Below are 114293 nucleotides of genomic sequence, written 5' to 3' on the forward strand. Positions count from 1 at the left end.
CGCCGTGCGCGTGGTCCAGCACCCGCTTCTGCAGGGGCGGTACGGTCGCGAACCCGAGGGCGCCGATCAGCACGATCGTGACCGCGGCGAGCGTCTTGGTGTGCGCGGTGACGGTGAACAGCGCGAGCACGAGGGCGAGACCGCCCAGTGACACGTACAGCATCGGCATCAGGGCACGGTCCGCGTACTTGCCGCCGATGAGGTTCCCGCCGACCATGCCGAGGCCGAAGAGAACGAGCAGCCAGGTGACCGAGCTGTCGGCGAAACCGGTGACATGCGTCATCATTGGCGCGATATAGGTGATGGCCGCGAACACACCGCCGAAGCCGAGGACGGTCATCGCCATCGCGAGCAGCACCTGCGCGTTCTTGAAGGCGGCCAGCTCATGGCGCAGATGCACGCCCTCCGGCCTCGGCATCTCGGGCACGAGCTTCGCGACCCCCAGCAGCCCGACCACGCCGAGCGCGGCGACCAGCGTGAAGGTGACCCGCCAGCCTGCGGACTGTCCGACGAGTGTGCCGAGCGGGACACCGACGACGTTGGCGATCGTCAGACCGCTGAACATCATGGAGATGGCGCCGGCCTTCTTCTCCGGTGCCACCAGATCGGCGGCGACCACCGAGCCGATGCCGAAGAACGCGCCGTGGGCCAGGGAGGCCACCACCCGGCCCGCCAGCATCAGTCCGAACACCGGGGCGACGGCGGACAGCAGATTGCCCACCACGAACAGGCCCATCAGAAGCATCAGCATCCGCTTGCGGGGGACCCTGGTACCGAGCGCCGTCATGATCGGAGCGCCGAACATCACTCCCAGGGCATAGCCGGTCACGAGCAGCCCGGCGGTGGGGATGGAGACCCCGAAATCGCCCGCGACCTCGGGCAGCACACCCATGATCACGAACTCTGTGGTTCCGATCCCGAAGGCTCCGATGGCGAGGGCCAGAAGCGCGAGAGGCATGGGGACACCTTCCCAATGTTTGTGTGAGCGTCTTGCACGCTCCGACAATATTTGCATACGCGCTATATATGCAAACGCCATCTATTGCGGGGGTGCTCTACCCTGGTGGTGAGCTGCTCCGGGATGGAGGACAACGCCATGTCAGCGACGGACCCCGCGCTCACCGCCCTCGCCCAGGGCTGGTGCGCCCTCTCCCTGCTGCACGGGAGGATCGAGGCCCACCTCGAACGCGCGCTCCAGGCCAAACACGGGCTGAGCGTGCGGGAGTACTCCTTGCTGGATGTACTCAGCCGTCAGCACGACGGCGAGGGGGGACATCTCCAGATGAAGCAGGTCGCCGACGCGGTGGTCCTCAGCCAGAGCGCCACGACCCGACTGGTGACCAGACTCGAGGACCGCGGCCTGCTCTCGCGGTATCTCTGCCCCACCGACCGCCGCGGCATCTACACCAACGTCACCGAGGCCGGCCTCAAGCTCCTGGAAGAGGCCCGCCCCACCAACAACGCCGCTCTCCGTGAAGCCCTCGCCGAGGCGGCGAAGAAGCCGGAACTGGCACCACTGGTCCGCGTCGTCGAGTCCGTGGACGTGCCGGCCTAGCGCCATCCGCTCCCGGCCACCCGGCACGTTCGAAGCGGCCCTAGGGTGCGGGCATGGGAGAACTCGACATACGGCCCGCCGTCGCGGGCGACGTCCCCGCGATCATCGCCATGCTCGCCGACGACCCGCTCGGCGCCCAGCGCGAATCACCGGACGACCTGACGCCCTACCTGAACGCCCTGAAGCGGGTGAGCAGCGACCCGAACCAGCACCTCGTGGTCGCCGTACGCGACGGCCGGGTGGTGGGCACTCTCCAGCTCACCATCATTCCCGGACTGTCTCGCATGGGCGCCACCCGCTCAATCATCGAGGCCGTCCGCATCCATGCCGACGAACGCGGCAGCGGCCTGGGAACGCAACTCATTGAATGGGCGATCGACGAATCCCGGCGCCAGGACTGCCAGTTGGTCCAGCTGACGTCCGACGCCACCCGCACCGACGCCCACCGTTTCTACGAACGCCTCGGCTTCCAGGCGTCGCACGTGGGCTTCAAACGGCAGCTGTGACACCGCTCACTGGTGAAGGGCCTGTTTCACGTGAAACAGGCCCTTCCTGACCCTCAGCGGGACCTACCGGATCCCCCTCCACCCGTCCTGGTCCACACCGCCGGGTACGGGAGCCCCCTCCTCATACGGCTGGCGCGTGAACACGAACGACCCGAGGTCCAGATGGCTCACCGATCCGTCCGGCCGCCGAACCGCCTTCAGAACCTCCCCGGCGTAGTAGCCGTCCAGTCCCGTCCAGGTGCCGTCCCCGTTGTGCCGCAGACGCGCTCGCCGACCGACACCGGACAACGGTTCCAGCGAGACACCCCCATCGGCCGTCAGCCGCAGGACGAATCCCTGCGTGCCCCAGTACCACTGCCCCACCAGTTCCAGCACCGACCGGTCCACATCGGGCAGCGGCCGCCACGGCTCGGGGATCCGCGGCTCCGCCTCCGCCACGATCGCCACGAGGTCGGCGGCAACGGAGGAGACAGCCGGCCCCGACGTACAGTTGGCCAGCACGACGGCCGCCACGTCATCCTCCACACTCAGCGTGAGATCGGCCAGGAACCCGGGCAGGGAACCGGAATGCCCGAGCAGGAGCCGGCTGTCCCGGCGCTGAAGCCGCAACCCGAGACCGTACGCAGAACCCGCGACCACATCCGACGCCTCGGGCGGCGCGGCAGGCGTCCGCATCTCCCGTACGGACTCCGCACTCAGCACCCGCTCGTCACCCTGCGCCAGGAAAACAGCGAAACGGGCCAAGTCGCCGGTGGTCGACCACAGTTGACCGGCCGGAGCCATCCGCCCGAGATCCTCGGCAGGCTCCGGCAGCATCACATCCGCCCACGGATGCACTGCCCACCCGCCCGCATGCGGTGACTGCGGCCGACCGCCGGTCCGGTGCAGCCCCAGCGGCTCCAGCACCTCACGCCGCAGAACGTCCTCCCACGGCGCCCTGCGCACCTCCTCGACCAGCGCGCCCAGGAGCGTGTAGCCGGGGTTGGAGTAGTGGAACCTGCGCCCGACCGGATGCCGCAAGGGATGCTCGCCCAGCACGTCCGCCAGCTCGGGCCGCAGCGTTCCCGGCGTCCGTTCCCACCACGGCCCGGGCGACTCCGCGGCGAGACCACCGGTATGCGCGAGCAGATCGGCGATGGTCGCCTCCCCCACCCCTGTGCCGGGCAGATGCTTCTCCAGCGGATCGTCCAGATCCAGAACCCCCTCGTCACGCAGCCGCAGGACGAGAACCGCTGTGAACGTCTTGGTGATGGACCCGATCCGGTACTGCACGTTCCCGTCCGGAGCATGGCCGTCCACGCAGGATCGTGCACCGTGCCACACCGTCCGCCCACCCCGGACAACGGCTGCCACCAGTGACGGCGCCCGTCCCTGGGCCTGCGCCACGGCGATCCGGTGCAGCAGGGCCCGGCGCGTTGCGGGAAGCAGCTCTTCCTGAGATGTCGTCATGGCCCCAGTCCACCCGGCATGCCGTCCCGCGTCGAGCCCATTTGCGTGGTGCCACCTCACCAGGAGACGACGGATCAGGTCTGTGCCATGTCCACGAACCGGGAGTAGTGGCCCTGGAAGGCGACCGTGATCGTCGCGGTGGGGCCGTTACGGTGCTTGCCGACGATGATGTCCGCCTCGCCCGCGCGCGGCGACTCCTTCTCGTAGGCGTCCTCACGGTGCAGCAGGATCACCATGTCGGCGTCCTGCTCGATCGAACCGGACTCACGCAGGTCGGACACCATGGGCTTCTTGTCCGTCCGCTGCTCCGGACCACGGTTCAGCTGCGACAGCGCGATCACCGGCAGCTCCAGCTCCTTGGCCAGCAGCTTCAGGTTTCGCGACATCTCGGAGACCTCCTGCTGCCGGCTCTCGGACCGCTTGGAACCGGACTGCATGAGCTGCAGATAGTCGATGACGACCAGTTTCAGATCATTGCGCTGCTTCAGACGACGGCATTTCGCCCGGATCTCCATCATCGACAGGTTCGGCGAGTCGTCGATGTAGAGGGGCGCGGCCGAGACGTCCGGCATACGGCGGGCCAGCCTGGTCCAGTCCTCGTCCGTCATCGTGCCCGACCGCATGTGATGCAGAGCCACCCGAGCCTCGGCGGACAGCAGACGCATCGCGATCTCGTTGCGGCCCATCTCGAGCGAGAAGATCACGCTGGGCAGGTTGTGCTTGATGGCAGCCGCTCGGGCGAAGTCCAGAGCCAGCGTCGACTTACCCATCGCGGGACGCGCTGCGATGATGATCATCTGGCCCGGGTGCAGACCGTTGGTGAGCTGGTCCAGATCGGTGAAGCCGGTCGGCACACCGGTCATCTCCCCCGACCGTGAGCCGATCGCCTCGATCTCGTCGAGCGCCCCTTCCATGATCTCGCTCAGCGGAAGATAGTCCTCCGCCGTGCGCTGCTCGGTCACCGCGAAGATTTCGGCCTGAGCGCTGTTGACGATCTCGTCGATGTCGCCGTCGGCCGCGTACCCCATCTGGGTGATGCGCGTACCGGCTTCCACCAGGCGCCGCAGTACCGCACGCTCGTGCACGATCTGCGCGTAGTACTCGGCGTTCGCCGCGGTCGGCACCGTCTGCACCAGCGTGTGCAGATACGAGGCACCGCCGACCTTGGTGATCTCACCGCGCTTGGTCAGCTCCGCCGCGACCGTGATGGGGTCGGCCGGCTCACCCTTCGCGTACAGATCGAGGATCGCCTGGTAGATCGTTTCGTGTGCCGGCCGGTAGAAGTCATGGCCCTTGAGGATCTCCACGACGTCCGCGATCGCGTCCTTGGACAGGAGCATGCCTCCGAGGACGGACTGCTCGGCGTCCAGGTCCTGCGGCGGCACCCGCTCGAAGGCGGAGCCACCTCCGTCCCACGCGCCGCTGTCCGGCCCCCTGTCGTGCTGCTCGTCACGGCCCCGGCCGCCCTCGCCGCGTCGGCGGGAGGCAGGGACACGATCGCCGGGGCCGCTGTCGGCCCACTGATCGTCCAAGGGCTCGGAAATGCTCACCGGGCCGCCTCCTCCCGTCCGCCGCGCGGACCTCGCCGTGCACCCCAGTTCTAGGGCACGACACTGACAAAGCGAGAAGCCCAGCTCCGGTTCAGACGCGTCGACCGGGCGCGTCGTCCTAGGACGGAGAGGGAGTGGGCGCCGGACCACGTTAGGCCCCTGGGCACCGTCAGCCAATCTGGTTATCCACAGGCCATGTGGACGAGACGCCCATCGCTGTGGACAACTCCGCGAAACCTGTGCACGACACGGTGGACAGCTCTGTGAACAAGCCCTCAGCTGATTCCTAAGAACCCATCTGACCTGGAGGTTTCCCGTCCACCGCTTGTGCAGAAGAAAAACTTCCCCAGTCGGATCAAGATCGCCACCGACCGTGGACAGCGCGGTGGGACACAGCGTCTAAAGTAAGGGACACAACGCAATCGCAGCTCTTACCTGTGGACGATTGATTGGTGGCCATGACACAGGCTCCCGCGACACCCCGCGCCCTTGGACGCCGGCATGACCGGGAGATCGTCGCACTGGCCGTTCCGGCCTTCGGCGCACTCATCGCGGAGCCCCTCTTCGTGATGGCCGACAGCGCGATCGTCGGCCATCTCGGCACCGCGCAGCTGGCCGGCCTCGGCGTCGCCTCGGCGCTTCTCACCACCGCCGTCAGCATCTTCGTCTTTCTCGCCTACGCCACCACGGCCGCCGTCGCGCGCCGCGTCGGCGCGGGCGATCTACGATCCGCCATCCGCCAGGGCATGGACGGCATCTGGCTGGCGCTGCTGCTGGGAGCGGCCGTCATCGCCGTCGTCCTGCCCACGGCACCCGGCATCGTGACCCTCTTCGGCGCCTCGCCGACCGCGGCCCCTTATGCGACCACGTATCTGCGGATCTCGGCACTCGGCATCCCCGCGATGCTGGTGGTGCTGGCCGCCACCGGCGTGCTGCGCGGACTGCAGGACACGAGGACACCGCTGTACGTGGCGGTCGCGGGCTTCCTGGCGAACGCCGCCCTCAACGCGGGGCTCGTCTACGGCGCGGCCCTGGGCATCGCGGGATCGGCGTGGGGCACCGTCGCCGCGCAATGCGGGATGGCGGCCGCGTACCTGTACGTCGTCGTCCGCGGCGCCCGTCGGCACGGCGCCTCGCTACGGCCGGACGCGGCCGGGATACGTGCCTGCGCGCAGGCGGGGGCACCGCTGTTGATCCGTACGCTCTCGCTGCGGGCGATCCTCATGATCGCAACGGCTGTCGCCGCGCGGCTTGGGGACGCCGACATCGCCGCGCACCAGATCATCCTGTCCCTGTGGAGCCTGCTCGCGTTCGCGCTGGACTCGATCGCCATCGCAGGGCAGGCGATCATCGGGCGCTATCTCGGCGCGGACGACGCGTGGGGCGCCCGCGCAGCATGCCGCCGCATGGTGCATTGGGGCATCGTCGCCGGCCTCGTGCTCGGACTGCTCGTACTCGTGACCCGGCCGCTGTTCCTCCCACTGTTCACCAGCGACTCCGCAGTGAAGGACACGGCACTGCCCGCCCTGCTGATGGTGGCACTGTCGCAGCCGGTATGCGGGATCGTCTTCGTTCTGGACGGAGTCCTGATGGGTGCGGGCGACGGGCCGTACCTCGCCTGGGCGATGGTCGTCACCCTGGCCGTCTTCGCACCCGCGGCCCTGCTCGTCCCCACGCTCGGCGGCGGACTCAGCGCCCTCTGGGCGGCGATGACGCTGATGATGATGATCCGCATGCTGACGCTGTGGCTGCGCGCCCGCTCCGGTCGCTGGATCGTGACGGGCGCGACGCGCTGACCGTTTCACGTGAAACGTGCCCCGGTGACGACTCCGGCCACTGGAAAGGGGCCGCACCCGTGACAGGTGCGGCCCCTTTCGGAACTGCTCAAGCCGAGCGCAGCGATCAGGCCGCGACGACCTCGATGTTGACCTTGGCGGCAACCTCGGGGTGCAGACGCACGGACGTCTCGTGGGCGCCCAGCGTCTTGATCGGCGCACCGAGCTCGATGCGGCGCTTGTCGACCTCGGGGCCACCGGAGGCCTTGATCGCCGAGGCGATGTCGGCCGGGGTGACGGAACCGAAGAGACGGCCGGAGTCGCCGGAGCGGACGGCCAGGCGGACCTTCACGCCCTCGAGCTGGGCCTTGACCTGGTTGGCCTGCTCGATGGTCTGGATCTCGTGGATCTTGCGAGCGCGACGGATCTGCTCGACGTCCTTCTCGCCACCCTTGGTCCAGCGGATCGCGAACTTCCGCGGGATCAGGTAGTTGCGGGCGTACCCGTCCTTGACGTCGACGACATCGCCGGCGGCGCCGAGGCCGGAAACCTCGTGGGTGAGGATGATCTTCATGAGTCGGTCACCCTTCCCTTAGCGCGCGGTGGACGTGTAGGGCAGCAGCGCCATCTCACGGCTGTTCTTGACGGCCGTGGCGACGTCACGCTGGTGCTGCGTGCAGTTGCCGGTCACGCGACGGGCACGGATCTTGCCGCGGTCGGAAATGAACTTCCGCAGCATGTTCGTGTCCTTGTAGTCCACGTACGTGACCTTGTCCTTGCAGAATGCGCAGACCTTCTTCTTCGGCTTGCGCACAGGCGGCTTTGCCATGGTGTTTCTCCTGTGTGATCAAGAAGTGTGGGGTACGGCCCGCCTAGAAGGGGGGCTCGTCCGAGTAGCCGCCACCGCCGCCGGAGCCACCGCCCCAGCCGCCGCCCTGGCCGCCTCCGCCCTGGCCGCCGGCGGGAGCGCCGGTCGCCCACGGGTCGTCGGCCGGAGCACCGCCCTGACCGCCGCCGGAGCCACCGCCCCAGCCGCCGCCCTGGCCGCCACCGCCGCCGTAACCGCCCTGGCCACCGCGGCCGGCGGTCTTGGTGACCTTGGCCGTGGCGTTGCGCAGGCTGGCGCCGACCTCGTCGACGTCGAGCTCGTAGACCGTGCGCTTGACGCCCTCACGGTCCTCGTAGGACCGCTGCTTCAGCCGGCCCTGCACGATGACGCGCATGCCTCGCTGAAGCGACTCGGCGACGTTCTCCGCCGCCTGGCGCCAGACCGAGCAGGTCAGGAAGAGGCTTTCGCCGTCCTTCCACTCATTGGTCTGACGGTCGAAGGTGCGGGGAGTGGACGCGATGCGGAACTTCGCGACCGCCGCACCGGACGGGGTGAAGCGCAGCTCGGGGTCATCGACAAGGTTGCCGACGACCGTGATGACGGTCTCGCCTGCCATGGGGGAACCTCTCGGCGGGTTTGCTGCTGGCTGCTGGTGCTGCTACTCGAATCCCGGGATCAGCTGAGCGGGAGGCTCAGTGGGTCTCGGGACGGAGGACCTTGGTCCGGAGGACCGACTCGTTCAGGTTCATCTGGCGGTCGAGCTCCTTGACGACCGCAGGCTCGGCCTGCAGGTCGATGACCGAGTAGATGCCCTCGGGCTTCTTCTTGATCTCGTAGGCGAGACGACGACGACCCCAGGTGTCGACCTTCTCGACCTTTCCGCCACCGTCACGGACGACGGAAAGGAAGTTCTCGATCAGCGGGGAGACAGCACGCTCCTCGAGATCGGGGTCGAGGATGACCATCACCTCGTAGTGACGCATGTGGAACCCACCTCCTTCGGACTCAGCGGCCACGGTCGTTCCGTGGCAGGAGGGTTGTGATGCGTACGCAACCGTGCCTGTCAGTAAATCAGCCGCCACTGACAATCGGAGGCCAGTCGACGGTTGACCAGGCTGTGCCTGGGCAGACACCGGTGCAGACGGTACAGAGTACCCGCACACGTGCTTCCGGTTGAAATCCGGCCCCGGAGGCCGTCAATCTGTACACATCGGGTGTGTATGGCGCTACGATGCGCCGCCTTCCGCAGGAGGTGCCCCATGGCACAGGTATTGCGACCCAACACCACCGGTTCCCTCTTCGCCACGGACGGCAAGGCCCACCCCGTCCAGGACACCCTGCTCGTGGTGACCCTGGTGCTCGGTGTCACGGCTTTCGTGACGGCGTTGGTGTCCAAGGACCTGCATCTGATCAGCTCCTGGACCGGCCTGGTGGGGATCTTCACCGGCGCCTACGGGCAGTACATCTCCGTGACGACCCGAGAGCGCTTCGGCCTGATCCTGGGGCTCGGTGCCTCGGCCGTCGGCTTCTTCCTGGGCATGGCCCACGGCGGTCTCTTCGGCGGGGTCGTCGGCCACTGACCGTCGGGCCGCGGTGCGGCCGGCGGGGCCGTGAGGCGACCCGCCGGACGCACAGGTTGCGTAGGGCCAGTCGGGGCGCTCGCGGGGCGCAGTAGGCTTCGGCGCGAGAGCCGGAGCCCCTGTACCCATGGGGACACACCAGCCCGAGGAGCGCCCCGAATGAGCCTGACCCTGAGGACGATCAGTCGCGAGCAGCATCTGGCGTACATCCAGAGCCTGCCGGCGGCGAGCCACATGCAGGTCCCGGCCTGGGCAGACGTCAAGGCGGAGTGGCGCTCCGAGAACCTCGGCTGGTTCGACAAGAGCGGCGAACTGGTGGGCGTCGGTCTGGTGTTGTACCGGCAGCTGCCCAAGATCAAGCGCTATCTGGCGTATCTGCCCGAGGGTCCGGTGATCAACTGGTTCGCGCCGAACCTGGAGGACTGGATCCAGCCGATGCTCGCGCACCTGAAGCAACAGGGCGCCTTCTCCGTGAAGATGGGCCCGCCGGTGATCATCCGACGGTGGAACGCGGAGACCATCAAGAGGGGCATCCAGGACCCGGACGTCAAGCGGCTGCGTGACCTGGAGGCCGACTTCATCGAGCCGCGCGCATTCGAAGTCTCCGACAAGCTGCGCCGGATGGGCTGGCAGCAGGGCGAGGACGGCGGCGCCGGCTTCGGCGACGTGCAGCCGCGGTACGTCTTCCAGGTGCCGCTCGCCAACCGGTCCCTGGAAGAGGTCCACAAGGACTTCAACCAGTTGTGGCGCCGCAACATCAAGAAGGCCGAGAAGGCGGGCGTCGAAGTGGTCCAGGGCGGCTACCACGACCTCGAGGAGTGGCAGCGCCTGTACGAGATCACCGCGGTGCGCGACCACTTCCGGCCCCGCCCGCTGTCGTACTTCCAGCGCATGTGGACGGCCCTCAACAGCGAGGACCCCAACCGTATGCGGCTGTACTTCGCGCGCCACAACGGTGTGAACCTGTCTGCGGCGACGATGCTGATCGTCGGCGGCCACGTCTGGTACTCCTACGGAGCCTCCGACAACATCGGCCGTGAGGTACGGCCTTCGAACGCGATGCAGTGGCGGATGCTGCGCGACGCCTATGCGCTCGGCGCCACCGTCTACGACCTGCGCGGCATCTCCGACTCTCTGGACGAGACCGACCACCTCTTCGGCCTGATCCAGTTCAAGGTGGGCACGGGCGGACAGGCGGCCGAGTACCTCGGCGAGTGGGACTTCCCGCTCAACAAGCTGCTCCACAAGGCGCTCGACATCTACATGTCGCGCCGCTGACGCCGGAGCCCCCGCGCCGGGCCGCCCGAGCGGCCCGGACCAGCCCGTCAGTCCGGCGGATCCGTCACAATTCCCTCTCAGACCTCTGACACACGGCAGCCACGAGAAAGGTTCCGGGACCGGCCATGGCGCTCACGCTCTACGTCGACACCGCGCGCTGGCGGGCACACCACAAGCACGTGCAGGAGCAGTTCCCGGGGCTCGTCCCCGTCTGCAAGGGCAACGGCTACGGGTTCGGCCACGAGCGGCTGGCGGAGGAGGCCACCCGCCTCGGCGCGGACATGCTCGCCGTCGGCACGACGTACGAGGCGGCCCGGATCAAGGACTGGTTCGGCGGCGACCTGCTGGTGCTGACGCCGTTCCGGCGGGGCGAGGAACCCGTGCCGCTGCCGGACCGCGTCATCCGCTCGGTGTCGTCCGTGGACGGCGTGTACGGGCTCGTGGGCGCCCGGGTGGTCATCGAGGTCATGTCCTCGATGAAGCGCCACGGGGTCAGCGAGCAGGAGCTGCCGCAGCTGCACACGGCCATAGAGAACGTGCGCCTGGAAGGCTTCGCCATCCACCTGCCGCTGGACCGTACCGACGGCTCCGACGCCGTGGAGGAGGTCATCGGCTGGATGGACCGGCTGCGCGCGGCCCGGCTGCCGCTGCACACGATGTTCGTGAGCCACCTCAAGGCCGATGAGCTGGCCCGGCTGCAGCAGCAGTTCCCGCAGACCCGCTTCCGCGCCCGCATCGGCACCCGGCTGTGGCTCGGGGACCATGAGGCCACCGAGTACCGCGGGGCGGTCCTGGACGTGACGCGCGTGGCCAAGGGCGACCGCTTCGGCTACCGGCAGCAGAAGGCGGCCTCCGACGGCTTCCTGATCGTCGTTGCGGGCGGGACGTCGCACGGGGTGGGCCTGGAGGCCCCCAAGGCCATGCACGGCGTGATGCCGCGTGCCAAGGGAGTGGCCCGGGCCGGCCTCGCGACGGTGAACCGGAACCTGTCGCCGTTCGTCTGGGCGGGCAAGCAGCGCTGGTTCGCCGAGCCGCCGCACATGCAGGTCTCGATCCTCTTCATCCCGGCGGACGCCACGGAGCCGAAGGTGGGCGATGAGCTGGTGGCCCATCTGCGGCACACGACGACGCAGGTCGACCGGCTCGTCGACCGCTGAGCACAGAGCGGGAAGCACGACGAAGGCCGTACACGAAGCTCGTGTACGGCCTTGTCCGTGACGGCCCGGCGCCGGTTCGCTCAGCGCGACCCGTCGTCAGCCGGTTGCCCGCCGCGGCTGCCCCAGTCCACTTGCGTCCCCTCGAAATGCGCCGCGTGCCGAGGCGGATGGGCTGCGGCTCCGAGCGCGAAGACGTCCGGCGCACCGTCCAGTACGCCGCCGGACGGATCGTCGTCGCCGGCCCGGCGCACCATGTCCCGTTCCGGCAGGAAGATGTCGCGTACGACGACGGCGCACAGGTAGAGCGTCCCCAGCAGGTGGACGGCGATGGCGAGCTGGTACCCGTCCGTCGGCAGGCCCTTGTGGGCGTCTCCGCTGGTCGTGTACGCGAGGTACGTCCAGATCCCCAGGAAGTACGCGAGCTCGCAGGCCTGCCAGATCAGGAAGTCCCGCCAGCGCGGCCGGGCGAGTGCGGCGAGGGGGACCAGCCACAGCACGTACTGCGGCGAGTAGACCTTGTTGGTGAGGATGAACGCGGCGACGATCAGGAAGGCGAGCTGGGCGAGGCGCGGGCGACGCGGAGCGGTCAGCGTCATCGCGGTGATACCGACACAGGCGAGCACCATCATGATCAGCGCGTAGGTGTTGGCGGTGTCCCCGGTGATGTCGATGTTGAACCAGCGCGAGACGAACAGGAAGACGGACCCGAAGTCCACCCCGCGCTCCTGGCTAAAGCGGTAGAACTTGGACCAGCCCTCGGGGGCGAGCCACATCACCGGCAGGTTGACCACGAGCCACGCGCCGACGGCGCCCAGGACGGCGGTCCCGTACTCCCGCCACCTGCCCGCCCGCCAGCACAGCACGAGGAGCGGTCCGAGCACCAGGAACGGGTAGAACTTGGCGGCCGTCGCGAGCCCCACGAGGACGCCGAAGGCAAGGGCCCGGCCACGTGACCACATCAGCATCGCGGCGGCCAGCAGGGCCACGGCGAGCAGGTCCCAGTTGATGGTCGCGGTCAGCGCGAAGGCGGGCGCGAGGGCGACGAGAAGGCCGTCCCAGGGGCGCCTGCGGTGGATGCGGGCGGTGCACACGGCGATGACCGCCGCGCACACCATGAGCATTCCGGCGTTGACCATCCAGTAGGTCTGCTCGCGGGCCTGGATGCCGCCGCCGCTCGGAGTCATCCAGGAGGCGACCTCCATGAACACACCGGTGAGCACCGGGTACTCGAGGTAGTCCATGTCGCCCGGGAGCTTGTCGAAGTAGGGCACGAGCCCGTCGGCGAAGCCGCGCCCCTGGTAGAGGTGCGGGATGTCCGAGTAGCAGGCGTGCGTGTACTGCGAGCTGGCGCCGAAGAACCAGCTGCTGTCGTAGCAGGGCAGCTTCTGGACCATGCCGAGGGCGAACATGCCGATCGCGACGAGCACCACGATCCGCACGGGCGTCCACCGGGACGTCCCGAGCAGGGAGCGCCGTCCGACGGGCCCGCCGATCAGCTCGCTGCCGGCCGCGGCGACCTCGTCTTCCCTGGTCGGCCGCACCACATCCGACTGGGGCACGCTCACGCGCGTCGTCTCTGCACTGGGCATGAGGCTCATCCTGCCGTATCCGGCCAGGAAAACGCCGAGGGCCGCCACACCTGGTCGGTGTGACGGCTCTCTTCGGGCGATGTTTCACGTGAAACGGAGTGTTTCACGTGAAACACAACCGGTGACGACTACCCGTTCGGCCCGGCGAAGATCCCTCCGTTGCCGTTGCCCCGGGTGTTTCCGGTGCCGGTCGACTCCGTCGGCGAAGAGGTCACTCCGCCCGTGCCGCCCGCGTCGGTGCCGCCCGGGCCCGTTCCGCCGTTCCCGTTGCCCCCTCCGTTGCCGTTGCAGGGGCTGTTGCCCCAGAAGCCGCAGGTGTCGCTCGGCGAGGGCGAGGACGAGGTCAGCGACGGGCTCGGCGTCGCGCTCGGCGTCGGGCTCTGCGTGACGCTCTGCGTGGGCGTCGGGGTCACGCTCGGGCTCGGGGTGTCGTTGACGACCGTACCGATGGGCTCCGGCGTCGGGAACGACTTCGCGGGCTGACCCTTGAGCGCCTGTTCCATGTAGTCGTGCCAGATCTCGGCCGGGAAGGAGGCACCGTGGATCTCCTTCTGCCCGCCCGTTCCATACATCTCCAGGAACGTGCGGTTCTTGTTGGACTCGTTGTCGTCCATGCGGAACATGCTGATCGCGGTGGACAGCTGCGGGGTGTACCCGACGAACCAGGCGGACTTGTTGCCGTCCGTCGTACCGGTCTTGCCTGCCACATCGCGTCCCGGCAGCTTCGCCGCGGTACCAGTGCCCTTGTCGACCACGGTCTTCAGGACGTCCGTGACGTTGCCGGCGACCTTTGCGGTGAACGCGTCCTTGGCCTGCTTGCGGTGTTCGAAGACCGGCCCGTCCTTGCTCTTGACGAAGTCGACCGAGTAGGGGTCGTTCTGCTTGCCGCTCGCCGCGAAGGTGGCGTAGGCACCGGCCATGCGGATCGCGCTCGGGGAGGAGGTACCGATGGAGAACGAGGGATAGTTCGAGCTGGCGAGGCTGCCCTCCAGGATGCCGGCGTCCAGGGCGGTCTGCTTCACCTTGTCGAGGCCGACGTCCATGCCCAGCTGCACGTAGGCGGTGTTCACCGAGAACTGCATCGCCTCACGCAGGTCGATCTTGTAGGCGGGCGGGTCGCCCACCGACTCGTTGCCGTCGTTCGTCTGCAGCCATTCCTGACCCTTCTCGTTCTTCCAGACGTCCCCGTTGTACTCCTTGATCTTCAGCTTGTTCTTGCCGCTGTAGAGACTCTTCGGTGAGACGACAGTGCGCTCGTCCTGAGCCTGCTCCGGTCCGAGGTCGGGGTTTCGGACGCCCCACTTCATCGCCGCCGCCAGCACGAACGGCTTGAACGTCGACCCCACCTGTGCACCGGTCGAGTCGGCGTTGTTGGTGAAGTGCTTGGTCGCGTCCTCACCACCGTAGATCGCCTTGATCGCACCGCTGGTCGGGTCCACGGACGCGCCACCGAACTGAACGTATTTATCCGTGTTCGGGCGTAGGCCGGGCTTGATGTTGGCCTTCTGGACGGTCTTGACCGCGGCCTCGAGCTCGTCGACCTTCTTCTTCTCGAAGGTCGTGTGGATCTGATACCCGCCCTGCTGCAGCTTGTCCTGGGTGATGTGGGTCGTGCTGCTGTGGGTGACCAGGTAGCTGTTGGCCAGGTCGACGAGGTAACCGATCTGGCCGCTCAGCCGGGTGTTCGACCGCGGGTTCTGGACCTGCGGAAGCGTCGTGTACTTGGCGCGCTCCGCGGCGCTCAGGTGCCCGTACTGGACCATCTTGTTGAGGGTGTCCTGCATCTGCAGGGTGGCACGCTTCTGGTTAGCCTGGGGGGTGGCGTTCTTCGGGTCGATGGACGTGGCGCCTGCCGGGTCGTAGTACGTGGCGCCCTTGAGCATCGCCGCCAGAAAGGCACACTCGCCGGGGTCCAGATCGATGGCGGACTTGTTGAAGTACGCGTGCGCGGCGGCCTCGATCCCGTAGGCGTTCCGCCCGTAGTACGCGGAGTTCAGGTAGCCGGCCAGGATGTCGTCCTTCTTGACGGTGGCCCCCACTTTGATCGCGATGAAGATCTCCTTGAACTTCCTGGAGATCGTCTGTGACTGGTCGTCCAGCCTCGCGTTCTTCACGTACTGCTGGGTGATGGTTGAGCCACCCTGGGTCTGACCGCCCGTGGCCATGTTGAAGACGGCCCGGGCGATGCCCTTCGGGTCGACGCCGCTGTCGGTGTAGAAGGTCTTGTTCTCCTGGGAGATGACGGCGTACTGCATCGCCTTGGGGATCTGCGACAGGTTGACGATCTGCCGGTTGGTCTCGCCACCCGTGGCGACCATCTGGCTGCCGTCGGCCCAGTAGTAGACGTTGTTCTGGGACTGCGCGGTCTTGGCGACGTCCGGCACGCTCACCATCGCGTATCCGACGCCCGCCACCGCCACCAGGCTCCCTATGAAACCGATGAACAGCCCCGCGACCAGTTTCCACGAGGGCAGCCAGCGTGCGACGCCGTACTTGCCCGCACGCGGGTAGTCGATGAAGCGCTTCTTGGCCGGAGCAGCGCCCCTGCCTCGGCTCGCGCCGTCGGCCGCTCTGCGCCGGCCGCCCGCGTTTCTCTGGGCCGCCCGCCGGGCCTCGGCTCGGCCACCGTACGGGCGCTCCTCACCTCCTGTTCCGTAGGGGGCGGACGGAGACCCGGTGGCGCCTCGCGGTGCCGCGCGGCGGCCGGGGGACGCCGACTGACCGCGTCGGGCCGCGGCACGTCCGCCTCCCTGCGGCTGCGGCGGTTTGCGACGGTGCTCGCTCATCGAACGATTACTCCTCGGGCAGGCGCATCCTGGCGCGCCTGGAAACGGCGGCTGGTTTCCGGTCCCCCCGAAGTACGGATGCGGTCGTTTCGGCATTCACCCGTACTGCACCGAGGACGAGGACGTCCCCCATAGGTCACTCGGTTCCCGGTGGTGTGCATGCCGCACAGACTACGCACCGCCAAAACCGACGGAGGTCCGAACTTCACCCGAAACCAGGCAACTTGCCTCCTACGAATCGGTGATGTGACCCCGTTCACCGTGCCCCCTCTTGTCGCGCTCGGAGAGGCGTTCTATCGTGATGATGTATCGAGTCGATACATCAGCGCGGCATAAAGACCGTGCGGGCGAGTCAGCGACAGGAGGGAGGCGCACATGAGCCGGCGTTCCGGGATCCTCGAGTTCGCCGTCCTCGGCCTGCTCCGCGAGTCCCCGATGCACGGCTACGAACTGCGCAAACGGCTCAATACGTCATTGGGTGTGTTCCGCGCGTTCAGCTACGGGACGCTCTACCCCTGCCTCAAGACGCTGGTCGCCAACGGCTGGTTGATCGAGGAGTCGGGGAGCGTCTCCGACGACGCCGGCGCCGCTCCGCTCACCGGGCGGCGCGCCAAGATCGTCTACCGGCTGACACCCGAGGGCAAGGAGCACTTCGAGGAGTTGCTCTCCCAGACGGGCCCCGACGTGTACGAGGACGAGCACTTCGCCGCTCGTTTCGCCTTCTTCGGACAGACGTCCCGTGACGTGCGCATGCGCGTCCTGGAGGGCCGCCGCAGCCGACTGGAGGAGCGTCTGGAGAAGATGCGTGCCTCCCTGGCGCGCACCCGGGAGCGCCTCGATGACTACACCCTCGAGCTCCAGCGCCACGGGATGGAGTCCGTGGAGCGCGAAGTGCGCTGGCTGAACGAGCTCATCGAAAGTGAGCGGGCCGGACGGGACCTCAGCGGTTCCACTGCCGACGGCTCCGCTCCTGACAGCACACATGGAGCGACGGGCGGCCTGCCCCGGCACCGGGACATCACCCGGCCGGATCCGTCCGACGACACCACCACGTGAGGCCCGGTCGGGGCCTCACTCGTACACACAGGGAGCAACCGGAATGGGTTCGGTTCGCGTAGCCATCGTCGGTGTGGGCAACTGCGCCGCATCACTGGTGCAGGGAGTCGAGTACTACAAGGACGCCGACCCGGCGTCCAAGGTCCCGGGTCTGATGCACGTCCAGTTCGGTGACTACCACGTCCGTGACGTCGAGTTCGTCGCCGCGTTCGACGTGGACGCCAAGAAGGTCGGCCTCGACCTGGCGGACGCCATCGGCGCCTCGGAGAACAACACCATCAAGATCTGCGACGTCCCGTCCACCGGCGTGACGGTCCAGCGCGGCCACACCCTCGACGGTCTCGGCAAGTACTACCGCGCCACCATCGAGGAGTCCGCCGAGGAGCCGGTCGACGTCGTCCAGATCCTCAAGGACAAGCAGGTCGACGTCCTCGTCTGCTACCTGCCGGTCGGCTCCGAGGACGCGGCGAAGTTCTACGCCCAGTGCGCCATCGACGCCAAGGTCGCCTTCGTCAACGCCCTTCCGGTCTTCATCGCCGGCACCAAGGAGTGGGCGGACAAGTTCACCGAGGCGGGCGTGCCGATCGTCGGTGACGACATCAAGTCCCAGGTCGGCGCCACCATCACGCACCGCGTGATGGCGAAGCTGTTCGAGGACCGGGGCGTCATCCTGGACCGCACGATGCAACTGAACGTCGGCGGCAACATGGACTTCAAGAACATGCTCGAGCGCGAGCGCCTGGAGTCCAAGAAGATCTCCAAGACGCAGGCCGTCACCTCCCAGATCCCCGACCGGGACCTCGGCGAGAAGAACGTCCACATCGGCCCGTCCGACTACGTGGCCTGGCTCGACGACCGCAAGTGGGCGTACGTCCGCCTTGAGGGCCGCGCGTTCGGCGACGTCCCGCTGAACCTGGAGTACAAGCTCGAGGTTTGGGACTCCCCGAACTCCGCGGGTGTCATCATCGACGCCCTGCGCGCCGCGAAGATCGCCAAGGACCGGGGCATCGGCGGCCCGATCCTCTCCGCGTCCTCGTACTTCATGAAGTCCCCGCCGGTCCAGTACTTCGACGACGAGGCCCGCGAGAACGTCGAGAAGTTCATCCGGGGCGAGGTCGAACGCTGACCTCGCTCCCGTGCCCGTGCGGGGTCCCCGGGTCTCTGCCCGGGGACCCCGCACGTATGTGAGGCTGTGCCCCATGTCCGTCGTGCGCGATCTCCGCGTCCTCCTGCGCTTCAGCGGCTTCCGGCGCCTGCTCGCCGTACGGCTGCTGTCCCAGGGGGCCGACGGCGTCTACCAGGTCGCGCTCGCCACGTACGTGGTCTTCTCCCCCGAGAAGCAGACCTCGGCCACCGCCATCGCCTCCGCCATGGCCGTGCTGCTCCTGCCCTACTCCCTCGTCGGCCCCTTCGCGGGGGTCCTGCTGGACCGCTGGCGGCGCCGCCAGGTCTTCCTCCACGGCAACCTGCTGCGCGCCCTGCTGGCCTGCGCGACCGCCGTCCTGATGGTGAGCCATGTACCGGACTGGCTCTTCTACGTCTCCGCGCTGTGCGTCACCGCGGTCAACCGTTTCGTCCTGGCCGGACTGTCCGCGGCGCTGCCCCGGGTGGTCGACGCCGAACGCCTGGTGATGGCCAACTCGCTCTCGCCGACGGCGGGCACGCTCGCCGCCACCGCGGGTGGCGGACTCGCCTTCGCCGTACGGCTGGTGATCGCCGACTCCGATGCCGCGGTGGTGCTGCTGGGTGCGCTCCTGTATCTGGGATCGGCCCTCGTATCGCTGAGCCTCGCTCCGCGAGCGCTGGGACCGGACGGGGACGCGGTGCAGCCGCGCCTCGGCGCCGTGCTGGTCGGCACCACGCGGGATCTGGTGGCCGGTGTACGGCATCTCACGGCACCTCCGCGCCGGGAGGCCGCCTGGGCGCTCACCGCGATGACCCTGATGCGGTTCTGCTACGGCGCGCTGCTCGTCCTGCTGCTCATGCTGTGCCGCTACGCCCTGTCCGCGAATCCGCGCCAGGGGCTGACCCTGCTGGGACTGGCGCTGGGCATCTCCGGGGCCGGGTTCTTCGCCGCGGCGGTGATGACGCCGTGGGCGGCGGGGCGTCTCGGTCCCGGCCGCTGGATCGCGGTCTGCGCGGGGTCCGCCGCCGTACTGGAACCCTCGCTCGGCCTGCCGTTCGCCGCGGAACCCATGCTGGTGGCCGCGTTCGTCCTGGGGCTGACCACACAGGGCGCGAAGATCTCCACCGACACGATCGTTCAGTCCTCGGTCGACGACGGCTTCCGCGGCCGGATCTTCTCGGTCTACGACGTGCTCTTCAACGTTGCCTTCGTCGGCGCGGCCGCGGTCGCCGCCTTGATGCTGCCTCCTGACGGCCGATCAGCGGCTTTGGTCGTCATGGTCGCCGTAGTCTATGCAGCAGTTGCTCTGCCTATGTCCCGCTTTGAGCGCCCGTAAGTGTCACATCAAGGCTACGGCGCCCCAGGCGAGTTCAAGGTTGTCAGTGCGGACCTATAGCTTACGGGCGTCTTATTTCGCGCCATGCGCACCCGCGTTCGAGGGGGACCCCGAAAGTGACCACTCCGCCGCCCCAGGGTACGAATCCGTACGCCCAGCAGCCCACCGTGCCCATGGGGCAGCAGCTCGGCCAGCCGGGAGTCGCGCAGCAGCCGTACGCTCCGCAGCAGCCCTATCCGCCGCAGCAGACGTACCGGCAGCAGCAGGGATACCCTCAGCAGCATCCGTATCCCCGCTTCCCCCAGCAGCAGGGTGCTCCGGCGCCGCTGCCGCAGGCGGGCCCGGGCAAGCGCGCCGGCAAGAAGGCGGTACGAATCGTCGGCGCCATAGTCGTCGGCGCCGTAGTCGTCGCCGTCGTCATCGGCGTCATCAAGTTCGGTGCGGGCTGGTTCCTGGCCCGCGACGACGCGGAGACGACGTCTGTGGGCTCCTGCATGCACAACGACGGCACGGACTCCAAGCCTGACCTCAAGGACGTCGACTGCTCCTCGAGCAACGCCCAGTACAAGGTCGTCCAGAAGTTTGACGGCAGCAGCGACGAGAACAAGTGCCAGGGCGTCAAGGACGCGACGATCTCGTACATTCAGTACGGCGGCGGCCACGACATCGTGCTCTGTCTGAACGAGCTCAAGAAGTAGATCGACCCACGGCACAGACGAAGGGGCGATGTTTCACGTGAAACATCGCCCCTTCACGCGAGCCGTGGTGACGTTGCGGGGTCATGTTTCACGTGAAACATGACCCCGTTCCCTCATCCCTCGCTTTGCTCGGCCCACCACTCCTTGAGCGCGGCCACCGCAGCGTCATGCCCCATCGGGCCGTTCTCCAGGCGCAGCTCCAGCATGTGTTTGTACGCACGACCGACCACGGGCCCCGGACCAACGCCCAGGATCTCCATGATCTGGTTGCCGTCCAGGTCAGGGCGGATCGCGTCCAGCTCCTCCTGCTCCTTGAGCTGGGCGATGCGCTCCTCCAGGCCGTCGTACGCGCGGGAGAGCGCGGCCGCTTTGCGCTTGTTGCGGGTCGTGCAGTCCGAGCGGGTCAGCTTATGGAGACGGTCGAGGAGCGGGCCCGCGTCACGGACGTATCGGCGCACCGCCGAGTCCGTCCACTCTCCCATGCCGTAGCCGTGGAAGCGCAGGTGCAGTTCGACCAGACGGGAGACGTCCTTCACCAGCTCGTTGGGGTACTTCAGCGCTGTCATCCGCTTCTTGGTCATCTTGGCGCCGACCACCTCGTGGTGGTGGAAGGAGACACGGCCGTCCTTCTCGAAACGGCGCGTCTTCGGCTTTCCGATGTCATGCAGCAGCGCGGCGAGCCGCAGCGCCAGATCGGGTCCGTCCTGCTCCAGCGCCATCGCCTGCTCCAGGACGATCAGCGTGTGGTCATAGACGTCCTTGTGCCGGTGGTGCTCGTCGCGCTCCAGCCGCAGAGCGGGCAGCTCCGGCAGAACGTGATCGGCGAGCCCCGTCTCGACCAGCAGCGTCAGCCCCTTGCGCGGGTAGGCGGACAGGATCAACTTGTTCAGCTCGTCCCGTACGCGTTCGGCAGAGACGATCTCGATGCGCCCGGCCATGTCCTTCATGGCCGTGACGACCTCGGGAGCCACCTCGAAGTCCAGCTGGGCCGCGAAGCGGGCGGCCCGCATCATCCGCAGCGGATCGTCCGAGAACGACTCCTCGGGGGTCCCAGGGGTGCGCAGCACCCGGGCGGCGAGATCGTCGAGCCCCCGGTGCGGGTCGATGAACTCCTTCTCGGGCAGCGCGACAGCCATCGCGTTGACCGTGAAGTCGCGCCGGACCAGATCCTCCTCGATGGAGTGGCCGTACGACACCTCGGGTTTGCGCGAGCTCCGGTCGTAGGCCTCCGACCGGTACGTCGTCACCTCGATCTGGAAGCGCTGGACAGCGTCTCCGACGCGGGCGTCCTTCTGGGCCCCCACCGTGCCGAAGGCGATCCCGACGTCCCATGTGGCGTCCGCCCACGGCCGCAAGATCTTCAGGACGTCCTCGGGGCGGGCGTCCGTCGTGAAGTCCAGGTCGTTGCCGAGCCGACCGAGGAGGGCGTCCCGCACCGAGCCACCGACCAGAGCGAGCGAGAAGCCCGCCTCCTTGAAGCGGCGGGCGAGGTCGTCGGCGACAGGGGAGACCCGCAGCAGTTCGCTCACAGCGCGCTGCTGTACCTGACTCAGGGCACGGGGATTGTCTTCGTTGGCGTTCGGCACAACAGAAAAGGGTACGTGTCCCGGGCGATGGCGGGCGCCCGCATTAAACCCGCTGAAGCGTTGCGTGAACGAACGTAAACAGTCAGTGGCGGAGGCCTTCCTCGTCCCCGCCATGACGGGACGGCCCCGCTCCCTTTCCGATCTTGTGGTGCGGACCGCGGCACTTCCCTTCCACGCGCATCGTTACCATGCGGGGACGCACATTCCGACGACCACTGACGACGAGGGACGGGCGAGCGCGTGGCCGAGGCGGCAGACTTCCAGGGGATGAGTTCCTCACCTGCCCGCCGGTGGCTCCGGCGTACCGGAGCGCTACTCGCGGGCGCACCCCTGCTGGCCGGCCTGCTGCAACTGCCCGCCGGCCCGGCCGCGCACGCCGCCGCCAGGAGCGCCGCGGTGGAGGCCGGTAGTTCCCGAGCGGTCACCGTCTCCCTCGACTCGCTCAGCCCCAGCGCGCCGACCGACGGCGACACCCTCACCGTCTCCGGCACGGTCACCAACAAGGGCAAGCAGGCCGTCACCGACGCCCACGTGGGCCTGCGCGTCGGCCAGGAGCTGACCAACCGCGCGTCCATCGACAGCGTCGCCCGGCGCACCCGCTACCTGCCGGGCGTCGACGGCACCGAGGTCGGCGGCAAGTACGTCGAGAAGTTCGCCCAGCTCGCGCCCGGAGCCACCCAGGAATTCAGCATCTCCGTGCCCGTCAAGGAGCTGGACCTCGGCTCCGGCGGGGTCTACCCGCTCGGCGTCTCACTCTCCGGCCAGACCGCCGCGCAACCCTACGAGCAGGTGCTCGGCATCCAGCGGACGTTCCTTCCCTGGCAGCCCGACGACGCCGCCGCCAAGACGCAGACGACGTTCCTGTGGCCGCTGGTCTCCGATGTCCACATGACCGCGGAGACCCTCCCCAACCAGCAGCAGACACCCGTCTTCCAGAACGACGACCTGGCCAAGGAGATCTCCCCGGGCGGCCGTCTCTCGCAGCTCCTTTCACAGGGCAGCAACCTCGACGTCACCTGGGTGATCGACCCCGACCTGCTCGCCTCCGTGGACGCGATGGCGGGCAGCTACAGCATCAAAGGCGCCGACGACAAGGTCACGGCGGGCAGGAGCCAGGCGGTCGCCAAGCAGTGGCTCGCCGACCTTCAGAAGGCGGTCCAGAACAAGGAGGTCGTCGCTCTGCCCTACGGCGACCCCGACCTGGCCTCGCTCGCCCACAACGGCAGGAAGGTCACCGGCTCCCTCAGCCACCTCAAGGACGCCACGGACGTCGCCGCGAGCACCGTGGAGACCATCCTCCACGTGAAATCCGACACGGACTTCGCCTGGCCCGTGGACGGCGCGATCGACCCCTCCATCATCAAGGTCGCCACCTCTGCCGGCGCCGACAAGGTGATCGCCCGCAGCGACAGCCTCCAGGAGACCCGCGGCCTGTCCTACACGCCCACCGCCGCGCGCCCCATCGGGGGCGGCACCACGGCGGTGGTCTCGGACGACGGCCTGTCGAGCGCGTTCGACGGCGACATGACCTCGGCCGCGAGCTCCACCCTCGCCGTGCAGGACTTCCTGGCGCAGAGTCTGATGATCAACCTCGAGGAGCCGGACAAACAGCGCAGCATCGTGGTCGCTCCCTCTCGGATGCCGTCCGCGAGCCAGGCCCAGTCGATGGCGGAGGCGCTGACGGCCCTGCAGGGCAGCCACTGGTCGGAGTCGGCCGATCTGTCGGCGGCCGCCAAGGCCAAGCCGGACCCGGATGCCACGACGAAGGTGCCGGCCGCGTCCCGCTACCCCTCATCGCTGCGCAGGCAGGAGCTTCCCCCGTCCGCGTTCGAGCAGATCGAGAACACGCAGGACAAGCTCGACAGCTTCAAGGTGATCCTGACCGACCCCGCACGAGTGGTCACCCCCTTCGGGCGCGCCATAGACCGCGCGATGTCCACCTCGTGGCGCGGGCACGCCTCCGAGGCCTCGGCCTTCCGCCAGGACGTCGAGTCGTACCTCGACGGGCTCACCGACCAGGTGCGGCTGATCCAGAAGTCCGAGACGAAGCTCTCCGGCCGCAGCGCGACCATCCCCGTGACGGTGCAGAACAATCTCATGCAGGGGGTCGACCACCTGGTCCTGCGGCTCACCTCCCAGCAGCCGACGCGTTTGAAGATCGGCAACGGCCCCTACTCCGAGCAGCCCATCTCCGTCTCGGGCGGGCACAGCCAGTCCGTGAAGTTCACCACCACGGCCAACGCCAACGGCCGGGCCGCGGTGGTCGCCCAGCTCTTCACCGAGGACGGGCAGGCGTACGGCCCTCCGATCACCTTCGACGTGAACGTCACCGAGATCACCCCCACGGTGATGCTCGTCATCGCCGGTGGTGTCCTGCTGCTGGTGCTCGCCGGGTTCCGCATGTACACCCAGCGCAAGCGCCTGGCCGCACGGCAGGCCGAGGAGGAGCGGCAGGACGAACCGCAGCACGCGGACGACGGGGGTCTGAACAGGGCCGCCGACGGCACCGTAGACACTGGGGACACCGCAGGATCCGCGGCGGCACCCGCCCAGGAGTCGGACGCGGAGACCGGGGCAGGCGACCCGGAGCACCCGAGTGACCCGGGGCCGGACACCGCACCGGAAAGCGCCGACCCGTCCGGGACGGGTGAGAGAGTGGACCGTTGAGCGATGTCGTGGCCAAGGGCCCGGGGACAACGAGGTGGGGTAACCATGAACGCGCCGTACGACGGTGACCGCGAGCAGGGCGCCGTGGGCAGCTCGGGCTACCCCGAGGGTCCGCCACCGCATCAGCCCGATCAGGTACCGCTGCAGCCCCCGGCCGACATGTATCTCCAGGACGCCTACCACCAGGACCCCTACCAGGCGCACGACCTCTCTGCTCAGGACCCGGTGACCGAGGCGCTCTACGACCGCGCCGCGCACCCCCCGCCGCCCCCCGGCCCGTACCAGCCGCAGCAGCCCCTGTACGCCCAGCCGCCGACCCCCCAGTACACCCCCGACCCTCGCGTATGGGCACAGCCGCCGGCGCCCGAGCCGGAGGGACCGTCGCAGTACCTGCCGTACGGCGACGACCCCCGCACCACTCAGTTCGTGGGCGTCGACGACCTCGTCACCCAGGCCGGCGAGGAGCGCCACGAGCCGGATGCCTTCGCGCACCTGTTCAGGGACCAGGAGCAGGGCGGCGGACGGCCGTACGTGCGGCAGCCGTCCGTACCGGGCCCCGCACCGGCTCAGGGACCTGGCCCGGCAGGGCCGTACCCGGCACCGGCCCACGCCCAGGCGTCCCCGCAGGAGCGGACGTACGCCGCCCCTTCGCCGGCCGCCGATGCGGCACCGGCGGCCGCGCCCGAGGCGACCGCCGAGCCCGCCGCGCCACCCGCGCCCGAAGGGAAGAAGGGCGGGCGGGCTTCGAACCTGCTGAAGTCCAGCGCCGTGATGGCGGCGGGCACGATGGTCTCCCGGCTGACCGGGTTCATCCGCTCAGCGCTGATCGTCTCCGCGCTGGGCGTCGGCCTCCTCGGCGACACCTTCCAGGTCGCCTACCAGCTGCCGACGATGATCTACATCCTCACCGTGGGCGGTGGCCTCAACTCCGTCTTCGTGCCGCAGCTGGTGCGCGCGATGAAGGAGGACGAGGACGGCGGCGAGGCGTACGCCAACCGGCTGCTGACCCTGGTCATGGTGGCGCTCGGTGGGCTCACCGTGGTCGCCATCCTGGGGGCGCCCTTCCTGATCCGCCTGCTGTCCGACTCGGTCGCCAGCGACCCGGCGGCCAACGAGGTCGGCGTCACCTTCGTCCGTTACTTCCTGCCCTCGATCTTCTTCATGGGCATCCACGTGGTGATGGGGCAGGTCCTCAACGCACGGGGGAAGTTCGGCGCGATGATGTGGACCCCGGTCCTGAACAACATCGTCATCATCGTGACGCTCGGCGCGTTCATCTGGGTGTACGGCAGTGCGGGCAACTCCGGGATGAAGGTGACGAACATCCCGCCGGAGGGGCAGCGGTTGCTCGGAATCGGCGTGCTGCTCGGCATGGTCGTACAGGCCCTGGCGATGATCCCGTACCTGCGCGAGACCGGCTTCCGGCTGCGGCCGCGCTTCGACTGGAAGGGCCATGGCCTCGGCAAGGCCGCGACGCTCGCCAAGTGGACCGTCCTGTTCGTCCTCGCCAACCAGGCGGGCGCGCTCGTCGTCTCACAGCTGTCCACCTCGGCGGGCAAGCACTCCCCGGTCGACGGCACCGGCTTCGCCGCCTACGCCAACGCCCAGCTGATCTGGGGGCTGCCGCAGGCGATCATCACCGTCTCCCTGATGGCCGCCCTGCTGCCGCGCATCTCGCGCTCGGCCGCCGAGGGCGACGGCGGAGCCGTCCGCGACGACATCTCGCAGGGCCTGCGCACCACGGCCGTCGCGATCGTGCCGATCGCCTTCGGGTTCGTCTCGCTGGGCATCCCGATGTGCACCCTGATCTTCGGCTCGTCGGGCACCAGCGAGGCCACCAACATGGGCTACATGCTGATGGCCTTCGGCCTCGGCCTCGTCCCGTACTCCGTGCAGTACGTCGTGCTCCGCGCCTTCTACGCGTACGAGGACACCCGCACCCCCTTCTACAACACGGTCATCGTGGCCGCCGTGAACGCGGGGGCCTCCGCCGTCTGTTACTTCGTCCTCCCGGCCCGCTGGGCTGTGATCGGCATGGCCGGCTCCTACGGCCTCGCGTACGCGATCGGCGTCGGTGTCGCCTGGGCCCGGCTGCGCAAGCGGCTGGGCGGCGACCTGGACGGCGCCCGGGTGCTGCGGACGTACGCACGGCTCGGCATCGCCTCGATGCCGGCCGCTCTGCTGAGCGGAGCGGCCTGCTACGAGATCGGCCACACGCTGGGGCAGGGGGTGGCCGGCTCGCTGGCCGCCCTCGTCGGCGGTGGCGCCCTGCTTCTCGGTGTCTTCTACGTCGCCGCACGCAAGATGCGCATCGAGGAACTCAACTCAATGGTCGGCATGGTCCGCGGGCGCCTGGGGCGCTGAGGCGGGGGTACGCGCACAACCATTGTCCGCCGCCGTGTGTCGTGCATAGCGGCGGACTGTGGGCACAATTGGTTTCTGCGTCGGACAGCGGGCAACGGATGGGGAGGCAGGTACGACGGTGGCGGAACGGAGCACGGCTGCCGTCGACGTGGCAGACAACAGCGGTGACGAGCCGCTGACCGCCAAGGCGGACCAGTCCACGTCCGACGGGGTGGCCCAGGACCGGGAGCGGGACACGGACAGCGACGAGCCGCAGGGTAGCGGCGGGACCGAGCGTCCCGGGAAGGCCTCACCACCCGAGCTGCACAGTGGCCACAAGCTCGCCAGACGCTACCGTCTCGAGGAATGCGTCACCCGTCTGGACGGATTCAGCAGCTGGCGTGCGGTGGACGAGAAACTCCGCCGCGCCGTCGGCATTCATGTGCTTCCCTCGGACCACACCAGGGCGCGTTCCGTGCTGGCCGCGGCCCGCTCCTCCGCGCTGCTGGGCGACCCGCGATTCGTGCAGGTCCTGGACGCGGTCGAGGAGAACGACCTCGTCTATGTCGTGCACGAATGGCTGCCCGACGCCGTCGAACTGACCACACTGCTCGTCACCGGACCGCTGGAAGCCCACGACGCCTACCAGATGGTCACCCAGGTGGCCCAAGCCATGGCCGCCGCCCACCGCGAGGGCCTCTCCCATCTCCGCCTGAACCCCGGCACGATCCTGCGCACCTCCTCAGGCCAGTGGCGCATCCGCGGCCTCGCGGTGAACGCCGCCCTGCGCGGCATCAGCTCCGACACCCCGCTGCGCACCGACACGGAGGCCCTCGGCGCGCTCCTGTACGCCGCCCTCACCCAGCGCTGGCCCTACGAGGACGACGCCTATGGTCTGTCCGGGCTGCCCAAGGGCGTCGGTCTGATCGCCCCCGACCAGGTGCGCGCCGGCGTGCACCGCGGTCTGTCCGAACTCGCCATGCGGGCGCTCGCCAACGACGGTGCCACCGCCTCCCGCCACGAGGCCCCGTGCACCACGCCCGAGGAACTGGTCAAGGCGATCGGTGAGATGCCCCGCATCCGACCGCCGGAGCCCTCGTTCACAGCGCCGCCCGACTACCAGCGCACGACGTACCAGCAGGGCACGTACGGCCGCCCCGCGGCCCACCCGGGCATCACCCAGCCCGTACCGGCCCCGCCGCCCCCACTGCAGAGCCGCACGGGCAAGGCCCTCAAGTGGGCGGTCTCCGCGCTGCTGATCGCGGCGCTGGGCCTGGGCAGCTGGCAACTCGCGGAAGCCCTGATGGACCAGGGCAAGAAGTCCGACAACACGAACCAGACGCATACGACGGACGGGAACGACAAGAACGGCGGCATCACGCCCAAGCCGCTCGCGCAGATCAAGATCCAGGGTGCTCAGGAGTACGTCGCCAAGGGGGACGCCCAGGCGCCGGACGACGTGGCCAAGACGTATGACAACGACAGCTCGACGTACTGGCGGACGAAGAGCTTCGTAGACGGCCCGGACATGAACCCGGCCTTCAAGCCCGGCGTGGGCATCGTCTACGACCTCGGCTCGGCGCAGACCGTGTCGGCAGCGTCGATAGGGCTGCGGTACCCCGGCGACCACACAACAATCACGCTGTATGCGACGGACTCCTTGAGCTCGTCGACGCCCGTGAGCTCGATGACGAAAATGGGAACGATGACGACGACCGGGACCTCCGCGACAGTGAAGGTCACCAAGGCCGTCAAGACCCGCTATGTGCTGCTCTGGCTCACGGCCCTGCCGCACGCGGACGGGGACAGCTACAGCGGAGCCGGCTACAAGCAGGCCATCACCGACGTGAAGTTCACGGGCTGAGCAAGCGTCAAGGGGGAGGGGGTCCGATGGCGGATGGCACCGCATACGACGATGCAAGCGATCAGGACCTCCTCGCCCGTCACGTAGAGGGCGACCCCGACGCCTTCGGTGAGATCGTCCGCCGGCACCGCGACCGGCTGTGGGCCGTGGCGCTGCGGACGCTGGGGGACCGTGAGGAGGCCGCCGACGCCGTTCAGGACGCTCTGGTTTCTGCCTACCGGGCGGCCCATACGTTTCGGGGCCAGTCCGCCGTCACGACCTGGTTGCACCGGATCACGGTGAACGCGTGCCTGGACCGCGCCCGTAAGGCGGCCTCCAGGAAGACATCGCCCGTGGACGACACCGAGCGGCTGGAGCAGCTCCTGGAGCCGCATGAGTCGGCCTCGGCGCCGGCCGAGCGGAATGATCTGCACCGCCAGCTGCTGAAGGCTCTGGGGACCCTGCCCCCGGACCAGCGTGCCGCCCTCGTCCTCGTGGATATGCAGGGCTACCCGGTCGCGGAGGCCGCCCGCATCCTCGATGTGCCGACGGGCACGGTGAAGAGCCGCTGTGCCCGCGGCAGAGCCAGACTGCTGCCGCTGCTCACCCATCTGCGCGCGGAGGGCGGCGGGGACGTCAAGAAGTCGGGCACCGGACGGAACCGGGCTCAGGGGGCATCCGTCCCACCCCCAGCACGACCACATGATGCAGGGCCAAGCGATTCAGCTGTTGTGAAGGGCGGAGGTGGGCGAGCGTGACATCCACGACCGATATGGCCGGGCACCCGGACGTCGAGGAGCTCTCCGACCTCAGCGAAGGTCTTCTGCCACCCTCCCGTGTCGAGGACGTGCGGCGGCATCTGGACGAGTGCCCCCTGTGTGCGGACGTGTACGACTCCCTGGAAGAGATCCGAGGACTCCTCGGCACGATTCCGGGCCCGCCGCCCATGCCCGACGATGTGGCGAGCCGTATCAATGCCGCGCTCGCCGCGGAGGCGCTGCCGGACGTCGCGGAACCAATGTCGGCACCCGAGAGCGCTGATGCCGATTCCGCCGAACTCATCGCGCATGTTTCACGTGAAACAGCGCCCTCTTCCGCCGCTGACCGCCCTTGGGGCCACGCCCGTGCGGCCACCGGACCGGGCCGCACCCGTCGCGGCCGCCGCAGGACCGTCGCCGTGGCCGCCGTCTTCACAGCTGCGGCCGTGGGTTTGGGTGTCCTGCTGGTGCAGACGCTGGGCGGCGACACGGGGAAGAACACCACAGCCACGCCGCAACACACCGACGCCGCGCACACCTACTCCGAAGGCACGCTGCAGAGCCAGGTCACCAACCTGCTCGCCGGGAAGACGGACGAGGGCGGCTCCGCCGGCGCCAAGCCCTGGGGCGTCCAGTCCGACCCCGGCACGACCGGGTCTTCCGGCATGCGGCCGAACAAGACGTTCCAGGACACCACTGTCAACGTGCCGACCTGCGTACAGCAGGCCATCACCGCCAACGAGAGCGTCCTCGCCGCCGACAAGGGCGTGTACCACGGGACCCTCGTCTATCTCCTCGTCACCCCCGACGCCTCCGACAGCACGAAGGTCACGGCCTACATCGTCGACGCGGCCTGCCTGAAGCAGGCCTCGGGGTCCCCCGGCAAGGTGCTGCTGACGCACTCGTACGTCCGCTCCTGAAGTCTCGCGCCCCGGACCGGTTCCTACCCGGGTGTCATTGGGAACTCTGTGCGGTGCCGTGTCTCCGTGTGCCCGGACACACCGGGAATGCGGGCCCCTTAGGATCCGTTGGGTGGGGTGAGAGCGCCGAGCGAGGCTCCCACCGGCAGTAGGCAGCAGCAGTCTCCAGAGACGAGGAATCAAGCCGTGAGCGACGTCCGTAACGTGATCATCATCGGCTCCGGGCCCGCCGGTTACACGGCGGCGCTCTACACCGCGCGCGCGTCGCTGAAGCCACTGGTGTTCGAGGGCGCTGTCACCGCGGGTGGTGCGCTCATGAACACGACCGACGTCGAGAACTTCCCCGGTTTCCAGGACGGCATCATGGGCCCCGAGCTCATGGACAACATGCGCGCGCAGGCCGAGCGCTTCGGTGCCGAGCTGGTTCCGGACGACATCGTCTCCGTCGACCTCACCGGTGAGATCAAGACCGTCACGGACACCGCGGGCACGGTGCACAAGGCGAAGGCCGTCATCGTCGCCACAGGCTCCCAGCACCGCAAACTGGGCCTGCCGAACGAGGACGCCCTCTCCGGCCGCGGAGTCTCCTGGTGCGCCACCTGTGACGGCTTCTTCTTCAAGGACCAGGACATCGCCGTGATCGGCGGCGGCGACACCGCGATGGAGGAGGCCACCTTCCTTTCGCGCTTCGCCAAGTCCGTCACCATCGTCCACCGTCGTGACACCCTGCGGGCCTCGAAGGCGATGCAGGACCGCGCCTTCGCCGACTCGAAGATCAAGTTCGTGTGGGACAGCGAGGTCGCCGAGATCAAGGGCAACCCCAAGCTCGAGCGCCTGACGCTGCGAAATCTGAAGACCGGGGAGCTTACCGAGCTGCCGGTGACCGGCCTGTTCATCGCGATCGGGCACGACCCGCGCACCGAGCTGTTCAAGGGCCAGCTCGACCTCGACGAGGAGGGCTACCTCAAGGTGGACGCCCCCTCGACCCGCACCAACCTGACCGGTGTCTTCGGCGCGGGCGACGTCGTCGACCACACCTACCGCCAGGCGATCACCGCCGCCGGCACGGGCTGCTCCGCCGCCCTGGACGCCGAGCGCTACCTCGCCGCCCTCGCGGACAGCGAACAGCAGGCCGAGCCCGAGAAGACCACCGTCTGACCCCCCGTTTCGCCCATCGCATCACCGAGGTAAGGAGCCCGCTGTGGCAGGCACCCTGAAGAACGTGACCGACGCCTCCTTCGAGGAGGACGTCCTCAAGAGCGACAAGCCCGTCCTGGTGGACTTCTGGGCTGCTTGGTGCGGCCCCTGCCGCCAGATCGCCCCGTCGCTCGAGGCGATCGCCGCCGAGTACGGCGAAAAGATCGAGGTCGTCAAGCTCAACATCGACGAGAACCCGGCGACGGCCGCCAAGTACGGCGTCATGTCGATCCCGACCCTGAACGTCTACCAGGGTGGCGAGGTCGCGAAGACCATCGTCGGTGCCAAGCCGAAGGCCGCGATCGTTCGCGACCTCGAGGACTTCATCGCCGAGTAGACGGCGAGGCCGCCGAGCCAGGCCGACGAGCGCGGCCGACGAGTCAGGTGGCGATGTTTCACGTGAAACACGTAGGGGCCGACCTTGAGGGGTCGGCCCCTACGCATGAGCCCGGCTACAGAGGCCGCAGTGCCGGCTCTTTCTGTACGGCTCCCAGCAGACGGTCCAACGCCAGCTCGACGTCTTCCTTCCAGGAGAGCGTCGAGCGCAGTTCCAGCCTGAGCCGGGGGTACGTCGGGTGCGGCCGTACCGTCTTGAATCCCACGGCCAGCAGATGGTCGGCGGGCAGCAGGCACGCTGGTTCCTTCCAGCGTGCGTCGCCGAAGACCTCGATCGCCTTGAAGCCCCGGCGCAGCAGATCCTTGGCGACCGTCTGGACCATCACCCGGCCAAGCCCCTGGCCCTGGTAACCGGGCATGATGAAGGCGGTCATCAGCTGGACCGCGTCCGGTGACACCGGGCTCGTGGGGAAGGCCGTGGAACGCGGGACATATGCAGGTGGCGCGTACAGCACGAAGCCCACCGGGACGTCGTCCACGTAGACCACCCGGCCGCACGAGCCCCAGTCCAGCAGGACGGCGGAGATCCAGGCCTCCTTCTCGAGCGCGGACGTGCCGGCCTTTACCGCCGCCTCTCCGCTGACGGGGTCCAGTTCCCAGAAGACACACGCGCGACAGCGCTTGGGAAGGTCCGGAAGGTTGTCCAGCGTGAGCGGTACGAGCCGACGCCCCATGAAGGCAGTTCCTCGCTTCCTTCGCCCGCAGCACTGCGGGCGGCTGTCAGAGCGCTCCGCTCCCTGAGCAGGCTGCCGACGAACCCGCCGACCGCTCCCACACTCAGGCCCGCGGTCACCAGTCCGGTACGGCTCATGGTTCGCATGGCCCCCGCCTCCCCGATCAAGGTGCCGTCAGGTGGATGCGCCATACCCGAACGCATCGTATCCACGTTGGTGATTCGATCGATACTGCCTGAAAGCAAAGAGCGGGCCGTGTTCCGGTACACACCGGACACGGCCCACCCGGAGGATCGCCGATCCGCGACCGGCTTCAGCCGGAAGGCTCAGTCCTCCGGCTCCTCGGCGTCGCCGTCCTGCGGGCCCTTGTGCAGGACCGGCCCCTCGCCCGGGGCAAGCGTGCTGAGGATCCGCTCCAGATCCTCCATCGAGGCGAACTCGACGGTGATCTTGCCCTTCTTCTGTCCGAGGTCGACCTTCACCCGGGTTTCGAAGCGATCCGAGAGCCGCGTCGCCAGGTCACTGAGCGCCGGGGAAACCCGGGCACCGGCGCGTGGCCCCTTGGAACGCGGGGCACTGCGCGGCCGGGATCCCATGAGCGTGACGATCTCCTCGACGGCCCGCACGGACAGCCCCTCGGCCACGATGCGGTGCGCCAGCCGGTCCTGCTCCTCCGAGTCCTCCACGGACAGCAGCGCCCGCGCGTGCCCCGCGGAGAGCACCCCGGCGGCCACCCGGCGCTGCACCGCCGGCGACAGCTTCAGCAGCCGCAGGGTGTTGGACACCTGGGGACGTGACCGGCCGATGCGGTCGGCCAACTGGTCGTGGGTGCAGTTGAAGTCTCTGAGGAGCTGGTCATAGGCGGCTGCCTCTTCCAGCGGGTTCAGCTGCGCTCGGTGCAGGTTCTCCAGGAGGGCGTCCAGCAGCAGCTTCTCGTCGTCCGTGGCTCGCACGATCGCCGGGATGGCCTCCAGGCCGGCCTCACGGCAGGCCCGCCAGCGCCGCTCGCCCATGATGAGCTCGTAGCGCGCAGGGCCCACCTGACGCACCACGATCGGCTGGAGAAGGCCGACCTCCTTGATGGAGGTGACGAGTTCGGCGAGGGCGTCCTCATCGAACACCTCACGGGGCTGCCGCGGATTCGGAGTGATGGTGTCGAGGGGCAGCTCGGCGAAGTGGGCACCGATCGGCGGCGCGGTCGTCTCCACCGCGCCCTGCACGGACGTGTCCTCGGTTTCACGTGAAACAGTCGACAGCGTGGCCACCTTCGCGGCCGCCACTCCCCGGTCCGTCGTCAGGACAGGCGCCGCCGCCGGTGAGGCAGGTGCACCGCCGCCCACCGTCCCCTGAGCCGTCGCCTTGTCCCCTGTTGGGGCAGCAGGGATCAGCGCGCCGAGACCACGGCCCAACCCCCTCCGTCGCTCGCTCACTGAATCCCCTCCACCATGCTCTGTTCCGTCTGCGCGCCGACATGGGCGTGCTGTGCGTCGTAGTGGACGCCGACACCCTTCAGCGCGATTTCACGTGCCGCCTCAAGATACGAGAGGGCACCGCTCGATCCTGGATCGTAGGTCAGCACCGTCTGTCCATAGCTCGGCGCCTCGGAAATACGGACCGAGCGAGGAATGCTAGTCCTCAGTACCTCGTTGCCGAAGTGGTTGCGCACCTCTTCCGCGACCTGAGATGCCAGGCGTGTGCGGCCGTCATACATGGTGAGCAGGATGGTCGACACATGCAGGGCCGGGTTGAGGTGCCCCCGCACCAGGTCGACATTGCGAAGCAGCTGGCCCAGACCCTCCAGTGCGTAGTACTCGCATTGGATCGGGATGAGCACCTCCCGTCCGGCGACCAGGGCGTTGACCGTCAACAGGCCAAGAGAGGGCGGGCAGTCGATGAGGATGTAGTCCAACGGCTGCTCATAGGCTTGGATCGCCCGCTGCAGTCGACTCTCCCGGGCCACCAGGGACACCAGCTCGATCTCCGCACCCGCGAGGTCGATCGTGGCAGGAGCGCAGAAGAGGCCTTCCACGTCAGGGACGGGCTGGACGACCTCCGCGAGCGGCTTGCTCTCGACCAACACGTCATAGATGGACGGGACTTCGGCATGGTGGTCGATCCCCAGCGCGGTGGAAGCATTGCCCTGCGGGTCCAGGTCGATCACCAGGACGCGGGCGCCATGCAGGGCGAGGGAAGCGGCGAGATTGACGGTCGTCGTCGTCTTACCCACGCCACCCTTCTGGTTGGCGACCACAATGACCCGGGTCTGCTCGGGTCGCGGCAGCCCCTCGCCGGCACGACCCAGTGCCTCCACCGCAAGTTGGGCAGCACGACCGATGGGAGTGTCGTCCATCGGGGGCGGTGTTTCACGTGAAACATCCTCCCCCATCGACTCGGTACGGGGACCGGGGACCGGATCGGTCATCGGTCCCGCGATGTTGGCGTCGGACCGCAAGGATTCACTCTCCTCGACATCAGGCTCGCAATGAACAGAGCCTCCCATGCCTTCGGGGTTGTGAACCAGTGAGGTCTGGTCTTCTGTGGAGAAATCCACCTCTGTGGACAACTCCGTACCCTCCACGGGGGGTACCACGCTATGAGTGGACCGCTTTCCGAGAGATCCGAGAGGCTTACGATCGCGGGGTTCGGCCGCGGCCCGGCCGCGACTGATGATGCCGTGCAGCAGTGAGCGACGTTTCACGTGAAACACGATGCACAGCAGTTGCCGTCGGGCCTCCGCGACACTCCGAGATGCGTAGGTTTGGCAGCTTGTGTGGCGTACAGCCCACACTCAGACCAGATCAGACAACCGCCAGATCAACGACGTCGGCGTGCCCGCCCCGTCCGGGCCGCTTTAGCCCGCTTGGCTGCGAACCGCACCCCACCGGGGCTCTCCCCGACCTCGACCCGCACGACGGTCGACAGCGGGTCCACGATGCCCTCCCCTACATGGAGGATGGACGTCTCGACCGCACCGAGCTTGGCCAGAGCGGTGGCCGCACTCTTCAGTTCCTCTTCCGCGGTGTCGCCCTTGAGGGCCAGCATCTCCCCGTAGGGACGCAGCAGCGGAATGCCCCAGGTGGCCAGACGGTCCAGCGGAGCCACCGCTCGCGCGGTCACGACATGGACCGGCGGAATCTTGCCCATGACCTCCTCGGCGCGACCGCGAACGACGGTCACATGATCAAGGCCGAGCAGCTCGACGACCTCCGTGAGGAAATTGGTGCGCCGCAGCAGCGGCTCGAGCAGCGTGATCTTCAGGTCGCCCCGGACGAGCGCCAGGGGAATACCGGGCAGGCCGGCACCCGAGCCGACGTCGCACACCGTCACCCCTTCGGGGACGACCTCCGAGAGCACCGCGCAGTTCAGCAGGTGCCTCTCCCAGAGGCGGGGCACCTCGCGCGGGCCGATCAGCCCTCGTTGCACGCCTGCCTCTGCCAGCAGCTCGGCGTACCGGACCGCATCCGCGAAGCGATCACCGAATACGTCACGTGCCTGTTCGGGCACAGGGGGGAGCTCCGCTGCCTCCGTCACGGGGACCGTCCTTCCGTACCGCATCAGCGCGACCAGCGCCGATCACCAGAACTACCAGGCTGACAAAGTTCGGCCCCGCCTGCGCTACAGACGGGGCCGGAGAGACGTACGGACCGATTCAGGCGGGCAGCACGACGACGAAGCGCTGCGGCTCCTCGCCCTCGGACTCGCTGCGCAGGCCCGCGGACTTGACCGCGTCGTGCACCACCTTGCGCTCGAACGGCGTCATCGGCTTGAGCTTCACGGGCTCCCCGGTGCTCTTGACCTCTGCCGCCGCCTTGGCGCCGAGCTCCGAGAGCTCGGCGCGCTTCTTGGCACGGAAGCCCGCGATGTCGAGCATCAGGCGGCTGCGGTCGCCGGTCTCCCGGTGCACGGCCAGGCGCGTGAGCTCCTGGAGCGCCTCCAGCACCTCACCGTCACGGCCGACCAGCTTCAGCAGGTCACGGCTGCCCGTGTCGCTGATGATCGAGACGGACGCGCGGTCGCCCTCGACGTCCATGTCGATGTCGCCGTCGAGATCGGCGATGTCCAGCAGACCCTCGAGGTAGTCCGCCGCGATCTCACCCTCCTGCTCCAGGCGGGTCAGGGTGTCTGCACCCTCGGCAGCGGCGGAGGTGGTGCCTTCCGTCACGGGATGGACTCCTTCTTACTTCTTGGACGGGGACTTGGGCCGCTGCGGACCCTTGCGCTGGCCGGACTGGGCCCGGCTACGGGTGCCACTGCCGGGCTGCTGCGTCGCCTTCTTGGCGGCACCGGCCGGCTTGGCGTCCTGCGGCTCATCGGCCTTCTCCAGCGACGGCGAGGAGGTCTCTGACTCGGAGCCCCCGGCCGGCTTGGCACTACCGGACTGACGCTGCGCCTTGCTCTGCCGCTTGGGCTGCTGACGCTTCGGGGCGGCAGTACCGGCGACCGTCGTCGTACCGTCCTCGGCGGTGGCGACAGCCGTGACCTCGCTCTTCACCACGGTGCCGTCGGGCTGGGCCGCGAGGCCGGCCTTGTTCAGGGCGTTGATGAACTTGCGCTCGAACTCGTTGCGGTCCCGGCCCTTGGCGACGATCGCCTTGACGATGGTCTTCTCGCTGCGGCGACGGACCTTGCCGTGGTGCGTGACGTGCTTGCTCAGGCGCTCCAGGTAGGCCGCCTGGGCCTTGGAGCCCGGGGTCGGGTTGTTGTGGATGACATACATCTGCTGGCCCATGGTCCACACGTTGGTGGTCAGCCAGTAGACGAGGACACCGACCGGGAAATTGATGCCGAAGACGGCGAACATGACCGGGAAGACGTACATCAGCATCTTCTGCTGCTGCATGAACGGCGTCTTCACCGTCGTGTCGACGTTCTTCGTCATCAGCTGGCGCTGCGTGTAGAACTGCGACGCAGACATCAGGACGATCATGACCGCGGTGACGACCCGGACATCGGTCAGCGAGGCGCCGAGCTGGGCGACCTTGCCGGAGCCGTCCGTGAACTTCGCGGCCAGCGGGGCGCCGACGATGTGCGCCTTACGGGCGCTGGCAAGCAGCGTGTCGTTGATGACACCGATCGTCTTGCCCGTCGCGATGCCGTTGAGCACGTGGTAAAGGGCGAAGAAGAACGGGGACTGCGCCAGGATGGGAAGGCACGAGGAGAGCGGGTTGGTGCCCGACTCCTTGTACAGCTTCATCATCTCTTCGGACTGACGCTGCTTGTCGTTCTTGTAGCGCTCCTGGATCTTCTTCATCTCGGGCTGGAGCGTCTGCATGGCCCGGGTCGCCTTGATCTGCTTCACGAAGAGCGGGATCAGGCAGATACGGATAAGGATCACCAGGGACACGATGGACAGGCCCCAGGCCCAGCCGGTGTCGGCGCCGAAGATCGCGCCGTACACCTTGTGGAACTGGACGATGACCCAGGAAACGGGTGTGGTGATGAAGCTGAAGAGGCTGGCAATCGTGTCCACTAATCATGCTCCTTGGGCATGGGACGAGGTCTCTGCGGCCGGGCTCGAAGGGAAATCCCCCTCGGTGGCCGGTTCGGCGGCGGAGGGCCCGCCCTTGCGTGCACGCCAGGCGTCACGCAGCATTTCGTGCCACCGCGGGCGCTTGCGCGGCGGAACATGGTCCACACCGCCTAGCGACCACGGATTGCACCGCAGGATGCGCCAGGCGGTCAGTGCCGTGCCCTTGATCGCACCGTGCCGGTCGATGGCCGTGTAGCCGTAGTGGGAACAGGACGGGTAGTACTTGCACACGGGCCCGAGCAGCGGACTGATCGTCCACTGGTACAGCTTGATCAGAGCCAGCAGCGGGTACTTCATCGCGCGCCCCCTCCTCCCAGCAGCCGCTGGAGAGCGGCATCCAGGTCTCGGGTCAGCTGTGCATGGTCGGCGTCACCCGCACCGGGCAGCGCTCGTACGACTACCAGGCTACCGGGGGGCAACAGGGCCACTCGGTCACGCATCAGATGGCGAAGCCTGCGCTTCACCTTGTTGCGAACGACCGCTCCGCCCACGGCCTTGCTCACGACGAAACCCGCACGCGTCGGGGGAGCGCTCTCCCCAGGCGCGTGCGGGTCCGTGGCACCGCTACGCAGGTGGACGACGAGAAGCGGGCGTCCGGCCCGGCGTCCTCGGCGTACCGCGGTCGCGAAGTCCTCGCGCCGCCTCAGCCGATGCTCGGTAGGCAGCACGTCATGACCTGTACGCGATCAGGCGGACAGGCGGGCGCGACCCTTGCTGCGGCGGGACGCCAGGATGGCGCGGCCGGCACGGGTGCGCATACGCAGCCGGAAGCCGTGGGTCTTCGCGCGACGACGGTTGTTCGGCTGGAAGGTGCGCTTGCTCACTCGGGGGCTCCAGTAATGATTCGGTGGGTGGCGGGGTGTCGCCTGGCTGTCACCGTGCGCCCACGAGTAGCTCGCATTACGCCCGAGTGCACCGCTTCCCGATCACCGAAATGTGCCCTGGTCGGCACACTGGTACGTGATCTGTGCCCATCGGAGGCAGGCGGCAGCAGCCATCGACAACTCGACCTGGTTACGGTACGCGGGGCTGCGCCATCCGGTCAAACCGGTGGCCGGTCGGGGACACTTGTCCACAGGCTGGGGACAACAACTTGAACCGCACGGGCCGCCCTGACTACCGTGACTGGACTCCGATTCGTTCCCTTATCCCTGCCCGAGCAGTTTTGCTCCCGACCTGACCGAACCGATTCACATCCCGACCCGTCCCGCAACCACACGTTCGTGGGACCTGTGAGAGAGCGTGCCCTGTGGCTGACGTACCCGCCGATCTTGCCGCAGTGTGGCCGCGAGTACTCGAGCAGCTCCTCGGCGAGGGCCACGGGCCGGGGGTCGAGGCGAAGGACGAGCACTGGATCAGGCGCTGCCAGCCGCTGGCGCTGGTGGCCGACACCGCCCTGCTCGCCGTTCCGAACGAGTTCGCGAAGGGTGTCCTCGAGGGCCGGCTGGCGCCGATCGTCAGCGAGACGCTGAGCCGTGAGTGCGGCCGCCCGATCCGTATCGCGATCACCGTCGACGACTCCGCGGGCGAGCCGCCCGCCCAGTCGCGCTACGAGGAGCCCGAGCTGCCCTCTCCGCAGGGCCGCGACGCATATGACGGCGGCGGCTACGAGGGGTACGGCCGCCACCGCGCCGGCGATCACCGCGATCACCGCGCCGGCCGCCCCGACCAGCGTCCCGGCGACCAGCTCCCGGCCGCCCGGCCTGCGTACCCGGGCGAGTACCAGCGCCCCGAGCCCGGCGCCTGGCCGCGCCCCGCCCAGGACGACTACGGCTGGCAGCAGCAGCGGCTCGGCTTTCCCGAGCGCGACCCGTACGCGACACCGGACTACCGCGCGCAGTCGCTGGACCGGTCGCCGTACGAGCAGCAGCGCTCGGATTACGACGGCGGACGACCCGACTACGACGGCGGGCGCCCGGATTACGAGAGTGGGCGCCCGGAGTACGACGGCGGTCGCCCCGACTACGACCAGCAGCGGCCCGACCGCCGCGAGATCCCGGAGCCGCCCTCCGGCAACGGCCATGTGCACAGAGGGGGCCCGGTCGGCCCGAACCTGCCCACGACCGGCGCCCCCGGTCCGCTGGCCGCGCAGCCCGCGCCGGCGACCGGGCCGGGCGAGCCCACCGCGCGCCTGAACCCCAAGTACCTCTTCGACACGTTCGTGATCGGTGCCTCGAACCGCTTCGCGCACGCCGCCGCCGTCGCCGTCGCCGAGGCACCCGCCAAGGCCTACAACCCCCTGTTCATCTACGGGGAGTCGGGGCTCGGCAAGACCCACCTGCTGCACGCGATCGGGCACTACGCGCGCAGCCTGTACCCCGGCACACGCGTGCGGTACGTGAGCTCCGAGGAGTTCACGAACGAGTTCATCAACTCCATCCGCGACGGCAAGGCGGATGCCTTCCGCAAGCGCTACCGCGACATGGACATCCTGCTCGTCGACGACATCCAGTTCCTGGCGCAGAAGGAGTCGACGCAGGAGGAGTTCTTCCACACCTTCAACACCCTCCACAACGCCAACAAGCAGATCGTGCTCTCCTCTGACCGGCCGCCCAAGCAGCTGGTCACCCTGGAGGACCGGCTGCGCAACCGCTTCGAGTGGGGGCTGATCACCGACGTCCAGCCGCCGGAGCTGGAGACGCGCATCGCGATCCTGCGCAAGAAGGCGGTACAGGAGCAGCTGAACGCGCCTCCGGAGGTGCTGGAGTTCATCGCCTCCCGGATCTCGCGCAACATCCGCGAGCTGGAGGGTGCGCTGATCCGGGTGACGGCGTTCGCGTCGCTCAACCGGCAGCCCGTGGACCTGGGCCTGACGGAGATCGTGCTCAAGGACCTGATCCCGGGCGGCGAGGACACGGCCCCCGAGATCACCGCGACGGCCATCATGGCGGCCACCGCCGACTACTTCGGGCTGACGGTGGAGGACCTGTGCGGCACCTCGCGCGGCCGCGCCCTGGTGACCGCACGGCAGATCGCGATGTACCTGTGCCGTGAGCTGACCGATCTGTCGCTGCCGAAGATCGGCGCGCAGTTCGGGGGCCGCGACCACACGACGGTCATGCACGCCGACCGCAAGATTCGCGCGCTGATGGCCGAGCGGCGCTCCATCTACAACCAGGTGACGGAACTGACGAACCGCATCAAGAACGGCTGACGCGGTCGGCACGGGCCGGCTCGGACGGTCCTACGCCTTCGCAGGCGCCCTGGGGCAAGGTCCCGGGGCGCCTTTTGCGTTCCCGTCGTGCTCAGGTCGGCCTGCCCGCGCCCCGGTCCACGGGCGCCCTACGACAGCCGCTGTTCGATTACCTGCCGCGTTACGGCCACTCTCCACAGATCCGGTGACTTTCTTCCGTCCACATCCTGGGGACCGCGGAGTTGTCCAGATCGCATCCACAGGGGCTGCGGGAGAAGAACCATCAGGCCAGCTCACCGGCCTGTGGATTCGTGGACGGGGAGTCTCCACAGTCTGTGGACGAGGAGAAGATCCACAGGCTGTGCACGGAGTTGTCCACCGGCAACCCACAGGCCGAGGCGGGTTGTCCCCAGTGATCCCCAGCTTCTCCACAGTCCTGTCCACTGTTCGGCAACGCGGCGCGCCTCCTCACCGACCGGAGTGAAAGGCGTCACACCAAGGTGCTGGGTTGCCCTGTGGGAAAGACGGGTAGAGCTGGGGACGGCACTGGGGAGAAGTGCCCCGAGGCTGTGCACGGCGTGTGCAGAACTTTCCGTTCTCCACAGAGACCCCTGGTTGTCCACGGGCTGCGCCCACAGGCCCCGTGGACAAAATGCCGCCTCCGACCTGGGACAACGCGGTTATCCACGGTTTCCACAGGCCCTACTACTACTCCCAACTAGAAAGACCGGGGAATTAGCTTGGAAGCGGGGTCTGTGCACAACTCGCCCTCCGGCTCCCGACTGCCCCTCGTCACGACTTGACCCCGAGAGGCACCTACTGTCAGTGGGGTGCGTCAGACTGGTCCCCGGTGTCCTTCCCCTCACCGGGACCCACGACACCGAGTCAGACGACGAAGGCCAGGCAGGGCGAGAGCGCCGGCAACAGCAGGAGGCGGCTTACGGTGAAGATCCGGGTGGAACGCGACGTACTCGCGGAGGCAGTGGCCTGGGCGGCGCGCAGCCTCCCGGCCCGTCCGCCGGCGCCTGTCCTCGCCGGCCTGCTGCTGAGGGCCGAGGACGGCCAGTTGAGCCTGTCCAGCTTCGACTACGAGGTCTCCGCGCGTGTGTCCGTGGAGGCGGAGGTCGAGGAGGAGGGCACGGTCCTCGTCTCCGGCCGCCTCCTCGCCGACATCTCCCGCGCCCTCCCCAACCGTCCGGTGGAGATTTCCACAGACGGTGTACGGGCGACGGTGGTCTGCGGCTCCTCCCGGTTCACCCTGCACACACTGCCTGTGGAGGAGTACCCGGCGCTGCCGCAGATGCCGAACGCGACGGGCACGGTCCCCGGCGAGGTCTTCGCCTCCGCCGTGCAGCAGGTCGCGATCGCCGCCGGCCGTGACGACACGCTGCCCGTGCTGACCGGTGTGCGCATCGAGATCGAGGGCGACACGGTCACGCTGGCCTCCACCGACCGCTACCGCTTCGCGGTCCGCGAGTTCCTGTGGAAGCCGGAGAACCCGGAGGCGTCCGCGGTCGCCCTGGTGCCCGCCAAGACGCTCCTGGACACCGCCAAGGCGCTGACCAGCGGTGACAGCGTGACCCTGGCGCTGTCCGGCTCGGGCGCGGGCGAGGGCCTGATCGGTTTCGAGGGCGCCGGGCGGCGGACGACGACCCGCCTCCTGGAGGGCGACCTGCCGAAGTACCGCACGCTGTTCCCGACGGAGTTCAACTCGGTCGCCACCCTGGAGACCGCCCCCTTCGTGGAGGCCGTCAAGCGCGTGGCGCTGGTCGCCGAGCGCAACACCCCGGTGCGGCTGAGCTTCGAGCAGGGCGTGCTGATCCTGGAGGCCGGTTCCAGTGACGACGCACAGGCTGTGGAAAGGGTCGACGCCCAGCTGGAGGGCGACGACATCTCGATCGCCTTCAACCCGACCTTCCTGCTGGACGGCCTGAGCGCGATCGACTCCCCGGTGGCCCAGCTGTCCTTCACGACGTCCACCAAGCCCGCGCTGCTGGGCGGCAAGCCGGCCATGGACGCCGAGGCGGACGAGGCGTACAAGTACCTGATCATGCCGGTGCGCCTCAGCGGCTGACGGTCGTCCACAGTCCCCTGGGGTCCCGTGGATCACGGGTCCCCAGGGAAGCCGCAGGTGGGACCACGTATGAGCGCGTATGCCCACAGCTGTGCGTGACCGTCCGGGTTTAGGCTCGGACACGGGTACGAACGTGCCCCACACGCCACACAGCGACCTAAGGAACAACTGATGGAGCTCGGTCTCGTCGGCCTCGGCAAGATGGGCGGCAACATGCGCGAGCGGATACGCCGCGCCGGCCACACCGTCATCGGATACGACCGCAACGCGGACCTCGCCGATGTCCACAGCCTGGAAGAACTTGTGGGCAAGTTGAAGGGTCCGCGTGTGGTCTGGGTGATGGTTCCGGCCGGTGCCCCGACCCAGTCGACGATCGACGAACTGGCCGAGCTGCTCGAGCCCGGTGATGTCGTGGTGGACGGCGGCAACTCCCGCTGGACGGACGACGAGAAGCACGCCGCCGAACTCGGCATCAAGGGCATCGGCTTCGTCGACTGCGGCGTCTCCGGCGGTGTGTGGGGCCTGCAGAACGGCTATGCGCTCATGTACGGCGGCGACCCCGAGAACATCGCCAAGGTGCAGCCGATCTTCGACGCGCTCAAGCCGGAGGGGCCGTACGGCTCGGTCCACGCGGGCAAGGTCGGTGCCGGCCACTTCTCGAAGATGGTCCACAACGGCATCGAGTACGCGATGATGCAGGCCTACGCCGAGGGCTGGGAGCTGCTGGAGAAGATCAAGTCCGTGGACAACGTCCGCGAGGTCTTCCGCTCCTGGCAGGAGGGCACCGTCATCCGCTCCTGGCTGCTCGACCTCGCGGTCAACGCCCTGGACGAGGACGAGCACCTGGACAAGCTGCGCGGCTACGCCGAGGACTCCGGCGAGGGCCGCTGGACGGTGGAGGCCGCCATCGACAACGCCGTCCCGCTCCCGGCGATCACGGCGTCCCTGTTCGCCCGCTTCAGCTCGCGGCAGGAGGACTCGCCGCAGATGAAGATGATCGCGGCGCTGCGCAACCAGTTCGGCGGCCACGCCGTAGAGAAGAAGTAATCCACAGGGCCGCACGGCGGTCCACAACCCTGGGGGAGGTCGGCGAACGACCATGCACGTCACGCATCTGTCGCTGGCCGACTTCCGCTCGTACGCCCGGGTCGAAGTCCCGCTCGACCCGGGCGTCACCGCCTTCGTCGGCCCGAACGGCCAGGGCAAGACGAACCTCGTGGAGGCGGTCGGCTATCTCGCCACCCTCGGCAGCCATCGTGTCTCCTCCGACGCCCCCCTCGTCCGCGTGGGCGCCGAGCGCGCGATCATCCGGGCCGCGGTGCGCCAGGGCGAGAGACAGCAGCTGATCGAGCTGGAACTGAACCCCGGCAAGGCCAACCGTGCCCGCATCAACCGGTCCTCGCAGGGCAGGCCCCGGGACGTGCTCGGCATCGTACGGACGGTGCTGTTCGCGCCCGAGGACCTCGCGCTGGTCAAGGGCGACCCGGGCGAGCGGCGCCGTTTCCTGGACGAGCTGATCACCGCGCGTTCCCCGCGCATGGCCGGCGTCCGTTCCGACTACGACCGGGTCCTCAAGCAGCGCAACACCCTGCTGAAGTCGGCCGCGCTGGCCCGCCGTCACGGCGGCCGCGCCATGGACCTGTCCACCCTCGACGTCTGGGACCAGCACCTCGCGCGCGCGGGCGCCGAACTGCTCGCCCAGCGCCTCGATCTGATCGCGGCGATCCAGCCGCTCGCCGACAAGGCGTACGAACAACTGGCGCCCGGTGGCGGACCGGTCGCCCTGGAGTACAAGCCGTCCGCGCCCGGCGAGGCGCACATGCGTGAGGCCCTGTACGAGCAGTTGATGGCGGCGCTCGCCGACGCACGCAAACAGGAGATCGAACGCGGCGTCACCCTGGTCGGACCGCACCGGGACGATCTGCTGCTCAAGCTCGGTCAGCTGCCCGCGAAGGGGTACGCGTCCCACGGCGAGTCCTGGTCGTACGCGCTGGCGCTGCGCCTGGCGTCGTACGACCTGCTGCGCGCGGAGGGCAACGAGCCGGTGCTCGTCCTCGACGACGTCTTCGCCGAGTTGGACAGCCGTCGGCGCGAGCGGCTGGCGGAGCTGGTGGCGCCCGGGGAGCAGGTCCTGGTGACCGCCGCGGTCGACGACGACGTACCGGACGTACTGACGGGGACGCGGTACTCCGTGTCCGACGGCACTGTGGAGCGCGCATGAGCAACGACGAGCCCACACCGAAGAAGTCGCCGGAGCTGTCCGGCGTGGACCTCGCGCGCGTGGCGCTGCGGGCTGCGAAGGAGCAGGCACGCGCGCGGGGGGAGGCGGCGCAGCAGAAGAGGCAGGCGCGGAGCGGCGGTCTGCGCTCCGGCGCGCGCGGCGACCGGCGCGACCCCATGTCGCTCGGTGCGGCGATCAACCGGCTGATCGCCGAGCGCGGCTGGGAGACCCCGGCCGCGGTGGGCGGTGTGATGGGCCGCTGGCCGCAGATCGTCGGCGAGGACCTCGCCCGGCACTGCGTTCCGCACACGTACGACGAGGACGAGCGGGTCCTGGTCGTGCGGTGCGACTCCACGGCGTGGGCGACGCAGCTGCGCCTGCTGGCGCCGCAACTGGTGGCGCGGCTCAACGAGGACCTGGGGCACGGCACGGTCCGGCTGATCAAGGTCCAGGGCCCCGGCGGTCCCGCCCGCCGCTTCGGCTCGTTGCGCGCCCCGGGCAGCTCAGGACCCGGGGACACCTACGGGTGACAGACATCACATGAATCCGTCGACGGCAGCGGGGCGACGGCTCTTTCGGGGTGCCCGCACGCGGTCACGAAGACCGGTCTTACTCCCACGTAGCCAAGGGTTGACAGCCGGAAGCGCTGAGTGCCGCTCAGAGCCTCTTGGAGCCCCGCTCCGCATATGGGGAGTCGGGCGAGACCGGTTGAGGGCGGCACATGCGGACTCAGGTACCGGCAAACCCCCATCACTGTCGGCGCTACCGGTAGACTGGACGACAATCCCGCCCCGACCGTGGGGACTGTCCGGGAAAAGCTGAGCAACGCTGATCAAGGCTTACCAACGCAACATGCCGCAGCCGCTCCGGCAACCCTCCCCCAAAGGGGGCACCCCCAGGAGCCCGGCTCGTGCTGTGCCAGAAAGGGCGCTTCGTGGCCGATTCCGGCAACCCCAACGAGAACATCCCGTCCACCGACGCCGGCGTGAACGCCGAGGCCACAGAGTCTGCCGCGGCCTCTGCGTCCTACGACGCCAGCGCCATCACCGTGCTCGAAGGGCTGGACGCGGTCCGCAAGCGGCCAGGCATGTACATCGGCTCCACGGGCGAGCGCGGTCTGCACCACCTGGTGTACGAGGTCGTCGACAACTCGGTCGACGAGGCGCTGGCCGGTTACGCGGACACCATCGACGTGACGATCCTCGCCGACGGCGGCGTGCGCGTCGTCGACAACGGTCGTGGCATCCCGGTGGGCATCGTGCCCTCCGAGGGCAAGCCGGCCATCGAGGTCGTGTTGACCGTGCTGCACGCGGGCGGCAAGTTCGGCGGCGGCGGGTACGCCGTCTCCGGTGGTCTGCACGGTGTCGGTGTGTCCGTCGTGAACGCGCTGTCCACGAAGGTCGCCGTCGAGGTGAAGACCGACGGCCACCGCTGGACGCAGGACTACAAGATGGGCGTCCCGACGGCGCCGCTGGCCAAGCACGAGGCGACGGAGGAGACCGGCACGTCGGTCACCTTCTGGGCCGACCCGGAGATCTTCGAGACCACCGAGTACTCCTTCGAGACGCTGTCCCGGCGTTTCCAGGAGATGGCCTTCCTCAACAAGGGCTTGACGATCCGGCTCACCGACGAGCGCGAGTCGGCGAAGGCGACGAGCGGTGCGGACGAGGCGGGTGCGGACGAGAAGGCCGAGGTCAAGACCGTCACGTACCACTACGAGGGCGGCATCGTCGACTTCGTGAAGTACCTCAACTCCCGCAAGGGAGAGGCGGTGCACCCCACGGTCGTCTCGCTGGAGGCCGAGGACAGGAACAAGAGCCTGTCCCTCGAGGTCGCCATGCAGTGGAACAGCGGCTACACCGAGGGCGTGTACTCCTTCGCGAACATCATCCACACGCACGAGGGCGGTACGCACGAAGAGGGCTTCCGGGCCGCGCTGACGTCGCTCATCAACAAGTACGCGCGCGACAAGAAGCTGCTGCGGGAGAAGGACGACAACCTCACCGGTGACGACATCCGTGAGGGTCTGACGGCGATCATCTCGGTCAAGCTGAGCGAGCCTCAGTTCGAGGGCCAGACGAAGACCAAGCTGGGCAACACGGAGGCCAAGACCTTCGTGCAGAAGGCGGTCTACGAGCACCTCAACGACTGGCTGGACCGCAACCCGGTCGAGGCCGCGGACATCATCCGCAAGGGCATCCAGGCGGCCACCGCGCGCGTGGCGGCCCGCAAGGCCCGTGACCTGACCCGCCGAAAGGGTCTGCTGGAGTCGGCGTCGCTGCCCGGCAAGCTGGCCGACTGCCAGTCCAACGACCCGGCCAAGTGCGAGATCTTCATCGTCGAGGGTGACTCCGCCGGCGGCTCGGCCAAGTCCGGCCGCAATCCGCAGTACCAGGCGATCCTCCCGATCCGCGGCAAGATCCTGAACGTCGAGAAGGCCAGGATCGACAAGATCCTGCAGAACCAGGAGATCCAGGCGCTGATCTCCGCCTTCGGGACGGGTGTGCACGAGGACTTCGACATCGAGAAGCTCCGCTATCACAAGATCATCCTGATGGCGGACGCCGACGTGGACGGCCAGCACATCAGCACCCTCCTGCTGACCTTCCTGTTCCGCTTCATGCGGCCGCTGGTCGAGGCGGGGCACGTGTACCTCTCCCGTCCTCCGCTGTACAAGATCAAGTGGGGCCGGGACGACATCGAGTACGCGTACTCGGACCGCGAACGCGACGCGCTGATCGAGATGGGCCGGCAGCGCGGCAAGCGGGTCCGTGAGGACTCGATCCAGCGCTTCAAGGGCCTCGGCGAGATGAACGCCGAGGAGCTGCGCATCACGACCATGGACCAGGAGCACCGCGTCCTCGGCCAGGTCACTCTCGACGACGCCGCCCAGGCCGACGACCTGTTCTCGGTCCTGATGGGCGAGGACGTCGAGGCGCGGCGCGCGTTCATCCAGCGCAACGCCAAGGACGTCCGCTTCCTCGACATCTGAGTCGGTCTCAGCTGACCGCACCAGGAAGGACCTCACCAGCAATGACCGACGAGAACATGCCTGTGACGCCTGAAGAGGGCGGCGAGAGCAGCCTGCGCGTCGAGCCCGTCGGGCTCGAGACGGAGATGCAGCGCTCGTACCTCGACTACGCGATGTCCGTCATCGTCTCGCGCGCGCTGCCGGACGTACGCGACGGTCTCAAGCCCGTGCACCGCCGCGTCCTGTACGCGATGTACGACGGCGGCTACCGGCCCGAGCGCGGTTTCTACAAGTGCGCCCGCGTCGTCGGCGACGTCATGGGCAACTACCACCCGCACGGCGACTCCTCGATCTACGACGCGCTGGTCCGCCTGGCGCAGCCGTGGTCGATGCGGATGCCGCTGGTGGACTCCAACGGCAACTTCGGCTCCCCGGGCAACGACCCGGCGGCGGCGATGCGCTACACCGAGTGCAAGATGGCGCCGCTGTCCATGGAGATGGTCCGTGACATCGACGAGGAGACCGTCGACTTCACGGACAACTACGACGGCCGCTCCCAGGAGCCGACGGTCCTTCCGTCCCGCTTCCCGAACCTGCTGATCAACGGCTCGGCCGGTATCGCGGTCGGCATGGCGACCAACATCCCGCCGCACAACCTGCGCGAGGTCGCGGCCGGCGCCCAGTGGTACCTGGAGAACCCCGAGGCCTCCCACGAGGAGCTGCTGGAAGCGCTCATGGAGCGCATCAAGGGCCCCGACTTCCCGACCGGCGCGCTCGTCGTGGGCCGCAAGGGCATCGAGGAGGCCTACCGCACCGGCCGCGGCTCGATCACCATGCGCGCGGTCGTCGAGGTCGAGGAGATCCAGAACCGCCAGTGCCTGGTGGTCACCGAGCTGCCCTACCAGGTCAACCCGGACAACCTCGCGCAGAAGATCGCCGACCTGGTGAAGGACGGCAAGATCGGCGGCATCGCGGACGTCCGCGACGAGACGTCGTCACGTACCGGCCAGCGCCTGGTCATCGTCCTGAAGCGGGACGCGGTCGCCAAGGTCGTCCTGAACAACCTCTACAAGCACACCGACCTGCAGACGAACTTCGGCGCGAACATGCTGGCGCTCGTCGACGGCGTGCCGCGCACCCTGTCCCTGGACGCGTTCATCCGCCACTGGGTGACGCACCAGATCGAGGTCGTCGTCCGCCGTACGCGCTTCCGGCTGCGCAAGGCCGAGGAGCGCGCGCACATCCTGCGCGGCCTGCTGAAGGCCCTGGACGCCATCGACGAGGTCATCGCCCTGATCCGGGCCAGCCAGACCGTCGAGATCGCGCGTGAGGGCCTGATGGACCTGCTCGAGATCGACGACATCCAGGCCAACGCCATCCTCGAGATGCAGCTGCGGCGCCTGGCCGCCCTGGAGCGCCAGAAGATCGTCCAGGAGCACGACGAGCTCCAGGCGAAGATCAACGAGTACAACCAGATCCTCGCCTCCCCGGTCCGCCAGCGCGGGATCGTCAGCGAGGAACTGGCCGCGATCGTCGAGAAGTACGGCGACGACCGGAAGACCAAGCTGATCCCGTACGAGGGCGACATGTCCATCGAGGACCTGATCGCCGAGGAGGACATCGTCGTCACGGTCACCCGCGGCGGCTACATCAAGCGCACCAAGACCGACGACTACCGCGCCCAGAAGCGCGGCGGCAAGGGCGTGCGCGGCACGAAGCTCAAGGAAGACGACATCGTCGACCACTTCTTCGTGTCGACCACGCACCACTGGCTGCTGTTCTTCACCAACAAGGGCCGCGTCTACCGCGCCAAGGCCTACGAGCTGCCCGACGCCGGCCGGGACGCGCGCGGCCAGCACGTGGCGAACCTGCTGGCCTTCCAGCCGGACGAGGCGATCGCCGAGATCCTCGCGATCCGCGACTACGAGGCCGCTCCCTACCTGGTGCTCGCCACCAAGGGCGGCCTGGTCAAGAAGACGCCTCTGAAGGATTACGATTCGCCCCGTTCCGGCGGTGTCATCGCGATCAACCTCCGCGAGACGGTGGACGGTTCCGACGACGAACTGATCGGGGCCGAACTGGTCTCGCCCGACGATGATCTGCTTCTGATCAGCAAGAAGGCACAGTCGATCCGGTTCACGGCGACCGACGAGTCCCTGCGCCCGATGGGCCGCGCCACCTCGGGTGTCAAGGGCATGAGTTTCCGTGAGGGCGACGAACTGCTCTCGATGAATGTTGTTCGACCGGGTACGTTCGTGTTCACTGCCACCGACGGTGGGTACGCGAAGCGGACCGCCGTCGACGAGTACCGCGTCCAGGGCCGCGGCGGCCTCGGTATCAAGGCCGCCAAGATCGTGGAGGACCGCGGCTCGCTCGTCGGCGCGCTGGTGGTCGAGGAGACCGACGAGATCCTCGCCATCACACTGTCCGGCGGTGTGATCCGTACGCGGGTCAATGAGATCAGGGAGACGGGCCGTGACACCATGGGCGTCCAACTGATCAACCTGGGCAAGCGCGATGCCGTGGTCGGTATCGCACGTAACGCCGAGGCGGGACGCGAGGCGGAGGAAGTCGACGGCGACGTGGCCGTGGACGAGACCGCGGAAGGTGCCGCGACCACCGGCACGGACGAGGGTGAGGCGCCCTCGGCCGAGTAGCACGAGGAGTGAGTCAGCGTGAGCGGAGCCACCGGCGCCGGATCGACCGGTATGAACACGGACGGCGGCGGCCGTGGCTCCGCCGCGGAGGCGACAGATCCGCACACGACGAATCTGAAGGCGGTCAAGCCGCCCGCGACCGACTCGCAGCAGCAGCCCGGCTCCGGCTCGGCCGCCGCCGCGCAGCCCGCCCCGGGCGCACAGCCGGCCGCGTCGCCGCTGCCCGGAGAGCGTCGGCAGCAGCAGCCCGCGGGCCCCTACCACCCGCCGCAGGCCTACCCGCCGCAGGCCCCGGCCGGTGCCGTACGCCGCCCCCGCACCGGGGCGGGCACGATGCCCCGCACCCGCAAGGCACGCCTGCGCGTGGCCAAGGCAGACCCGTGGTCGGTGATGAAGGTCAGCTTCCTGCTCTCCATCGCGCTCGGCATCTGCACGATCGTGGCCGCCGCGGTGCTGTGGATGGTCATGGACGCGATGGGCGTCTTCTCCACGGTCGGCGGCACGATCTCGGAGGCCACCGGCTCGAACGAGTCGAACGGCTTCGACCTGCAATCGTTCCTGTCCCTGCCGCGCGTCCTGATGTTCACCACGATCATCGCGGTCATCGACGTCGTCCTGGCGACGGCCCTCTCGACGCTCGGCGCCTTCATCTACAACCTCTCGGCCGGTTTCGTGGGCGGCATCGAACTGACGCTGGCGGAGGACGAGTAGACACCGCCCTCGCGCTCTCTCGGGGCTCGGGAGCCCGCCCGCCCGGTATCGATTTTGGGACTTCCCACCTGGTGCGCTAATCTTCAGGGGTCAGCGCGCGGGAGACACACCGCAGAGCGCGGCGGGGCTATAGCTCAGTTGGTTAGAGCGCATCCCTGATAAGGATGAGGCCACAGGTTCAAATCCTGTTAGCCCCACCAGCGAAAACACCCCCGGTCCACTAGGGCCGGGGGTGTTTTGACACCAACGGTTGACACCAACAGCGACGGTCAGCCGATCAGCGGATCTTCCAGCAGCTCGGCGAGCATCGCGACAGCTTCCCGCTCACTGTCGCCGACCACATGCGTGTAGACGTCCATGGTCATGCTGATCTGGCTGTGCCGGAGGATCGCCTGGGCCACCTTGGGGTGGACCTTCAGGAAGGCGAGCAGGGTCCCGCAGGTGTGCCGGGCGAGCCGGACCGTGATCCGGCGCACACCGGCCCGCTTCACGAGTCGATCGAAGGTCCGGGAGAAGCCCACCGGGTCGATCATGCCGCCATGCTCCGACGAGAAGATCAGGTCATGGTCAGGCTCCTGCGACCAGTGATCACCGGCGATCTTCCGTTCCAGCTCTTGCAGCTCTCGCCGCTCCTCCAAGGCCCGGGCGCAGAACTCCGGCAGAGGGAGCACCGCCTGTGAGGACTCGGTCTTGAGGTCTTTGAGGACCAGGCCGACGCCCTTGACCCGCTGCACCTGCTTGACCGGGGTGAACTGGCGCGCCTCGAAGTCGATGTCCTGCCAGCGCAGGCCGAGGACCTCACTGCGGCGGAGGCCGAGGACCAGGACGAGGACGCAGGCCGCGTAGAGGCGGTGTGCGCGGACCGAGCGAAGGAACGTGATCGCCTCACGCGCGCTCCACGCCTTGCCCTTGTCCTTGGTGACCTTGGGCATGTCGACCAGCAACGCGACGTTGCGCGTCAGCAGCTCCTCACGGATGGCCCGGTTGAGCGCGTTCCGGAGGACGCGGAGCACCTCGAAGCGGGTAGCCGCGCCGACCTTCTCACGCTTCAGCGTGGCCATGAACGTGCGGAGCTGGGCAGGCGTGAGCTTCACCAAGGGTTTCTTGCCGAGATGCGGCAGCAGGTACAGCCGGATCTTCGACTCGTACTTCACGTACGTGTTGTGCTCGCGCTCCGGCTCCACGATGTGCTCAAGCCAGTAGGTCAGCCACTCGCCGACCGTCCAGGAGCGGGACGGCACCGGGACGCCGTTGCGCTCCTGGTCCTGGAGCTTGCCGAGCTTCAGGTCAGGCCGCCGCGGTGATCGCGACCGCGCGGAACGAGATCCCGTGCCGCTTCTGGCCGTTGAACTCGTTCTCCCAGTCACGGGCCTTGAGCCCGACCACCCGCACCGGCATGCCCGGCACGAGCCCCTCCGGGATGCCGGTCTCCGGCACGGTCACCTGGTAGAGGTTCCCCTCCCCCTCGTCCGAGACCAGCAGACCCACCGTCGACAGGCCCGCACCGGTCTCCCGGTCCACGGCCCGCTCACCGGTCTTCTGGCTGACCAGTTTCGGCACGGGCGCGGTCGCCACGAAGACCACAGCGGTGGGGGGATCGGCCGGCACCGGGATGGAGGGGGCGCCGTCGCCGACTGCGAGTCCGATGGGGCGTGCGTGGGGAGCTCCCATCCCGTCCGCCATCGACCCAGGCAGAGCCGAGCAGACGCGGTCCATGGCGTCCAGGTCGTTCGTACAGTGGCGCGCTCCACCTGGACGCCATGGACCACGCCCGCTCCACGGTGTGTGGGTCGACGGCGGACGGGATGGGAGCTGGGGTGGGTGGTGGTTGAGGCCGCTCCGACATTGACGGAATCTGCGCACGCGACGTACCCGCAGGCCACGGCCCAACGGGGTCCGATGCGCACCACCAAGGGGCGGATCCCGGTAAGGCGAGAGGGCCGTCAGTGCTTGGCGATCCCCATGCCGACGAAGATGCCCGCCAGCAGTGCGGCGCTGCCAACGCCCATCACTGCCCAGGTCCCGATCTGCGTGGCTTGAGCCCTGGCCATGGCTGTCCACGTCATCGGTGTCCCGCTGGCGCGACAAAGCCAGCCAGCGGCAGCCGCAACACCCGTGATGAGTGTGACGGTCTTCGAGGGGTGGGGGCGATCACGTATGCGGGGACGAGCGGTCGCCGGACGACTGGTCCACCGGGCGGGCGGCTGCGGCGGCCATGAGGGCCAGAATCAGCGCGATCACGCCGACGATGATGTTGTTGACGATGGTCCTGGTAGTGCTGACGTCGCCTGCCACAACCCAGGGCGCAAAGATCGTCCACACGCTGAGCGCACAAGCGGCCCACGCCATGCTGTGCGACCGCTCGTATGCCCGGCCGAAGCCACCGCTCATGATCACGGCGTATGCGATGCCGACGATCAGATTGTTGACTGCCAGGGTGGAGAACCCGTTGAAACCCGCGATCCACGGTGAAGCAGCCAGGTATAGGCCTGTGATCAGTGCCATGGCCTCGACGGCCTGTGCCCTCGGAGTAGTCGCGACACCCTCGGCCATCTCCTGCCGCTTTCGCATGGCGAGGATGTCGGGATGCGTTGCCATGTCTGGCCGGGGCTGTGTCGTCATGCTGAACCTCCGATATGCCCGTTATGTGTAGTGCGTGAAAGCGAGTACCCCATGGGGCCGGGGTAATCGTCGCTGAGCTGCCTGAGTCCGAAGACCGCTGCGGAGGAGGTGGCCTGCGGCGCACTTCACCAGCGTCTGAGGGTCTCGTTGTGGCGCTGGAGCCGAAAGGGAGCCTGTGTCAAGACCGCATACGGCGGCTGACACCAGCGGCTGACACCAACAAGCGCGAACAGGGGCGGTCGTCGTCGAACCTCAGTGGACGATCGGTCGAGGCGCAGGGGCGGTTGGTCGACGTTGGCAGACCTTCATGATCGACCTGATAAGGATGAGGCCACAGGTTCAAATCCTGTTAGCCCCACCAGCGAGAAGACCCCCGGTCCACCAGGGCCGGGGGTCTTTGACGTCTACGGATGGAAGCCGCCGTCCGGGCGGCCTGTGCCTCCGTGGGCGCAGTCGGCGGTGTCCGCCCTTCGGTCGGCGGGAGCCGTACCAGGGCATGGAAAGGCCCGACCGCCGGCGACGGGGGATGCACCGGCGATCGGGCTATGGCCAAGGGTAACAAGGTCACTTGCGCGGCGGCGGGCGACTGCTCGACGCCGGCCCGGGGTTGTGATCCGGATCACTGTCGGCCGCACGGGGGGTCGTACGAGAGGCGGGGCAGGTACTCCTGCCATTTCCCCGGCGTCAGAACGCCCCGCGTGGTCGAGCAGATGCGGCGGACGGCCTGGTCGACGTCCAGGTTCCACAGCCGGACGGTGTCCGCGCCGCTCGACACCCCGAGCAGGTGACTGGCGGGGCTGAAGGAGAGGAAGTTGCCCGTCTTGGCGTTGGGGCTCATCGACTGGCCGATGGGGGAGGCCTTGTCCGGGTCGGTGACGTTCCACAGCCGCACGGTGTTGTCGTTGCCACCGCTGGCCAGCCTGTGCCCGTCCGGGCTGAACGTCAGCGACACGACCGCCTCCGTGTGGCCGGTGAGGGCGGTGCCCAGCCGGGTGGTGCGGAGCGGGTCGGTGACGTTCCACAGCCGGACCGTGTCGTCGTCGCTGCCGCTGGCCAGCGTATGGCCGTCCGGGCTGTAGGCGAGCGTGTTGATCGGGCCCAGATGCCCGGTGAGCGGCGAGCCGAGCGATCGCGGGCGCCGGGGGTCGGTGACGTTCCACAGCCGCACGGTGCCGTCGGCGCTGCCGCTGGCGAGGGTGTGGCCGTCGGGGCTGTAGGCGAGGGCGTTGACGTAGCCGGTGTGGCCGGTGAGGGGCTTGCCCAGGTGGCGCGGGTGGGCCGGGTCGGTGATGTCCAGCAGTTGGATGGTGCGGTCGTCGTAGTCGACGGCCAGTGTGTGCCCGTCGGGGCTGAGCGCCAGCGCGTCTGCGCCCGCGTACCGGGTCCGCAGCGGGACGGGCGGGCCGTAGGAGACCGGATGGGCGGGGTCGGCGACGTTCCACAGCTGGGCCGTGTTGCTGGTCCCCGTCAGGACGGCGAGGGTGCGCCCGTCGGGCGAGAACACCAGCGACCGCAGGTCGCGGTCCCCGGTCGTGAAGGGCTTGCCCAGTGCCACGGGCCGCTCGGGGTCGGTCACGTTCCACAACCGGATCCTGCTGTCGCCCGCGGCCGTCGCGAGGACCTTCCCGTCCGGGCCGAACGCCCCGATCCGGCCGATCATGTCCGACCTCCGTATCGACCACAGCCGGACCTTGCTGTCGCCGCTGCCGGTGGCGAGGGTGTGCCCGTCGGGGCTGAAGCCGAGGGCGTACATCTCGCCGCTGCTGCCCGCGAGCGGTTCGCCGACCTGCGAGGGGTAGGCCGGGTTGCTGACGTTCCACAGGCTCGCCGTGCTGTCCGCGCTGGCCACGGCGATCAGGGACCCGTCCGGGCTGAAGGCCACGGACCACACCGGGCCGGTGTGGCCGGTCAGGGGCTCGCCGAGGGAGTGCGGGTTCCGCGGGTCGGTGACGTCCCACAGCCGGACGGTGTCGTCCGCGCTGCCGCTGGCGAGGGTCCTGCCGTCCGGGCTGAAGGCCACGGAGTGCACGGTATGGGTGTGGCCGGTCAGGGGCTCGCCGAGGGAGTGCGGGTTCCGCGGGTCGGTGACGTCCCACAGCCGGACCGTGGTGTCGTCGCCACCGGACGCCAGCGTCTTCCCGTCGGGGCTGAACGCGATGGACCGTACGGCGTCGGTGTGGCCGGTCAGCCTGGTGAGCGAGACCGGATGCCGGGGGTCGGTGACGTTCCACAGCCGTACGGTGTGGTCCTCGTCGGCGGTGGCCAGCGTGTGCCCGTCCGGGCTGAAGGCGGCCAGGAAGATCGTGCCGTCGTGGCCGGTCAGGGGCTCGCCCAGGGAGCGCGGGTGCCGGGGGTCGGTGACGTCCCACAGGCGTATCGTGCCGTCGTCTCCGGCGCTGGCCAGGGTGCGCCCGTCCGGGCTGAACACCGCGCTGCTCACCCAGCTCGTGTGGCCACTGAGGGGTTTGCCCAGGGGGCGTGGGCGCGCCGGGTCCGTGACGTCCCACAGCCGGACGGTCCGGTCGTAGCTGGCGGTGGCCAGGGTCCGCCGGTCCGGGCTGAACGAGGTCAGGTAGACGGCGCCGCTGTGGCCGAGCAGAGGCGTGGCCAGCGGCGCGTTCACGATGGAGATCAACCGGCTGTTGGTGCCCTCGTCGTCCGGTCGCAAGCGGTGGGCCACGACGTCGATCTGGGCGGACAGCGACGGATCCGTGGACTGCACCCGGTCCGCCTCGGCGACCACCTGCTCGAACACCGCGTCGTCCCGCTGCTGCCACGCGACCACCGACGAACCGACCGCCAGCAGCGCCAGGACGACCAGCGCCGCCACGGCTCCCCGCCGGAGCCGGACGGTGCGCTTGCGCAGCCGGACCGAAGCGGCCAGGAACTCCACCGCGCTGCGGGTGAGGAAGGTGTCGCCCGAGGACCTCGTCCAGGTATGAGCCTGCTCCAGACGAGAACCCCGGTACAGCAGCGCGCTGTCGCGGTGGGAGTCCTCCCAGGCCCTGCCGTCCTCCTCCAGCCGCTGGCGCAGCAGGTTCCCGTTCCTGTCCTCGTCGATCCAGTCGCGCAGGCGTGGCCAGGCGTGGAGCAGCGCCTCATGGGTGATCTCCACGGTCTCCGCGTCGAGCGTCACCAGTCGGGCGCGAACCAGCGCTTCGAGCGACTCCTCCGTCTTGCCGGGGTCCGTCGACTCCTCCGCCAGCTGCCGCCGGGTCCCCCGCCTGCGGGTGGCCTGGGTGTCCTCGCCCAGCCGGACCAGCCTGAGCAGGAGCAGGCGCGCGGCCGTGCGGGCCGCCGGGTCGAGGCCGGACCAGGCCCGCTCGGCCGTCGCCGCCACCGCCCCCTGGATCCCGCCGGCCGCGCGGTACCCGGCCAGCGTCAGCCGGCCCGCCTTGCGCCGCTGCCAGGTGGCGAGCAGGGCGTGCGAGAGCAGGGGCAGCACGCCCGCGTCGTGCGCACCGCGCGGGCCGTCGACGCCGACCTCCCGGACGATCAGCTCCGCCAGCCCCGGTTCGAGTTCGAGCCCCACGGCCTTGGCCGGGCCCGACACGGCTTCGCGCAGCTCCGCGGTGGTCAGCGGCCCGAGCACCATGTGCCGGTGCTGCAGAGCGTCGGCCAGTTCGGGATGTCGGAGGCACTGCTCGTAGAAGTCGGCGCGTATGCCGAGGACCACGAGCACGGGGGCGAGGTCACCGGCAGCGGCGGGCGAGCACGCGGCGTGCAGGAGCCGGACGAACATGCGCCGGTCGGCCTCGTCCGAGCAGAGGGTGAACGCCTCCTCGAACTGGTCCACGATGACGACCGGGCGAGCGGCGCGGGACGTCTCGCGCCGCGCCCAGGCCTCGACGGCCTCCCGCACCGCGTGCTCGAAGCGCCCGGTGCCGGGCTCGTACGCCTCCGCTTCCTTCTCGGCGGACAGGACGGGGGCGAGCTCGGGGATCCGGCGGGTCAGTTCCGCGAGGGGGTCGCCGCCCGGTACGAGCTGCAGCACGTCCCTGTCCCGGCCGCCGCGCAGGGCGGGCACCAGACCGGCGTTCAGCAGGGAGGACTTCCCCGCTCCCGAGGCGCCCACGAGCATGACCAGGCCGCCGGTCCGCTCGACCGCCTCGAGCTGGCCGACGAGGGCGGCCGTGCACCGCTCCCGGCCGAAGAACCACCGGGCGTCCTCCCGGCGGTAGGGAGCCAGCCCCCGGTACGGGCACACGCCACCGGGGACGGCCGGGGCGTCGGCGGACGAACGCTCCTCGTCTTCCGTCTCCTCCTCGGACGCCGGGGGGCGGTCGCCGACCGGGTCGGCCACCGCGCGCTCCCACAGGCGCTGCCACTGGGCCAGGTCGTACAGTCCGGTGGACACCGGCGCGGGCCGTAAGCGCCGTGCTTCGGGGATCAGGACGTGCAGCACCGCCGCGAGGGCGGCGAACTGGGCGGGCACGTTCCTGGCCCGCCGCCAGTCGCTGATCCGCTGCGCGGACACCCGCACGGGGCGCCCTCGTTCGTCGACCCGCTGCAGCCGGACGACCGCCTCCGCCACGCGTTTGAGGGGAGGGTTGCCCGCCTCCTTGTACAGCAGGGCGAGACGTTCCGCGAAGGCCGTGCGTGCTCCCGAGTCGGAACTCAAGGTCCCCACCCCTTACTTCCACCGCACCTGACGTCCGGACCGGAAAACTCACCTTATACGGCTGACCTGCTGTTAAGTCGCCCGGACCGTACCGGAATCTCCTCGGTGAAGGCATCAACTGGCAGGATCCACGGCGCGGGAGAGAACCGGCCGCGCGGTGCCCGGACAGGCCACCGATCGGCGCTCGGCGAGAGGACGTGCGACATCGCAGGTCCGCGACGCGCCCCGCCTTTCCTCGACCGCGCCGGTACGGCTCGGCTCGACGCCACCACCCGGTTCGGCACCGGTCTCCACGAGGGGAGGGACCGGTGCCGGACGGTGGGGCGCGGAGAAGACGCCCTCCGATCCCACCCGAGTGTCCCGGGTCGCCGCCCTCGCCACCGTACGCCGCCGCACGCCCCTGGACAGCTGATGGACCGTCAGTTATGGTCTGCCCTGCCGTACCGTTTCCGAAAGGGTGGGTGCAGTGCGGACACGTCCGCTGAGTCCCCGGCCGCCGGGCACCCCACGGTGGGTCACGATGTACCACCAGCCGTCCACGGCCTCCTGGCGGGTGGCGGCGGAGTCGCCCCACCGCTCCGCCGTGCTGTACGCGGTCGGTGAGATGACCCAGACCGTGCGGGCGCGCGGAGACGACGTGACGGTCGCGCTGTAGGGTCCGAAGGACGGCGCATGGCATCTGTTCGACGCGCCGAATGGCACGACCGCCACGGCACCGCTTCCGCGCCCTGCCCGGAGCAGCGGGAAGCCGGGCAAGCTCGCCGAACGCATGGCCGACCGCCGCCACCAGGTCCTGATGGCCGGCCTGAGCAAGGCAGGGCTGTACGACCTCACGCAGGAGGACACGGCGGCGCTCCAGGAGTTGGTGGAGCGGCTCGACGAGCCCGAGGTGCGTCGCCTCGCCCACTGGCTCGCCGCTGCCGGCGGCCAAGGGGTGTCCGTCTGACGACTCCCGTCGGGCGCGCGACGCCCGGCGGAAGCCCCGGAGGCCCCAGGCCCCTCGGGTCCGTCACCGGCCCGCGCGCGGAGCGCTACGGTTGCCTCTGTGCGGACGGAGAGAGAGGCGGACCGGATGAGCAGTACCGTCGCGGAGGCCCTGGTCACCCTGGGCCGCCGATACGTACGGGACGCTCCGGGCTCGCTCGGCAAGGCGCCCCTGGCCGCGCGGTTCCTGAACCCGCGTCTGCGGGACCACCCCCGCCGACGGGTCGTCGAGACCCGCTTCGGTGCGCGGTTCGCGGTCGACACCCAGGACCTGATCCAGCGGTACCTCTATCTCTTCGGGGTGTGGGAGCCGCACATGACCCGCTGGATCCAGCGCCGGCTGAAGCCGGGAGACGGCTTCATCGACGTCGGGGCCAACATCGGCGTCTTCAGCGTGCTGGCCTCACACCTCGTCGGCGACCGGGGACAGGTCGTGGCGATCGAGGCCTCCCCGACGTTCCACCACCGGCTGGTGCAGCAGGCCCGGCTGAACGGGTGCCGGAACATCCGGGCCGTGAACGCCGCCGTCTCCGACGCCCCCACCACACTGACCTTCGTGCTCGCCAGCTCGCGCAACATGGGCGCGAACAGCATCGTCCCGTACGACGGGCCTGCCGAGTCCACCTTCGAGATCGACGCCCTGCCGCTGCCGGAGCTGCTCGATCCGCAGGAGATCGCGAACGCCCGTGTGATCAAGATAGATGTCGAGGGGGCGGAGGGCAGCGTCGTCCGCGGACTGGCGCCCGTGCTGGACGAGCTCCGGCCGGACGCGGAGATCACCGTCGAGGTGACCCCCGAGCGCATGGGGCGACTCGGCGACCGTGCCGAGGACTTGATGAGCACCATGGCCGATGCCGGCTTCCACGCCTACCGGCTGGCCAACGACTACGCGGCCGAGAGCTACCCGCGGGCGCTGATCGGGACGCCCGGGGTGGCGGTCCGCCTGCGGGGTCCGGTCGTCGAAGAGACCGATGTGGTCTTCTCCCGGGTGGACGCCGAGACCCTGCCCTGACGCGACGCGTCCCGGCGGTGGGCCTGGGGGCAGGTGGTGCTTCCAGGTATCCGGGGCCTGCGGTCGGGTGGGTGCTTTCGGGAACGCGCGGCCTGGGGTCAGAGGGCTTCTGGGCAGGTGGGATCTGGGCCCAGGTGGTGCTTTCGTGACCGCGCGGCCTGGGGTCAGAGGGCTTCTGGGAACGCGCGGCCTGGGCCAGGCGGCGCTTCCGGGCACGTGGGATCTGGGCCCAGGTGGTGCTCCCGGGCACGCGGCCTGGGGTCAGGCGGTGGCTTGCGGGCGCCAGGGGCCTGCGGTCAGGTCGTGCTTCCCGCGTTCGGGTACCGCCAGCCGCAGGACGCCAACGCCCTGGCCCTCGCCTCCACCACCGCCATACGCCGCTCCCGCTCGGCGGGATCGACATGAGAGGCCTGGCCGGTGGCCTGCCCCTGCCACTTCCGGTACAGCAGCCCCACCTCCCGGGAGAACCAGCCCCGGCTCACGGCGTTCAGCGCGAGCAGCAGACCCGTGTCCTCGGACGCCGGCAGCGCCATCCAGCCCCCCAGCGCCATCAGGAGATCGCGCCGGACGCAGAGCGTCGCCGGGTGGACCTGGGCGCGGAAGCCGTTCGCCTTCCAGAAGTCGAGGACCGCGCCGCGTTCGACCGGCCCGTCCGCCGGATCGCCGGGGAAGCCGGCCGTCGAGCCGTCCGGCAGGAGGTCCAGCGCGCGGGACGCGGTCCAGCCGAGGGCGGGGTCCGCTTCCAGGACGGCCAGGTCGCGGGCCAGGGTGCCCGGCAGCAGCTGGTCGTCGGCGTCCAGCACCTTCACGTACGCGCCGTCGGCGTGCGCCAGGGCCATCGTGCGCGCGACACCGGGTCCACCGCGCCGGCCCTGACGGAAGGTCACGCGCTCGTCGTCCGGGAGGTACGGGCGGACGTCGTCCGTCTCCCCGTCCTCCTGGATCACCCAGTGCCACTCCCAGCCCTCCGGAAGCCACTGTTCGCCCAGGGACTTGTACGCCTCCGGCAGGAACCGGGCCGACGGGGCGTGGACAGCGGTGACGACGATGAGGCGCCGGCTCACGGCAGCGCTCACCACCTTTCCAGGGGAGTGACGAAGACCAGTTCCGTGCGGTCGCCGGGCAGTGTGACGTCGGTGATGTCCACGACGCGGCCGCCGGTGTCGTACGAGGTCTTGCGGAGCAGTATCACCGACGTCCCGGGCGGAAGCTCCAGCTCCCGCGCCTCTTCGGGCGTCGGCGGACGGGCGGTGAAGCGCTCCTCGATGCGGTCGACCTCGATGCCGATCGTGTGGAGCTGGTTCTGTGTGCCGCCGGGCCAGGGCTCGTTGGAGTCGTCCAGCAGGTCCGGATTCCCCGCGACCACGTCATGGACGAGGTAGGAGGTCACGAGGCTGAACGGGGCGGTCTCGGCCGCGCAGCGCGTCCGGTAGGTCCGCTCCAGCAGAACCGTGCCGTCCGGGACGCCGAACGCGTCCGCGAGGTCCTTGGGCGCCTTCGTCTCGCGGTACTTCGCGTCGAACACGAGGTGGTGCGACGGGAGCCCGGTGTCGTGCTCCGTCGCCCCTGTCCGCGCCCGCGTGGCCAGCGGCTGCCGGGCGCGGTCCTTCTCCCACTGGTACCGCCCGTTGTGGCGCACCACGGGCGTCCGCGGACGCCGTACGCAGGTGCCGCGGCCGTGGCGCCCGTCCATCAGCCGGTCGTCCGTGATCAGCTCGTACGCCTTGGGCACTGGTGCTCTCACCGATCCGTCGGGGCCCTCCAGGCCAGCCTAGGACTCCTCAAGAGGTCCTGACGACTCGGGAACGGGCACGGGCCGCGCAGGGCGCAGGGCGCCGGTGCCGGAAGACGAGCGCACGGCAGACTGCCCGGCACCTGGGAGCAGGTGCCGGGTCGTCTGCCGTCGGCGTGTACGCAAGTCGCCTTGGTGGGTCCGTGGGTGTTCGGGTGCCTGAGTGTTCGGGTCCCTGAGTGTTTCTGTCCTGGACGTCGTCCCCGGATCCGTCAGCTGCGCAGCAGCACGGTCGGCTCCTCGAAGGGTCGTGGTGCGTCGTGGGAGCGGACGGCGTGGTGGGTGAGGGGCGTGGTCGCGGCGGTGGCCGTGGACGGGCGGTGGCGGCAGGAGGGGGAGGAGCCGTGGGCCTCGGCCCTGATGCGTTGCTTCATCGTGGGCGGCAGGGACTGGGCAAGGGCCCGGTGTCCGTATGCCGGCCACGGCATCATCACCTGCGGGCCGGAGGTGCCCGCCGACTGCGGCTGTGGTACCGACGCGGCCGCGGCCGTGGTGGCGGTCGTGGTGGCGAATCCGAGCGCGGCGCACAGTGCCAGGAAGGCGGTGACGACGGCGGTCCACAGCTTCATGACCTTGTTCCGGGCCATGACCCCTCACTTTCGGGTTGGGCGATTTGCGTACTTTCCTCATGATGTGTATGAGGGCTGCGAAGTGGTGGACCGACGCCCGTGCCGCGTCGATCTTCGGATGAACACCACCCGGATGGGCGCACGGGGTCGCACAAGGCCGAAAAGGGCCGGAAATCAGTGATGGAGGGCGGTGGACGTCACACACCGTGAGGTCCGCTCACCCGCGGATCGTCAGCGGTGAGGTCCGGTCGTACTGCGCTGTGCCGGGCCGGAGTTGAGCGTCGGCTCAGGTCACCGATCGATATCGATCGGTGTGTATAGTCGGGCGCCAGAGGTCCCCTACGTCAAGGAAAGACGAGGTCGCGCGGTGAAGAAGCTTCTCCTGGTCGTACTGGCCGCCATCGGCGGGCTCCTCGTGTACCGCCAGATCCAGGCGGATCGCGCCGAGCAGGATCTGTGGACGGAGGCGACTGACTCCGTGCCCACGGGTTCGTGAGTTCCGACAGACAGCAGTTCAGAGCAGACCCCGGCCGCCGACGCGGTCGGGGTTTTGTGTTGCTTTCTCCAGGGACTCCCCTATGCGTTCCTGCCCGTCGAGGGATCGATTGCTCCTGCAGGCGCCGTTCCTCGGGGTGAGCATTTCGGCCGCTCCTCGGTGATGGGCTGATGCCGCTGTGGCCGGCGGGGCAGGATGGGCCACGGTCCGGTCCGGGCGGCATACGGCCAGAGGGGGGCGCGGGATGCGGTGGCGCACGGAAGCGCGGCGCGGAGCGCGGTGGCGTGGGCTCACGCAGGCGCACGCGGTGGTGGCCCTGTGCACGACGGCCGCGCTCGGTGTCACCCTGGCGCTTCCCGCGCGAGCCGCCCACGCCGCCCCCGCGGCAGACGGTACGCCCGCTCCGTACGCCTTCGCGCCCGACGCCGGAACGGTCCAGGGCGCCACCGGCACCACGGACGCCGTACGCCTTGATCCCGGACACACGTACCGGAGCACCCTGCCCGCGGCCGGCAAGCTCTACTACCGCCTGGACCTCGACGCCACCACCAACGCCTACGTCTCCGCGACCGCCGTCCCCCGGGCCGGCGCCCAGGTCTCCGCCTCCGACGGCCTGCGGGTCTCCGTCCAGGACGCCGACGGCACCACCTGCTCCTCCGGCACCACACACTTCGGCCCCACCCAGAGCCCGCACCCCGTCGCCGCGTGGGCCGCCCGCGAGACCGGGCCCGGCAGCTACGGGTGCAAGGACGCCGGGGTGTACTACGCGGTCGTCGAACGGCGCGACCCGTCCGGCTCCGCGACCGGCGCCTGGGACCTGGAGTTGGACTACGTCTCCGAACCCTCCCTGCGGCAGCCGGACGCCGCGACCACCACACCGCCCGGCGCCTGGAACTCCGCGACCCCCGACGCCCTGCTGGGCGACCCCGTGCGGCGCGCGGGCGGGGCCGGCTTCGCCACGGCGAGCGCTCTCGGCCAGGGCGTCTGGCTGGACGCGATCCGGCCGGGGCAGACCCTCTTCTACAAGGTGCCCGTCGACTGGGGCCGGCAGCTTTCCGCCACCGCCGAGCTGGGTAGCTCCCCCGGCGGCTCCCCCGGCGACGGCTATGTCGGCACCGCTCTGGCCATGGCGCTGTACAACCCCGTCCGCGGCCACGTCGACGACGCCACCACCGGGTACAGCGGTGTCCAGACCTCGGCGGCCCTCACCCCGCTGCCGCCCGTCGCCTACGCCAACCGCCATGCCGCCGGCGACCGCACCAGCGGAATGCGGTTCGCGGGCTGGTACTACCTTGCCGTGCACCTCGGCGCACCCGTGGCGCAGCGGTTCGGGAACGGCCCGTTCGGACTGACGCTGCGCGTGCGGGTGAGCGGGACGGCGACGTCCCCTCCGGCGTACGCGGGGTGGTCCGCGCCGCGGGATGTGTTCCGGGTGACGGTGGTCGACCGGGAGGAAACCGCGGTCGGGACGCCCGGAGGCGGCGGGGGAGAGGGAACGGCCGCGGCCGGCGGGTACCGGGATTCCCGCACGATGACGGCGGTCGCGGTGGGCGGGATCGGCACCGGGACGGCCCTGGTCCTGGTGCTCGCGGTGTGGACGGCGGCCGCCCGGCGGCGCGCGCGCAGCCGATGGGCCGGGTGACCGCCGCTCAGATTCGCAGCAACGCCCAGAATCCGACCGCGTAGCACAGCAGCGCGAGGAGCAGGACCGGCACGGCGACCTTCGCGGGCGGGCCGGGGCGGCGTCGGGTGGCCGCTCGCCTGCCGTGCCGGGCGACCCGCTGCGGCTGCGTGGGGGCGTGGGAGGACGGGACGGCGTGGGCCTGGAGCGGTTGCTGTACGGCGACCGCCGGGGTTGTCGCGGGCGCCGTGGCGGAGGGCACGCGGGTGGGGTCGTGGTGCGGGGCGTGGGCCGGGGCCACGGCCACCGCGGGCGGTGACGGCGGCCGGGCGGGCGGCCGTGGCACCACGGGGACCGCCTCGCGCGGCAACGGCAGCGGCGGCGGCAGATGGAAACTCCCGGTGTCCGACATGGCGGACGGCCGCGGAGGCGGCGCCGGGTCGGACGTCGGTGTGGAGCTCGCCGGCGGCGTGGGACCCACCGTCGGCGTGGAGTTGGCCGTCGGCGTGGGGCCGGATGTCGGCGTGGAACTGGCCGTCGGCGCTGGGCCGGACGTCCACGTGGTGCCGGACGTCGGCGCCGAGGCGGCCGAAGGTGCAGGACAGGGCGATGGCGTCGGATCCACGGTGGGTCTGGGCGGTACGACGAGGGGAGCGGCCACCGGCCGTACGGCAGGGGAAGGCGGCCCGGGCGTTGCGGTCCCCGAAACCCCGGGCCCGGCACCGGCCGAACCCGCACCGGTCGTCGGGGGCGCCGTGGTCGGCCGCGGCGGTATCGAACCGGTCGCCGGCCACGACGCCGACACCCGGTCCGCCGACACCCGGTCCGCCGACACCCGGTCCGCAGACACCCCGTCCGCAGACACCCCGTCCGCCGGCACCCCACCGGCCGCACCACCCGCCCCCGCGTTCACCGGACCATCGGGCCCGAACCCCGCCGGAAGCGGCCCGAGTTGGTCGAAGATCTCCACCTGCTCCACGTCGGGCCCCGGCTCCGGCAGCAGCTCCACGGCTGCGGCAAGCGCCTTGCGCGCCCCGGTCGCCGTACGGAACCGCGCGGCCGGATCCGGCTGCACCAGGTTCGCGACGACCTCCCACAGCGGCCCGGGCACGCCCTGTGGCGCCCCCGGCGTCCCGTTGGCCGTGAAGTACTCGACCAGTGCCTTGGCGTCGGGCTTGGCACCCTGCAGCAGATACAGGGCGACCAGGCCCACGGCGAACAGGTCGGCCGGGAAGTCCGGCTCCGCGCCAAGCAGTTGCTCAGGCGCGAGATAACCGGGCGTGCCCACCACGTAGTCGGTCTCCGTCAGCCGCGGTTCGCCCAGCCGCATGGCGATGCCGAAGTCCGACAGCCGCAGCCGGGGCCGGGCCGTGCCGGTGGCCTCCAGAAGGATGTTGGCGGGCTTGATGTCCCGGTGCACGACCCCCTCCGCGTGCACGGCCGCGAGCCCGGACAGCAGCTGGTCCAGCAGGGTGCAGACGAACACCGGGGGCAGCGGCCCGTAGTCCGCGACGAGGTGGACCAGCGAGCCACCGGCGACCAGGTCCATGGTGAACAGCACCTTGTCGTCGTCCGCGGCCCAGCTCGCGGGCGCCAGCACATGGGGGTGGTCGATGCGCAGCGCCTGCTCGCGCACGAACCTCAGCAGGGAGTGGGCGTCGCTCTGCTGCAGCACCTTCGCGGCCACATAACGGCGTCGCCGGTGGTCCCAGGCGCGCCACACCGCACCGACTCCCCCGCGCCCGATGGGATCGACCAGTTCGTACCGCCCGGCGAAGACCTCACCCATGGTCGTACGTCGCTCCCCCTTCCGGACGGCGACGAGGACCCCCGCGCACCCCCCGGCGCGAGAGTCCCCGGCGGCAAAGGCGTCGGCTCAGTTCTGGTGGGACTGGTAGTGGGCGACCGCGTCGGAGGTGCGGCCGGCGCCGTACACCCGGAGGAACTCTGCCAGTTCCGGGTGGCTCGGGGCGAGGGCGTCCGCCGCCTCGATGATGTCCCCGGCCGCCGCCACCGAGCGCAGCAGCGACTGGATCTCACGGACCACCCGCTTCACCGTGGGCGCGCCCGAACTCTTCGTCGTCTGCGTGGTGTTGCTCAGCACCGAGCCCCCCTGGGACTTCTTGATCTCCTCCATGCGCTCGGTCGCCTCGGCCGCGCTGGCACTGCCGTCCGACACCTGCGCCGCCAGCTCCTGCAGCAGCTGCACCCGCTGGACCACCGCCGGGTTGCCGATCTTGGCCCGCTGACCGCTCATCAGCTGCGACAGCATCGGGGCGGACAGTCCGAGAATCCCCGCGAGCCGGGCCTGGTTGAGCCCGAGATCCTCGATGAGCCTACGGAAGAGCGCCCCCAACGGCTCTCCGTACCAGTTCCGCTGCAGCTCCCGCGCTCTTGCGGTGGCTTCCTGCTGTGCGGCGTCCATTGCGTCTCCCCATCGCTTCCCCAAAAACCGCGGTTCGCTGTAGCGAACCACGACGAGCATCTTACGGAGAGTGGTTCTCCACGGGGACCCCCCATCTTTTTGTGAGATACCGGCCAGGACCCGGTACGCTGGTCCGCAGCGCCCGGCGGTCCGTGTTCCACCGGCCGGACGTCTCTCCTCGGGGCCTTAGCTCAGTTGGTAGAGCGCTGTCTTTGCATGGCAGATGTCAGGGGTTCGACTCCCCTAGGCTCCACACTCGAAACCGGTCGGGCGCCGCGACGCGGAGCCCGACCGGTTTTTGCGTGCGCCGTGACTCCGGTCACACACGGAATTTGCAGCCGTTGCGATCCATAGCTCGAACAACCGGCGAAGGCCGCGCTCCTCGAGATCTCCCTCCGAGGACCCGGCGGCCACCGGCCCTCCGCCGGGGCGCGCGGGCAGTCCTTGTACCACCTGGTAGGACCCGACGGCGTGACCGTGTGCGTGCTCCGAGTGAGCGAAGTCTCCACGGAACGTGCACACCAGAGGCGTTGCAAACGTCATCACGGAGGGAAGAGGTGAACGCCCGCCCGTTCCACGTGAAACAACAGCGCCGTGGGGCAGGGGGACCCTCAGCTTCCCCTGCCCCACGGCGTGATGGCGGCCCGCAGCCGACCAGGCGGACTCAGCGGCGGTCGTCGCCGTCCGTGGAGTCCTCCTCGGCCTGCTTCGCCTCCACCTCCGGGTCCAGCACGCTGGGACCGCTGCCGTCCACCGACGACAGCCGCTCGCTCTGCGGGACCTCGGTCGCGGCAGGCGGCTCGACCAGCCAGTCGGGGTTCGCCTGCTTGTCCCACCACTTCCAGGCGGCGAAGGCGCCGCCCGCCGCGAGGCCCAGCAGGGCCAGACCCTTCGCCACGCGGCCGGCCCTGGCCCGCCGCCGCTGCCGGCGCACCAGCTTCTCGATCTGCCGCGGCGAGATCTGACCGCGCAGCGCGGCCAGCGCCGCCGCCCCGCGGGCCGCCGCCTCCTCCCGCACCGGACCGGCCGCGGCGACGGCCTGCTCGATCTTCGGACGGGAGTAGTCGGCCGCCTGGCGGGCCGCCTTGCGGGTGCGGGTCGCGGCCTGGTCCACTGCCGGCGGCACATGCGCGCGGGCCTGTTCCAGGCGCGGGGCGAGATGGGCGTCGTACTGGACGCGGGCCTGCTCGGCGGCCTGCGACACCTTGGGCGCGAGACGGACACGCGCCTCATATGCGTAGTGCGCTGCCTTGTCCTTGGCCGTGTCGGCGTAGGGCGCCACCACTTCCGCGGCATGCAGCACGCTGTCCTTCGCCGAACCGGTCGCGGCGCGCACGCTGTCGATGCGGGTCACGGGGTTCCTCCTCCTCGGTGGCGTACGGTAATTCGACTTTCCAGCCTTTTACGGATCATGCCTGTCGAACAGCATCCGGGCATGCGAGGAACGGCATCCGGGTCATGCGGCCCCAAGCGGACGATTGCGGTCCGTGCCCGGGCGGACGACGAGAGACGATCACGCGCATCGGCCGATCACGTGCAAGAGCGGATGAATACGGAGTAACAGGAGCTTGTCCCCGACAATGCCACGGATCGTCCGGCCGCGCCCTCGAGACAGGACGACTCGACCGGTTTTCCACACGCCCGCAGCCGCCACCGGCCGCTCGAACCTCCCTCGGTCCGCACTCCCGCCCCAGCAGCACCACAGGAACCACCGACCGATGTTCCCCCGGGCGTGGTCGCCGGACGACGCGGAGGACGTAGCGTGCGAGGATCGGGGGGTCACAAAGGACAACGGAAGGCAGATCGTGGCTGAGCAGCTCTACGCCACCCTGAAGACCAACCACGGCGACATCCTGGTCCGGCTCTTCCCGGACCACGCCCCCAAGACGGTCAAGAACTTCGTCGAACTCGCCAAGGGCGAGCGTGAGTGGACCCACCCCGCCACCGGTGAGAAGTCCACCCAGAAGCTCTACGACGGCACGGTCTTCCACCGGGTGATCAGCGGCTTCATGATCCAGGGCGGTGACCCGCTGGGCAACGGCACCGGCGGTCCCGGCTACCAGTTCGAGGACGAGTTCCACCCGGACCTGCGTTTCGACAAGCCCTACCTGCTGGCCATGGCCAACGCCGGCCCGGGCACCAACGGCTCGCAGTTCTTCATCACGGTCGCCCCGACGGCCTGGCTGAACCGCAAGCACACGATCTTCGGCGAGGTCACCGACGCGGGCAGCCAGAAGGTCGTGGACTCCATCGCCACCACCCAGACCAACCCGCGCACCGACCGCCCGGTCAACGACGTGGTCATCGAGTCGGTCGTCGTCGAGACCCGCGAGGGCTGACCCCCACAGGGCACCCCGCACGAGGGAACAAAAGCGCCCCGCCCATCCGTAGAAGGAGGGGCGGGGCACCCCGTGGTACGGAGAAGTGAGGGACCTCATGGACCAGGCGCCAGGCAGCCCACAGGGCCCGCAGAACCAGGGGCCGTCCGAGGCCCGGGAGCTGCCGGTCTGCTACCGGCACCCGGACCGCGAGACCGGCATCCGCTGCACCCGCTGCGAGCGCCCCATCTGCCCGGAGTGCATGGTCGACGCCTCGGTGGGCTTCCAGTGCCCCGAGTGCGTCCGCACCGGATCCGGCACGGGCCACGCCCCGGCCGCCTCCCGGCCGCGCACGCTCGCGGGCGGGGCGGTCACCGCCGACCCCCGGCTGCTCACGAAGATCCTCATCGGGATCAACCTGGGCGTCTTCCTGCTCCAGTTGTCGCTCGGCGACACCTTCACCAACCACTTCGAACTCGTCGGACAAGCCCGCTTCTCGATCTCCGGCCCGCTCGAGGGGGTCGCGGAAGGCCAGTGGTACCGGCTGCTGACCGCGATGTTCCTGCACGGCAGCTACATCCACATCCTGTTCAACATGCTCAGCCTGTGGTGGATCGGCGGCCCACTGGAGTCGGCCCTCGGCCGCGCCCGCTACCTCGCGCTCTACTTCGTCTCCGGGCTCGCCGGCAGCGCCCTCACCTATCTGATCGCCGCTCCCACCCAGCCCTCACTCGGTGCCTCCGGCGCGATCTTCGGGCTGTTCGGCGCCACCGCCGTGCTGATGCGCCGGCTCCGCTACGACATGCGGCCCGTCATCGCCCTGCTGGTGATCAATCTGATCTTCACCTTCGGGTGGAGCAACATCGCATGGCAGGCCCACATCGGGGGACTCGTGGGCGGTGTCGTGGTCGGCTACGCCATGGTCCGCGCCCCGCGCGAGCGGCGGGCCCTCGTGCAGTACGGGGTGTGCGCGCTGGTGCTGGCCGCCGCGGTCGTCATGACACTGCTGAGAACAGCCCAGCTCACCTGAGTGGCGGATGTGCACAGGCCGTAGCCCAGGGCTGTACCCAGAGTTGTCCACAGCCCGGCCCGGGATCTTGTGCATGGCGCGGGGAACGCATGTGCCCCCTGTCACCGACCGGAGTTTTCCCAGGTGAGACAGGGGGCGAACACATTTGCGGGGGCCGGTGATTCCGTCATACCGGCGTCAATGCCCGACGGGTTATCCACAGATCGTCGTTCTTTTTCCACTGGCCGCGCGGGTTGTGGACAGAGCTGTGGATAACTCGGTGTGCAGCTATGGGCAGAGCCGGCCGCGGACGGGCGTGAGGCCCCTATTTCCACTGGGTGGAGACGCCGAACCCGGCGGCGATGAACCCGAAGCCCACCACGATGTTCCAGTTGCGCAGGGCGTGGATCGGCAGCGACCCGTCGGTCACGTAGAAGACGACGATCCAGGCCAGCCCGATGAGGAACATGGCCAGCATGACCGGTGCGACCCAGCCGCGGTTCTCCAGCTTGATGGCCTGGGCCTGCTTGGACGGCGGTGGCGTGTAGTCGGCCTTCTTGCGGATACGTGACTTCGGCACGAGGGTTTCTCCTGTCGATGCGCTGCGTCGCCGCGCAGGGAACTGGGGCTGGCTCCGGGGCAGCGTACAAGGGGGCACGAGCGCTCCCCCGGGCGTCCGTTAGCGTAGTGCTTCCGCGGCGCCGAAGGAGATAAGGGTACGTGAGCGATACGGCCGACTCCCCCGGGACGGGTTCCGGTTCCCCGGATGCGGGGACCCCGTTCGTCCGCACGCGCCGATTCCGGCCCGTGCGGGTGCTCACCGTGGGCGTCTTCGCACTCGCCGGTCTTCTGTTCATGACGAGCTTCAACACGGCCAAGGGCACCAACCTCCGCACCGACACCTCGCTGCTGAAGCTGTCCGACCTCATCCACGAGCGCAGCCACAAGAACGCCCGGCTCGACGAGTCCGACGCCGCCCTGCGCTCCGCCGTGGAGGCCCTGGCCAAGCGCACGGGCGGCACCATGAGCAAGGCCGAGCAGGACCGGCTCGCGGCGCTGGAGAAGAACGCCGGCACCCAGAAACTCACCGGCAGGGCCGTCACGGTCACCCTCAACGACGCCCCGCCGAACGCCACCGCCAAGCTCCCCGGATACCCGCAGCCGCAGCCCGACTACCTGGTGATCCACCAGCAGGACCTCCAGGCCGTGGTGAACGCGCTGTGGCAGGGCGGCGCCCAGGGCGTCAAGGTCATGGACCAGCGGCTGATCTCCACCAGCGCGGTGCGCTGCGTCGGCAACACCCTGATCCTCCAGGGCCGCGTCTACTCGCCCCCGTACAAGATCACCGCCGTCGGGAACCCGGACAGGCTGCAGAAGGCGCTCGCGGACTCGCCCGCGATCCAGAACTACATGGTGTACGTCAACGTCTACGGCCTCGGCTGGAAAGTCACCGAGGACGGGACGGTGACTCTTCCCGGCTACTCGGGCACAGTGGACCTGCACTACGCCAAGCCCGTGGAGTAGAGGCCGCTGCCGCTGGGGGGATCCGTGCCGTGCGCGCGATCGTCAGGACCGTCAGCGAACTGTGCGTGACCGTGGGTGCCCTCATCGTGCTGTTCGTGGTCCATGTGGTGTTCTGGACCGGGGTGAAGGCGGACGGCGCGATGAACGACCAGATCGGCCAGTTGCAGAAGCAGTGGGCGAAGGGGACGGTGCGCGCGTCCGCCGCGCCGAAGAGCGCCGCGAGCCCCGGCAGTCCGGGGCCGTATGCCGAGGGCCGGCCGTTCGCCGCCATGTACGTCCCGCGGTTCGGTTTCACGTGGAACAAGCCCGTGCTCGAGGACACCGCCGTGGACACCCTGAAGAAGGGGCTGGGCCACTACAAGGGCGCCGCTCAGCTCGGCCAGGTGGGCGACTTCGCGGTCGCCGGCCACCGGCGTACGTACGGCGATCCCTTCAAGGACTTCCCCGGGCTGCGGCCCGGCGGCGCGGTGGTCCTCACCGACGGCACCACCTGGCTCACGTATCGGATCGACAAAGGCCCTTACAAAACGGTGCCCTCTGACGTTGAAGTGGTCGACCCTGTGCCACGAACGTCCGGGTACACGCGTCCGGGACGCCATCTGACGCTGACCACGTGCGATCCCGAGTGGGGGCACAGTCACCGGCTGATCGTCTGGGCGCACCTGGATTCCACACAGCCTGTGGAGGCAGGGAAACCGGCGGCTCTGCGCCAGTAGTCTGGTGGCGTACGGCGTGAGTCTGGTGCCGTGGTGAGACGGAAGGGACGGCATGTACGGCTGGATCTGGCGGCATCTGCCGGGGAACGCATGGGTGAAGGCACTGATTTCCGTCGTGCTGGCCCTGGTCGCGGTGTACGTCCTGTTCCAGTACGTCTTCCCGTGGGCCGAACCGCTGCTGCCCTTCAACGATGTGACGGTGGACAACCAGTGAGTGCGCGCATTCTCGTCGTCGACAACTACGACAGCTTCGTCTTCAACCTGGTGCAGTACCTGTACCAGCTGGGCGCCGAGTGTGAGGTGCTGCGCAACGACGAGGTGTCGACGGCGCACGCCCAGGACGGCTTCGACGGCGTCCTGCTGTCCCCCGGACCGGGCACCCCCGAGGAGGCGGGCGTCTGCGTCGACATGGTCCGCCACTGCGCCGCGACGGGCGTCCCGGTCTTCGGGGTCTGTCTGGGCATGCAGTCGATGCAGGTGGCGTACGGCGGTGTCGTCGACCGGGCGCCGGAGCTGCTGCACGGCAAGACCTCGCTGGTGGAGCACGAGGGCAAGGGCGTCTTCGCGGGCCTGCCGTCCCCCTTCACGGCGACCCGCTACCACTCCCTGGCCGCCGAACCGGCCACCGTACCGGCCGAGCTGGAGGTCACGGCGCGTACGCACGACGGGATCATCATGGGGCTCAGGCACCGGGAGCTGCGGGTGGAGGGTGTGCAGTTCCACCCCGAGTCGGTGCTGACCGAGCACGGGCACCGCATGCTGGCCAACTGGCTGGTGGAGTGCGGTGACGAGGGGGCCGTGGCGAGGTCGGCGGGGCTCGCCCCGGTGGTGGGCAGGGCCACGGCGTGACCGCGCTGCGCCCCGAGCGCGAGACCGGCGCCACCTACGGGGACGCCGCGGAGCAAGGGGCCTCGTACGGGCAGCAGCCGTACGGGGACTTCGGCGTGTGGCGGGGGCAGGAGCCGGGCCCTCAGTGGCAGGGCGCCGGGGGGTACGGGCAGCAGGCGCCGCAGCAGACGTACGAGCCCCAGCAAGGGTACGACGCGACGGCGGTGCTCCCGTCGTACGAGGAACCACGACCGGCGCCGGCTCCCGCGTACGACGAGCCCCTGCCGGTGGACAACGAGACCGTCGCGCTGCGCGCCTCGGACATCGAGGGGGCGCGGCGGGCGGCGAACCGCGCCGCCGAGGCCGCTCCGGTGCCCGGTGGCCGCGCCGCGCGCCGCAAGGCGGCCCGGAGGCGCGGGCGGCGCGGGAACGGGCCGCAGACGCCTGAGAAGGCCACGGGGACGCCCGCTCAGGCGCCGCGCTCCCGGGTGGAGGCCCGGCGGGCGGCGAGGGCGCAGAAGCCCGGTGCGGCGGTCGTGGCGAGCCGGGTGGTGGGCGAGCTGTTCATCACCACCGGTGTGGTGATGCTGCTGTTCGTGACGTACCAGCTGTGGTGGTCGAACGTGCGGGCGCACCAGGAGGCGGGCAGCGCCGCGCAGCACCTCCAGCAGGACTGGGCGAGCGGCAAGCGGGAGCCGGGGGTGTTCGCGCCGGGGCAGGGCTTCGCCATCCTGCACATCCCGAAGCTGGACGTGGTGGCGCCGATCGCGGAGGGCACCAGCAAGACGAAGGTGCTCGACAAGGGCATGGTCGGGCACTACGGCGAGGGCAGCCTGAAGACGGCGATGCCGAGCGACAAGACGGGCAACTTCGGGCTGGCGGGGCACCGGAACACGCACGGCGAGCCGTTCCGGTACATCAACCGTCTCCAGCCGGGTGACGCGATCGTGGTGGAGACGCAGGACGAGTACTACGTCTACAAGATGACGTCGATGCTGCCGGTGACGTCCCCGGCGAACACCAGTGTCCTGGACCCGATCCCGAGGGGCTCGGGCTTCACCGCACCGGGCCGCTACATCACATTGACCACGTGCACGCCGGAGTTCACCAGCAAGTACCGGCTGATCGTGTGGGGCAAGATGGTCGAGGAACGGCCGCGCAGCAAGGGCAAGCCGGACGCGCTCATTTCGTAGGCGCAGGGCACGTGGACGCACGGGCACGTGGAACAGACAGGGCAGATGCAGTGGGAGTGACCACCGACCAGGACGAGCGGACCGCCGCCTCCCCGTCGGCTCGGCGCCGCGGGCGCGGCCGGATCGCGCTGGCCGTCAGCGTCTTCGGCGAGCTGCTGATCACGGCGGGCCTGGTGCTGGGCCTGTTCGTCGTCTACTCCCTGTGGTGGACGAACGTCATAGCGGACCGCACGGCCGACCATCAGGGCGACGAGGTGCGCGACCATTGGGCGGCCGAGAAGGACAGCGGGCCGGGCGCCCTGGACACGAAGGACGGCATCGGCTTCCTGCACGTGCCGGCGATGAAGAACGGCGAGGTGCTCGTCGAGAAGGGCACGTCGACGAGCGTCCTCAACGACGGCGTGGCCGGCTACTACACGGACCCGGTCAAGGCGACGCTGCCGATGACGGGCAAGACGGGCAACTTCGCGCTGGCCGCGCACCGGGACGGGCACGGGGCGAAGTTCCACAACATCGACAAGCTGAAGAAGGGCGACCCGATCGTCTTCGAGACGAAGGACGACTGGTACGTCTACAAGGTCTTCGCGATCCTCCCCGAGACCTCGAAGTACAACGTGAAGGTGCTCTCGGCGATCCCGAAGGAGGCGGGCGTGAAGAAGCCGGGCCACTACATCACCCTGACGACGTGCACCCCCGTCTACACCTCGGAGTACCGGTACATCGTGTGGGGGGAACTGGTACGGGTCGACAAGGTGGACAGCGAGCGGACGCCGCCGAAGGAACTGGGCTGAGCGACAGAGCTCCTGGGAGGAGCTCTGTCCCCTAACATGGCGGAGGTCCGAAGCCGCAACTAGCTCTTGCGACTTCGGGCCTTTCTTCGCTCCGGCTAGCGCAGGGCCTTGAGCTGCACTCCGGCGGTCCACGCTTCCAGCTCGTGGCGGCCTACGAGGACGATTCCGCTCAGACGGGCGATCGCCTGCGCTTCGTGGGTGAAGTTGCAGGTGGCGACGAAGAGGGCGATGTCCACAGGTTCGACGGTCCGCGCGGCACCGGCGAACTTCTGCATGTCGGCGCTCGACACGTACTGTCGATGGCTGTACCGCTTGCACTGGGCGGCCACCGTGCGCCCATCGGCCGTGCGAGCGGTGACGTCGATGCCTCGGTCGCTCTGGGCTCTCCGTACGACCACCTCTGTACAGCCGTCGCGTCGGAGCAGGTCGGCGACGTGGCGTTCGAACGCCTGCCAGGTCATCTTCCTGATGGACGCGCTGATCCCGTTTCTCGGCTCCTCACCCTCCAGCGTGCTGATCCGGTGGTGATGCCAGCAGAGCCTGCGCTCGACGTTCTCGATGTCCTCGCGGAGGGCGATGAGCTCTTGGCGGTGCTCGCCGGAGCTTTGGATCAGCGCGTTGAACATGGGGACGACGGTCTTGCCGAGGATGGATGCGCTGGTCGATGTGGTCGTCGAGGGACGGTGCGTCTGTGGGAGCCGGCTTTTCCACAGGCTGTGTACGCGCCAGGTAACTCCATGTCGAGGAGGTACCTGCGCACCTGACGTGCGACTTCGCTGTCGCGGAGCAGCATGGCGACGTTGAGGACGGCTCGCCGGGAGTAGATCGTGAGGCTCCGGCGTGCCTGTGGATAACTGCCGAGCGAGAGTGACACGTTGTCACTCTCGAACTTCCGCAGGTCAGCGTCCCGCAGCACAGTCATCCCGTTGACTTCGAGCTCTTCGCGGTGGCGCTTCGCCAGTTGCCTGATCACCTCGACTGTGACCCCGAAGTACGCCGCCACCATCGCCGTGGTCACATGCATCCCGTCCGGTAGCAGCGACAGCGCCTTCACCCTGTCGAGCACGTCCGTGCGTTCCAGCACGCTGCTCCGCAGAGCCTTCGATTCGAGAAACGCTGATTCGTCGATCACGTTCTGTCCTTCCACCACTCGTGTCGTGTTCGCATGGCGGGCAGGGAGCCGATGCCCCACCCCCAACCCGAGCAACGAGCCGGGACATATGAAGATGTGGTCGGACTTCATACAAAGAGCTGGAAATGCAGGCTTGGTTCCATGCGAGAGCCCCGGCACCTGCAGGTGCCGGGGCTCAGCCGTCGGGCGTGGCCGGTGCGGGCCGGTCGGCCTCAGCCGCCGGTCAGTCCGCTGAAGAAGCCGCCGTCATTGCCGCCGCCGTCGTTCCCTCCGGCCGACACCGTGGTCAGGGTGATCGTCTGGCTGTTCGGGTCGGCCTGGGTGTTGGGCTGCGGGTCCTGGTTGGTGACCCGGGCGTTGCCGTCCGTCGGGCCGTTGACCTGAATGCGGGTGAAGCCCTTCTGCTGCAGGGCCTTCACGGCGTCGCTCAGCTTCTGGCCGAAGACGTTCGGGACCTGCGGCTGCTGGTTGGCCGCCTTGCCTATCTGGATCTGGACCGTGGAGCCCTTCTGGACCTGCTGGCCGATCTGGGGCACGGTCTGTATGACCTTGCCGTCCTGGTTCGGGTCGTTGACGGGAACATCGGTGCAGTTGCCCGTCAGACCGCTTTGCTGCATCAGCTGCTTGGCGGCGTCACAGCTCTGGTTGCTCACGTCCGGCACGGTCACCTTCTGCGGGGCCGCGGCCACCGTGAGGGTTATCGTCGAGCCCTTCTCCCGATCCGTGCCGCCCGCCGGGTTCTGGTCGGTGACGACGCCCGGAGTCTGGTCGGACTCCGCCGTCTTCTGCTCGACCACGAAACCCTTGTCCTCGAGCTGGGACTTCGCCTGGGCGAACTGCAGTCCCCTCACATCCGGCACCGCCACCTTGGGCGCCCCTGTGGACACCACCAGATTGACGGTGCTGCCCTTCTTGACCTCGGTGTTCGCCTTCGGGTCCTGGGAGCAGACGTTGCCCTTCTGCTGGTCGTCGCAGGGCTTCTTCGAGATGGAGAGCTTCAGGTCCGAGTTGTCCGCGAGCGTTTGCGCGTCCTTCTGGGACTGGCCGACGAAGTTCGGCGCCGGCACGGTGTCGTTGCCGACCCCGCCGTGGCCGCTGAAGATCCACTTACCGATGAGGATCGCGCCGACCAGCACCAGTACACCCGCGACGACCAGCAGGACCGTCGAGGTGTTCGACTTCTTCTGGCGGCGGCGGTCCGGGCGGTCGTCGTAGCCGTAGCCCCCGTCGTCCGGGTTCATCGGCGGCATCATCGTCGTCGCGCCCGCACCGGCGTCCGCGCGCAGGGCCGTCGTGGGCTGGTCGTCGGGGTAGCCGCCGTAGCCGACCGAGCCCATCGCCGCCGTCGCCGCGACCGGCTGGCCGTCGAGGCACGCCTCGATGTCGGCACGCATCTCGTCGGCGGACTGGTAGCGGTAGTCGGGGTCCTTGACCAGCGCCCTGAGCACGATCGCGTCCATCTCGGGCGTGATCTCGGGGTCGAAGACACTCGGCGGCTGCGGCTCTTCGCGGACGTGCTGGTAGGCCACCGCGACCGGGGAGTCGCCGACGAAGGGCGGGCGGACCGTCAGCAGCTCGTAGAGCAGGCAGCCCGTCGAGTACAGGTCCGAACGCGAGTCGACCTGCTCGCCCTTCGCCTGCTCGGGCGAGAGGTACTGGGCGGTGCCGATGACCGCCGCGGTCTGCGTCATCGTCATGCCGGCGTCGCCCATGGCGCGGGCGATGCCGAAGTCCATCACCTTGACCTGGCCGTTGCGCGTCAGCATGACGTTCGCGGGCTTGATGTCGCGGTGGACGATGCCGTTGCGGTGGGCGTACTCCAGGCCCTGGAGGATGCCGATGGTCATCTCCATGGCGCGCTCCGGCAGCAGCTTGCGGCCGCTGTGAAGAAGCTCACGGAGTGTGGAGCCGTCGACGTACTCCATGACGATGTACGGGATCGAGACCCCGTCGATGTAGTCCTCGCCGGTGTCGTACACCGCGACGATCGCGGGATGGTTCAGCGAGGCGGCCGACTGGGCCTCCCGGCGGAACCGGGCCTGGAAGGAAGGGTCGCGCGCCAGGTCGGCGCGCAGCGTCTTCACCGCCACGGTGCGGCCGAGGCGGGTGTCATGCGCGAGGTAGACCTCGGCCATGCCACCACGGCCGAGCACCTGGCCCAGCTCGTACCGGCCGCCGAGGCGACGCGGCTCTTCCATAGCTTCCTACCAGCCCTCTCCGTCGGTCCCGACCACACCCGCGTGTGGTCCGGCGGTGTGCTGTCCGGGCATACGGTACCCGGCTCGCTGTGTGTGACCTGGCCACATCCGCCACCCGATACAGGACCGGTATCGCAACGTGCACCGATGTGAAGGGGACGTGGCCGGGGTCACTTCTTGCTGTTGATGACCGCCTCCATGACGTTCTTCGCGATGGGGGCGGCGAGGCCGCCACCGGAGATGTCCTCACGGTTGGCCTTGTCGTCCTCGACCACCACGGCCACGGCGACAGGCGAGCTGCCGTCCTTGAGCTTGGCGAACGAGATGAACCAGGCGTACGGCTTCTCGCTGTTGTTCAGGCCGTGCTGGGCGGTACCGGTCTTGCCGCCCACGGTCACGTTCGGGATCTGCGCGTTGGTGCCGGTGCCCTTCTCGACGACGGTCTGCATCATCGACTGCAGGATCTGCGCGTTCTTCTCCGACAGCGGCCGGCTCAGCTCCTGCGGCTGGGTCTGCGTGATCACGTCGAGGCTGGGCGCCTGCAGCTTGTCCACCATGTACGGCTTCATCAGCTTGCCGTCGTTGGCGACCGCGGAGGCGACCATGGCCATCTGCAGCGGCGTCGCGGCGGTCTCGAACTGGCCGATGGAGCTGAGCGCGGTCTGCGGCCGGTCCATCTTCTCGGGGAAGTTGGAGGCGACGGAGCGCACCGGCGTGTACTGCTCGGAGTCGAAGCCGAACTTCTTCGCCTCCTCCAGCATCTTGTCCCGGCCGAGGTCGGCGCCGATCTTGCCGAAGACGGTGTTGCAGGAGTACTGCAGCGCGGTCCGCATGGTCGCGTTCTCGCAGGGGATGTTCCCCTCGTTCTTCAGCGGCTGCCGGGTGTCCGGGAGGGTGTAGGGCAGCGGGGACTTCGTCTGTTCGTCCGCGCTGGTGTACAGCCCGTTCTCCAGCGCCGCCGCCGCGGTGACCACCTTGAAGGTGGAGCCCGGCGGGTAGGTCTCGCGCAGCGCCCGGTTGAGCATCGGGTCGCTCGGGTCGGTCTTCTTCTGCAGCTTCGACCAGGCCTTCGAGTCCGTGGACAGCGAGTTGCCCGCGAACGTCGACGGGTCGTACGACGGGTAGGAGGCCAGCGCCAGGATCGCCCCGGTCTGCGGGTCGAGCGCCACGGCCGCGCCCTTGCCGCCGACCTTCTTCAGTCCGTCGTACGCGGCCTTCTGCGCCGCCGCGTTGAGGGTGGTGACGACATTGCCGCCCTGCTGCTGCTTGCCCGTCAGCATGTTGAGGGTGTTGCGGAAGAACAGCCGGTCGTCGGTGCCGGTGAGGATGCCGTCCTCGATGGACTCCAGTTGCGTGGCGCCGAAGGCCTGGGAGGCGTAGCCGGTGACCGGCGCCCACATCGCGCCGTCCTTGTAGGTGCGCTTGTACTTGAAGTCGTTGAGGCTGTTGGTGGGCGTCTCCTTGGACCCGGTGATCGGGTCGCCGTCGACGATGATGTCGCCGCGCGGCGTGGAGTACCGCGCGATCAGCACACGGCGGTTGTTCGGGTCGGTACGCAGGCTGTCGGCCTGGAGGTACTGGAGCCAGTTGTCACGGACGAGCAGCGCGAGGACGAGGAGCCCGCAGAAGATCGCGATCCGGCGCAGGGGCTTGTTCACGGTCGGACCACCTGGGTCATCTCGGCGTCGGGGTTGGGGGCGGGGGCGGGGGCCGGGCGGCGCGCGGTGTCGCTGATGCGCAGCAGGATGCCGATCAGAGCCCAGTTGGCGATCACGGAGGAACCGCCGTACGCCAGGAAGGGCATCGTCATACCGGTCAGCGGGATCAGGCCCATGACGCCGCCTGCGACCACGAAGACCTGCAGTGCGAACGCGCCGGACAGGCCGACGGCCAGCAGCTTGCCGAACGGGTCGCGGGCGGCGAGGGCGGTGCGGACGCCGCGCTCCACGATCAGGCCGTAGATCAGCAGGAGCGCCATGATGCCGGCCAGGCCCAGCTCCTCGCCGAAGGTGGCGAGGATGAAGTCGGAGTTGGCGGCGAACCGGATCAGGTCGGAGTGGCCCTGGCCGAGGCCGGTGCCGAGGGTGCCGCCGGAGCCGAACGCCCAGAGGGCCTGCTGCAGCTGCTCGGAGTGGCCGCCGACGCCCTGGCGGCTGAGCGTGTACTCCTTCATCGGGTCGAGCCAGGCCTGGACGCGCATCTTCACGTGCGGCTCGATGCTGGCCACGCCGACGGCGCCCGCCGCGGACATCAGCAGACCGAAGACGATCCAGCTGGTCCGCTCGGTGGCGACGTACAGCATGATGACGAACATTCCGAAGAACAGCAGCGACGTACCGAGGTCGGTCTCGAAGACCAGGATGAGGATCGAGATCGCCCAGACGACGAGGATCGGTCCGAGGTCGCGTCCGCGCGGCAGGTACAGGCCCATGAAGCGGCGGCTGGCCAGGGCGAGCGCGTCGCGCTTCACCATCAGGTAGCCGGCGAAGAACACCGCGAGGACGATCTTCGCGAACTCACCGGGCTGGATGGAGAAGCTGCCGACGTGGATCCAGATCTTCGCGCCGTAGATGTTGGCGCCGAGGCCCGGGATGAGCGGCAGGATCAGCAGGACCAGCGCCGCGACCATGGAGATGTAGGTGTAGCGCTGCAGGACCCGGTGGTCCTTGAGGAAGACCAGCACGGCGACGAACAGCGCGATGCCCAGCGCGGTGTACAGCAGCTGCTTCGGCGCCGCGCTGCCCGCCTGGCCGATCGACTGCAGCAGCTTGGACTGGTCGAGCCGCCAGATCACCACCAGACCGAGGCCGTTGAGCAGGGTCGCCAGCGGCAGCAGCAACGGGTCGGCGTACGGGGCGAACTTCCGTACGACGAGATGGCCGACGCCGGCCAGGAGACCGAGGCCGACACCGTAGCTCAGCAGGCCGGGCGGCACCTTGTTGTTGATGGCGAGGCCCACGTTGGCGTAGGCGAACACCGGGATGACGACGGCGAACACCAGCAGCGCCAGCTCGGTGTTGCGGCGGCTCGGTGTGCCGATCGCGCCGATCGTGGACGTGTGGTGCGTCGACGTGTTCGTACTGCTGCTCATGGTGTGACAGGGCCCCTCACGGCTTGCTTACTGCTTACCGCACAGTGAGACGACCTTCTGCTCTTGCTCCGAGAGGCTGGGGCCGGGTGTGGGAGTGGGTGCGGTCTGGTTCTTGGACGCCGACGCCGAGGGGTTCGGAGTCGGTGTGGCCTTGGACGTCGGGGAGTTGCTCGCGGTTCCCGCGGTGCTGCCGGGCTTGGGGGTGTTCTCGGACCCCGCGGTGCGGCGTTCGACGTCCTTCCTGCACGCGGACGCCTGCACGGCCAGCTCGGAGATCTTCGACTGGGCCGCCTGGAGACCGCCCTCGGCGATGGTCGCCTTGACCTGCTTCTGCTGGTAGGGCGGCAGGTACTTGAGTTCGATCTCCGGGTGGTCCTTCTCCACCTTGGACAGCGACACCCAGGCCAGGTCCTGGCTGAGGCCGCGGTACAGCGCGACGTGCTCGCCGTTGGCACCGACGTAGTACTGCGTCTGCGTCCACCGGTAGGCGCCGTAGCAGCCGCCGCCGATGACGGCGAGCGCGAGGGCCGTGTAGAAGGATCTCTTCAGCCACCTGCGGCCCCTCCTCGGCTTGACGAAGTCCTCGTCGGTGTAGTCGCCGAAGCTGCCCGCCGGGATGTACCCGGTGGTGTCGCCGCTGCCGGGAGGCCCGAACTCGCCCCCGCCGCCCTGCCCGGCAGCGTGGCGGCCCAGGCCGGCGGCGCGGCCCGCGGGCGTCTGCATGATGCCGTTGTCGTGCAGGTGGTTCTGGTTCTCGGCGACCGCGCCCACCACGACCGGGGTGTCGGACAGGTGCCCGGCGAGAGTGTCCCCGGTGTCCAGGTCCAGCACGTCGGCCACGATGACCGTGATGTTGTCGGGGCCGCCACCGCGCAGCGCCAGCTCGATCAGCGCCTGCACGGTCTCCTCGGGGCCGTGGTAGCCGGCGAGGGTCTCCTCCAGCGTCTGGTGGGAGACCACCCCCGACAGCCCGTCGGAGCAGATCAGGTACCGGTCGCCGGCGCGCACCTCACGGATGGACAGGTCCGGCTCGACGTGGTCGCCGCTGCCCAGCGCACGCATCAGCAGGGACCGCTGCGGGTGGGTGGTGGCCTCCTCCTCGGTGATGCGGCCCTCGTCGACGAGCCGCTGCACCCAGGTGTGGTCCTGGGTGATCTGTGTGAGGACGCCGTCCCGCAGCAGGTACGCGCGGGAGTCGCCGACGTGGACGAGACCGAGCCGCTGACCGGTCCACAGCAGCGCGGTGAGCGTGGTCCCCATGCCCTCGAGCTGGGGGTCCTCCTCGACCATCGCCCGCAGCTGGTCGTTGGCGCGCTGCACCGCGGTGCCGAGCGAGGTGAGGACGTCGGAGCCGGGGATGTCGTCGTCGAGCGCGACGATGGTGGAGATCACCTCGGACGAGGCGACCTCGCCTGCGGCCTGGCCGCCCATCCCGTCGGCGATCGCGAGCAGGCGCGGACCGGCGTAACCGGAGTCCTCGTTGCCCTCGCGGATCATGCCTTTGTGCGATCCGGCGGCGAAGCGCAGTGACAGACTCATGCGCACCTCGCCCGTCGGCTCCGGGTACATCCGCACGGTGCCCACCCTCCGGTCGGGAGCGCGCCGGGGCCCTGCGTGGGGGTCGCCGCTGCGTGCTCGCTCCGCTCGCTCATTGTCGTACTACTTCCGCAGCTCGATGACGGTCTTGCCGATGCGGATCGGCGCGCCCAGCGGAATCGGTGTGGGGGACGTCAGCCGGGTCCGGTCGAGGTACGTGCCGTTGGTGGACCCGAGGTCCTCGACGATCCACTGGCCGTCGCGGTCGGGGTAGATCCTGGCGTGCCGGCTGGAGGCGTAGTCGTCGTCCAGCACGATGGTGCTGTCATGGGCACGGCCGAGCGTGATGGTCTGGCCCTGCAGCGCGACCGTGGTCCCGGTCAGCGAGCCCTCGGAGACGACCAGCTTGGTGGGGGCGCCGCGGCGCTGCCGGCCGCCGCCCGGCTGCTGGCGCTGCGGCGGGGGCGCCGCCTGGCGGGCGGTCTGCTGCGGCCGCGCGGCCTCGCGACGCGCGCCGCGCTGGGTGACCCGCGTACCGAACAGGTCGCTCCTGATGACCTGCACGGCCACGATCACGAACAGCCACAGTACGGCCAGGAAACCCAGCCGCATGACCGTGAGGGTCAGCTCTGACATTGCCCCCGCTTCACCCTTCGGCTTGCCTATAGATAACGGTGGTGCTGCCCACGACGATCCGCGAGCCGTCGCGGAGCGTAGCGCGGGTGGTGTGCTGCCCGTCCACCACGATGCCGTTGGTGGAGCCGAGATCCTGGATCGTCGAGGGCGTTCCGGTCCGGATCTCACAGTGCCGGCGGGAGACGCCGGGGTCGTCGATCCGCACGTCGGCGTCGGTGCTGCGCCCCAGCACCAGCGTCGGGCGGGAGATCTGATGGCGGGTGCCGTTGATCTCGATCCAGTAGCGGGTGCGCCCGCCGGACGCCGGGGCGGCACCGGGGCGCTGGTCGGCGGGCTGCGGGTAGCCGTATCCGCCGGGGCGCGCGCCCGGCGGCGGCGCGGACGGCATGGGCGGAGCGCCCGCCGGCGGGGCGGCGGGCGGGTAGCCGTAGCCGCCGGGGCGCCCGGAGGCGCCGCCCTGCGCGGGGGCCTGCTGGTTGGTGGAGGAGGCGAGCGTACGGCTGCGCACCCGGTACAGACCGGTGTCGAGGTCGTCGGCCTTCTCCAGATGGACCTTGATGGGGCCCATGAAGGTGTAGCGCTGCTGCTTGGCGTAGTCGCGCACCATGCCGGCGAGCTCGTCGCCGAGCTGGCCGGAGTAGGGGCTGAGGCGCTCGTGGTCCGGCGCGCTCAGCTCCACGATGAAGTCGTTGGGGACGACGGTACGGTCGCGATTCCAGATGGTCGCGTTGTTGTCGCACTCGCGCTGGAGCGCGCCGGCGATCTCCACGGGCTGGACCTCGGACTTGAAGACCTTGGCGAAGGTGCCGTTGACCAGACCTTCGAGACGTTGCTCGAACTTCTTCAGGACTCCCATGGGGCACCTCCTCCGTCGTTGCCGTCCTGTGTACTGCTTACCTGGTACTGCTTACTGATCGTATCCACGCGCCGGAAAATCGGCTGGTTCCCCCCATCGGCCCTGTCGACGGGTGTCGACGCCTCCGGGTTTCCCTCCGGACGGCCCCTTCGAACACCTTCCGGGCGTACTCCTTGACGTACTCCTCGGAGCACTCCGCGGTGGTACTCCCGCCATGGATCGTAGAGGCGGCTGCAGACCAGTGTCCCGCACCCGGCTGTGGACACCGTCCGCCTCCTGGGGAGATGGGCGGTACCGGTACGAGGTTGATACGTGAACAGACACGCCTTGAGACGTTGCGGAGGCGGCGGGGGCTCGGGGCGGGCGTGGTGCCGGGGAGAAGGTGGGGCTGGGCGTGGGTGGTGCCTGCCGGTGTGCCGGAGGTTCGGTGTCTGGATTCGGTGTCTGGTGTTCGGTGTCGGGATCGGATCCGTGGGTGGTGGTCGGTGGGCGCAGGTACGCGGGATGGGCCGGGAGCCGGGGGCTCGGGAATGTCGCTGGTCGGGAGGGGGTTTCCGGGCTGGGGCCGGGCGCCCCAGGGGAAAGGGATGTGAACCCACCCTCCCCAGCGTGCTAATGTTCTGCGTGTCGGAAGGCGTCGGGCCGAAGGTTCGGAGCCGGAGGACACACCCAATGCGCGGGTGGCGGAATAGGCAGACGCGCTGGATTCAGGTTCCAGTGCCCGCAAGGGCGTGGGGGTTCAACTCCCCCCTCGCGCACAGAGAGGTACCGACAAAACGGGTCTCTGCCGGTGACGGAAGTCACGGCAGGGGCCCGTTTCTCGTTGTGTTGACGCTTGTCGGTTGTGAGGCATCGCACAACTTGGTCAAGGCATACGGCGGGGCCCCAGTGCGTGAGCTATCTCACGTGCCGGGACCTGTCTTTGTTGTCCTGGGGCTGCCAGGGCCGGGTCGGTTGGGCTGGACTGTACGACCGGTGCCAGGTGGCCCGTCGGTGTCCGGGTCTTCGGTTCTCGAACTGGGCTGGAAGGCGAGCAGGATCGTCTGAAGCCCGCGACCTGTTCCGACGCGCCCACCCTGTCGTCGACGGCCGCACGGCCCACCTCCACCGCGCAATGAGAAGGCGCACTGGTCAATGGGGACACTTGATGAGCTGCTCGGACCAGATCGTCTTGCCGTTGGCCATGGCGGCAGCCCCAGCGCGCGCCGAGCCGAGCGACGAGGAACAGGCCGCGTCCTCCCTCGTCGGTGGTGTGCGCATGCCGCAGGCGGGGCTGGGTGCTGCTGGAGTCGGTGACCTCGCAGACCAGAACGTCGTGGCGAATCAGGCGCAGCTCCGTCGGCGGACGACCGTGGCGGATGGCGTTGTAACCAGTTCGCTGACGATGAGTTCGGTGGTGAGGACGAGGTCGCCCAGCCCCCATGCGGTGAGTTGGCGGGTTGCCCATTCCCGGGCCTTTGAGACGGCGGCCGGATCACCCGGGATGTGCCAGTGGGCGGTGTCCTCCGCCGGTACGGCGTGGGTGCGGGCCAACAGCAGGGTGGCGCCGTCGCGCCGCGGCTGGTTCCGGAGGTTGGCGAGGAGACCCCGGCCGGTTTCGTGCACAGCGCGATCCGGACGGCAGGACGCGGCGAGGGCGTCCGCCAAGTACCGGAGCCCTTGGCCGATGTCGCGGTCGCTCCGTTCGATCAGGCCGTCGGTGCAGAGCGCGAGGACGCTGCCCGGCTCGAGGTCGATCGTGGTGGTCTCGTACGGCATGCCGCTGAGGGCGAGGGGTGGCCCGCGCCTCCCGTCCACGCTCCCTCCGTACCCGAACTCCTCGTCCAGGACCTCGGGCCCTGCCATGACCGAGAACGCACCCCACCGGTGGCCGCCGCGCCGCCGGATCCTCCGAACCCGGGCTACGCAGTCGGCTCGCGCGACGCCCCGGCCAGGCGGTGGTAGCCGGCCGCGGTCGTCCACGGCCGTGCGGCGTTGACGTTGTGACCGCCCATTCGGGCCGGCGGTCCTTTGCCGCTCGCCCCGCCAGGCCGATCCGGCTCAGCCGATCAGTGCTGGGCGTGCGGGCGGGCGTGGAACAGGGGTCGCCGCTGGGTGGCCGTGCCCTGAGCCAGATGGCCGATCTCGACGCGCGTCCTGATGGCGCGGACCACCTCGGTCAGGCCCAGGACGATGGCCATGACGCCCACGACCAGGGTGAGTGTCCCGATGGAGGCGAACGGCATGATGATCATCACGATGCCGGCCAGGGTGCCGATGATGCCGAAGGCCACGTGCCATTCGCGCGCGGGCATGTCCTGGGCGGAGGCCGCCGCGGCCGTCTCCGTGGTGCCGCGCAGCAGCCAGCTGAAGCCGATCCACAGGGCGAGCGGCAGGATCGACTCCAGCGGGCCCCGGAAGCAGATCAATCCCAGCAGGATGGAGGCCGCACCGGTGATGAAGTGCAGGACGCGAAGATGCCGGGGGACGTGGGCGCCGAAGGCGGCGGCCAGCTCGAAGACACCGGTGACCAGCAGGTAGACGCCGAACAGGATGCCGGCGACCCGCAGTGTCGCGCCCGGCCAGACCAGGGCGATGACGCCCAGGGCGATGGTGGCGAGGCCCATGGTGAGCAGGATCTGCCATCCCATGTTGGCCAGAGCGGCCATGCCTTCCGCCAGAGGTGCTGCTTGTGTCGGCCGTGTCTCTTGTGTGTGCGGCTCGGGGCCGCGCGGGGCAGACAGGCCGCCCTTCGAAACTGCTTGACCGAAGCCAGGGCCACCTGCACGGAAGCGAATGGGTCGCCATCTTTGGACAGGCGACCACCCACGCGTTGCACAGGAAATGATCTTGGTGGGCGGAGGATCGCGTCAGGGGCCTCTCATGTCCGTGGTGCCGGGCCGGACGGGTCCGGCGGGTCCGGCGGGTCCGGCGGGTCGGGCAGGTTGTCCAGGAAGTCGCTGGTGGGCACATGGAACAGCGATCCGGTGACCGGTGTGGAGAAGTCCAGGATCCGGTCGTGGGACGCCGGCGGTGCGCCCCGGAACATGCGCTCCAACATGGTCTCCAGCACCGTCGGGGTGCGGGCGTACCCGATGAAGTAGGTGCCGAACTCGCCCTTGCCGACGGTGCCGAAGGGCATGTTGTCGCGCAGGATCTCGTGCTTCGTACCGTCGCGGTCGACGATCGTGGTGAGGGCGACATGCGAGTCGGCCGGCTTGACCTCGTCATCGAGTTCGACGTCGGACAGCTTCCGACGCCCGATCACCCTCTCCTGGGCCTCCACCGGAAGGGCGTTCCAGGCCCGCAGATCGTGGAAGTACTTCTGCACCATCACATAGCTTCCGCCCGCGAAGCGGGGGTCCTCGTCACCGACCAGCACCGCCTCGTTCGCCGCCGGGCCGACCGGGTTCTCCGTCCCGTCGACGAAGCCGAGCAGGTCCCGCACGTCGAAGTACTTGAACCCATGCACCTCGTCGCACACCGTCACGGCACCGCGGAGACGTTCCATGATTTCGCCCGCCAGCGCGAAGCACAGGTCGAGGCGGGCGGCACGGATATGGAAGAGCAGGTCACCGGGCGTGGACACCGCGCGGTGCACGGGGCCGGCCAGCTCACGGAAGGGATGCAGCTCCGCGGGACGCGGCCCGGAGAACAGACGGTCCCACACGTCGGATCCGATGCCCGTGACACAGCTGAGCTTTCCGCTGGGCGTGGCACGGAAGCCGACGGCCCGCTGCAACCCGTTCAGGTCGGACAGCAACCCGCGGACGACCGGTTCGCGTCCCGGGTCCACGGTCATCACCAGGAAGATCGCGGCGTCCGTCAACGGGGAGAGCACCGACTGGGGAACCGGCTCCGCGGAGGACCGGGTCACGGGCTACCCCCCTTCCCAGGGCACGGGCGGGTTTTCACTCTAGGGCGGCCCCAACGGGTCTGCCACCGCGCAGCGGGCGGATGCCGACGCCGGACGTTTTCCACAGCCGAGCCGTGGAGTTGTCCACAGGCCCTGACGCGACTCGACGACCGACCTGTACGGTCGTCCGCAGTTGATGTTCACACGGCTGCATGGACAGCGGGGGAGGCGATCGGTGTGACCGAGGTCGGGGCTGGGGTGGGGACGGCGAAGCCGCGGCAGGTGGCCCGGATTTCAGCGGTGCGCGGCTTCGCGCGGTGGCCGGACGAGGGCTCACCGAAGGAGGAGGGCAAGGCACTGCGCGCACGGGTGCGGCGCCGGGCCCACGCCGAACTGGTGCTGGACGCCGACCGCCCGGACGCGGTCACCGCCGTCGAGGAGTCCAACCGCGGCCGCCTCCCCGAGCTCACGCCGATACGCGTCGGCAGGATGGCGGCCACACCGTTCGCGTTCCTGCGCGGCTCGGCGGGCCTCATGGCCTACGACCTCGCACGCACCCCGATGACCGGCATCCGCGCCCAGATCTGCGGCGACGCCCACGCGGCCAACTTCGGCCTGTACGGGGACGCCCGCGGCGGCCTGGTCATCGACCTGAACGACTTCGACGAGACGGTGCACGGCCCCTGGGAGTGGGACCTCAAGCGGCTCGCCGCCTCTCTGGTGCTCGCCGGCCGTGAGGCCGGGGCCGACGAGGAGCGGTGCCGTCAGGCGGCGCACGACGCGGTCGGCGCCTACCGGCGCACCATGCGCCTGCTGGCCAGGCTCCCGGTCCTGGACGCCTGGAACGCGATCGCGGACGAGGAGCTCGTCTCCCACACGGACGCCCACGATCTGCTCGGCACGCTGGAACGGGTCTCGGAGAAGGCGCGGGCCAACACGAGCGGGCGGTTCGCGGCGAAGGCGACCGAGCCGGTCGAGGGCGGCGGCCGGCGCTTCGTGGACGCGCCGCCGGTGCTGCGCCGCATACCGGACGCGGAGGCCGAATCGGTCGCGGCGGCGCTGGAGGAGTATCTGACGACGCTGCCCGAGGACCGGCTCCCGCTCCTCGCCCGGTACGCGGTGCACGACGTGGCGTTCCGCGTCGTGGGCACGGGAAGTGTGGGCACCCGCTCCTATGTGGTGCTGCTTCTCGACCACCGGGGCGAACCGCTGATCCTCCAGGTCAAGGAGGCCCGCCCGTCGGCCCTGCTGCCCCCTCTGGCCACGTCCGGGCACCCGGTGCCGCAGGTGGAGCACGAGGGCCGCCGGGTCGTCCAGGGGCAGAAGCGCATGCAGGTGGTCAGCGACATCCTGCTGGGCTGGACGACGGTGGACGGACGCCCCTACCAGGTACGGCAGTTCCGCAACCGCAAGGGCAGCGTCGACCCGGCAGCCCTGGCCGCCGACCAGATAGACGACTACGCCCGCATGACCGGGGCGCTGCTGGCCCGCGCCCACAGCCACAGCGCCGACCCGCGCCTGATCTCGGGCTACTGCGGCAAGAACGAGGAACTGGACGAGGCGACAGCGGCGTTCGCCGTGGCGTACGCGGACCGCACGGAGGCGGATCACACGGAACTGGTGGCGGCGGTGCGGAGTGGGCGGATCGCGGGGGAGATGGGGGTCTGAGGGGTCGGGGGGAGGGGGGAGGGAGGGGAAGCCCCCCAAGGGTGTCGATCTGCCGGGCGTCCCGACCTACCGGACCACGCCAGAGCCCCCGCGACCGTGTCTTACGCTGGTGCGGTGACGACGCCCGATGCCGAGCAGAGCCAGACCGTGTCCGAGGCCGAGGAGCCGGTTGCCGAGGGCACCGGTTCGGGCGGAGCCGAGGGCACCGGTTCGGGCGGGGCCGGGGGTGCCGGGGCGCGGCCCGAGGAGCGGCTGGAGCGGGCCGTGCGGGCCGCCGAGCAGGCGCTGATCGAGTACGAGATCGCCGTGGAGACCTTCCGCGTGGAGGTCGAGAACTTCTCCCGGTTGCACCACCAGAAGCTCGGCCCCATGTACGCGCGCCTGGAGGAGCTGGACGCGGAGATCGCCGAGGTGCTGGCCGCCCGCACCCAGGATCCGGAGGACATACGCCGTGCCCATGAGGCACGTGCCCGGGTCCTGCCGATGCCGGGTGTGGAGGAGCTGTTCCACGGCTGGATGGACTCCGACGGGCTGTTCCCGGAGGCGCAGGCCATGCTGACGGACCAGCCCGTGCGGCCTCCGCAGCGCGTGCGGCCCAGCGAGGAGGCCCGCAAGCTCTACCGCGAGCTGGCACGCAAGGCCCACCCCGACCTCGCCCAGGACGAGGACGAGCGCAAACGGCGGGACGAGTTCATCGCCCGGGTCAACGTCGCCTACGCCCGCGGTGACGAGGCCCTGCTGCGGGAGCTGTCCGAGGAGTGGGCCGCCGGTCCCGTCCCCGAGGAGCGCCGGCCGAGTCACAGCGAGGAGCTCTACGCCCGTCTCGAGTGGCTCTCCCGGCGCAAGGAACTGCTCACGCTGGTGGCCCGGGAGCTGGAGGAGGGTGCGATCGGCTCGATGCTGCGGCTGGCCCCCGACGACCCGGACGGTCTCCTCGAGGAGATCGCGGAGCAGCTGCTGGCCCAGGTCGCTCAGAAGGAGGCCGAGCTGGAGGCGCTGCGCGGCTGAGCCCATCGCGGCGGTCGACGGTGGCGGGCACGTCCGCGTCGGCGTCGGGTAGCGTCGGGGTATGCATTTCGGAGCTGGTGTGCCCACGGTCGAGGTCGCGGACCTCAAGGACGACGACTTCCTGCTGGACGTCCGCGAGGACGACGAGTGGCGGGCGGGTCACGCCGAGGGGGCGCTGCACATCCCCCTCAGCGAGTTCGTCGCACGCTACGGAGAGTTCACCGAGGCGGCGCCGCAGGATGGCCGGGTGCATGTGATCTGCCGTTCCGGGGGCCGTTCGGCTCAGGTGGCGATGTACCTGGTCCAGCAGGGCATCGACGCGGTGAACGTCGACGGCGGCATGCAGGTGTGGGCTGCCGAGGGCCGGCCGGTCGTGGACGCCGAGGGCGAGCCCGGCGTCGTGCTGTAGTCCGGCCCCGGGAGGTCGTGCCGCAGGCCGGCCATGTACCGGTCGGCGGCCTGCATTCAACTCCGCGCTGCCGTAGGTCTGTACGGCGACCGCCGCCGTCGTGTTCTCCAGCAGCGGCACCCGTGCGAGCACCTTGGCCGACTCCCGCAGCACCAGGCAGAGGGCGATCGTGTCGAGACCCGCGCCGCCGTACTCCCCGTCCAGCAGCAGGCTGAGCAGGTCCGCGTCGGCGAGCCGCGCCCACAGCGCCCGGTCGAAGTCGTCGGCGACGGCGCCGGCGGTCAGCGCGGGGCTGGGCACCCCGTCCGGCGCGATCCCGGCGAACACGGCCCTCGCCGCCTCGACTGCCGCCTGCTGCTCCTCGCTGAAGGTGAAGTCCACGGCCTGTCCTCCTGCCGGCCCGCTGATCTGACGGTCCGTCAAGATAGAACAGGTTCTAGAAGAAGGGAACGGTCCGCGGACAGGCCCTCCCTGGGAACGCCTGGTGAGCGGCTCCGCGGGGAACGCTCACCGGTCGAAGTCCAGCTCCACCGTCTCCGTGACCGGATGCGACTGGCACGCCAGCACATATCCGGCCTCCGTCTCCTCCGGCTCGAGCGCGAAGTTGCGGTCCATCCGTACCTCGCCCGAGACCAGGAAGGCCCGGCAGGTCCCGCACACGCCGCCCTTGCAGGCGTAGGGCGCGTCGGGACGGTTGCGCAGCACCGTCTCCAGCAGCGACTCGCCGTCGTGGACCGGCCAGGTTCCGCCGCGTCCGTCGAGTCGCGCGGTCACCCTGCTGTGCGCGGGGGCCGGAGCGGACGGCGTGGTCACGGCTCCGTCGTCCACATGGAAGATCTCTTCGTGGATCCGTGTCCGCGGCACTCCCAGCCCGCGCAGCGCCCGCTCCGCCGACTGCACCAGCCCGAACGGTCCGCAAAGGAACCAACCGGCGACCTGCTCCACCGGCAGCAGTGCCGGCACCAGCCGGGCCAGCCGCTCCCGGTCGAGCCGCCCGGAAGGCAGTCCCGCCTGCTGTTCCTCCCGGGAGAGCACCGTGACCAGCTGGAACCGCTCGGGGTAGCGGTCCTTGAGGTCGGCGACCTCTTCCAGGAACATCGTGGAGGCCGTCGTGCGGTCGCTGCGTATGAGGCAGAACCGCGCGCCGGGTTCCCGCTCCAGGAGTGTCGCCACGATCGACAGCACGGGGGTGATGCCGCTGCCCCCCACCACCGCCGCGTACAGGCCGGGTGCCGGCTCGAGCGTGAACCGTCCCGCCGGTGTCATGACCTCCAGCTCGTCGCCCTCGGCGATCTCCTTGAGCGCGTAGGTCGAGAAGGCTCCGCCCTCGACCAGCCGCACCCCGACCCGCAGCGTGCGCGGGCCCTCTTCGTCCGGTGCCGGAGCGGGGGAGCAGATCGAGTACGTACGCCGTATCTCCCTGTCATCGGCGGTGCGGCGCAGCGCGAGGTGCTGGCCGGGTGTGTGCCGGTACTCCTCACGCAGTGCGGGCGGCACGGCGAAGGTCAGGACCACGGAGTCGTCGGTGAGCCGCTCCACCGAGGCCACCGGGAGCGGGTGGAACCGGGCCATCACAACTCCTTGAAGTGGTCGAACGGCTCACGGCAGACGAGGCAGCGGCGCAGCGCCTTGCACGCGGTGGAGGAGAAACGGCTGAGCAGCTCCGTCTCGGCGGACCCGCAGAACGGGCAGTGCACGGAGGCGTCCGCCTCGGCGGAGTCGGCGACGGTACGGGTGGGGCCCAGCTCCAGGGGCACCGGGCTCGACGTGTGCCGTCCGCGGACGCGAGGGGGCGCTATCCCGAACTCCTTCAGCTTGCGGCGGCCCTCCTCGGAGATGTCGTCCGTCGACCATGCGGGGCTGAGGACCGTGCGTACGACGACCTCCCGTACGCCGTGCTCGCGCAGCACCCGCTCTATGTCCACGGACATCGCTTCGAGCGCGGGGCATCCCGTGTACGTCGGGGTCAGCTCGACCTCCACCGCGTCCGTGCCGCGCACATGGACGGACCGCAGAACGCCCAGCTCCTCCAGGGTGACCACGGGCAGCTCGGGGTCGGGGACGGAGCCGGCGAGCCGGCGCAGTTCCTCTTCGAGGGCCGTGGCGGTCACCATGACGCCCCCGGGTGACTGCGGTGCAGATGCTGCATCTCGGCGAGCATCCGCCCGAACGGTTCGGTGTGCACGCCCTGCCGCCCCGCGCCCGCGGTCCACGCCCCGGTACGCGGCCCCTGAGGGAGTTCGAGGGTGGCCCGGCGCAGGATGTCGCCGATCGAGTCCAGCCAGGCCCGCTCCATGCCGGTCCAGTCGGCGTCCACGCCCTCCACCGGCTGGAACATCTCTCCCGTGTACCGCCACAGCGCCTCGCACGCGCGACGCATCCGCTCATGGCTCATGTCGGTGCCGTCGCCGAGCCGCAGCGTCCACTGCTCGGCGTGGTCCTGGTGGTAGGCGACCTCCTTGACCGCCTTGGCGGCGAGGGCCGCGAACTCGCTGTCCCCGGCGGCGAGTTCGCTGTACAGGAGCTGCTGGTAGGTCGAGAAGTACAGCTGGCGGGCGATGGTGTGCGCGAAGTCGCCGTTCGGCTGCTCCACCAGCTGCAGGTTGCGGAAGGCGCGCTCCTCGCGCAGGTACGCCAGCTCGTCCTCGTCGCCCGCCATGGACAGCAGCACCCGGGCCTGGCCCAGCAGGTCGAGGGCGATGTTGGCGAGGGCGACCTCTTCCTCGAGCACCGGCGCGTGGCCCGCCCACTCCCCCAGGCGGTGCGAGAGCACCAGGGCGTCGTCACCGAGGGCCAGGGCGGCCGCGGTGTGCACGGTGACGGTCACAGGTGCTTCACCCCTTCCGGGATCTCGTAGAACGTCGGGTGCCGGTACGGCTTGTCGGCGGCCGGTTCGAAGAACGGGTCCTTCTCGTCCGGCGAGGACGCGGTGATCGCGGCGGAGGGCACCACCCAGATCGAGACGCCCTCGCCGCGCCGGGTGTACAGGTCGCGCGCGTTGCGCAGGGCCAGCTCGGCGTCCGGAGCGTGCAGGCTGCCGGCGTGGGTGTGGGAGAGGCCGCGGCGTGAGCGCACGAAGACCTCCCACAGGGGCCAGTCGGTGTTCGTCATGCGTGCCGCACTCCCGTTCCGCCGTTGTGCTTCGCCGCGTACGCCGCGGCTGCCTCCCGTACCCAGGCGCCCTCCTCGTGGGCCTGCCTGCGCTGGGTCAGCCGCTGCTCGTTGCAGGGGCCGTTGCCCTTGAGGACCTCCCAGAACTCCGTCCAGTCGATGGGGCCGAAGTCGTGGTGCCCCCGCTCCTCGTTCCACTTCAAGTCCGGGTCGGGGAGGGTCAGGCCCAGGGACTCCGCCTGGGGGACGCAGATGTCCACGAAGCGCTGGCGCAGCTCGTCGTTCGAGTGCCGCTTGATCTTCCACGCCATCGACTGCGCGGAGTGTGCCGACTCGTCGTCGGGCGGGCCGAACATCATCAGGGACGGCCACCACCAGCGGTTCACCGCGTCCTGCGCCATCGCGTGCTGCTCCGGTGTGCCGCGGCTGAGGGTCAGCAGCAGCTCGTAGCCCTGGCGCTGGTGGAAGGACTCCTCCTTGCAGATACGGACCATCGCGCGCGCGTACGGCCCGTAGGAGCAACGGCACAGGGGCACCTGGTTGGTGATCGCCGCGCCGTCCACCAGCCAGCCGATGGCGCCGACGTCGGCCCACGTCAGCGTCGGGTAGTTGAAGATCGACGAATACTTCTGGCGGCCGGTGTGCAGCTTGTCGAGCAGCTCGTCGCGGCTGGTGCCGAGCGTCTCCGCCGCGCCGTACAGATACAGTCCGTGGCCCGCCTCGTCCTGGACCTTGGCCATCAGGATCGCCTTGCGGCGCAGCGAGGGAGCGCGTGTGATCCAGTTGGCCTCCGGCTGCATGCCGATGATCTCGGAGTGCGCGTGCTGGGCGATCTGCCGGACGAGGGTGGCGCGGTAGGCGTCGGGCATCCAGTCGCGGGGCTCGATGCGCTCGTCGGCGGCCACGGCGGCGTCGAACACGGCCTCGTACGCCGTCGCGTCCGCCTCTGTGCCGTCCGCGCGGGCCGTCCGGTGCGCTGCTGCTGTCGCCATGCGGTCCCCCTGACCATTCGCCTTTTCCCGACCGATCGTTCGGTCCGGTCGATTCAATGGTGAGGCGGGGCGCCGTAGGGTGTCAACCGTTGTGGACAACCTGCGGCGACCGTCCGGCCGCTGTGCCGATTGGGCTGTGCGGGGCGGGCGGGGCTGAGTACCGTTCCGGGTGCGCACGCCCGGCGTGCTGCGAACGGGTGAGGCGGGCCGCGCGGCTCGCCGCGTACACGGCAGGTGACGGGCCCGGCCGGCGGACAGCGACGGCATCACGGCAGGAGAGCTCGGGAGACGGGGCGGGATGGACGCGTACGACAAGGGACCGGACGCCCGGCGGCATCGGCCGGGCGACTGTGCCGACCCGGTGTCCGCCCTGCCCGAGGGCGCCATGAGGGATGTCACCGAGGATGTCACCGAGGAGCAGGAGCAACAGAGGGACGCTGGGGGTGCCCCACCCGCCGAACCCGCCGCCTCCCCGGAATCCGCCTCCCCGACCCCCGCGCCCCGCACCGGCATAGCCGCCCTCTCGCTCCGCTACCAGGTCGCCGTCGCGCTGGCGCTCGCGGTCGTCGCGGTCGCCGCGTGTGTGCACCTTTGCATGCTGTTCCTGCACGTCGCGCCCCCGAACACACTCACGAAGAAGCACGGCAAGGCGATCGACGACTGGATCTACCCGGAGTTCGAGCAGAACTGGAAGCTGTTCGCCCCCAACCCGCTGCAGCAGAACATCGACGTCCAGGTCCGCGCCGAGGTACGCACCCGGGACGGCTCGGAGCGCACGACCGGCTGGTACGACCTGTCGGCGCTCGACGGCGACGCCATCCACGGCAATCTGCTGCCGAGCCACACCCAGCAGAACGAACTGCGTCGCGCCTGGGACTTCTACGTCGCCTCGCACGACGGCGAGAACCGCCCGGCGGGCCTGCGCGGCGCCCTGTCCGAGGACTATCTGCGCCGCGTGGTCGTGGTGCGTCTCGACCGGGAGCACGCGGCAGGCCGCGGCGAGACCCTCGAGAGCGTCCAGGTCCGCTCCCGCACCACCAATGTGCCGCCGCCCAAGTGGAGCGACGAACAGGTGTCCAGCACGCCCGTGTACCGCCAGTTGCCCTGGTGGTCGCTTCCGGACGGTGAGCGGACGGGGGCGAGCGCCTGATGAACCGTGTCGCCCTGTCCGTCTCGCGCGGCATCGCACGAGTCGCCGACGCCGCCCTCGGCCCGTACCAGACCGCGGTCGTACGCATCGGCTTCGCGGCCACCTGGCTGCTGTTCCTGCTGCGGGAGTTCCCCCACCGCCAGGAGATGTACGGACCCGACGGCCCGTGGAGCTGGGACCTGGCCCGGCAGCTCATCGCGGACAACCACGCCTTCACGATCCTGATGTGGTCCGGCAGCCAGGTCTGGTTCGAGGCCGTGTACGGCCTCGCCGTGCTGTCGAGCGCCCTTTTCCTCCTGGGATGGCGCACCCGCGCGATGTCCGTGCTGTTCATGGTGGGCGTGTTGTCGCTGCAGAACCGCAGCGTGTTCATGGGCGACGGCGGCGACAACGTCATCCATCTGATGGCGATCTACCTGGTCTTCACGCGCTGCGGGCAGGTGTGGTCGCTGGACGAGCGACGCGAACGGCGCGCCCGTGCCGCACGCGCGCGTGGGGAGCGGCCCCGGCCCGACCGGGCGGGACCCGTGCTGTGGGGCGTGCTCGGCCTCGCGCTGGCCCTGGCGACGGGCGCGGGCCGGCTCGGCGCCGGCTGGCTTGCCGTGTACTGGGGGCTGTGGGCCGTGCAGGGCCTGTGGTGGTACGTCGTCCGGCGCGCCCCTGACGGCGAGCCCCGCATCCTGCTGGACGTCGTCGCCAACCTCGTTCACAACGCCGCCCTGCTCGTGATCATGGCGGAGGCGTGTCTGATCTACTCGACCGCCGGCTGGTACAAGATCCAGGGCTCGAGCTGGCAGGACGGCACCGCCGTCTACTACCCGCTGCACCTGGACTCCTTCTCGCCCTGGCCCGCCCTGTCCGACCTGCTGTCCGCGCAGGGCACGCTGGTGCTGCTGGTGACGTACGGGACGGTCGCCGCGCAGGTCGCGTTCCCGTTCACCCTCTTCAACCGGCGCGTGAAGAACGTCCTGCTGGCGTGCATGATGACCGAGCACGCGGTGATCGCCGTGGTCCTCGGGCTGCCGTTCTTCTCCCTGGCGATGATCGCCGCCGACGCCGTGTTCCTGCCGACGTCCTTCCTGCGCCGGCTGGGCGGCTGGGCGTCGCGCGCGCGTGGGCGCCTGGCCGCGGGCCGTGTCGCCCGGGCGCTGCCTCGCCCGCGACCGCACCGGCCGCCCACTGAGGAGCCGACCGAGCCCGCACAGGCAGGCTCGCCGGCCTGAGCCGGACGTAGGCTGCACAGCATGACCGACCCGTCCCGCGGCGCCACCGACCCGCTGACCACCTGGCGCGGGCTCGTCGCCTCCTGCGTGCTGCTCGACGGTTTCCACGCGCTCAAGCACGCGGTGCGCTTCCACGCGCGGGTGCCGGTCGCCGTCACCACCGACCGGGGTGCGGCACTCGCCCTGGCCGACGAGCTCGCCCCCGACGTACGGGACACACTGGACACGCTGCTGACGGAGGTCCCCGACGCCGCGTACCGGGTCCTCGTACCGCGCCCGCACCCCACCGGGGTCGCGGCCCTCGCCGAGCGCCCCTCGCGCGAGGCCAACCTGGAGACGCTCGGGCGCACGCCCCGCACCGCCCCCGTCGTCGTCCTCGACAACCCCCGCAACCTGGGCAACGCGGGCGCCGTGATCCGGCTCGCGGCCGGCTTCGGCGCGACCGGGGTGGTCACGACCGGCACGCTCGACCCCTGGCACCCCACGGTGGTCCGCGGCGGGGCAGGGCTGCACTTCGCGACCGCCGTGGAGCGGCTGACCGTGGCCGAGCTGCCGCCCGGCCCGGTCTTCGCGCTGGACCCGGAGGGCGACGACATCCGCGGGCTGAAACTCCCCGACGACGCCGTGCTCGCGTTCGGCTCCGAGCGCACCGGCCTCTCCGCCGAGCTGCGCGCCCGCACCGACCACCTGGTGTCCCTGCCGATGCGCCCCCAGGTCTCCAGCTACAACCTCGCGACCAGCGTGGCCATGACGCTCTACCACTGGAGCGCGACCGGGGGCGCATCCGACTGAGCCGGTGCTACGCCTCCCGGCGCACCTCTACCACCCGGAAGCGGTTCGCCACGAACGCCCCGTCGCACAGGGTCGCGTTGGCCGCCGGGTTGCCGCCCGAGCCGTGGAAGTCGGAGAAGGCGGCTGTCTGGTTGACGTACACCCCGCCGGTCAGGTTGAGCGAGAGCTGGGCGGACTCCTCCAGGCAGACCTCCTCGACGGCCTGCTCGACCTCCTCCGAGGTGGTGTACGCACCCACGGTCATCGCGCCCTTGTCCCTGATCGTCCGCCGCAGCAGCTCCACCGCGTCCGTCGCCGAGTCCACCGCAACGGCGAAGGCGACCGGGCCGAAGCACTCGCTCATGTAGGCGGCCTCGGCGTCCGGCTTGGCGCCGTCGAGCTTGATGATGACCGGGGTGCGGACGACGGCCTTCGGGAACTCCGGGTTGGAGATCTCCCGCGAGGCCAGGGCGACCTCGCCGAGCCCGGCCGCCGCTTCCAGGCGGGCCTGGACGTCCGGGTTCACGATCGCGCCGAGCAGCGCGTTCGCCCGCGCGTCGTCACCCAGCAGGCCGTCGACCGCCTTCGCCAGGTCGTCGACCACTTCGTCGTAGGACTTCGGGCCGTCGTCGGTGGTGATGCCGTCCCGGGGGATCAGCAGGTTCTGCGGGGTGGTGCACATCTGGCCGCTGTACAGCGAGAGGGAGAACGCAAGGTTGGACAGCATCCCCTTGTAGTCGTCGGTCGACTCCACGATCACCGAGTTGACGCCGGCCTTCTCCGTGTAGACCTGGGCCTGGCGGGCGTTGGCCTCCAGCCAGTCGCCGAACGCCGTGGAGCCCGTGTAGTCGATGATCCGGATCTCCGGGCGGACGGCCAGTGTCTTGGCGATGCCCTCGCCGATGGGGGTCCCCCCCGCTCGAGCGGAGTCGAGAGCTTGGGGGCGCTCGGCCGCCAGCGCCACGAGGTTCGGGTCGAAGCCGGCCTCGGCGAGCACCTGGCGGGCCACCTGCACCGTGAGCGCGAGCGGCAGCACCGCGCGCGGGTGTGGCTTGACCAGCACCGCGTTGCCGGTGGCGAGGGAGGCGAACAGGCCCGGGTAGCCGTTCCACGTCGGGAAGGTGTTGCAGCCGATGACCAGTGCGATACCGCGCGGCACGGCCTTGAAGGTCTTGGTCAGCGCCAGCGGGTCGCGCTTGCCCTGGGGCTTGGTCCACTCGGCGGTGTCGGGGGTGCGGGCCTGCTCCACGTACGCGTACGCCACCGCCTCCAGGGCGCGGTCCTGTGCGTGCGGGCCGCCTGCCTGGAACGCCATCATGAAGGCCTGGCCGCTGGTGTGCATGACCGCGTGCGCGAACTCGTGCGTCCTGTCGCTGATGCGCTTGAGGATCTCCAGGCACACCATCGCGCGCATCTCCGCGCCCGCGTCGCGCCACGCCTTCTGACCCGCGCGCATGGCGGGCAGCAGTACGTCGATGTCAGCGTGCGGATAGATGATGCCCAGCTCGATGCCGTACGGGGAGACCTCGGCGCCCGTGAAGTCGTCCGTGCCGGGCTGGCCGAGGTCGAGGCGGGAGCCGAGGAGCGCCTCGAAGGCGGCCTTGCCCGCCGCCGCGTCCAGGCTGCCGTTCTCCCCGTAGGCCTTGGGGTGCTCGGGGTGGGGGGACCAGTACGCGCGCGTACGGATCGCTTCCAGCGCCTGGTCGAGGGTGGGCCGGTGCTGGGCGATCAGCTGGTGCGCGGTGAGTTCGGCGGCCATGCGGGACCAACTCCTCGTCTTGAGAGCTCTCCCTTGAGCTCGTGACCTGGGCAGGAACAGCCGGACAGGGTTAGAGTAACCGAACGATCGGTCGGGACAAGAGTGTCCGCCGTATCTGTGGACAAGGGGTCCGCCGCATCCGTGGACAACCCCGTGCGGGAGGATCGCGCACATGACAGCACTCGACCTCAGCAGTCCCGTGGCCGTCGTGGGCACCGGCACCATGGGCCAGGGCATAGCCCAGGTCGCGCTGGTCGCGGGCCACCCGGTGCGGCTGTACGACGCCGTCCCCGGCCGCGCCCGCGAGGCGGCCGCGGCGATCGGCGCGCGCCTCGACCGGCTCGTCGAGAAGGATCGGCTCACCGGCGCCGAGCGCGACGCGGCACGCGCCCGCCTCCTGCCCGCCGGGAGCCTGGCCGAGCTCGCCGACTGCGCGCTCGTGGTGGAGGCGGTCCTGGAAAGCCTCGAGGTGAAACAGCAGCTGTTTCGCGAGCTGGAGGACATCGTCGGCGAGGACTGCCTGCTCGCCACCAACACCTCCTCCCTGTCCGTGACCGCGATCGGCGGTGCCCTGCGGGGCCCGGGCCGCTTCGTCGGGCTGCACTTCTTCAACCCGGCGCCGCTGCTGCCGCTGGTCGAGGTCGTCTCCGGGTTCGCCACCGACGTGACGTCGGCCACGCGCGCGTACGAGACGGCCCGCGCCTGGGGCAAGACCCCCGTCGCCTGCGCCGACACCCCCGGCTTCATCGTCAACCGCATCGCGCGGCCGTTCTACGCCGAGGCGTTCGCGGTGTACGAGGCGCAGGCCGCCGACCCGGCCACCATCGACGCCGTGCTGCGCGAGTCGGGCGGCTTCCGGATGGGTGCCTTCCAGCTGACCGACCTGATCGGGCAGGACGTCAACGAATCCGTCACCCGCTCCGTGTGGGAGTCCTTCTTCCAGGACGTGCGCTTCACGCCCTCGCTCGCGCAGCGGCGGCTGGTCGAGTCGGGCCGGCTCGGCCGCAAGAGCGGACGCGGCTGGTACGACTACGCGGACGGCGCCGAGCGGCCCGAGCCGCACACCGCGGAGAAGGCGCAGGCACCCTCGTACGTGGTCGCCGAGGGCGACCTCGGTCCTGCCTCCGAGGTGCTCGTGCTGATCCGCGAGGCGGGTATCGGGGTCCGTGAGGAGGACGAGGACCACGGCACCCGCCTGGTACTGCCGAGCGGTGGCCAGCTCGTCCTCGCCGACGGGCAGACCTCCGTGGAGTTCCGCGACGTCGTCTACTTCGATCTGGCGCTCGACTACCGCAGGGCGACCCGCATCGCCCTGTCCGCCTCCCAGGACACCTCCGCGCAGACCCTGGCCGAGGCCACCGGGCTCTTCCAGGCGCTCGGCAAGGACGTCAGCGTCATCGGGGACGTGCCCGGCATGATCGTCGCCCGCACGGTGGCCCGCATCATCGACCTCGCGCACGACGCCGTCGCCAAGGGCGTGGCCACCGAGGAGGACATCGACACCGCGATGCGCCTCGGCGTCAACTATCCCCTCGGCCCCTTCGAGTGGAGCCGCAGGCTCGGCCGCGGCTGGGCCTACGACGTCCTTGACGACCTTCACCTGCGCGACCTCTCCGGACGGTACGCCCCGTCCCTCGCGCTCTACCGCCACGCGTACGCCTCCGAGAAGCGGGAGGGCACCTCATGACCACCGCCAAGCGTGACACGTACACCCCGGAGAGCCTGCTCTCCGTCGCGGTGCAGGTCTTCAACGAGCGCGGCTACGACGGCACCTCCATGGAGCACCTGTCCAAGGCGGCGGGCATCTCCAAATCGTCGATCTACCACCACGTCGCCGGCAAGGAGGAGCTGCTGCGCCGCGCCGTCAGCCGCGCCCTGGACGGCCTGTTCGGGATCCTCGACGAGGAGCACGCGCGCGAGGGGCGCCCGGTGGAACGGCTGGAGTACGTCGTCAGGCGCATGGTCGAGGTGCTCACCGCCGAACTGCCGTATGTGACGCTGCTGCTGCGGGTGCGTGGCAACACCGGCACCGAGCGGTGGGCGCTGGAGCGGCGCCGCGAGTTCGACCACCGGGTCGCCGAGCTGCTCAAGGCGGCCGCCGCCGACGGGGACGTGCGCGGCGATGTGGAAGTGCGGCTCGCCACGCGGCTCGTCTTCGGAATGATCAACTCGATCGTCGAGTGGTACCGGCCCGACGGACGCGGCATGGGCGAGCGGGAAGTGGCCGACGCGGTCGTGCAGCTGGTCTTCGGCGGGCTCCGCAAGGCGTCCTGAACGGGTCTTGGTGGCTTGACAGCCGACCTGATCCAAACGAAAGACCCTAGCCCTCCGGCTCCACGTCCTCCTCCTCGAACACCAGCAGCGTGCGCGTGCTGAGCACTTCGGGGATCGCCTGGAGCCGGGTGAGGACCAGCTCGCGCAGCGCCCGGTTGTCCGGCGTGTGCACCAGCAGCAGGACGTCGAAATCGCCGCCCACCAGGGCGATGTGGGCGGCGCCGGGAAGCCTGCGCAGCTGTTCGTGGACGGTGCGCCAGGAGTTCTGGACGATTTTGAGGGTGATGTAGGCCGATGTGCCCTGACCGGCGCGCTCGTGGTTCACGCGGGCCCCGAAGCCGCGGATCACCCCGTCCTCGATGAGCCGGTTGATCCGCGCGTAGGCGTTGGCGCGCGAGACGTGGACGCGCTCGGCGACCGCCCGTATGGAGGCACGGCCGTCCGCCTGGAGCAGTTGCAGGATGTCCCGGTCGATGGCGTCGAGGGGGCGCGGGGACGGCGGAACGGGACTGTGCTCCGCGGGCTCGGCCATTTGTTCAGACGCCATGTACCCCCGCCTCTCTACCATGGACGTAATGCGTCCATCTCAGGGTGTGGAGAACCGTTTGTCCACAGCCTGAAGGGGCCTGTAGCCAAAATGTGCTGTCGACCGAACAATCGGTAGGTGAGGCGCATCACTCCCGTGGCGCGCCTGAAGCCGCTCCCACGAGGAGGTGCCGTCATGACGGTCATGGAGCAGCGGGGTGCCTACCGGCCGACCCCGCCGCCCGCCTGGCAGCCCCGTACCGATCCCGCACCGCTGCTGCCCGACGCGCGGCCGTACCGCGTCCTCGGCACCGAGGCCGCCGCCAAGGCCGACCCGGAGCTGCTGCGCCGGCTGTACGCCGAGCTGGTGCGCGGACGCCGCTACAACGCGCAGGCGACGGCGCTGACCAAGCAGGGCCGCCTGGCCGTCTACCCCTCCAGCACCGGGCAGGAGGCCTGCCAGGTCGCCGCGGCGCTCGTCCTTGAGCAGCACGACTGGCTCTTCCCCAGCTACCGCGACACGCTCGCCGCCGTCGCCCGCGGCGTCGACCCCGTCCAGGCCCTGACCCTGCTGCGCGGCGACTGGCACACCGGCTACGACCCGTACGAGCACCGCGTGGCCCCCCTGTGCACCCCGCTCGCCACCCAGTTGCCGCACGCCGTGGGCCTCGCCCACGCCGCACGCCTGAAGGGCGACGATGTGGTGGCGCTCGCCCTGGTCGGCGACGGCGGCACCAGCGAGGGCGACTTCCACGAGGCCATGAACTTCGCCGCGGTCTGGCGGGCACCGGTCGTCTTCCTCGTCCAGAACAACGGCTTCGCGATCTCCGTGCCGCTCGCCAAACAGACCGCGGCTCCCTCCCTCGCCCACAAGGCCGTCGGCTACGGCATGCCGGGCCGCCTGGTCGACGGCAACGACGCCGCCGCGGTGCACGAGGTGCTCGCCGACGCCGTGGCGCGCGCGCGCGCGGGCGGCGGCCCCACGCTCGTCGAGGCGGTGACGTACCGCCTCGACGCGCACACGAACGCCGACGACGCGACCCGCTACCGCGCCGACGCCGAGGTCGAGGCCTGGCGCGACCACGACCCGATCGTGCTGCTGGAGCAGGAGTTGACGGACCGCGGACTGCTCGACGAGGACGGGATGCGGGCCGCGCGCGAGGACGCCGAGGCCATGGCCGCCGACCTGCGCACGCGCATGAACCAGGACCCGGCGCTCGACCCGAGGGACCTCTTCGCCCACGTGTACGCCGAGCCCACCACCCAACTGAGGGAGCAGGAGGCCCAGTTGCGGGCGGAGCTGGACGCGGAGGCTGCGGGACCGGAAGGAGCCGGGCGATGACGACCGTGGCCCTCAAGCCGGCCACCATGGCCCAGGCCCTGACGCGTGCGCTCCGCGACGCCATGGCAGCCGATGCGTCCGTGCACGTCATGGGTGAGGACGTCGGCACACTCGGCGGTGTCTTCCGCGTCACCGACGGGCTCGCCGAGGAGTTCGGCGACGACCGCTGCACGGACACCCCGCTCGCCGAGGCGGGCATCCTCGGCACGGCCGTCGGCATGGCGATGTACGGCCTCAGGCCGGTCGTCGAGATGCAGTTCGACGCGTTCGCGTACCCCGCGTTCGAGCAACTGGTCAGCCATGTCGCGCGTATGCGCAACCGCACCCGTGGCGCGATGCCGCTGCCGATCACCGTCCGCGTCCCCTACGGGGGAGGCATCGGCGGTGTGGAGCACCACAGCGACTCCTCCGAGGCGTACTACATGGCGACTCCGGGCCTTCACGTCGTCACGCCCGCGACCGTCGCCGACGCCTACGGGCTGCTGCGGGCCGCGATCGCCTCGGACGACCCGGTCGTCTTCCTGGAACCCAAGCGGCTGTACTGGTCCAAGGACACCTGGAACCCCGAGGAGCCCGAGGCTGTCGAGCCGATAGGCCGTGCGGTGGTGCGGCGCCCGGGCCGGAGCGCCACGCTGATCACCTACGGTCCGTCGCTGCCGGTGTGCCTGGAGGCGGCCGAAGCGGCGCGCGCCGAGGGCTGGGACCTAGAAGTCGTGGACCTGCGGTCCCTGGTGCCGTTCGACGACGAGACGGTGACCGCGTCCGTGCGCCGCACGGGCCGGGCCGTGGTGGTGCACGAGTCGAACGGGTTCGGCGGTCCCGGCGGGGAGATCGCCGCGCGCGTGACGGAGCGCTGCTTCCACTATCTGGAGGCGCCGGTGCTGCGAGTGGCCGGGTTCGACATCCCGTATCCGCCGCCGATGCTGGAGCGGCACCACCTGCCGGGCGTCGACCGGATCCTGGACGCCGTGGGGCGCCTGCAGTGGGAGGCGGAGAGGTGATGGCCAAGGTGCTGGAGTTCAGGCTGCCGGACCTCGGGGAGGGACTGACCGAGGCCGAGATCGTCCGCTGGCTGGTGCAGGTCGGGGACGTCGTCGCGGTCGACCAGCCGGTCGTCGAGGTGGAGACTGCCAAGGCGATGGTCGAAGTGCCCTGCCCCTACGGCGGTGTGGTCACGGCCCGCTATGGCGAGGAGGGCGCGGAACTGCCGGTCGGTGCACCGCTGTTGACGGTCGCCGTAGGCGCGCCGGCGGAGCCCGCGGCGGAGTCGTCCGGGAACGTGCTGGTCGGATACGGCACGTCGGCGGCTCCGGTGCGCCGCCGCAGGGTACGGCCACCGCGGCCCGGCGCACGGCCCACGGGCGGCGAACCGTCCGAAGGCCATCGGACGGCCGAGCCCGCCACCGAGCAGCCGGTGTCCGCCACCGAGCCCCCCGGGTCCGCCACCGAGCCCCCCGGGTCCGCCACCGAGCCCCCCGGGTCCGCCTCTCCACTGCACACCCGGCGCCCCACCGTCCCGGAGCGCGCTGACGGCCCCGTCCCGGTCATCTCCCCGCTGGTCCGCAGGCTCGCCCGCCAGAACGGCCTGGACCTGCGGCGGTTGACGGGGTCCGGACCCGACGGGCTGATCCTGCGGGCGGACGTGGAGGGCGCCCTGAGGACCACGGCGGCCCGCGAGGAGGCGCCGAAGGCCACGGTGACCGCTCCGGCACCGAAGACGGCTCTCCTCGAGCGCCCCGAGCCCCGTGCAGGCACCCGTATCCCCCTCAAGGGCGTGCGCGGTGCCGTGGCCGACAAACTCTCCCGGAGCCGGCGTGAGATCCCCGACGCGACCTGCTGGGTGGACGCCGACGCGACCGAGCTGATGCGCGCGCGGGCGGCGATGAACGCGGCCGGCGGCCCGAAGATCTCCCTGCTCGCGCTGCTGGCCCGCATCTGCACCGCCGCGCTCGCCCGGTTCCCGGAACTCAACGCCACCGTCGACACGGAGGCCCGGGAGATCGTCCGGCTCGACCAGGTGCACCTCGGGTTCGCCGCGCAGACCGAGCGGGGGCTCGTCGTCCCCGTCGTACGTGACGCGCACGCACGGGACGCCGAGTCGCTGACCGCGGAGTTCGCGCGGCTCACCGAGGCCGCGCGCGCCGGGACCCTCACCCCCGCGGACCTCACCGGCGGGACGTTCACGCTGAACAACTACGGGGTGTTCGGCGTCGACGGCTCGACTCCGATCATCAACCACCCCGAGGCGGCCATGCTCGGCGTCGGCCGTATCGTCCCCAAGCCCTGGGTGCACGACGGCGAGCTCGCGGTGCGGCAGGTCGTGCAGCTCTCGCTCACCTTCGACCACCGGGTGTGCGACGGCGGCACGGCAGGCGGCTTCCTGCGGTATGTGGCGGACTGCGTGGAACAGCCCGCGGTGCTGCTGCGCACCCTCTGAGCCGACGGCCGGGCCCGGCCGCACGCGCCCGGGCACGGGCCCGGCCGCCCGCCCGGAAACGGGCCGCCCGGCGCCCTGTCAGCGATCCCTCGCGCACGGTCGAGGTCCCCGAGGGTGGCATTGATCCATGCGGCGCCCATACTCGGGGGCATGACCGCGTACCAGCCCCCGGGCGACCCCCGCCGCGACGGCTACGACGCCGTGGTGCTCGCGGGCGGTGCCGCCCGGCGGCTCGGCGGCGCCGACAAGCCCGGTGTGCGCGTCGGCGGACGGGCGCTGCTCGACCGGGTGCTGGCGGCGTGCGCCGACGCGGACACCACCGTGGTCGTCGCCGGTGCCCGGCCCACCGCGCGCCCCGTGGTCTGGGCCCGTGAGGAGCCGCCCGGCGCCGGACCGGTCGCCGCGCTCGAAGCGGGCCTGAAGCGGACCACGGCCGCGGATGCCGTCGTACTCTCCGCCGACCTGCCGTTCCTCACCGAGCGGACGGTACGACGGCTGCTGGACGCCCTCCGTGCGAGCGGCGCCGAAGGGGCGGTGCTGACCGACCCCGAGGGGCGTGACCAGCCCCTCGTCGCCGCCTACCGCACAGCGGCACTGCGCCGCGAGCTGGCACGGCTCACCACCGAGCACGCCGGTCTCACCGGCCTTCCGCTGCGGCGCCTGGTCGTCGGGCTGGACCTCACCCGTATCTCCGACCCCGTCGCGTCCTTCGACTGCGACACCTGGGACGACATCGCCACCGCCCGATCACGCATCAGGGAGCATGGACACGTGTTGGATGAATGGATTTCCGCAGTCAAGGACGAACTGGGCATCGACCTCGACGTCGACACCGGCGTCCTCCTCGACCTGGCCCGAGACGCCGCGCACGGGGTCGCCCGCCCCGCGGCCCCGCTGACGACGTTCCTCGTCGGCTACGCCGCCGCGCAGGCGAAGGGTGGCCCCGAGGCGGTCGCCGAAGCCGCCCGCAAGGCCGCCGCGCTGGCCCTGCGGTGGGCCGACGAGGACGCCGCCGAGGACAGGCCGGGCGCCGGATGACCGGGCGGGGCACCGAGAGACACCTGGACACCGAGGAACGCGACATGGAGGAGGCGCTGGCCGTGGCCAACGAGAGCGGGGAGCCGAGCCGTCCGCAGGCACGCCCCGCCCGTTCACCGCAGGACGAGCACGACCGGGACCTCGAGGAGGCCCTCGCCCTCGTCCGGGATGCGGCCCCGCGCGCCCCCGAGCCCGGGCCGCCCGTTCCCGGGCCCGAGGCGCGTACGCCCGAGCCCGGCCCCCGCGCACCCCGGCACCCCGGCACCCCGGACCGCCCGGCAGACTCCGGCACCTCCGCCCCGCCCCCCTCCAAGCACCGCGCCACATCCTGGCCCGAGGCCCGCGCCGTCGCCGAGCGCGCCGCTCGCTCCGCTCCGCGCCGCCCAGCCCTGGACGTGCCCCTCGACGCGGCACTCGGCCTGGTTCTCGCCGCGCCGCTCACCGCCCTGACCGACCTCCCCTCCTTCGACACCTCCGCCATGGACGGCTGGGCGGTCGCCGGCCCCGGCCCCTGGGACGTGCGGGAGCACGGGGTCCTGGCCGGGCACGCCGAGCCGGCACCCCTCGGCGACGGCGAGGCCGTGCGGATCGCCACGGGCGCCCGCGTCCCGCCGGACACCACCGCCGTCCTGCGCACCGAGCACGGCCGCACCGACGACAAGGGACGGCTGCACAGCACCCGAGAACTCCCGCAGGGTCAGGACATCCGGCCGCGCGGCCAGGAGTGCCACACCGGCGAACACCTGCTCCCCCCGGGCACCCACGTCACCCCGGCCGTCCTCGGACTCGCGGCCGCCGCCGGTTACGACACGCTGCGGGCGCTGCCCCGGCCGCGCGCCGAAGTCCTGGTGCTGGGTGACGAGTTGCTGACCGAGGGCCTGCCCAGGGACGGGCTGATCCGGGACGCGCTCGGGCCGATGCTGCCGCCGTGGCTGCGCGCACTCGGCGCCGATGTGACGGCCGTCCGCAGGCTCGGCGACGACGCCGATGCCCTGTACGACGCCGTGACGTCCTCGGCGGCCGAACTGATCGTCACCACGGGCGGCACCGCCGCGGGCCCCGTCGACCACGTCCACCCCACCCTGCGACGCGTCGGCGCCGAACTCCTCGTCGACGGCGTGCAGGTCCGCCCGGGCCATCCCATGCTCCTCGCGCGGATCCAGGACGGCCGGCACCTCGTCGGTCTGCCCGGAAACCCCCTTGCGGCCGTCTCCGGCCTGCTCACGCTCGCCGAGCCGCTGCTGCGCACCCTCGCCGGCCGCATGGCGCCGGAGCCGTACACGCTGCCCCTGAAGGACTCCGTCCACGGCCACCCGTACGACACCCGGCTCATCCCCGTCGTCGTACGCGCCGACCAGGCGCTACCGCTGCACTACCACGGCCCCGCCATGCTGCGCGGTATCGCCGCCGCGGACGCCCTCGCAGTGGTGCCGCCCGGGGGCGCGGATCCCGGCCAGGAAGTGGAACTGCTCGACCTGCCCTGGGCGTTGGCGGGGTGAGGCCTCGCTGGGTGATCTCGCCTCGGGCTGATCAGGAGCGGGAGTGTTTCACGTGAAACATCCGGGTCGGGATGCCGTCGGGCGCCCGCGCGGGGGGTCGGCGGGGCTCTTCCGTGAGGAGTAGCGTCCCCCTCATGTACGCGATCACGATTCCTGAACCCGGTGGGCCCGAGGCGCTGGTGTGGGCCGAGGTCCCCGATCCTGTACCCGCCGAGGGCGAAGTGCTGGTCGACGTGGTGGCCAGCGCGGTCAACCGTGCCGATCTCCTCCAGCGGCAGGGCTTCTACAACCCGCCGCCGGGGGCGTCCCCGTACCCCGGGCTCGAGTGCTCCGGGCGGATCGCCGCGCTCGGCCCCGGCGTCTCCGGGTGGGCCGTCGGCGACGAGGTGTGCGCACTGCTCGCGGGCGGCGGATACGCCGAGAAGGTGGCCGTGCCGGCCGGTCAGCTGCTGCCCGTGCCCGAGGGGCTCGATCTGCGGAACGCCGCCGCGCTGCCCGAGGTGACCTGCACGGTCTGGTCGAACGTGTTCATGGTCGCCCATCTGCGCCCGGGCGAGGCGCTGCTCGTGCACGGCGGCTCCAGCGGCATCGGCACGATGGCGATCCAGCTGGCCAAGGCGGTGGGCGCGAGGGTCGCGGTCACGGCAGGCACCAAGGGGAAGCTGGACTACTGCGCCGAGCTGGGCGCGGACGTGCTGATCAACTACCGTGAACAGGACTTCGTCGAGGAGATCCGGCAGGCCACAGCGGGGGCGGGTGCCGACGTCATCCTCGACAACATGGGTGCGAAGTACCTGGACCGCAACGTCCAGGCGCTCGCGGTGAACGGGCGTCTCGCGATCATCGGTCTGCAGGGCGGGGTGAAGGGCGAGCTGAACATCAACACGCTGCTGCGGAAGCAGGCGGCGATCACCGCGACCTCTCTGCGGGCGCGGCCGCTCGAGGAGAAGGCGGCGATCGTGGCGGCGGTGCGGGAGCACGTGTGGCCGTTGATCACCTCCGGTGACGTGCGCCCGATCGTCGACCGTGAGGTCCCGATGAGCGAGGCGGCCGAGGCCCACCGGGTGCTCGAGGAGAGCGGGCACATCGGGAAGGTGCTGCTGTTGGCGCCGTAGGCGTGGTCGTCCGGGTGATGGTGGCGCGGTGGGCACCGGTCGTGTGGGGTGGCGGTGGCCTCGGGGGTCATTCACGACGCAGACGCAGGGCGAGGAGGGCGAGCGCCAGGCCGAGGCCTATGAGGACCAGGCCGCTGCCGAGGGGAAGGACCTGGGACACGGGCCGCGAGGCGGAGGTCTCCCGGGCGGAGCCGGCGGCGCCCTGTGAGGGGCTGGGCGAGGCCTCCACGGGGTCGGCCGCGTCCTGGGACGGCTCGATGCCGGTGGTCGCCTCTGCGGTGTCGCGGTCTGCCGGGTCCGGTGTCCGCTCCGGCGGCGACGGCGGGTCCTGGTCCGTGTAGGTCGGCTCGTCGTCCTCGTCCGGAGGTTCCGGATCCGGCCGCCCGGGCCGCACCCTTCCCTCGCCGGCCCAGGTGCCGGCCCGGGAGGAGTCGGGCGAGGGATCGGCGGAGGGCGGATCGTCGACGGGTCGCCCGGGGGCGGGTGACTGCGCGGGGTCCTGGCGCCGGTGGGGGCGGTGGGGCTCATGGCCGCGCGGCTGGTCGTGGTCATGGGACCGGCCGTGGCCCTGGGGCTTCTCGGGTCCGGGCGGGGCTGTCCCGGTGGGCGGGGCGGACGCGGTGGGCGCGGGGGTGGGCCCGCGCGTCGGTATCGCGGATGCCGTGTGCCGGGGAGCGGCAGTGTCGTCGCCCGCCGTCCCGGACGCCGGGGCCTTCGCGGCGGGGGCGTCGGTCGGCCGGTCGGACGTGACGGTGACGGCGGTGGCTGTGCGCCCCGGGGTGCCAGTGTGAGTCGGTGGAGCCGAGAGGGTGTGCGCGGCGGCGGATGCGCGGGGCGGCGGAGCCGAGGTGGTGTCTTCCGTGGCGGATGCGCGGGTCGGCCGAGCCGAGACGGTGTGCGCGGTGTCCGTGAGCGGGGCTATGGATTCGTGGGCCGGATACGCGATTCGGGTGACGTACGTGCCGTGGAAGGGGGCCTTGGCCCCGGCCTGACGCACGGCCCCCGTGGTGTGGGAGGAGGCCCGTATGCCGTACGCGGCCCGTATGCCGTACGCGGGCCGGAGCCCCTCCGTGGGCGCGAGGGCGCAGGCGGATATGCCGTACAGGCCGCAGACGGCCGTGGTGGTGAGCACCGGTGGCAGGACGGCCACGCGGAGCGTGCGGAACCTGGACGGCGGACGAGGCCATGGAGTCACGCGAGTGACCCCCTCCCGTGCTCGGGCGGCAAGATCAACGGCCCCAGCGTCACACGGACCCCGGCGTCCGGCATCTCGGCCGTACGCCGTACGCCGTCCGTCGCCCCCCGCTGCGCCGACGCAAGGCACCGAGGGCGAACTGTCGGTTGTGGGGTGGATCACTCCCCGTACCGGGCACCTGGCTGATGAGGGGTATCGGTGCGAGAGAATGGCGGCATGGAGATGCCGAGGAACGAACGGTCGTCGGAGAACGCCCAGAAGATCTTGGTCGTGGGCCAGGACGGGATGGCTCTCGGCGGCACCGGAGACGAAGACTCCCGCGAGGTCCCGGTGACCGAACAGGTGGAGCAGCCCGCGAAGGTCATGCGCATCGGAAGTATGATCAAGCAGCTGCTGGAGGAGGTGCGCGCCGCTCCTCTGGACGAGGCGAGCCGGCAGCGCCTGAAGGAGATCCACGCCAGCTCGGTGAAGGAGCTGGAGGACGGTCTCGCCCCCGAACTCGTCGAGGAGCTCGAGCGGCTCTCCCTGCCCTTCACGGACGAGGTGATCCCGAGCGACGCGGAACTGCGCATCGCGCAGGCCCAGTTGGTGGGCTGGCTGGAGGGCCTCTTCCACGGGATCCAGACCACTCTGTTCGCCCAGCAGATGGCGGCCCGCGCCCAGCTGGAACAGATGCGCCGTGCCCTCCCCCCGGGCGTGGGCTCCCCGGACGGCGAGGAGGACCGCCGCACCGGTGGCCGGGCGGGCGGCCCGTACCTGTGACGCGGACCGTGCGAGGGGCCCGGCACCGTGAGGGTGGCGGGCCCCTGCCGTCGCATCAGAAGCGGCTCACGCCGGGTTGCCCGTCGACACCGTGAGCTCGATGACGGGCATCTTCTTCGGGTTGGCGTCCGTACCGGCCGTCGGGGACTGGCTCATGACCGTGTCCTGGCCGTAGGTGTTCTCGTCCTCGTGCGTGATCGTGTACTTCCAGCCCGCTGCCTGGAAGCACGCCTCGACCGACGTGAGGTTCTTGAAGGAG

At 69.9% G+C, this 114293-nt stretch carries 103 protein-coding genes, 3 tRNA genes and 1 pseudogene (2 of these 107 cut by a window edge); 56 read left to right on the top strand and 51 right to left on the bottom strand.

Translation table 11 applies throughout. The features are described 5' to 3' along the window. Window positions 1–958, bottom strand: the 5' portion of a protein-coding gene (locus tag AB0N14_RS10445; protein ID WP_366025258.1) for an MFS transporter. It extends 251 nt beyond the left edge of the window; the window shows 958 of its 1209 coding nt (coding positions 1–958); the start codon lies at window positions 956–958; the stop codon falls past the left edge of the window. A gap of 138 nt (window positions 959–1096) precedes the next feature. On the opposite strand from AB0N14_RS10445, the gene AB0N14_RS10450 reads away from it, so the two are divergent. Together AB0N14_RS10450 and AB0N14_RS10455 are read left to right on the top strand one after the other, a co-directional pair. Then, entirely contained in the window at window positions 1097–1555 is a 459-nt protein-coding gene (locus AB0N14_RS10450; RefSeq protein ID WP_366025259.1) for a MarR family transcriptional regulator, read from the top strand. 53 nt (window positions 1556–1608) lie between these two features. Next, the gene (locus AB0N14_RS10455; protein WP_366025260.1) at window positions 1609–2061 is read left to right on the top strand and encodes a GNAT family N-acetyltransferase; all 453 of its coding nucleotides are present in this window, start codon (window positions 1609–1611) and stop codon (window positions 2059–2061) included. A 63-nt stretch (window positions 2062–2124) separates the two neighbouring features. Here the strand turns inward: AB0N14_RS10455 and AB0N14_RS10460 are convergent, their stop codons facing one another. Together AB0N14_RS10460 and dnaB are read right to left on the bottom strand one after the other, a co-directional pair. Continuing rightward, entirely contained in the window at window positions 2125–3510 is a 1386-nt protein-coding gene (locus tag AB0N14_RS10460) for a serine hydrolase domain-containing protein (protein WP_366025261.1), read from the bottom strand. 74 nt (window positions 3511–3584) lie between these two features. Further along, complete coding sequence (dnaB, locus tag AB0N14_RS10465) at window positions 3585–5060, bottom strand: replicative DNA helicase (RefSeq protein ID WP_366025262.1); 1476 nt, start codon at window positions 5058–5060, stop codon at window positions 3585–3587. A gap of 458 nt (window positions 5061–5518) precedes the next feature. Here dnaB and AB0N14_RS10470 point away from each other — a divergent pair, with 458 nt between their 5' ends. After that, complete coding sequence (locus tag AB0N14_RS10470) at window positions 5519–6856, top strand: MATE family efflux transporter (RefSeq protein ID WP_366025263.1); 1338 nt, start codon at window positions 5519–5521, stop codon at window positions 6854–6856. Between the two features lie 106 nt (window positions 6857–6962). Here the strand turns inward: AB0N14_RS10470 and rplI are convergent, their stop codons facing one another. From rplI to rpsF, 4 genes are all read right to left on the bottom strand, one after another. Next, the gene (gene rplI / locus AB0N14_RS10475) at window positions 6963–7409 is read right to left on the bottom strand and encodes a 50S ribosomal protein L9 (RefSeq protein ID WP_030786327.1); all 447 of its coding nucleotides are present in this window, start codon (window positions 7407–7409) and stop codon (window positions 6963–6965) included. An 18-nt stretch (window positions 7410–7427) separates the two neighbouring features. After that, window positions 7428–7664 carry a 30S ribosomal protein S18 gene (gene rpsR, locus AB0N14_RS10480; protein ID WP_003949403.1) on the bottom strand — a complete coding sequence of 79 codons (237 nt, stop codon included), beginning with the start codon at window positions 7662–7664 and terminating at the stop codon, window positions 7428–7430. Window positions 7665–7707: 43 nt separating this feature from the next. Continuing rightward, a complete protein-coding gene (locus tag AB0N14_RS10485; RefSeq protein ID WP_366025265.1) occupies window positions 7708–8280 on the bottom strand; it encodes a single-stranded DNA-binding protein in 573 nt (190 codons plus the stop codon). A 76-nt stretch (window positions 8281–8356) separates the two neighbouring features. Beyond that, window positions 8357–8647, bottom strand: coding sequence for a 30S ribosomal protein S6 (gene rpsF, locus AB0N14_RS10490; protein WP_014673750.1), 291 nt, complete (start codon window positions 8645–8647; stop codon window positions 8357–8359). Between the two features lie 276 nt (window positions 8648–8923). On the opposite strand from rpsF, the gene AB0N14_RS10495 reads away from it, so the two are divergent. From AB0N14_RS10495 to AB0N14_RS10505, 3 genes are all read left to right on the top strand, one after another. Beyond that, on the top strand, window positions 8924–9244 hold the full coding sequence (locus AB0N14_RS10495) for a hypothetical protein (protein ID WP_366025266.1): 321 nt from the start codon (window positions 8924–8926) through the stop codon (window positions 9242–9244). 159 nt (window positions 9245–9403) lie between these two features. Beyond that, window positions 9404–10522, top strand: coding sequence for a peptidoglycan bridge formation glycyltransferase FemX (gene femX / locus AB0N14_RS10500; protein ID WP_366025267.1), 1119 nt, complete (start codon window positions 9404–9406; stop codon window positions 10520–10522). A 125-nt stretch (window positions 10523–10647) separates the two neighbouring features. Next, window positions 10648–11679: an alanine racemase gene (locus AB0N14_RS10505; RefSeq protein WP_366025268.1), complete on the top strand. Its 1032-nt coding sequence runs from the start codon at window positions 10648–10650 to the stop codon at window positions 11677–11679. Between the two features lie 80 nt (window positions 11680–11759). Here the strand turns inward: AB0N14_RS10505 and AB0N14_RS10510 are convergent, their stop codons facing one another. Then, window positions 11760–13268 carry a glycosyltransferase 87 family protein gene (locus AB0N14_RS10510; protein WP_366025269.1) on the bottom strand — a complete coding sequence of 503 codons (1509 nt, stop codon included), beginning with the start codon at window positions 13266–13268 and terminating at the stop codon, window positions 11760–11762. A gap of 128 nt (window positions 13269–13396) precedes the next feature. Then, window positions 13397–16054, bottom strand: coding sequence for a transglycosylase domain-containing protein (locus tag AB0N14_RS10515; RefSeq protein ID WP_366025270.1), 2658 nt, complete (start codon window positions 16052–16054; stop codon window positions 13397–13399). Between the two features lie 375 nt (window positions 16055–16429). Here AB0N14_RS10515 and AB0N14_RS10520 point away from each other — a divergent pair, with 375 nt between their 5' ends. From AB0N14_RS10520 to AB0N14_RS10535, 4 genes are all read left to right on the top strand, one after another. Beyond that, window positions 16430–17110, top strand: a complete 681-nt coding sequence (locus AB0N14_RS10520) for a helix-turn-helix transcriptional regulator (RefSeq protein ID WP_366025271.1) — start codon at window positions 16430–16432, stop codon at window positions 17108–17110. Window positions 17111–17153: 43 nt separating this feature from the next. Continuing rightward, a complete protein-coding gene (locus AB0N14_RS10525; protein ID WP_351601036.1) occupies window positions 17154–18236 on the top strand; it encodes an inositol-3-phosphate synthase in 1083 nt (360 codons plus the stop codon). A gap of 73 nt (window positions 18237–18309) precedes the next feature. Beyond that, entirely contained in the window at window positions 18310–19572 is a 1263-nt protein-coding gene (locus tag AB0N14_RS10530; RefSeq protein WP_366025272.1) for an MFS transporter, read from the top strand. A gap of 116 nt (window positions 19573–19688) precedes the next feature. Next, window positions 19689–20270, top strand: a complete 582-nt coding sequence (locus tag AB0N14_RS10535) for a hypothetical protein (RefSeq protein WP_366025273.1) — start codon at window positions 19689–19691, stop codon at window positions 20268–20270. A gap of 113 nt (window positions 20271–20383) precedes the next feature. Here AB0N14_RS10535 and AB0N14_RS10540 read toward each other — a convergent pair whose 3' ends face one another. Then, on the bottom strand, window positions 20384–21856 hold the full coding sequence (locus AB0N14_RS10540; protein WP_366025274.1) for a CCA tRNA nucleotidyltransferase: 1473 nt from the start codon (window positions 21854–21856) through the stop codon (window positions 20384–20386). A 240-nt stretch (window positions 21857–22096) separates the two neighbouring features. Here AB0N14_RS10540 and AB0N14_RS10545 point away from each other — a divergent pair, with 240 nt between their 5' ends. The 7 genes from AB0N14_RS10545 to trxA all read left to right on the top strand — a co-directional run bounded on the left by AB0N14_RS10545 (window position 22097) and on the right by trxA (window position 31921). Next, window positions 22097–24523: a DUF6049 family protein gene (locus tag AB0N14_RS10545; protein WP_366025275.1), complete on the top strand. Its 2427-nt coding sequence runs from the start codon at window positions 22097–22099 to the stop codon at window positions 24521–24523. A 45-nt stretch (window positions 24524–24568) separates the two neighbouring features. After that, the gene (murJ, locus tag AB0N14_RS10550) at window positions 24569–26887 is read left to right on the top strand and encodes a murein biosynthesis integral membrane protein MurJ (protein WP_366025276.1); all 2319 of its coding nucleotides are present in this window, start codon (window positions 24569–24571) and stop codon (window positions 26885–26887) included. A gap of 118 nt (window positions 26888–27005) precedes the next feature. Continuing rightward, window positions 27006–28730: a protein kinase family protein gene (locus AB0N14_RS10555; RefSeq protein WP_366025277.1), complete on the top strand. Its 1725-nt coding sequence runs from the start codon at window positions 27006–27008 to the stop codon at window positions 28728–28730. Window positions 28731–28756: 26 nt separating this feature from the next. Beyond that, window positions 28757–29467, top strand: a complete 711-nt coding sequence (gene sigM / locus AB0N14_RS10560; RefSeq protein WP_366025278.1) for an RNA polymerase sigma factor SigM — start codon at window positions 28757–28759, stop codon at window positions 29465–29467. Then, on the top strand, window positions 29464–30387 hold the full coding sequence (locus tag AB0N14_RS10565; RefSeq protein ID WP_366025279.1) for a hypothetical protein: 924 nt from the start codon (window positions 29464–29466) through the stop codon (window positions 30385–30387). The genes sigM and AB0N14_RS10565 overlap by 4 nt, the downstream gene beginning before the upstream one ends. 186 nt (window positions 30388–30573) lie before the next feature. Then, window positions 30574–31545 (top strand): thioredoxin-disulfide reductase, encoded by a 972-nt coding sequence (gene trxB, locus AB0N14_RS10570; RefSeq protein ID WP_366025280.1) that lies wholly within the window; start codon window positions 30574–30576, stop codon window positions 31543–31545. Window positions 31546–31588: 43 nt separating this feature from the next. Beyond that, a complete protein-coding gene (gene trxA, locus AB0N14_RS10575; RefSeq protein ID WP_103837288.1) occupies window positions 31589–31921 on the top strand; it encodes a thioredoxin in 333 nt (110 codons plus the stop codon). A gap of 115 nt (window positions 31922–32036) precedes the next feature. On the opposite strand, the gene AB0N14_RS10580 is transcribed toward trxA, so the two are convergent. The 9 genes from AB0N14_RS10580 to rpmH all read right to left on the bottom strand — a co-directional run bounded on the left by AB0N14_RS10580 (window position 32037) and on the right by rpmH (window position 39008). Beyond that, window positions 32037–32654 carry a GNAT family N-acetyltransferase gene (locus AB0N14_RS10580; protein ID WP_366025281.1) on the bottom strand — a complete coding sequence of 206 codons (618 nt, stop codon included), beginning with the start codon at window positions 32652–32654 and terminating at the stop codon, window positions 32037–32039. 326 nt (window positions 32655–32980) lie between these two features. Continuing rightward, on the bottom strand, window positions 32981–34084 hold the full coding sequence (locus tag AB0N14_RS10585; RefSeq protein ID WP_366025282.1) for a ParB/RepB/Spo0J family partition protein: 1104 nt from the start codon (window positions 34082–34084) through the stop codon (window positions 32981–32983). Then, the gene (locus AB0N14_RS10590; RefSeq protein ID WP_366025400.1) at window positions 34081–35154 is read right to left on the bottom strand and encodes a ParA family protein; all 1074 of its coding nucleotides are present in this window, start codon (window positions 35152–35154) and stop codon (window positions 34081–34083) included. The genes AB0N14_RS10585 and AB0N14_RS10590 overlap by 4 nt, the downstream gene beginning before the upstream one ends. A 314-nt stretch (window positions 35155–35468) precedes the next feature. Further along, complete coding sequence (gene rsmG / locus AB0N14_RS10595; protein ID WP_366025283.1) at window positions 35469–36185, bottom strand: 16S rRNA (guanine(527)-N(7))-methyltransferase RsmG; 717 nt, start codon at window positions 36183–36185, stop codon at window positions 35469–35471. Window positions 36186–36303: 118 nt separating this feature from the next. Then, a complete protein-coding gene (locus tag AB0N14_RS10600) occupies window positions 36304–36816 on the bottom strand; it encodes a R3H domain-containing nucleic acid-binding protein (RefSeq protein WP_366025284.1) in 513 nt (170 codons plus the stop codon). 15 nt (window positions 36817–36831) lie between these two features. After that, the gene (yidC, locus tag AB0N14_RS10605) at window positions 36832–38124 is read right to left on the bottom strand and encodes a membrane protein insertase YidC (protein ID WP_366025285.1); all 1293 of its coding nucleotides are present in this window, start codon (window positions 38122–38124) and stop codon (window positions 36832–36834) included. A gap of 3 nt (window positions 38125–38127) precedes the next feature. Then, window positions 38128–38481 carry a membrane protein insertion efficiency factor YidD gene (gene yidD / locus AB0N14_RS10610; protein WP_366025286.1) on the bottom strand — a complete coding sequence of 118 codons (354 nt, stop codon included), beginning with the start codon at window positions 38479–38481 and terminating at the stop codon, window positions 38128–38130. Beyond that, window positions 38478–38852 (bottom strand): ribonuclease P protein component, encoded by a 375-nt coding sequence (gene rnpA, locus AB0N14_RS10615; RefSeq protein ID WP_366025287.1) that lies wholly within the window; start codon window positions 38850–38852, stop codon window positions 38478–38480. The genes yidD and rnpA overlap by 4 nt, the downstream gene beginning before the upstream one ends. Before the next feature lie 18 nt (window positions 38853–38870). Further along, window positions 38871–39008, bottom strand: coding sequence for a 50S ribosomal protein L34 (gene rpmH / locus AB0N14_RS10620; protein WP_003956500.1), 138 nt, complete (start codon window positions 39006–39008; stop codon window positions 38871–38873). Between the two features lie 425 nt (window positions 39009–39433). Between rpmH and dnaA the strand changes: the two genes are divergently transcribed. From dnaA to AB0N14_RS10665, 9 genes are all read left to right on the top strand, one after another. Next, window positions 39434–41338: a chromosomal replication initiator protein DnaA gene (dnaA, locus tag AB0N14_RS10625; protein WP_366025288.1), complete on the top strand. Its 1905-nt coding sequence runs from the start codon at window positions 39434–39436 to the stop codon at window positions 41336–41338. Between the two features lie 922 nt (window positions 41339–42260). Next, window positions 42261–43391, top strand: coding sequence for a DNA polymerase III subunit beta (gene dnaN, locus AB0N14_RS10630; protein ID WP_366025289.1), 1131 nt, complete (start codon window positions 42261–42263; stop codon window positions 43389–43391). Window positions 43392–43562: 171 nt separating this feature from the next. Further along, entirely contained in the window at window positions 43563–44438 is an 876-nt protein-coding gene (gene gnd, locus AB0N14_RS10635) for a phosphogluconate dehydrogenase (NAD(+)-dependent, decarboxylating) (protein WP_366025290.1), read from the top strand. Window positions 44439–44490: 52 nt separating this feature from the next. Next, window positions 44491–45612 (top strand): DNA replication/repair protein RecF, encoded by a 1122-nt coding sequence (recF, locus tag AB0N14_RS10640; RefSeq protein ID WP_366025291.1) that lies wholly within the window; start codon window positions 44491–44493, stop codon window positions 45610–45612. Further along, window positions 45609–46142 (top strand): DciA family protein, encoded by a 534-nt coding sequence (locus AB0N14_RS10645; RefSeq protein WP_366025292.1) that lies wholly within the window; start codon window positions 45609–45611, stop codon window positions 46140–46142. Before recF ends, AB0N14_RS10645 begins: the two co-directional genes overlap by 4 nt. Window positions 46143–46522: 380 nt before the next feature. Continuing rightward, complete coding sequence (gyrB, locus tag AB0N14_RS10650; RefSeq protein ID WP_366025293.1) at window positions 46523–48604, top strand: DNA topoisomerase (ATP-hydrolyzing) subunit B; 2082 nt, start codon at window positions 46523–46525, stop codon at window positions 48602–48604. 41 nt (window positions 48605–48645) lie between these two features. Next, window positions 48646–51240 (top strand): DNA gyrase subunit A, encoded by a 2595-nt coding sequence (gene gyrA / locus AB0N14_RS10655; RefSeq protein WP_366025294.1) that lies wholly within the window; start codon window positions 48646–48648, stop codon window positions 51238–51240. 18 nt (window positions 51241–51258) lie between these two features. Beyond that, window positions 51259–51951, top strand: coding sequence for a DUF3566 domain-containing protein (locus AB0N14_RS10660; RefSeq protein WP_366025295.1), 693 nt, complete (start codon window positions 51259–51261; stop codon window positions 51949–51951). A 123-nt stretch (window positions 51952–52074) separates the two neighbouring features. Next, window positions 52075–52151 (top strand) — tRNA-Ile (locus AB0N14_RS10665). Window positions 52152–52220: 69 nt separating this feature from the next. On the opposite strand, the gene AB0N14_RS10670 is transcribed toward AB0N14_RS10665, so the two are convergent. The 4 genes from AB0N14_RS10670 to AB0N14_RS10685 all read right to left on the bottom strand — a co-directional run bounded on the left by AB0N14_RS10670 (window position 52221) and on the right by AB0N14_RS10685 (window position 59203). After that, complete coding sequence (locus AB0N14_RS10670) at window positions 52221–53192, bottom strand: site-specific integrase (protein ID WP_366025296.1); 972 nt, start codon at window positions 53190–53192, stop codon at window positions 52221–52223. A 46-nt stretch (window positions 53193–53238) separates the two neighbouring features. Next, window positions 53239–53622, bottom strand: a complete 384-nt coding sequence (locus AB0N14_RS10675) for a hypothetical protein (protein WP_366025297.1) — start codon at window positions 53620–53622, stop codon at window positions 53239–53241. A 480-nt stretch (window positions 53623–54102) separates the two neighbouring features. Further along, a complete protein-coding gene (locus AB0N14_RS10680) occupies window positions 54103–54573 on the bottom strand; it encodes an SPW repeat protein (RefSeq protein ID WP_361977665.1) in 471 nt (156 codons plus the stop codon). Window positions 54574–55192: 619 nt separating this feature from the next. Further along, a complete protein-coding gene (locus AB0N14_RS10685; RefSeq protein WP_366025298.1) occupies window positions 55193–59203 on the bottom strand; it encodes an AAA family ATPase in 4011 nt (1336 codons plus the stop codon). 511 nt (window positions 59204–59714) lie between these two features. Between AB0N14_RS10685 and AB0N14_RS10690 the strand changes: the two genes are divergently transcribed. The 3 genes from AB0N14_RS10690 (at window position 59715) to AB0N14_RS10700 (ending at window position 61190) form a co-directional block, all read left to right on the top strand. Next, a complete protein-coding gene (locus AB0N14_RS10690; RefSeq protein WP_366025299.1) occupies window positions 59715–59849 on the top strand; it encodes a hypothetical protein in 135 nt (44 codons plus the stop codon). A 114-nt stretch (window positions 59850–59963) separates the two neighbouring features. After that, window positions 59964–60140, top strand: coding sequence for a hypothetical protein (locus tag AB0N14_RS10695; RefSeq protein ID WP_366025300.1), 177 nt, complete (start codon window positions 59964–59966; stop codon window positions 60138–60140). A 126-nt stretch (window positions 60141–60266) separates the two neighbouring features. Next, the gene (locus AB0N14_RS10700; protein ID WP_366025301.1) at window positions 60267–61190 is read left to right on the top strand and encodes an FkbM family methyltransferase; all 924 of its coding nucleotides are present in this window, start codon (window positions 60267–60269) and stop codon (window positions 61188–61190) included. 296 nt (window positions 61191–61486) lie between these two features. On the opposite strand, the gene AB0N14_RS10705 is transcribed toward AB0N14_RS10700, so the two are convergent. From AB0N14_RS10705 to AB0N14_RS10715, 3 genes are all read right to left on the bottom strand, one after another. Continuing rightward, complete coding sequence (locus tag AB0N14_RS10705) at window positions 61487–62254, bottom strand: glycosyltransferase (protein WP_366025302.1); 768 nt, start codon at window positions 62252–62254, stop codon at window positions 61487–61489. Between the two features lie 8 nt (window positions 62255–62262). Then, on the bottom strand, window positions 62263–62883 hold the full coding sequence (locus tag AB0N14_RS10710) for a UTRA domain-containing protein (protein WP_366025401.1): 621 nt from the start codon (window positions 62881–62883) through the stop codon (window positions 62263–62265). A gap of 311 nt (window positions 62884–63194) precedes the next feature. After that, window positions 63195–63569: a DUF6344 domain-containing protein gene (locus tag AB0N14_RS10715; protein WP_366025303.1), complete on the bottom strand. Its 375-nt coding sequence runs from the start codon at window positions 63567–63569 to the stop codon at window positions 63195–63197. A 349-nt stretch (window positions 63570–63918) separates the two neighbouring features. Here AB0N14_RS10715 and AB0N14_RS10720 point away from each other — a divergent pair, with 349 nt between their 5' ends. Together AB0N14_RS10720 and AB0N14_RS10725 are read left to right on the top strand one after the other, a co-directional pair. Then, window positions 63919–64047, top strand: a complete 129-nt coding sequence (locus tag AB0N14_RS10720) for a DLW-39 family protein (protein WP_217788237.1) — start codon at window positions 63919–63921, stop codon at window positions 64045–64047. Window positions 64048–64291: 244 nt separating this feature from the next. Continuing rightward, the gene (locus AB0N14_RS10725) at window positions 64292–65689 is read left to right on the top strand and encodes a hypothetical protein (protein WP_366025304.1); all 1398 of its coding nucleotides are present in this window, start codon (window positions 64292–64294) and stop codon (window positions 65687–65689) included. 7 nt (window positions 65690–65696) lie between these two features. Here AB0N14_RS10725 and AB0N14_RS10730 read toward each other — a convergent pair whose 3' ends face one another. Together AB0N14_RS10730 and AB0N14_RS10735 are read right to left on the bottom strand one after the other, a co-directional pair. After that, the gene (locus AB0N14_RS10730; RefSeq protein WP_366025305.1) at window positions 65697–67457 is read right to left on the bottom strand and encodes a protein kinase; all 1761 of its coding nucleotides are present in this window, start codon (window positions 67455–67457) and stop codon (window positions 65697–65699) included. An 87-nt stretch (window positions 67458–67544) separates the two neighbouring features. Next, window positions 67545–68093, bottom strand: a complete 549-nt coding sequence (locus AB0N14_RS10735) for a helix-turn-helix transcriptional regulator (protein WP_366025306.1) — start codon at window positions 68091–68093, stop codon at window positions 67545–67547. 180 nt (window positions 68094–68273) lie between these two features. Between AB0N14_RS10735 and AB0N14_RS10740 the strand changes: the two genes are divergently transcribed. Beyond that, a tRNA-Ala gene (locus AB0N14_RS10740) sits at window positions 68274–68346 on the top strand. Window positions 68347–68757: 411 nt separating this feature from the next. Here the strand turns inward: AB0N14_RS10740 and AB0N14_RS10745 are convergent. Beyond that, the gene (locus AB0N14_RS10745; protein WP_366025307.1) at window positions 68758–69447 is read right to left on the bottom strand and encodes a DUF5324 family protein; all 690 of its coding nucleotides are present in this window, start codon (window positions 69445–69447) and stop codon (window positions 68758–68760) included. A gap of 451 nt (window positions 69448–69898) precedes the next feature. Between AB0N14_RS10745 and AB0N14_RS10750 the strand changes: the two genes are divergently transcribed. After that, complete coding sequence (locus AB0N14_RS10750; protein WP_366025308.1) at window positions 69899–70432, top strand: peptidylprolyl isomerase; 534 nt, start codon at window positions 69899–69901, stop codon at window positions 70430–70432. A 97-nt stretch (window positions 70433–70529) separates the two neighbouring features. Further along, complete coding sequence (locus AB0N14_RS10755; RefSeq protein WP_366025309.1) at window positions 70530–71441, top strand: rhomboid family intramembrane serine protease; 912 nt, start codon at window positions 70530–70532, stop codon at window positions 71439–71441. A 304-nt stretch (window positions 71442–71745) separates the two neighbouring features. Here the strand turns inward: AB0N14_RS10755 and crgA are convergent, their stop codons facing one another. Continuing rightward, on the bottom strand, window positions 71746–72000 hold the full coding sequence (gene crgA / locus AB0N14_RS10760; RefSeq protein WP_103837311.1) for a cell division protein CrgA: 255 nt from the start codon (window positions 71998–72000) through the stop codon (window positions 71746–71748). Between the two features lie 140 nt (window positions 72001–72140). On the opposite strand from crgA, the gene AB0N14_RS10765 reads away from it, so the two are divergent. From AB0N14_RS10765 to AB0N14_RS10790, 6 genes are read left to right on the top strand one after another with little or no spacing between them, the layout of a single operon-like run. Beyond that, window positions 72141–72944, top strand: coding sequence for a DUF881 domain-containing protein (locus AB0N14_RS10765; protein WP_366025310.1), 804 nt, complete (start codon window positions 72141–72143; stop codon window positions 72942–72944). 29 nt (window positions 72945–72973) lie between these two features. Then, on the top strand, window positions 72974–73660 hold the full coding sequence (locus AB0N14_RS10770) for a class E sortase (protein ID WP_366025311.1): 687 nt from the start codon (window positions 72974–72976) through the stop codon (window positions 73658–73660). Between the two features lie 52 nt (window positions 73661–73712). Then, window positions 73713–73874: a hypothetical protein gene (locus AB0N14_RS10775; RefSeq protein WP_366025312.1), complete on the top strand. Its 162-nt coding sequence runs from the start codon at window positions 73713–73715 to the stop codon at window positions 73872–73874. After that, entirely contained in the window at window positions 73871–74509 is a 639-nt protein-coding gene (locus tag AB0N14_RS10780) for an aminodeoxychorismate/anthranilate synthase component II (protein ID WP_366025313.1), read from the top strand. The genes AB0N14_RS10775 and AB0N14_RS10780 overlap by 4 nt, the downstream gene beginning before the upstream one ends. After that, window positions 74506–75681 (top strand): class E sortase, encoded by a 1176-nt coding sequence (locus AB0N14_RS10785; protein ID WP_366025314.1) that lies wholly within the window; start codon window positions 74506–74508, stop codon window positions 75679–75681. The genes AB0N14_RS10780 and AB0N14_RS10785 overlap by 4 nt, the downstream gene beginning before the upstream one ends. A gap of 50 nt (window positions 75682–75731) precedes the next feature. Then, on the top strand, window positions 75732–76472 hold the full coding sequence (locus AB0N14_RS10790) for a class E sortase (protein WP_366025315.1): 741 nt from the start codon (window positions 75732–75734) through the stop codon (window positions 76470–76472). A gap of 95 nt (window positions 76473–76567) precedes the next feature. Here AB0N14_RS10790 and AB0N14_RS10795 read toward each other — a convergent pair whose 3' ends face one another. The 8 genes from AB0N14_RS10795 to AB0N14_RS10830 form a co-directional block, all read right to left on the bottom strand. Beyond that, window positions 76568–77098: a restriction endonuclease gene (locus AB0N14_RS10795; protein WP_366025316.1), complete on the bottom strand. Its 531-nt coding sequence runs from the start codon at window positions 77096–77098 to the stop codon at window positions 76568–76570. Then, window positions 77083–77604, bottom strand: a complete 522-nt coding sequence (locus tag AB0N14_RS10800; protein WP_366025317.1) for a hypothetical protein — start codon at window positions 77602–77604, stop codon at window positions 77083–77085. Before AB0N14_RS10800 ends, AB0N14_RS10795 begins: the two co-directional genes overlap by 16 nt. A gap of 212 nt (window positions 77605–77816) precedes the next feature. Beyond that, window positions 77817–79802, bottom strand: a complete 1986-nt coding sequence (pknB, locus tag AB0N14_RS10805) for a Stk1 family PASTA domain-containing Ser/Thr kinase (protein WP_366025318.1) — start codon at window positions 79800–79802, stop codon at window positions 77817–77819. A 170-nt stretch (window positions 79803–79972) separates the two neighbouring features. After that, window positions 79973–81460, bottom strand: coding sequence for a penicillin-binding protein 2 (locus tag AB0N14_RS10810; protein WP_366025319.1), 1488 nt, complete (start codon window positions 81458–81460; stop codon window positions 79973–79975). After that, window positions 81457–82893, bottom strand: a complete 1437-nt coding sequence (locus AB0N14_RS10815; protein ID WP_366025320.1) for an FtsW/RodA/SpoVE family cell cycle protein — start codon at window positions 82891–82893, stop codon at window positions 81457–81459. The genes AB0N14_RS10810 and AB0N14_RS10815 overlap by 4 nt, the downstream gene beginning before the upstream one ends. 27 nt (window positions 82894–82920) lie before the next feature. Then, window positions 82921–84432 (bottom strand): Stp1/IreP family PP2C-type Ser/Thr phosphatase, encoded by a 1512-nt coding sequence (locus AB0N14_RS10820; protein ID WP_366025321.1) that lies wholly within the window; start codon window positions 84430–84432, stop codon window positions 82921–82923. A 120-nt stretch (window positions 84433–84552) separates the two neighbouring features. Beyond that, on the bottom strand, window positions 84553–85065 hold the full coding sequence (locus AB0N14_RS10825; RefSeq protein WP_103837321.1) for an FHA domain-containing protein: 513 nt from the start codon (window positions 85063–85065) through the stop codon (window positions 84553–84555). 10 nt (window positions 85066–85075) lie between these two features. Beyond that, the gene (locus AB0N14_RS10830; protein WP_366025322.1) at window positions 85076–85921 is read right to left on the bottom strand and encodes a DUF3662 and FHA domain-containing protein; all 846 of its coding nucleotides are present in this window, start codon (window positions 85919–85921) and stop codon (window positions 85076–85078) included. 674 nt (window positions 85922–86595) lie between these two features. Here AB0N14_RS10830 and AB0N14_RS10835 point away from each other — a divergent pair. Beyond that, window positions 86596–86679, top strand: a tRNA-Leu gene (locus AB0N14_RS10835). 565 nt (window positions 86680–87244) lie between these two features. Here the strand turns inward: AB0N14_RS10835 and AB0N14_RS10840 are convergent. From AB0N14_RS10840 to AB0N14_RS10850, 3 genes are all read right to left on the bottom strand, one after another. Next, window positions 87245–87766, bottom strand: a complete 522-nt coding sequence (locus AB0N14_RS10840; protein ID WP_366025323.1) for a SpoIIE family protein phosphatase — start codon at window positions 87764–87766, stop codon at window positions 87245–87247. A 203-nt stretch (window positions 87767–87969) separates the two neighbouring features. Continuing rightward, entirely contained in the window at window positions 87970–88569 is a 600-nt protein-coding gene (locus AB0N14_RS10845; RefSeq protein WP_366025324.1) for a DUF308 domain-containing protein, read from the bottom strand. Window positions 88570–88781: 212 nt separating this feature from the next. Continuing rightward, window positions 88782–89777 (bottom strand): Dyp-type peroxidase, encoded by a 996-nt coding sequence (locus AB0N14_RS10850; protein WP_366025325.1) that lies wholly within the window; start codon window positions 89775–89777, stop codon window positions 88782–88784. A gap of 216 nt (window positions 89778–89993) precedes the next feature. On the opposite strand from AB0N14_RS10850, the gene AB0N14_RS10855 reads away from it, so the two are divergent. From AB0N14_RS10855 to AB0N14_RS10865, 3 genes are all read left to right on the top strand, one after another. After that, window positions 89994–91424, top strand: a complete 1431-nt coding sequence (locus AB0N14_RS10855) for a DUF2252 domain-containing protein (RefSeq protein WP_366025326.1) — start codon at window positions 89994–89996, stop codon at window positions 91422–91424. A 114-nt stretch (window positions 91425–91538) separates the two neighbouring features. Further along, window positions 91539–92432: a hypothetical protein gene (locus tag AB0N14_RS10860; protein ID WP_366025327.1), complete on the top strand. Its 894-nt coding sequence runs from the start codon at window positions 91539–91541 to the stop codon at window positions 92430–92432. A gap of 79 nt (window positions 92433–92511) precedes the next feature. Next, on the top strand, window positions 92512–92841 hold the full coding sequence (locus tag AB0N14_RS10865) for a rhodanese-like domain-containing protein (RefSeq protein ID WP_366025402.1): 330 nt from the start codon (window positions 92512–92514) through the stop codon (window positions 92839–92841). Between the two features lie 57 nt (window positions 92842–92898). Here the strand turns inward: AB0N14_RS10865 and AB0N14_RS10870 are convergent. The 6 genes and pseudogenes from AB0N14_RS10870 to paaA all read right to left on the bottom strand — a co-directional run. Next, window positions 92899–93222, bottom strand: a pseudogene (locus tag AB0N14_RS10870) (acyl-CoA dehydrogenase family protein); the annotation flags it as partial. A 126-nt stretch (window positions 93223–93348) separates the two neighbouring features. Next, window positions 93349–94413, bottom strand: coding sequence for a 2Fe-2S iron-sulfur cluster-binding protein (locus AB0N14_RS10875; protein WP_366025329.1), 1065 nt, complete (start codon window positions 94411–94413; stop codon window positions 93349–93351). Further along, on the bottom strand, window positions 94413–94955 hold the full coding sequence (gene paaD / locus AB0N14_RS10880; protein ID WP_366025330.1) for a 1,2-phenylacetyl-CoA epoxidase subunit PaaD: 543 nt from the start codon (window positions 94953–94955) through the stop codon (window positions 94413–94415). Before paaD ends, AB0N14_RS10875 begins: the two co-directional genes overlap by 1 nt. After that, the gene (gene paaC, locus AB0N14_RS10885; protein ID WP_366025331.1) at window positions 94949–95668 is read right to left on the bottom strand and encodes a 1,2-phenylacetyl-CoA epoxidase subunit PaaC; all 720 of its coding nucleotides are present in this window, start codon (window positions 95666–95668) and stop codon (window positions 94949–94951) included. Before paaC ends, paaD begins: the two co-directional genes overlap by 7 nt. Further along, window positions 95665–95952 (bottom strand): 1,2-phenylacetyl-CoA epoxidase subunit PaaB, encoded by a 288-nt coding sequence (paaB, locus tag AB0N14_RS10890; RefSeq protein ID WP_037614825.1) that lies wholly within the window; start codon window positions 95950–95952, stop codon window positions 95665–95667. Before paaB ends, paaC begins: the two co-directional genes overlap by 4 nt. Beyond that, window positions 95949–96944: a 1,2-phenylacetyl-CoA epoxidase subunit PaaA gene (gene paaA, locus AB0N14_RS10895; protein WP_366025332.1), complete on the bottom strand. Its 996-nt coding sequence runs from the start codon at window positions 96942–96944 to the stop codon at window positions 95949–95951. Before paaA ends, paaB begins: the two co-directional genes overlap by 4 nt. A gap of 298 nt (window positions 96945–97242) precedes the next feature. On the opposite strand from paaA, the gene AB0N14_RS10900 reads away from it, so the two are divergent. From AB0N14_RS10900 to AB0N14_RS10910, 3 genes are read left to right on the top strand one after another with little or no spacing between them, the layout of a single operon-like run. Beyond that, a complete protein-coding gene (locus AB0N14_RS10900; protein WP_366025333.1) occupies window positions 97243–98094 on the top strand; it encodes a DUF5819 family protein in 852 nt (283 codons plus the stop codon). Beyond that, window positions 98094–99317, top strand: coding sequence for an HTTM domain-containing protein (locus AB0N14_RS10905; RefSeq protein WP_366025334.1), 1224 nt, complete (start codon window positions 98094–98096; stop codon window positions 99315–99317). The genes AB0N14_RS10900 and AB0N14_RS10905 overlap by 1 nt, the downstream gene beginning before the upstream one ends. 21 nt (window positions 99318–99338) lie before the next feature. Beyond that, a complete protein-coding gene (locus AB0N14_RS10910; RefSeq protein WP_366025335.1) occupies window positions 99339–100109 on the top strand; it encodes a TrmH family RNA methyltransferase in 771 nt (256 codons plus the stop codon). A 7-nt stretch (window positions 100110–100116) separates the two neighbouring features. Here the strand turns inward: AB0N14_RS10910 and paaN are convergent, their stop codons facing one another. Continuing rightward, window positions 100117–101847 (bottom strand): phenylacetic acid degradation protein PaaN, encoded by a 1731-nt coding sequence (gene paaN / locus AB0N14_RS10915; protein WP_366025336.1) that lies wholly within the window; start codon window positions 101845–101847, stop codon window positions 100117–100119. A 172-nt stretch (window positions 101848–102019) separates the two neighbouring features. Between paaN and AB0N14_RS10920 the strand changes: the two genes are divergently transcribed. Together AB0N14_RS10920 and AB0N14_RS10925 are read left to right on the top strand one after the other, a co-directional pair. Continuing rightward, complete coding sequence (locus AB0N14_RS10920) at window positions 102020–103534, top strand: 3-hydroxyacyl-CoA dehydrogenase (RefSeq protein WP_366025337.1); 1515 nt, start codon at window positions 102020–102022, stop codon at window positions 103532–103534. After that, window positions 103531–104121 carry a TetR/AcrR family transcriptional regulator gene (locus AB0N14_RS10925; protein WP_366025338.1) on the top strand — a complete coding sequence of 197 codons (591 nt, stop codon included), beginning with the start codon at window positions 103531–103533 and terminating at the stop codon, window positions 104119–104121. The genes AB0N14_RS10920 and AB0N14_RS10925 overlap by 4 nt, the downstream gene beginning before the upstream one ends. Before the next feature lie 46 nt (window positions 104122–104167). On the opposite strand, the gene AB0N14_RS10930 is transcribed toward AB0N14_RS10925, so the two are convergent. Further along, entirely contained in the window at window positions 104168–104653 is a 486-nt protein-coding gene (locus tag AB0N14_RS10930) for an Lrp/AsnC family transcriptional regulator (RefSeq protein WP_103837358.1), read from the bottom strand. 189 nt (window positions 104654–104842) lie between these two features. On the opposite strand from AB0N14_RS10930, the gene pdhA reads away from it, so the two are divergent. From pdhA to AB0N14_RS10960, 6 genes are all read left to right on the top strand, one after another. Next, complete coding sequence (gene pdhA, locus AB0N14_RS10935) at window positions 104843–105988, top strand: pyruvate dehydrogenase (acetyl-transferring) E1 component subunit alpha (protein ID WP_366025339.1); 1146 nt, start codon at window positions 104843–104845, stop codon at window positions 105986–105988. Continuing rightward, entirely contained in the window at window positions 105985–106989 is a 1005-nt protein-coding gene (locus AB0N14_RS10940; protein WP_366025340.1) for an alpha-ketoacid dehydrogenase subunit beta, read from the top strand. Before pdhA ends, AB0N14_RS10940 begins: the two co-directional genes overlap by 4 nt. Beyond that, on the top strand, window positions 106989–108425 hold the full coding sequence (locus AB0N14_RS10945) for a dihydrolipoamide acetyltransferase family protein (RefSeq protein WP_366025341.1): 1437 nt from the start codon (window positions 106989–106991) through the stop codon (window positions 108423–108425). Before AB0N14_RS10940 ends, AB0N14_RS10945 begins: the two co-directional genes overlap by 1 nt. Before the next feature lie 150 nt (window positions 108426–108575). Further along, window positions 108576–109463 carry an NTP transferase domain-containing protein gene (locus AB0N14_RS10950; RefSeq protein ID WP_366025342.1) on the top strand — a complete coding sequence of 296 codons (888 nt, stop codon included), beginning with the start codon at window positions 108576–108578 and terminating at the stop codon, window positions 109461–109463. Next, window positions 109460–110962 carry a molybdopterin molybdotransferase MoeA gene (locus AB0N14_RS10955; RefSeq protein ID WP_366025343.1) on the top strand — a complete coding sequence of 501 codons (1503 nt, stop codon included), beginning with the start codon at window positions 109460–109462 and terminating at the stop codon, window positions 110960–110962. The genes AB0N14_RS10950 and AB0N14_RS10955 overlap by 4 nt, the downstream gene beginning before the upstream one ends. Before the next feature lie 134 nt (window positions 110963–111096). Further along, window positions 111097–112077 (top strand): NAD(P)H-quinone oxidoreductase, encoded by a 981-nt coding sequence (locus AB0N14_RS10960; RefSeq protein ID WP_366025344.1) that lies wholly within the window; start codon window positions 111097–111099, stop codon window positions 112075–112077. 67 nt (window positions 112078–112144) lie between these two features. Here the strand turns inward: AB0N14_RS10960 and AB0N14_RS10965 are convergent, their stop codons facing one another. Further along, the gene (locus AB0N14_RS10965) at window positions 112145–113227 is read right to left on the bottom strand and encodes a hypothetical protein (RefSeq protein ID WP_366025345.1); all 1083 of its coding nucleotides are present in this window, start codon (window positions 113225–113227) and stop codon (window positions 112145–112147) included. Window positions 113228–113488: 261 nt separating this feature from the next. Here AB0N14_RS10965 and AB0N14_RS10970 point away from each other — a divergent pair, with 261 nt between their 5' ends. Next, window positions 113489–114034 (top strand): bacterial proteasome activator family protein, encoded by a 546-nt coding sequence (locus tag AB0N14_RS10970; RefSeq protein WP_366025346.1) that lies wholly within the window; start codon window positions 113489–113491, stop codon window positions 114032–114034. Window positions 114035–114100: 66 nt separating this feature from the next. Here AB0N14_RS10970 and AB0N14_RS10975 read toward each other — a convergent pair whose 3' ends face one another. Next, window positions 114101–114293, bottom strand: partial view of a protein kinase gene (locus tag AB0N14_RS10975; protein WP_366025347.1) — the 3' end only. 1427 nt of this gene lie beyond the right edge of the window; 193 of the gene's 1620 nt are visible here — the last part of the coding sequence; its start codon lies off the right edge, out of view — the gene reads right to left on this strand; its stop codon occupies window positions 114101–114103.

This window comes from Streptomyces sp. NPDC051104 (assembly GCF_040682835.1).
Taxonomy (GTDB): Bacteria; Actinomycetota; Actinomycetes; order Streptomycetales; family Streptomycetaceae; genus Streptomyces; species Streptomyces cynarae.

Bases quoted from the DNA above. Each gene is read 5' to 3' on its own strand.
- AB0N14_RS10450 (WP_366025259.1), top strand. From the start codon at position 1,097: ATGTCAGCGACGGACCCCGCGCTCACCGCCCTCGCCCAGGGCTGGTGC.
- AB0N14_RS10455 (WP_366025260.1), top strand. From the start codon at position 1,609: ATGGGAGAACTCGACATACGGCCCGCCGTCGCGGGCGACGTCCCCGCG.
- AB0N14_RS10460 (WP_366025261.1), bottom strand. From the start codon at position 3,510: ATGACGACATCTCAGGAAGAGCTGCTTCCCGCAACGCGCCGGGCCCTG.
- AB0N14_RS10470 (WP_366025263.1), top strand. From the start codon at position 5,519: ATGACACAGGCTCCCGCGACACCCCGCGCCCTTGGACGCCGGCATGAC.
- rplI (WP_030786327.1), bottom strand. From the start codon at position 7,409: ATGAAGATCATCCTCACCCACGAGGTTTCCGGCCTCGGCGCCGCCGGC.
- rpsR (WP_003949403.1), bottom strand. From the start codon at position 7,664: ATGGCAAAGCCGCCTGTGCGCAAGCCGAAGAAGAAGGTCTGCGCATTC.
- AB0N14_RS10485 (WP_366025265.1), bottom strand. From the start codon at position 8,280: ATGGCAGGCGAGACCGTCATCACGGTCGTCGGCAACCTTGTCGATGAC.
- rpsF (WP_014673750.1), bottom strand. From the start codon at position 8,647: ATGCGTCACTACGAGGTGATGGTCATCCTCGACCCCGATCTCGAGGAG.
- AB0N14_RS10495 (WP_366025266.1), top strand. From the start codon at position 8,924: ATGGCACAGGTATTGCGACCCAACACCACCGGTTCCCTCTTCGCCACG.
- femX (WP_366025267.1), top strand. From the start codon at position 9,404: ATGAGCCTGACCCTGAGGACGATCAGTCGCGAGCAGCATCTGGCGTAC.
- AB0N14_RS10505 (WP_366025268.1), top strand. From the start codon at position 10,648: ATGGCGCTCACGCTCTACGTCGACACCGCGCGCTGGCGGGCACACCAC.
- AB0N14_RS10510 (WP_366025269.1), bottom strand. From the start codon at position 13,268: ATGCCCAGTGCAGAGACGACGCGCGTGAGCGTGCCCCAGTCGGATGTG.
- AB0N14_RS10515 (WP_366025270.1), bottom strand. From the start codon at position 16,054: ATGAGCGAGCACCGTCGCAAACCGCCGCAGCCGCAGGGAGGCGGACGT.
- AB0N14_RS10520 (WP_366025271.1), top strand. From the start codon at position 16,430: ATGAGCCGGCGTTCCGGGATCCTCGAGTTCGCCGTCCTCGGCCTGCTC.
- AB0N14_RS10525 (WP_351601036.1), top strand. From the start codon at position 17,154: ATGGGTTCGGTTCGCGTAGCCATCGTCGGTGTGGGCAACTGCGCCGCA.
- AB0N14_RS10530 (WP_366025272.1), top strand. From the start codon at position 18,310: ATGTCCGTCGTGCGCGATCTCCGCGTCCTCCTGCGCTTCAGCGGCTTC.
- murJ (WP_366025276.1), top strand. From the start codon at position 24,569: ATGAACGCGCCGTACGACGGTGACCGCGAGCAGGGCGCCGTGGGCAGC.
- sigM (WP_366025278.1), top strand. From the start codon at position 28,757: ATGGCGGATGGCACCGCATACGACGATGCAAGCGATCAGGACCTCCTC.
- AB0N14_RS10580 (WP_366025281.1), bottom strand. From the start codon at position 32,654: ATGGGGCGTCGGCTCGTACCGCTCACGCTGGACAACCTTCCGGACCTT.
- AB0N14_RS10590 (WP_366025400.1), bottom strand. From the start codon at position 35,154: ATGGGAGGCTCTGTTCATTGCGAGCCTGATGTCGAGGAGAGTGAATCC.
- yidD (WP_366025286.1), bottom strand. From the start codon at position 38,481: ATGAAGTACCCGCTGCTGGCTCTGATCAAGCTGTACCAGTGGACGATC.
- gnd (WP_366025290.1), top strand. From the start codon at position 43,563: ATGGAGCTCGGTCTCGTCGGCCTCGGCAAGATGGGCGGCAACATGCGC.
- recF (WP_366025291.1), top strand. From the start codon at position 44,491: ATGCACGTCACGCATCTGTCGCTGGCCGACTTCCGCTCGTACGCCCGG.
- AB0N14_RS10645 (WP_366025292.1), top strand. From the start codon at position 45,609: ATGAGCAACGACGAGCCCACACCGAAGAAGTCGCCGGAGCTGTCCGGC.
- gyrA (WP_366025294.1), top strand. From the start codon at position 48,646: ATGACCGACGAGAACATGCCTGTGACGCCTGAAGAGGGCGGCGAGAGC.
- AB0N14_RS10675 (WP_366025297.1), bottom strand. From the start codon at position 53,622: ATGGGAGCTCCCCACGCACGCCCCATCGGACTCGCAGTCGGCGACGGC.
- AB0N14_RS10680 (WP_361977665.1), bottom strand. From the start codon at position 54,573: ATGACGACACAGCCCCGGCCAGACATGGCAACGCATCCCGACATCCTC.
- AB0N14_RS10690 (WP_366025299.1), top strand. From the start codon at position 59,715: ATGTACCACCAGCCGTCCACGGCCTCCTGGCGGGTGGCGGCGGAGTCG.
- AB0N14_RS10695 (WP_366025300.1), top strand. From the start codon at position 59,964: ATGGCCGACCGCCGCCACCAGGTCCTGATGGCCGGCCTGAGCAAGGCA.
- AB0N14_RS10700 (WP_366025301.1), top strand. From the start codon at position 60,267: ATGAGCAGTACCGTCGCGGAGGCCCTGGTCACCCTGGGCCGCCGATAC.
- AB0N14_RS10710 (WP_366025401.1), bottom strand. From the start codon at position 62,883: ATGGACGGGCGCCACGGCCGCGGCACCTGCGTACGGCGTCCGCGGACG.
- AB0N14_RS10715 (WP_366025303.1), bottom strand. From the start codon at position 63,569: ATGGCCCGGAACAAGGTCATGAAGCTGTGGACCGCCGTCGTCACCGCC.
- AB0N14_RS10725 (WP_366025304.1), top strand. From the start codon at position 64,292: ATGCGGTGGCGCACGGAAGCGCGGCGCGGAGCGCGGTGGCGTGGGCTC.
- AB0N14_RS10730 (WP_366025305.1), bottom strand. From the start codon at position 67,457: ATGGGTGAGGTCTTCGCCGGGCGGTACGAACTGGTCGATCCCATCGGG.
- AB0N14_RS10735 (WP_366025306.1), bottom strand. From the start codon at position 68,093: ATGGACGCCGCACAGCAGGAAGCCACCGCAAGAGCGCGGGAGCTGCAG.
- AB0N14_RS10755 (WP_366025309.1), top strand. From the start codon at position 70,530: ATGGACCAGGCGCCAGGCAGCCCACAGGGCCCGCAGAACCAGGGGCCG.
- AB0N14_RS10775 (WP_366025312.1), top strand. From the start codon at position 73,713: ATGTACGGCTGGATCTGGCGGCATCTGCCGGGGAACGCATGGGTGAAG.
- AB0N14_RS10795 (WP_366025316.1), bottom strand. From the start codon at position 77,098: ATGTTCAACGCGCTGATCCAAAGCTCCGGCGAGCACCGCCAAGAGCTC.
- pknB (WP_366025318.1), bottom strand. From the start codon at position 79,802: ATGGAAGAGCCGCGTCGCCTCGGCGGCCGGTACGAGCTGGGCCAGGTG.
- AB0N14_RS10815 (WP_366025320.1), bottom strand. From the start codon at position 82,893: ATGAGCAGCAGTACGAACACGTCGACGCACCACACGTCCACGATCGGC.
- AB0N14_RS10820 (WP_366025321.1), bottom strand. From the start codon at position 84,432: ATGAGTCTGTCACTGCGCTTCGCCGCCGGATCGCACAAAGGCATGATC.
- AB0N14_RS10825 (WP_103837321.1), bottom strand. From the start codon at position 85,065: ATGTCAGAGCTGACCCTCACGGTCATGCGGCTGGGTTTCCTGGCCGTA.
- AB0N14_RS10830 (WP_366025322.1), bottom strand. From the start codon at position 85,921: ATGGGAGTCCTGAAGAAGTTCGAGCAACGTCTCGAAGGTCTGGTCAAC.
- AB0N14_RS10840 (WP_366025323.1), bottom strand. From the start codon at position 87,766: ATGGCAGGGCCCGAGGTCCTGGACGAGGAGTTCGGGTACGGAGGGAGC.
- AB0N14_RS10845 (WP_366025324.1), bottom strand. From the start codon at position 88,569: ATGGCCGCTCTGGCCAACATGGGATGGCAGATCCTGCTCACCATGGGC.
- AB0N14_RS10875 (WP_366025329.1), bottom strand. From the start codon at position 94,413: ATGGCCCGGTTCCACCCGCTCCCGGTGGCCTCGGTGGAGCGGCTCACC.
- paaD (WP_366025330.1), bottom strand. From the start codon at position 94,955: ATGGTGACCGCCACGGCCCTCGAAGAGGAACTGCGCCGGCTCGCCGGC.
- paaB (WP_037614825.1), bottom strand. From the start codon at position 95,952: ATGACGAACACCGACTGGCCCCTGTGGGAGGTCTTCGTGCGCTCACGC.
- paaA (WP_366025332.1), bottom strand. From the start codon at position 96,944: ATGGCGACAGCAGCAGCGCACCGGACGGCCCGCGCGGACGGCACAGAG.
- AB0N14_RS10900 (WP_366025333.1), top strand. From the start codon at position 97,243: ATGGACGCGTACGACAAGGGACCGGACGCCCGGCGGCATCGGCCGGGC.
- AB0N14_RS10905 (WP_366025334.1), top strand. From the start codon at position 98,094: ATGAACCGTGTCGCCCTGTCCGTCTCGCGCGGCATCGCACGAGTCGCC.
- AB0N14_RS10910 (WP_366025335.1), top strand. From the start codon at position 99,339: ATGACCGACCCGTCCCGCGGCGCCACCGACCCGCTGACCACCTGGCGC.
- paaN (WP_366025336.1), bottom strand. From the start codon at position 101,847: ATGGCCGCCGAACTCACCGCGCACCAGCTGATCGCCCAGCACCGGCCC.
- AB0N14_RS10920 (WP_366025337.1), top strand. From the start codon at position 102,020: ATGACAGCACTCGACCTCAGCAGTCCCGTGGCCGTCGTGGGCACCGGC.
- AB0N14_RS10925 (WP_366025338.1), top strand. From the start codon at position 103,531: ATGACCACCGCCAAGCGTGACACGTACACCCCGGAGAGCCTGCTCTCC.
- AB0N14_RS10930 (WP_103837358.1), bottom strand. From the start codon at position 104,653: ATGGCCGAGCCCGCGGAGCACAGTCCCGTTCCGCCGTCCCCGCGCCCC.
- pdhA (WP_366025339.1), top strand. From the start codon at position 104,843: ATGACGGTCATGGAGCAGCGGGGTGCCTACCGGCCGACCCCGCCGCCC.
- AB0N14_RS10940 (WP_366025340.1), top strand. From the start codon at position 105,985: ATGACGACCGTGGCCCTCAAGCCGGCCACCATGGCCCAGGCCCTGACG.
- AB0N14_RS10945 (WP_366025341.1), top strand. From the start codon at position 106,989: ATGGCCAAGGTGCTGGAGTTCAGGCTGCCGGACCTCGGGGAGGGACTG.
- AB0N14_RS10950 (WP_366025342.1), top strand. From the start codon at position 108,576: ATGACCGCGTACCAGCCCCCGGGCGACCCCCGCCGCGACGGCTACGAC.
- AB0N14_RS10955 (WP_366025343.1), top strand. From the start codon at position 109,460: ATGACCGGGCGGGGCACCGAGAGACACCTGGACACCGAGGAACGCGAC.
- AB0N14_RS10960 (WP_366025344.1), top strand. From the start codon at position 111,097: ATGTACGCGATCACGATTCCTGAACCCGGTGGGCCCGAGGCGCTGGTG.
- AB0N14_RS10970 (WP_366025346.1), top strand. From the start codon at position 113,489: ATGGAGATGCCGAGGAACGAACGGTCGTCGGAGAACGCCCAGAAGATC.